This is a genomic window from Amycolatopsis sp. NBC_01307, from assembly GCF_035975215.1.
Lineage (GTDB): Bacteria > Actinomycetota > Actinomycetes > Mycobacteriales > Pseudonocardiaceae > Amycolatopsis.
The window spans coordinates 3,829,929-3,944,529 of record NZ_CP108403.1 but is presented as its reverse complement, the minus strand read 5'-3'; the positions used below and the strand labels follow the sequence as shown (position 1 = coordinate 3,944,529).

Sequence of the window (114,601 nt, the reverse complement as noted above, 5' to 3'; positions counted from 1 at the left end):
CTGATGCCAGTTGCCAGACTCAGTCGCGCGTGCTGCGCGTAGGCGTGCGCCTTCGCGCCGGGACATGGTCCTTCGGTGCCGATTCGGCGACATTGCTTGCAGGGCTTGGTGTCGTCGGCCTGAACTGGCATCGTCCACAGTACGGATGGGACCGGCGGACTGGGTGGCGCAGGCAGGCTGTAGACCACCCATACCTGGTTCGGATGCGTGTGTCCATTGTGGTCAGTCATGAGGTATTGCTTCCCCTCGGGCTCGCGGCCCGGCTGCCGGGCAGCTCGCCTGGATCTCGCCGGGCAAGCTGGAAACGGGGTGGCGAAACGGTTTCCGTGCCGCCACCCCGCATGGGCAAGCGCCCGGCTATGGCGCGGAGATGATCTCCTGCGCCAAGATCAGCGTCTTGATCGTTCGCATGGCGCGCTTCCAGTCCATCCAGTCGGGAAGGTCGATCACGGCGACGTTGAGCGGGCCGCTCACGTCCAGCTCGGCCTGCTCGCGTTCCAACGCCACGTGCAGCTTGATGCCGGGACAGGTGGACTGCCTTCGCGCGAAGCAGTACACGCACGGCACGGCACCGGTGGTCAGGTCGGCCAGCAGGCGCACGATCGACAGCTCGCGCACGGGTTCCGCGTCGGCGGTCAGTCCGTGAAGTGCGCTGTTTGCAGGGTGGCACCCCAGGTGATCGGTGACCGCCGTGAAGCGGTACAGCACCCACCACTGAATCATGTTGTCTTGCAACGGTTTTCCTTCCGTTCGTGATCACGGTGTGTCGACGTTGGGAGCGGGGTTCTAGGTCCGTTCCCAACAAGAACAATACTATCTGAACTTAACGACAAAAAGAAGCGTGTACCAGCCGATGTGACCCGCCCCATATACTGGCGATGCCCTTCCGTTTGATCACGGTGGAGCACGCGGGACCGGCGGGTTCTAGCCACCCCTTGCGGGGCGGTCGCCGGTCCCGCACCCCATCAGCCGGCCAAGAGCGCGCCGCGGCGACGCTGCCAGGACGTCAACACGGCGTTGCGCTCGTAAAGCGGCCGCCGCCGGGAACCGTGGTTGGTCCAGCTGTCTTCACTGCGCCAGCGCCGCAGCGTCCCGGTCGGAACGTCCAGCCACGCCGAGAGCGCCGCGACGTCCGACACCGGTGTCCCCTGCGCGTCGCTCAGCTCATCCCAGCGGTTGCGCGGCCACTGCGTCCGGCACCTCGGGCAGGTGATCCGGTCGGCCTCGGCACGCACGAACAGCCGCGCCCCGCACGGCTGCCGGGACTCCTCGTTCGGCGTCGGGCATGTGCCGACCGGAACGCTGGACTCCGCCGTGCCGGTTGCCACGTGCACCGCCGCGAGCAGGTCGCGGACCTCCTCGGCGAAGTCGCCGACCCAGTACTGACGAGTGAGGTAGTCGAACCATTCGACCAGGAACGTGGCCTCGCCGTGCACCGTGCGGGCGCTAAGGCCGAGCTGTTCGGCGATCTCGTCCCGCAGCTGACCCAGCGGGCTGTCCAGCTTGCCCGCCCACGGCTGGTGAGCCGTGAAGTCCAGCCAGCCGACCAGCAGTTGCCCCTGGCGCCGCGCGCCCGGGTCGGGCACGCCCATGCCGGTGTCCTCGCGGATGTTGTCGGCCCAGCTCGTCAGGATCTCCAGCACCGAGTGCGGGTCGCCGTCGTCCTCAGCGCGGGTGCGGCGGTCGGTGAGGACCAGCACCATGTCCCGGGCTGGGGAACGCGAACCGTAGCCGGGCGAGACCCGGCCGGTGGACGGAGCTCCGCCGCCGGGCACGGCGGACCGGATGAGCTCGGGGTACAGCCGGGCGAGTTCCTGAATGTCGGCGCGCAGCTCGTCCGCGCACGGGTTGCACGTGCGGTAGCCCTGCTGTGCGCGGAACGGCACGCCGGAGCGGGTGCGGCAGCCCAGCAGGCACCAGACGTCGTGTTCCTCGGCCTGGCGGGTGTGCGTCGTCATCGTGTGTTCTCCTGATCCTGGGTGGCCGCCTGACGGGCGAGCTGCGCGCGAGCGCGCTCGAGGCGGGACGGATGCATCCGGGTGGTCTTGTCGCGCGGCTCCCGGACACCGGCGCGGTTGCGCGAGAGCGGTCCGCACACGGCCCACGCCTTGGCCTTGCAGAACGGACACTCGACACTGCGGGCGAGGTCGTGATCGGCGTTGCGCTGCCAGCCCATCCGCTCATAGGCGGCGCGGATGCCGCGCATCCCCGCCTGCCGGTGGTAGTCCCGGTCACTCGCGACTTGACCGCCGCGCCGCTGCTGCGGCGCCGCAGCCGGGGAAAAGGCCGGCACCGGCGAGGCGGCTTCCGCGTCCCGGTCCCGCGCGGCGTCACAGCTCCCGGCGACGTCGGACGGAGTGGCCCGGCGGGCGCCGGTTCCCATCGCGGTCATGGCCGCGTGGCACTCGGCCACGCTGTACCCGGCCAGGCCCGACAGCCAGGTGGTCACCAGGTCTTCGGTCACGCGTGCGTCGGTGTGGCGCATCAGCAGGCCGCGCACGTCGCTGCGGCTCATCACGGCGTAGAGCGTGCTCATCAGGCTGCCCGTCCGTCTGCGGCCGAGGTCAGCGCGGCATCCAGGATGGCGCTGAGCTGGTCGGCGTCGGCGTGTTCCGGCCGGGCCTGCCGCACGGCCAGCCCGACGCCGCGCTGTTCGTCCTCGGCGATCGCGGAGGCGCGCAGACCTTCGAAACGCTCGACCATCTCGGCGTCCTGAGCCCTCTTTTTCGGGTCGGTACCCGCGACGCGGGCCGCGCGCATCCGCTCGCCGACCAGCGTCGGCACGAAGCTCACCGGCAGCGTCTTGGTCGACCAGGCCGCCAGCCCGGAGCCCACCACGGCCCCGGAGATGCCCTCCCGCAGCAGCGGGATCACCTCGGCCACCAGCTGCGCCCGCACCCGGGCGGGCACCGACTCGGCGTAGAACGCCACCAGACGCTCGGCCTCCGCGCGGCAAGCCTGCCGCACCGAGCCGTCGTGACCGGCCTCACCTTGCGCGCCCTCCGGCCGGCTGGCAGAACGTGCGACGCGCGCCACGGGCGCAGGCGCGGGGGACCCCACTTTCTTGCTACGCAGCGGAAGAGAGGGTTCTCCAGGCTCCTGCTCCCCACTCCCTTCTCCCTGGGGGTTCGGTGAAGGGATCGCCGAAGGGTTCGCCGAAGCCTTAGCGGGCTCGGCGGGAGGTCGCGCCGGGGCCGGTGGCCGGGCCGAACCGCGGACGCTCATCGCCGCCTTGACCTCCGGCGGCGGTGCGTGCGCTCCGGCCTCCAACGCCTCGGCGGCCACGATCGGCGCGGGCCCGGTGACCTCGACCGGCAGACGGCGCAGCTCGGCCGCCAGCGCGGCGCGCAGGATCGGCGACTCGATCTCGAAGGCGACGCGCAGAGCGCCGCGCAGGACGTTGGGCTGCTTGTACAGCTCGTCGTTGCGAATGAAGGACCGCACGAGAAGTTCCTCGGTGTCCTGGTCGATCACCACGAACCGCGCGGCGTCCAGCTCGGAGAGCGCCGCGCGTATCTCGGCCAGGTCCAGGTCCGGGTGCGGGCGGGACCAGCGTTTCACCGCTAGGTCGAGCACGCCCGCGTAGGTCAGTCGAGCCTGGGAAAACAGCTGTACGTAAAGGAGTTTGGCGACTACGGAAAGGGCACGGAAGTCGTCGTCGTTCCAGATTTGCAGGTCGATGCGTGCGTGATCGCGCGCCACGATGTACACCCCATAAGCGGCAGATGTGGGCATGGGAAGCTGCCCGCCGAGAGGCAGCTCGGCGGGCAGCAGGAAGGTGGAGCAGCTAGGACGCGGCTGATTCGGCGGCGGCCCGGAGGTCGGCGAGCGCGGCGGTGTCCAGCGCGTAGACCGGCTGGAGTTTGCCGCCGTTGCGTCCGGCGGTGTCGGTGCTGCGCACGTACCGGCCGGTGGTCACCAGCAGTCCGGCCGCGCGCAGACGGTTGACCGTCGCGCCGACCAGCTGCGGTTGCACCCACGCGGACAGCAGAGGCCGCCAGCGATTCGCGGTGGTCTCCCGCAGCGGATCGGCCAGCGCGTCACCGACGACAACCGAGACGATTGCCAGCACCTGCGCGTCATTGCGAGGCTCGGACGTCAGCAGCGCCGCGACTGTGGCCGCCGTCTCCGCGTGGCCGGCACCCGGCGGACCGCTGGCCTGGGCGATCATTGCCCTGGCCAGCGAAACCAGCTCGTCGAACGGGGTCACGCCGCGCCGAGTAGCCGGAACGTCCAGACCTCGGAGATGTCGGCGCACTCCTTGGCGATCTCGGGGTATCGCTCCTTCAGTGTGTTCTGGTCCAGGCCGATGCGTAGCGCGCTGTCGAAGCTGACGACAGGCACGCCCGCGACGGTTCCGACCGTCGCGCCCATCGCCACGAGCGCGGCCTTGATCACCGCCTCGTGTTCCTTGCGCTCCTTGGACAGCCGGGTCTGTTTGACCTTGATCCGGCGCAGCGAGGCGATCAGGTGGGCGAACGAATCCACCGGCCTTGCAGTGGACTGGGCCTCCGCGTCAATCGTGCGTTCGGGTGTGTTGTGCTTCACCGAAGTAACTCCCTGGAACGGTAACGCGCGTACAAGACCTCACGATGGATGATCTTGGGAGCGCATCTCCACGGCGAGGCCGTTCGGTCGGAACGGTCGCACGCGGAGGTCACAAGTTAATGGCTGTAAACATTTTCTAGTCGAGCGTTTGTGCTGGCTGGCAGCGTGGTGTGAGCCGACTTTATCCAGGTCGGTTGATCGTCTGTCAACACAGAAACGAGAAGTCCGATGGAAACTGTTTACGGGCGTAAGCAAGAGGGGGAACCGGTGGCCGGAGAGGGGGCCGTGTCGTTCGCGGAGGCGTTGAGCTTCCTGTACGACCAGCGACTGCGCGACGACGGAAAGCCATACAGCGACCGCGATGTGGCGGACGCCTTGGAGGCGTCCGGCGTGGACGCTTCGCACTCGTACTTGTGGATGCTGCGCAAGGGGCGCAAGGACAATCCGCGTACCAACGTCGTGGTGGGACTGGCGGCGTTTTTCGTTGTACCCGCAGGGTTCTTTCTCGACCGTCCGGTGTATGACGCGTGGCGCAAGCGAATCAAGGCTGGCGCAGGTCTCCCGATACCTCGGGGGCCACAGTCGGTGATGCGGCGCAGCTTCGATGGCATGTCCGACCGGAGTCAGCAACTGCTTGCAGCTCTCGCCGCGCATGTGAGCGCGCTGGAGGGAGAGGACAGCGCGGAGACCGAACATGGCTGAGCGCCGCGCCCGGCGATGTCTTCTCAGGCTGTTCGAGCGTTCGCGACACGTCGACCCGCTTGGCGGCAGTGCCCCTGTGACGCAGGTCGACGCCGTCCGCGAGCTCGTCGACGCACTCGACCTGTCCGCAACCATCGAACTTGAAGCCTTGGCGGCGAAGCTGTCCCGGTTCCGGGGGCGACCGATCAAGGTCATGCCGTACCCGGACGCGGTTGTCGCCGAGTTCCGTCAGGCGGATGACTCGCTGCCCTACGGCGTGTGGATCAACAGTCAGGTAGCGGACTACGTCTTCTACCGGACCGACACCACGCCGTCCCACCAGCGGCACATCATCCTGCACGAGCTCGGCCACATCTCGTGTCGTCACGTCGGCGAGCAGATCGGTCGCCCTGCGGTCGGCGGCAGCGAGCTGGGGCAGGCCGACGTCGTCAGCGCCGTGAAACGCGCAGGGGGTTTCGCCGAAGACCAGGAGCAGGCCGCCGAGAGTTTCGCCTACCTGGTCGAGCGCCAGACCCGCCCCAACCTCAGTGCAACCGGCGAGACGCCGGCCGCCCGCTACCGTGTCCTGGAGGACTGAGTTGTCCCTCATCATCGCCCAACTTCAATCAGTGCTGGTCTGGCTTGCCGTCACCGGCGCGCTGATCTACTGGTTCCGATCGTGGCGTCGGTCCCGCACACCGAGCCTGCTGGCGATGGTGAAAGCCCTGGCAGCACTGGACCTGGCGCTGCTGCTTGGCTTTGACCTCGGCGTCGGCAGCTGGCTTCTCGGCCTCGCAACGCTGCCGAACTACCTGGTTCACGTGTTCGCGCTGTTCGCCGCGTACTGGCTTCAGCTGTTCGTGCTGTACCTCGCCCACCCGGCCACCGAGGTTCCGGCACGGGCACGTGTTCGCACGCGGCTGCTCGCCGTGGCGCAGCTAGCGCTGCTCGTCTTCTACATCCTCGGCCCCGCCCACGGAGACCAGACGGCGATCAACGGCGAGGCAGGCAACCCCGTAATCGCCGTGGTCTACCTCGCCGTGTTTGAGATCTACCTCGGCATCGCGATGTTCGACGTGTTCCACGTCGCACGCCACGCCCGGCAACTGCCCCGCGGCTACCTGCGGACCGGACTGCGCCTCCTGCGGTGGGGCGGCATCGCGGGCCTCGCGTTCGTGGCGGAGAAGGCGCTCTTCTCGGTCGCCTTGGCACTCGGTCTGCAGTCGGCGGCCGCGCACTCGATCAACGGCGTCATCGCTGGTCTGCTGACCACAGCTGGCATCCTGCTGCTCATGGCGGGTGTGACCGTGCCCGCCGTCGGACCACGCAACCGCATGCGGCGAGATCACCGGCAGATGGAACCGCTCTGGCGCGACCTCACGACGTATGCGCCCGAGGTCAAGTTCCAGGCTCGCCCGGCCCGACGCGCCGACATCACCGACCGCGTCCGGCAGCGTCTGACCGAGATGAACGACGTCCTGGTCGGCCCGCTGCAGCCCTACCTGGACCCTGCCGTGTACTCCGCCGCACTGGCATCTGCCGAGCAGGAGGCCGGCCAGACGGCGGTACCGGCCGCCGCCACCGCCCAGGCGGTGACCATTGCCACAGCCCTGGCCAGCACTGATCCGGTGAATCCGGACAGGCCGGTAACGTTCACGTCGGCGGAGACCGAGGACTACCGCGAGGAAGCCTCTTGGCTGGCCGCCGTCGCTGCGGCCTACGCCCAGCTCACCAGCAGCCTGAAGGAGCCACGCGCCCATGTCGTCAACCCTGCCCACTGAAGCGGCGCCCAGCGGAGCCCGGCAACGGCTGGCCCGCGTCGCCACCGAGGTGCTTGCCCCCTGGGTCTGGGTGCTCGGGTTGCCGTTGGTCGTGGCCTGGCAGGTCACTGGTCACCACTTCGGCGAAACGCTGCTCTGGGGTCTGGTCGTCGGCGTCACCGGCTCGCTGATCCCCATGGCGGTCATCGTCCGGGGCGCGAAGCGCGGCAAGTGGGACAGCCACCACGTGACGAACCGGGCCGGACGGCTCGTTCCCTTCGCCGCGTGCATCGGTTCTCTCGCGCTCGGCTTCGTCGTGCTGCTGGTCGGCGGCGCGCCTCGGGAGATGGTCGCGCTCGCGGCCGCCGAACTGGCGTGTCTGCTGCTCGCCTTGGCGATCACGTTCGGACTGAGGTTCAAGATCTCCATGCACGCGATCGTTGCGGCAGGCGCCACGGTCATGCTGATGTGGACCTACGGACCGTGGCTGGCCGTCCTGTTTCTCGCCGTCGCTTGGGTCTGCTGGTCTCGCGTCGAACTGCGCGACCACACAGCCGCCGAGGTCGCCACCGGGTCGCTGGCCGGCATCGTCGTAGGCGGCGGCGTGTACCTGGCGCTGGTGGCCGTCCTGGTCTGACCGTCGGGTGCCATCGCGGTTGAGGACTTCGCGGACGTCCGCGAAGATGGCAGCGTGACGCGTGTACTGGTTTTGGGTGGGTCCTGGTTCCTCGGCCGTTCGATCGTAGACGCTGCGCTCGAAGCAGGCGCAGAAGTGACGACCTTCCGGCGCGGCAAGTCGGGTGCGGATGCGGCAGGGGTCCGAACGATCCGAGGTGACCGGACCGCCCAGGCGGACCTCCAGCGACTTGCCGCCGAGGGGCCGTGGGACGCGGTGCTGGACACGTCGGGCTTCGTCCCACGGGAAACCGTCGCCGTCGCTCGCGCGCTCGAACCGGTTGCGGCGAAGTACGTCTTCGTGTCGACGGTATCCGTCTACGAAGGATGGCCGACCGAACCGCTGACCGATGACTCCGCCGTCCTCGACGCCCCGAGCAACGCGGGCCCAGACTTCGGATTCGACGGCGATCCTGGCCCCTCTGTGTACGGCTTCACGAAGGCAGGATGCGAACGAGCCGTTAACGAGGTGTTCGGCCTGGAGCGCGCAGTATCGCTACGGCCTGGCGTCATCCTCGGCCCCAGGGAATACGTTGGCCGTCTGCCGTGGTGGCTGCATCGGGTTGAGCGGAGCGGCGTTGTTCTCGCACCGGGCCGCCCGGAGCGTTCCATACAGCCCGTCGACGTGCGCGACGTCGCGTCGTTCGCCCTGCACGCGGTCAGCGCGAACCTGAGCGGCAGTTTCAACCTGACCGGCTCCGGCAACGAAACGATGGAGGACTTTCTCCGCGCCTGCCGCCAAGCAGTCGGCTCAGATGCAACCTTCGAGTGGGTCACGGACGAGAATTGGCTTGTGGCGCAAGGAGTCGCTCAGTGGACGGAACTTCCACTCTGGCGAACCTATGCAGGCGCATGGGATGTTGCGTCCTCCCGTGCCCGCGAAGCTGGCTTCATTACTCGCCCGCTTGCGGAGACGGTCGTGGATACGTGGCGGTGGCTACATTCCGGGGACGGCGCGGTCAACCACGAGCGAGCAGGGGAACAAGGGATCGATCCAAGGAAGGAGCTGGAAATCCTTTCAGCGTGGGAGAAGCACAAGAGGTAACCCTTTGCGTCAGCGCCCGTCTGTGATGGCCCTGACGGTCGTCCGCGCGAGGCTGTGAGTGGTGAAGTCTTCGATCTCGTCCCCCAGGGTGATTGCTTCGATCGCCCCGCGATATCGAGCCGTACCGAGCATGCGGCCGAGGTTCTGCATGCGCAAGGCGACAGCCTCCGTGCGCCGGGGAGGGTCGAGTTCGAGGACAGGACGCAGCGCTGATTCGGCCCCAGCGAGATCGCCGCGCAGAACCCGCGCGGTCCCGAGGTCGATCCTGGCTCCGGATTCACCGGCAGCCCACCGATTGGCTTCGGGCAGCTCGCCGAACAGTTCGAGAGCCCGTAGCGCCTCCACTTCGGCCTGGTCGCCGTCGCCCAGCGCGACGAATGCTGCACCCGCGCACAGTGCGTGCCGCGAACGATCGAAACCGAGTTCGCCCCCGATCTCGTCCAAGAACGGGTCGTCCCCGGCGCGGTCCAGCTCATCGGCTGCTTTCGTCAGCTCGGCCTGTACCTCTTGCCGCGCACCGAGGAGCGCAAGCGAACGAGCTTTCACCGAGTGCAGCCGAGCCCGGGCAGTCCCGGCAGGCGCCGTCTCCAGCGCCGCCTGCGCGATCGTCACGGCGTGCCGAGGCCGGCCGTCCCAGAACGCCACAGTGACCTGCAGAGCGCGCGCCCACGCGGACAGCGAGAGGTGATCGATCACGCTTCCGTAGGTGTGAGCGGCGCGGGCCTGCTCTTCCGCCTTGTCGGCGTAGCCGAGGTCCCACGACACTGAAGACAACAACCCGCAGACCTGGCCCGCTATCAAGTACAGCTCGGCCTGCTGACGAGGCTTGTGGGTGCGGTCGAGTTGTTCGTACACGCTGTTGCGTAGCGCAACCAGGCTGCTCAGCATCTCGATTGACGACGTCTTGTAGTAATCGACCGCAGACTGTGCAGCCATGGCGGCCAGCTGTTCCAGCGCCGAGGGGTCGATGGCCGACGACGATTCGATGGAGTGGTTAGCCGACTCGCGGGCGGCGTTCACGATGATCTCCTCTTCTGAAACCGCGGCAACGGCGACCTCGAACTTGGGAGGGCCGAGCAGCTGCTCCACGGGTTCCTCGAACCAGTGCTCCAGCACCCTGCACGACACGGCGCGCGGCAATGGCGCACCACCGGCCAGCCACCGTTTCGCCTGACGCTCGGAGACGTGGAAGGGCCCCTCTTCGCCAGCCGCCTCCGCCTGCCGGGGGAACTCCCGCAGGAAGTCGCCCAACGAGAGGCGGCGCGCCTGCGCCAGTTGCTCCAGTCTCGAACGCGGATCCCTGTTCGCCATGTCGCTCCCTCCTGCCCACCACGCTACCGATTCTTGAGCCAAATGGGGGGCTGAGCTGCGTAAATGTCCTCGACATGGCCTCCTATGGCCCCCTCATGGCCTCCGTATGCCGGTGACTGCCGCTCAAGATCGAACTACAGCACTTCGACGCAGGGAGGACAGAATGTCTAGCTCGGCGAGCATCACGGGCGGTCTCTTTCCTGCTTTGAGCAGCCCGGTGCCCGGTCTGGGTCCTGACGCCAGTCCGGGCACTGGGTGTCGACCAGTCGCGGCGAGCGCATCGCGCAGCCGGCATGGGGCGACTGGGGCGCGATCGCCAAGACGCGGGCGATCGCGCTAGTAAAGGAGCGCAGGTAATCCGACCCCGGGCCGCACTACCCGGGTGCCTGCGTAGCTGGTCCGCGTAGCCATCGCGACGCCACCCCCTTGGGTTACGCGGACCAGCTCCCGACCGAGAGGACTTTCCCGATGATCACCGTTTATCTGCCCAGCGTGATGCGAAAATCATGACTACCCGGACCGCGCTACTTGAGCGCGACACTTCCGCGCAGCGGTCGAGGGTTGGCAATTCTGCGCCACGCAAGCAAGAGCAATCGGCCCCGACTGTTTGGCGCGCAGTTCTACATCCAGACGTGCTACATCAGATCGACGACAGCGGCAAGCGCCTGCAGGCCAACGAAAAGCTATTTGGCATATCAAACTGCGGGATAGTTTGCACTCAAGACAACGCCACTAGCCCAGGCGTTCTCTGTGCGGAATGCTTTCCGCCTTGGCCGGTCGACCAAGACACTCAGGTAATCCCCGCCCTTCCGCCGTTACCCAAGAGGAAGCCCGGGCGGGTTCCGCCACCTCGATCTCAAGAAGCAAATAAGAACAGCGGCTGGTTCGGCGGCTGACCACCCGATCTCCACACCATCGCGACGCGACCATAGGTCGAAGTAAAGACGAAGGGCCATTTACATGCATCGAGTGATTGCAACCCCGTTCCAAGGCGAGTTCTTGCTCCTTCACCCCGGAAAATCCCAGGGTCTGAAAATTCCCGAGGAGAAGTTTGAGCAACTGAGGGCGCTTGGAAGTTCGGAGTTGTGCCCGGAGTGGCTCACCGGCGTGGCGCAGCGAACCTGGGGTCTTGACATCCGAGATCAAAAGGTCGGCGACGTGACACTGGTCAGGAGTCCATCCAGCTTCAACTATGGTCAGGCTAGCTACGAGCTGAACCTTGGATGCAACTACGACTGCAAACACTGCTACCTTGGAATGAAGGAATTTGAAGGTCTTCCGTGGACCGACCGGGTCGACGTGCTGCACGCGTTGCGCGATGCGGGCGTAGTCTGGCTACAGCTGACTGGCGGCGAGCCGATGATCGACCAGCTCTTCACTTCAACCTATTCGTATGCTTTCTCGCTCGGCATGATGATCGAAGTGCTGACTAACGGGTCCCGACTTCACAACCCGATCATGCTCGACCTACTCGCGAAGCGGCCACCGCAGAAACTTACCCTCAGCGTTTACGGCGCCACGGAAGAAACCTACGACGGCCTGACGCAAAGACGTGGATCTTATAAGGCATTTTCGCAAGGATTAGCGGCCGTGCACGAAGCCGGATTACCTCTCGAACTCAGCATTATCGTCACAAGCGATAATGCCCATGAAGTGGATGCAATGCATGCACTGGCAGAGAAGTACGGACTTCCGTCCACCGATTTTGCAAACATCTCGCCTACTATCTACGGGGGATCTGACGTTCTACGGAGCCAGTATCCCCAGCATCTGACCAAGCGTTCCGTGTTCACCGGATGCGACGCTGGGAACACCTTTTTCCACGTCGATCCGCACGGGAATGCGAGCACCTGCAAGGTCGCGCGCGATCCGAAGATCTCGCTGGTAAAGGAAGGCGTCGAAGGTTTACGTCGTCTCGGAGGTATCGCAGACGGCTTATTGCTTCGCCAGGGCGGATGCACGGGCTGCCAGCTTAGTGGCACGTGCGGTACATGCATGCCACTGGCCTCGTTGTTCCGCAAGGCGAAGGCTCCGCTGGCTAACTACTGCCAGCACACCGAGAAGAGGAAGGAAGTCGACCAATGACCGCAGTCGCGCTCACGCTCGAACCGCCGCCGAGGACCGATCCCGAGGAGGTCGACATTCAGATCATTCCCGATCTGGAAGGTTTCACCTCGAACACGATCGTCTGCGGCTGCAACGACGACAACCCGTACCGGTAAGCGGCGGCTGGCCCCGCACCGCCAGAGCAGGCCCGACACCTGCCCTACTGCGGCCCCGAGGCGGGGCCCACCACCGCTAAGTCCGCTTCGATCGGGCGGGCTGCACACCTGGAGCCTCGGGGCAGACCTCGGCCTGCCCCGAGGCTCCACCGAACGTAAGGTGCCTCCGTGGTCACGACACGAGTCACATGGGACTCACTCTCTGAAGACATTCGCCACGACGTTGAAGCGCGAACGGGGCCACTCGATCGCGTCGAGCCCGTGTCGAGCGGCTTCAACTCCGAACTCGCCGCAGTGCTTCACTCGGACAGTCAGACGACGTTCGTCAAGGGCCTGCGCGCTGAGCATCCGCGAGTCTGGACTCAGGACCGCGAGAAGGCGGTCAATCCCCATGTCCTACCGGTGACTGCGGCGCTGCGATGGTCGATCGACACGGACGAGTGGAACCTGCTCGCCTTCGAGCACGCGCCAGGCCGGCACATCGACTATTCGCCATCTTCACCCGATCTGGCGAAGTTCGTCAGGTCTCTGCGAACATTGCAGGAGCTACCGTGTCCTGACATCGAACTCAAGCTCGCCGAGAAGCGTTGGGCGAACTACGCGGACGATCCGGACCTGTTCAAGGGCGAGCACCTTCTCCACACCGAATGGAGCCCCAGCAACGTCCTTGTCGGCGACACGGCGTTGTTCGTGGACTGGGCATGGGCAACTCGGGGTGCAGCCTGGATCGACCCCGCATGCTGGGTTGTCTGGCTGATCGCTTCGGGCCACTCGCCTCGGGAAGCTGAGAACTGGGCCGCTGAGATTCCTTCGTGGAACGACGCGCCGACAGACGCCGTGGCCGCCTTCGCGGCCGCGCAAGCAGCGCTGTGGAGCGAGATCGCCGAGGTCGACCCGGAACCTTGGATCGTGGGGATGGCAGACGCCGCGCGCAAGTGGTCGGAATATCGATCGACGGAGAGTGAACTCGGTAACGTTCGGTAACGACAGGTTGCCCTGGCCAGTCCGGCTACCGGGGAATTCGACGTGACTACCCCTAGTAGCCGGACTGGTCAGGCACCCGCATCCACCCGGCGATCTCGTCTTGCTAAGAGTGCTTCTACCAGGCAAAACGCTCTTCTGACGTTTAGGTGCGTCAGTTTCAAATTGACTTTGCCGGACGTAGTGTCCCTCAATGCGACATTCACGGACTTCGGCGACGGTCGCGGTTAAGTAACTTGCGTGTCGACCAACAAGTATGTGTAGGGTGGGTGGCGTACCGACGCTCAGGAGGAGCCGTGAAGTCCGAGTCGCGCATCGCGGAGCTCTTCGAGTGCTACCGGCCGGAGTGGTCGGTGCAGACGATCTCCGACAGTGCCGGAATGCCCGCCCGCTATTTGCAGTCGTGGGTCACGCCGGAGGCGACCGGCCAGCCGATCGCACCCCCGCCGAAGACCGTCCTGCTGCGGTTGGCGGCGGCGCTGGGTGCGGACGTCACGGCGGTCCAGCAGGCGTTCACGGTCGCCTGGAGCACCCTCAACGGTGGTTGCTGGAACCATTTCGCCCCGGGCGACCGGGTGCTGGTGTTCAGCGAGCCCGACCCGGCGACCGGCAGCCGGCGAGTGCGGCGTGGAACGGTGCTCGACCCGCTTTCACCCGACCTCATCAGGATAGATTTCGGGGGAGAGGGACACGGGGAGTTCTCGCCGGCCGATCCCGTGCGGGTCTGCCACGTAGCCGGTACCTGCCAGTGCGTGGTGACGATCTCGTCGAGAAAGCCCTTTCCCGCGACGAGCGATGGTCAGGGCCAAGCCCGCTGGGCGTGACGCCAGCGCTGCGGGGTGATGCCGTAGCGGTCGCGGAAGCGGCGGACGAGGTAGGTGGCGTCACGCAGGCCGGTCCGGGTGGCGATGGCGTCGAGCGGCAGGTCCGTCTCGCGCAGCATGCGCCGGACCTCGGTCATGCGCCGTTCGGTGATCCATTCGAGCAGGGGGCGGCCGGTGCGTTTGCGGAGCACGGTCGTGAGGTGTCCTGGGGTGTAGCCGAGTGCGCGGGCGACGTCCGCGGCGGAGACCGGTTCCCGGAACGTCGCCTCGATCTCGGCGAAGACCCGCTCGGTGAGCGGATCCGGCGCGCTCGGAGCGGACGGTGCCAGCCGCGCGGCCGCGACCAGGAGCCGGGTCAGCAGCGCGGCGACGGCCTCGTGGGCGCCGAGCCGGTCCGGGTCGGCCAGCTCCCCGGCCAGGTCCGCCAGCCACGCCGACCAGCTCACCCGGTCGGGCCCGGCGACCCGGCCGGGCGCCGCGCCGGGGGCGAACAGGGCGAGCAGCGGGTGATGGGTCCAGGCCAGCGGGGAGACCGAGGCCAGCGCGGGGACGGCGTCCGGCGTGAACGCGACCGACCACGCGCGGCTGCGGGCGAGTTCGGTGACGGCGGCGACGCCGATGACCTGCCCGGGAGGCACGGCGTGGACCTCGCCGGCCCGCAGTGGCCGTTCGGTGCCGTCGACGGCGAACGAGCCGGTGCCTTCCTCGACGTAGACCAGGACGAGGAAGTCGTGGGCGTGCCGGTGGTCCGGCGGCAGGTGGGCGTGGGCGTCTTCGGTGTCGAAGCGGACTACCGAGACCGGCGGCACGCCGGGCCGCTGCCGGTGGCGGTAGACCGGCGTTCCGTCGGGTCGCACCGTGCGCAGCACCGCGGAGTGCCGTGACTCGTCAGTGCCCAAAGAATGTCCCACGCCGGCCAACGTACCTCCCGCCGCGGAACCACAGGATGTCCAAGACTGGAGGCAGACGACACCGACCGCGCAGGGAGCACTCCATGGCCACGACGGACGTACGGTTCTTCGATCAGCGCACCCCGCAGGAGCGGGACCGCTCGTTCCTGCCGGGCATGAGGAAGACCTGGCTTCTCCCGTTCTACGACGTCTTCACGCGGTTCGCCGGCGTCGGAGCGTTGCACGAGCGGCTGGCCGATCTTGCCGGCATCGAGTCCGGGCAGGCGGTGGTCGACGTCGGCTGCGGCACGGCCAACCTGTCGCTGGCGGTGCTCGCGTCCCAGCCGGCTGCCCGGGTGAGCGGTCTTGATCCCGACGGAGACGCCCTGCGCCGGGGCATGCGCAAGGCCCGCCGCCGGGGCGTATCCCTGACGCTCGTTCAGGGATACGCCGACCGGATCCCCGCCGAAGACGTGTCGCTCGACCACGTGATCTCGTCGCTGGCCCTGCACCACCTCGACGACGACGGGCGGGTGGCGTTCGCACGCGACGCGTTTCGCGCACTCCGACCGGGCGGGCGAGTCACGATCGCCGACTTCGGCGGCGCCTCCACACACGACCATGGCCACGGCCGGGCCCTTCGGCACCTGCCCCGTGTTCTACGTCATCGGGGAGCGCGGAACCCGGCCGTGGCCCGTGGCAATGGCGTCGTCACGCTGCTGGAAACCGCCGGGTTCGGTGACGCCAGGGAGATTGCGCACGCCGACCACCGGCTCGGCCGGATCACTTTCGTGCAGGCAACCCGTCCCTCGAGCTGAACGGTGCAAGCGGGCCGTCCCTCCGGCGGCCTGCCGGCTCGCGATACTGCTCAGGACACGAGCTGGCGCAGGGGTCCGTTGTCATCGGCGAAGTTGCGGGTGCTCATGGCCTGGACTCCGGCGTCGTGTTCTCCGTTGAACGGGGTGACCGTGCCGGGGCAGCCCGCCTTGACGGCGTCGGCGGGCGAGTTGAACCAGAAGCCGACGTGGAAGGTGTGAATCGGCGCGAAGGCCGGATTGCTCGCCGCGTCCTGGGGGTGGACCACCGGCGCCGGTGCGGTGTTCGGTGCCACCGCGAAGGTCTCGACGTTGAACCGGCCGATCACGGAGACCGACGCGGTGCCGTCGTCGCCGGATTCCAGGTCGCTCTGGTACCACGACACGCCGAACGGCGCGTTCGGTACCTGGGTGATGAACAGGTCGAAATCGGTGTCGGGCGGCAGTCCGGTCGCGCGCAGGGTCATGGTTTCGTTCTGTCCGTGCGTCACCACCCGTACTTTCGCGGTGGCCGCCGCGAGGCAGTTGGCGTTGGCGGCCACGCCCGACCGGACCATGGCGAAACTGATGCTGCTGTCCGCGGCGTCGGCCTGGGTGGTGACCAGGACTCCGGCGCCGAGCACGGTCACCGCGCCGACGGCCGCGGCTGCGATGGGAAGTCTGCGAAATTTCACGGTGATCCTCCGGATCGTGGATTGCTGCCAGGTGAATGTCGTGATGCGGCAAGGGCTCTGAGCGAGGGGCGTGCACTTTGGCTTTCCCCCTGCGGATGTGCCGCTCACCCCTTGACGGTGCCACTCGCCGTCGACAATCCGTCGACAGTGCCGGTACCCGGCATTGCCAGGCCGCGACCGTTGCCGTGGTCCGGAAATGACTGACCGCCTCCGGGCCGGAAAGCACCGATCGGTCGAGAGTCAGGCCGGCGGCGAGCCGGTAACGTCGGTGACCGGTTCGCCGTCGAGGGAGGGGCTTGTCCCGTGCCGTACACCCATTTCCGGTACATCGCCTACGAAGTGCCGACGGCGACCAACCGCACCGACATCGCCGGGCCGACGCTCGCCGGACTGCCACCCGGCGGTCTGTGCGACGCGATCCCCGACATCCCGGTGGCGGGCCCGCGCGGGACGACGGCCGACTGGTTCGTCCGGCTCCGCCGGCTGGCCGCGGTGGTGCACATCGCGCAGATGAACGTCCGCGACACCGACGATCCGTCGACGCTGAAGGTGTTCGTGGCGCCGGAGTTCTACTTCCGGCCGGCCGACCCGGCCACCCACCACACCTACTCCACGGAGGAGTACCTGGCCACGTGGGACGCCCTGGACCGGATGTTCCACGCCGTGCGCCTCAAGAACTGGCTGATCGTGCCGGGCTCGGTGCTGTGGCACTCCGACACGATGGTCCAGGGCCGGCGCACCTTCTACAACTCCGTGTGGCACATGCGTGGCGGCGTCGGGACCGGCGAGGCGCGGCGCATCGAGAAGCGGTTGCCGTCGGGGCTCGACGGCATCCCGATGGCTTTCGCGGTGGGGAAGACCGCCGAGCTGCAGGCGGCCTACGCAGAGAAGGAGCTGGTCCGGGAGCGGTTGTTCGAGGTCGACGCGAACACCACCGTGGGCGTCGAGATCTGCCTCGACCACGCGGCCTCGGTCCAGGTGCTCAAGAAGACGCTGGCCGAGCGCCAGGGCGACCCCACCGACAGCTGGAAGCGCGGCGGCCCGTCGCTGCACGTGCTCACCGCGGGCGGCATGCCGATCGTGCCGGGCTCGGTCGTCGCCCGCCCCGGCGGTTATCTCCTGCGCAACGACGGTTACGCCGACCCGCCGCTGTCGGAGCTGCGCAAGGTGACCGGCTACCGGCTCACGAGCGGCGCGCCGGCCCAGGCCTGGACGGACAAGTCGATCGCCACCCTGGAGCCCGATCCCGCCGACGCTTTCGAACTCCCGCTGCGGGGTGACACGCTGCTGGTCCCCGGCCTGCCGGGGCCGGGGACGTACGACATGCCGGCCCAGCGGCTGCGGATCTACCCCGCGAAGCCGTTGCCCTGAGCCCGGACGGGGCGGGTCAGCCGAGCAGCCGGATGTCCGACCGTCCGTAGTGGAACTCGCGGACGGCGATGACGAGTTCGTCCACGGTGAGGCGGCCGTCGCCGTCGAGGTCGATGCGGTCGAACGTGGCGTCGGAGCCGGCGTCGCTCAACCCGACCGCCGGGCCGAGCCAGCGGCGCAGTTCCACCTTGCTCACGTACCCGTCGCGGTCGGTGTCGCACAGGTCGGCGATGGCGGCGATGGTCGGGCGGAGCAGGTCTTCGAACCCGCTGTCGCCGCGTTCGTACATCAGTTCGCGGTTGGCGGAGAGGTACTGTTCCTGGTTCATGGCGCCGTTCGGGCCGACGCCCGCGGCTTCGGCCTGCCGTTGGTACATCGCGAGCAGGGCGTCGCGGACGGCCCGGCCGCGGTCGCTGGTCGTGGTCTCGCCGAAGGCCTCGACGATGCGGCGGGCCTCCGCGTCGTAGTCGGTGCGATCGATGACGCCGTCTCCGTTGGCGTCCCACTTCTCGAATCGCTGGACTTCGTGCTCGGTCCTCAGGGCGGTGGTCATGGTTCGGAACTCTAGGACCGGTGGCCGGTATCGGGCAGTCGCACGAAAGGTGGACCGGATCGCCGACGGTGTTTCCCTGGCGTGTCGGCACTTCACGGACGGTGAGCCGGCCCGGAAAGCCTGACGGCTCAACGGGGATTTCCCACGGCGCCCACCGCGCGGTCGTACAGCTCGGCGAGGTCGGCGGCGCCGTCGGACTTCGCCCAGATCTGGCCGGCGACGTCCAGGCAGGCGATGGCGCTGGCGACGATCGCGTCGGCCGCCGGGTCGGTCGCGTCGTCGGCGGCGACGCCCAGCCGTAGCCGGATGTTCGGGACGAGTTGCTCCTGCCACTGAAGGTGCTTCTCGATGCTTCGCGCCCTCAGCGACGGGGTGTCGTACATCATCTTGGCGATCTTGAGCCCCACTTCGGACTGCAGCCCTTCGCCGTCGACGCGCCAGAGCGCTTCCCGCAGCGCCTCCCAGGGCGGCACCGACACGGGGATGCTCTCCAGGATGTCGCGCACGAGCGCGCCCTGGTTCGCCAGATCGCCGAGGACGATGTCCTCCTTCGTCCCGAAGTAGCGGAAGAACGAGCGCCGTGAGATGCCCGCGGTCGCCGCGATCTGATCGATCGTCGTCCCGTCGAACCCCTGCTCGAGGAACAGCGTCATGGCGACGCGCGTGATCTCCGCGTACGCCGCCTGGCGCGATCGGGTCCAGAGGTCGTCCTGCTTGGCCATGGACGCGATCATACACCGAGCGCCAGATTGACACTGAGTGCCAGGCGGGCATACGGTGACTCAGTCAGTCGGCCGATCAACCCCTGGGAGAACCCGATGCCGCGACCGGACTACCGCAGCCAGACCGTCATCGTCACGGGAGCCAGTTCCGGCATCGGCGCCGCGTTCGCACACGCCCTGGCCGCCCGGGGCGCGAACCTGATCCTGGTGGCGCGCCGGCTCGACCGCCTTCAGGAGCTGGCCGCCGAGCTGGAGCGGAAGCACCAGGTCACCGCGACGGCGATCGCGCTCGACCTCGCCTCGCCCACGGTCGGCCCGGACCTGAAAGCGGCGGTGGCCGACGCCGGGCTCACGGCGACCAGTCTGATCAACAACGCCGGGTTCGGCACGTTCGGCGAGTTCGCCGGCGAAGACCCGGCCCGCCTGACCCGGGAGATCGCGGTCGACGTCTCCGCCCCGGTGCAGCTGAGCTCCGCGTTCCTGCCGGACATCGTTGCGGCGCAAGGCTTCCTGATCAACGTCGCCAGCATGGCCGCCTACACGCCGACGCCGCGGATGGCCGTCTACGGCGCGACGAAGGCGTTCGTCCTCAGCTTCACCGAGTCGCTCTGGGCCGAGCTGCGCGGCAGCGGAGTCATCGCGTTCGCTCTGTCCCCAGGAGCGACGAGCACCGAGTTCAACGCCGTCGTCGGCACCGACGACGCCACCGCGGGAGCCAAGGCGCGCACCCCCGAGAACGTCGTCGCCACCGCGTTGTCCCACCTGGAGAGCCGCAACCCGGGCCCAAGCACCATCGACGGCCGATCAAACCGCATGGGCGCGACCTTCAGCCGCCTGATGCCCCGCCGGGCCAGCGTCACCATGATGCACCGCCTGACGGATCCGTCCCGCCGAGCGAGCACGAAGAAGCACGCAACGGCTTGACGGACCGGCTCCAGCAGCCGGGTGGGTCGTATAACGGCCTATTCAGGGGGTGACCGGCTGCTCGTAGAGGCGGCGGAACGTCCGCGACGTCGTCCACTGCGCCACCCCGGCCACGGCTCCGGCGACGATCGTCAGGTTGACCAGGTAGTGCACTCCGGCGAAGAAGACGGTGAACGCCGGGCCGCGCTGCTGCCGGACGAACCCGTACATCCCGCGGTCACCGGCGATCGAGGCGGCGATGAGCAGGCCGGGCGCGAGCAGTCCCCACGGGCCGGCGAACGCCGCCGCGAACGCCGGGATCGACGCCGCGGCGGCCAGGCTCGCCCACGCCCGCTCCCGCGTTTCGAAGCCGGTGGCGAAGTGCCGGGACCGGGCGTACAGCGGGATGCGCAGGCGGGCCCGGTGGAAGAGCTTGCGCAGCAGCACCTTCAGGCGCCGGTCGTGCGCGTGCTTCCCACGCACCTCGGGGGTGAGCCGCAGCCGGTAGTGCCGCGACAACCGGTGCCCGAAGTCGACCTCCTCGGTCTGCTTGAGCCGCGGGTTGAACTGGCCGATCTCGTCGTGGACCCTCGCCGGGATCGCGCACAGCGACGGGAACAGGAACGACACGGTGCCCTGGGAGCTGAGTGACCAGTAGTGGTACTGCAGCCCGCGGTACTGCGCGATCATGGTGGGTTCGGCGAGCGGCTCGGGATCCTGGATACCGCACACCGCACCCGTGTCCGGCTCGGCTTCGAGGATGCGGACGGCGGTGGCGACCGCGTCCGGGGCGAGGGCCACGTCGGAGTCGACGTAGAAGATGACGTCGCCGCGAGCGCGGGCCCGGCCGGCGTTGCGTGCGACACCGCAGCCGCCGTTGACGCCGGTGGCGACGACGTGCGCGCCGTGCGCGCGGGCCACCGCGACCGAGTCGTCGGTGCTGCCGTCGTCCGAGACGATCACCTCGAGGTCCGGGTGGGTCTGGGCCGACAGCGCCGAGAGGCACTGAGGCAGCGTGCGGGCGCCGTTGTGGTTCGGCACGACGATCGAGACCAGCTGCCCCATGGCAGACCTCCAGCTGCTCGGTGAAGAGTGGCTTCACCAGTGCAGCCGAGGCGCCTGCCACAACCCTCTCACCGCGATCCCGCGCCGCCACCCGGGCCGTGAGAGGTCCGCGGAAGCGGCCGAGGAGAGCCCCCGCCCAGTGTCGGAACTCCTGACGCAATCCGACTGGGAGGGATCGATGCCGCACCTGATCACCCTGGAGCAGGCCGAACGGCTCGACGTCGGCGAGGTCCACGAGCTCTATCGCAAGTACGTCAACAAGTCGCAGGTCAAGCTGATGACGTCGTTCGGTTTCGGCCGCGAGCTGGTCGACCGCGCCGAGGGCGCCCACCTGCACACCCGGGACGGGCGCACCGTCCTCGACTTCACCGGCGGGGTGGGCGTGCTCAACCACGGGCACAACCACCCCCGGATCGTGGCCGCGCGGAAGCGCTTCCAAGACCAGTCCCGGATGGAGGTGCACAAGACCTACTTCTCGCCGTACCTGGCGGCGCTCGGCCACAACATCGCCCAGGTCCTGCCGGCCGACCTGAGCATGTCGTTCTTCCCCAACTCCGGCGCCGAGGCGGTGGAAGGCGCGGTGAAGCTCGCCTACAAGTACCACCGCGGCAAGCGGGGCCGCGTGCTGCGCGCGGACATCGCCTTCCACGGCAAGCTGCTCGGCTCGGGCGGGCTCACCGGCGGCGCGCCGGACCAGTTCGCCTTCCCGACCATCCCCGGCATCGGCACGTTCCGCTACGGCGACCTCGACTCCGTGCGCGACGCGATCGCCGCGGCCCGGCGGCCCGGTGGTGGCTGCGACGTCTACGCGCTCCTCATCGAGCCGTTCAGCGCGTCGACGATGAACCACTGTTCCGCGGAGTTCCTGCACGGGCTCCGGGAGCTGTGCACGGCCGAGGACATCATCCTGATCTTCGACGAGATCTACACCGGCTGGGGCAAGACCGGCTCGATGTTCTACTTCATGCGCCACCCCGGGCTCGTGCCGGACGTCGTGACGACGTCGAAATCGTTCGGTGGCGGCAAGTCCTCGATCTCGGCGTTCGTGGCGCGCGAACCGGTGTTCCGCAAGGCCTACGACAGCATGCGGGACGCCCTGCTGCAGAGCACGAGCACGACCTACTACGGCTTCGGCGAAGAGGCCGTGACCGCGCTGGAAGCCGTCGAGATCGCGGTGACCGACGACTTCCCGGCCCGCGCGCGCCACCTCGGGGACCTGCTCGGTCCCGGGCTCGAGCGGATCCGGAAGGCGCACCCGGACGAGGTCGCCGACGTCCGCGGCGCCGGCGCGCTGCACGGCGTGTTCCTCTCCGGCGGGCCGAAGCTGCTCGACCTGATCGGCAAGCTGGCGCCCGTTTCCCTGGCGAAGGACCCGTTGCTGCGGACCAAGCTCATCACGTGCGCGGTGATCGACGCGCTCTACCGCGACCACGACATCTACACCTACTACACGCTCAACGGCCGGAGCCCGCTCGTGGTGAGCCCGCCGCTCGTGACCGCCGACGCCGACGTCGAGCGCTTCCTCGACGCCCTCGACGCCGTGCTGGACCAAGGCATGTCCCGTTTGCTGACCCGTTTCGTCCAGGAGAAGGTGAGCCGGCTGTGGTGACTTCCAACCTGCCCGCGACCGTCGTCGTCACCGGCGCCGCCGGAGTGCTGGGCTCGCGCCTGGTCCAGCGGCTGCTCGACGAGGGCTGCCGCGTGCACAGCGTCGACCTGCGTGACATCCCGGCCGCGCCCGGGCTGCGCCACCACATCGGCGACGTCCGGGATCCCCGGGTGATCGCCGACGCGATGACCGGCGCCGACGCCGTGGTGCACTGCGCCGCGGCGCTGCCGAGCTACCCGGCCGACGAGATCCGCTCGATCATCGTCGGCGGCGCGCGGAACGTGCTGGGGACGGCGGTTTCCGCGGGCGTCACGCGGGCCGTGCACATCTCGTCGACGTCGGTCTACGGCCTGCCCAAGACGGTGCCGACGCCCGAAAGCCACCCGTGCGAGCCGGTCGACACCTACGGCGCGGCGAAGGCCGAGGCCGAGGAGCTCGCCGGGCGGCTGCGCGCCGACGGGCTGTGCCTGACCGTCCTGCGACCCAAGACGTTCGTGGGCACGGGCCGGATGGGCCTGTTCGCGATGCTGTTCGAATGGGCGGCGGAAGGGCGGCACTTCCCGGTGCTCGGCCGCGGCGACGTCCGCATCCAGATGCTGGGCCTGGACGACCTCGTCACGGCCGTGGTCACCGCGCTGGTGGCGCCGCGCGAGATCGCCGACGACACCTACAACATCGCGGCGGACCGCTTCGGCACGATCCGGCAGGACTTCCAGGCCGTGCTCGACGCGGCCGGGCACGGCAAGCACGTCGTGCCGATCCCGGCGCGGCCCGCGGTCGCGGTGCTCGGGCTGCTCGAACGCTGGAAGCTGTCGCCGGTCTACGGCCGGCTGCTGCACAAGTTGCTCGACGATTCGTTCGTCAGCACCGAGAAGGCCGCGCGCCGCCTCGGGTTCGTGCCGCGGCTGTCGAACTCCGAGGCTCTGCTCGAAGCTTTCACGTGGTGGCGGTCCAACCGCGTCCAGACGCCGGTGGCGCAGGGCGTGACCAGCCGTGAGCCCTGGCGGCAGGGCGCGTTGAAACTCGCCAAGGTCTTCTTCTGACGGGGGAGGGGCCGGATGTACTCCCTGCAATCGCGCGCGGTGGCGGTTCGTTCGCGAACCGCCCTGCGGGATCTCTTCACGCTGGTCCGGCCGGGGCAGTGGCCCAAGAGCCTGCTCGTCGTCCCGCTGGTCCTGCTGCACCCGGCGGCGTGGACGTGGCCCCGGCCGGCGGCGCTGGCCGGGGCGGTGGGGCTGTTCGTCCTCGCCTCCGCGGTCGTCTACGTCGGCAACGACGTCGCCGACGCCGGGTACGACCGGGCCCACCCGGCGAAACGGCACCGGCCGATCGCGGCCGGGCGGGTACCGGTGCGGGCCGCGGTGGCCCTCGGGGCCACACTGTTCGTGGTCCTCGTGGTCGCCACCGCGGTCACGCTGCCGGTGCTGTTCGCGCCGCTCGGCGCGTACGTCGCGCTGAACGCCGCCTACAGCCGATGGCTCAAGCACGTGCCGGTGGCCGAGGTGTTCGCGGTCGCCGCCGGGTTCGCGCTGCGCGTGCTGGCCGGGTACCTGGCCACGGGCGTACGGCCGTCGGGCTGGTTGCTGCTGTGCGTGTTCCTGCTCTGCTTCCTGCCCGTGCTGGGCAAGCGGCGGCGCGAGCTGGACCTGCCCGAAGCGCTGCGCCGCCCGGTGCTGCGCGGTTATTCGGCCGCCTTCCTCGACCAGCTGCTCGTGCTCGCCGCCGGGCTCACCGTCGTGGTGTTCCTGTTCTTCGCCCACGAACGCTGGGGTGCGCGGGCCGACCTGGTGCTGGCCGCGGTCCTGCTGCCGGTGCTGTTCGGGCTGTGCCGCTACCTGCACGTGGTGCTCGTGCAGGGCGGCGGCGCGGATCCGGCCCGCGGGCTGCTGCGCGACCGGGTGCTGCTCGGCAGCGGCGTGCTGAGCGTGGTGGCGCTGGCCGCCGCCGGTCTCCTGTCCCCGTAACGACTCACGCGAGGTGCCGACATGACCGAAGTCGTGTCCCCTGTGGACACCGAAACCCCCGCACCGCCACGGCGGCGGCTGAGCCGCACGCTCCGGGCCGCCACCGCGGCGTGGGTGCTGTTCTTCGCCGCGCACGTGCTGCTCACCGGGCGCTGGTGGCTGTGGATGTTCGTCGAACCCGTTCCGCCGCTGCTGTTGTTCGTCGTCCCGCTGCTGTTGCTGCTCCTCGCCGCGTCCGTCCGGCCGCGGCCGCGGTGGACGGCGTTGGTGCTCGTCGCCGTGCTGGTGGCGGGCACCCCGCTGGCCGGGTTCGGCGGGGCCGGCCCGGGTACCGCGCCGCGGCCGGGTGCGCCGGTGCTGCGGATCTTCAGCTGGAACACCGGCTACTGGGAGTCCGGGACCGGGTACAAGGACTTCCGCGGCGGCGACGGCACGGACGCGTTCTACGCGTACCTGAAGCAGCAGAACGCCGACGTCTACCTGCTCGGCGAGCACCTGCACTGGAACAACGGGCCCGTCCGGCTCGACGACGAACCCACGCTGCGCGCCCGGTTCCCGGGTTACCAGGTGAACGTCGAGGGCGAGCTGGTCACGCTGTCGCGGCTGCCGGTCGTGGGGACGCACCCGCGGCGCGACGGCCCGGAGCCCGACTCCTGGTACTGGCACGGCAACAAGGCGCAGCGCACCGACGTCCGGGTCGGCGGGTGCGTGTTCTCGCTGTACAACGTGCACCTGCCGCAGCCGGTGGACACCCGGCTCAGCCCGTTCACCGGCCGGTTCTACTCGTTCGCGCACGGGCAGTACGACCGCGTCGAGACCGAGCTGGGCGCCCTGCGCGCGGACCTGGCGGGCAACCGCAACCCCCTGCTCGTGGCGGGCGACTTCAACTCGCCGTGGATGGGCAGCCTCATCCCGCTCGGCGACGGCGTCGAAGCCCGGGACCTCACCGAGGGCGCCCCGCTGCCGTCGTCGTTCCCGCTGGCGGACACGGGATGGGGGATGCCCCGGCTGTGGCGGCTCGACTGGGTGTTCACCCGGGGCGAGGTGGACGTCGCGCGGTACGCGTTCCGGCCGAACCCGCGGCTGTCCGACCACCAGGCCCAGGACCTGACCGTGTCCCTGCCGTGCGGGTCCGCGCGATGACCGGCCCGGTCCGCGCCGTGCTGCGCAAGGTCCTGGTGGTGGCGTTCCTCTCGGCCGTCGCGGTGGGCGCGGCCACCGTCGTCGCCGGGCACGGCACGGAGATCGCCGGACTGCTCGCCCGGCCCGCCGCGAAGTGGTGCCTGGTGCTGGCGCTGCTCGCGCTCGCCGCGTGGCTGCTGCTGGGCGTGCAGACCTGGCGGCGGGTGCTGGCGTCCCTCGGCAGCCCGCTGGGGTTCGCCACCGGGGCCCGGATCTGCTTCGCGGCGATCGCCGGCACGTACCTGCCCGGGCCGTGGTGGCAGGCACTGGCCGCGGCCCACACCGGCCGCCGGACCGGCGTCGACGCGGGCCGGGTCGTCGCCGCCTACCTGCTGGTCGCCGTGATCAACCTGCTCTCGGCGACGGCGGTCGGCCTGCTGGCCGCGCCGCTGGTGCTGGGCGCGTCCTGGCCCTGGCTGGTGGTGCCGCTGCTGCTCGGCGCGTACGTGCTGTGGCGGCCGGAAACCGTGCTGCGCCTGACCGATCGGGCGGCCCGGCTGCTCCGGCGCGCTCCGCTGGCGGACCGGCCGGAGCCGCGCCGGCTGCGCCAGGCGGTGCTGGTGCAGACCGCCGCGTGGCTCGTGGGCGGCCTGCACCTGTGGTTGCTCGCGTTCGCGCTGGGCGCGTCGCCCGGGCCGGCGCTGGCGGCCGCGGTCGGGGGGTACGCCTTCGCGTCGGCCGCCGGGGCGCTGACCCTGGTGCTCCCCGACGGCGCGGGCGTGCGGGAGCTGGTGATCATCGCCGCGCTGGGGTCGGTGCTGCCGGTGCCCGCGGCGACCGTCGCGGCGATCGGGAGCCGGGTCTGCCTGGTCGTCGCGGAACTGCTGTGCGCGGGCGGCCTGCTGCTCAGCGCGTGGCACGCCCGCCGAGCAGCGGCTCCGACCCGACCCGGCTGAGGAACGCGACACCGCGCAGGCACAGCGTCCGCCCCTTGTCGTCACCGATTTCTTCGAACGCGCGCAAGGCCAGGGCCAGCCGGCCGGACGCCTCGTCGTAGCGTTGCTCGACCATGTCGAGCGTCCCCAGGGAGTACAGGATGACGGCCTCGCCGCGGCGGTCGCCGGCCTGGCGGCAGGCGGTGAGCGCGGTGGTGTGCGTCTCGCGCCAGTCCTCCAGGTGATCGCGAGCCCGCATCAGCCCGGCCAGCGTGACCGCGAGGTCCCAGCACAGCTCGGCGGAACCGAGGTCGGCGGCCTGCCCGACGGCGCGGACCACGCCGGCGCGCTCCGTCTCGAACCACTCCAGCGGGTGGCGGAGCAGCTGATCGGCGAGCGGCACGGGCAGCGGCCACCGCTCGGCGTCGCCGTGCAGCACGGGGACCGAGTGGCCCACCGCGCGGCTGTGCGCCTGTTCGGCCAGGTGCAGCCAGGCCCCGAGCAGCCGGCTCGAGGCGGCCGCCCGGGTCGCCGGGGTTTCCTTGCGGACGAGCAGTTCGCGGGCGTAGCTGCGCAGCAGCTTCGGGATCCGGTAGTGGGTACCGGGCCCGGATCGGCGGTCGACGGCGACGAGCTGGGCGTCGACCAGCGCCTCCAGGTCGTCGCCCGCCGCCCGGCCCGGGTCGCCGAGCAGCGGCCCGGCGACCCACGTCGGGAAGTGCTCCCCGTCGACCAGGGTGAGCAGGCGGAACAGCCGCTGCGCGGACGGGCCCACCCGGGCACAGGCGGTGGCGATGCCGGGGCGGACGTCGAGCGGCCCGTGGCTCAGCTCGTCGAGGTGCCGCTGCCCGTCGCCGAGGCGCTCGGTCAGCTCCGCGATGCTCCAGTGCGGCCGCGCGGCCAGCCGCTCACCGGCGATGCGCAACGCGAGGGGCAGCCCGCCGCACAGTTCGATCAGGTCGAACGTGGCGGCGGGCTCGGCGGAGACGCGGGCGATGCCCAGCAGGTGGATGAGCAGTTCGGTGGCGTGCTGGATGGTGAGCTCCGCCAGCTCGACCACTTTCGCGCCGGACAGCCCGGTGAGCCGGTGCCGGCTGGTCACGAGCACGCCGCAGGTGGCGGAGCCGGGCAGCAGGGACAGCACCTGCGCTTCGTCGACGGCGCCGTCGAGCACCACGAGGATCCGCCGTCCCGCGAGCGCGCTGCGCAGCCGCGCGGCCAGCTCGTCGCGGCTCCCGGCCGCCGCGGGCACGCCGAGCACCCGCAGCAGCCGTTCGAGCACGGCCTCGGGCCGGACCGGCTCGCCGTGCTCGTCGTCCAGCCGCGCGTAGAGCTGGCCGTCGGGGAACCCGGGCGCGACCCGGTGCGCGATGTGCACGGCCAGCGCGGTCTTCCCGACCCCGGCGCGGCCGGCGAGCACCGCCGTGGCCACCCCGCCCGTTCCGCTGCCGCGGAGCAGACCGGCGACCGTGGTGACGACGTCGTCGCGGCCGGTCAGGTACGGGTTGCCGGCCGGCAGCATGCGGGGGACCATCGGCGCCGCGGCCGCGGGGACGGCGGCGGCCCGCGGCGCGGGCGGGGGATCCAGGGCGGTGTCGTTGCGCAGGATCGAGTCGTGCAGGTCGCGCAGCGCGCCGCTCGGCTCGATGCCGAGCTCGGCGACGAACCTCCGGCGGATGGCGCGGTAGGCGGCGAGCGCGTCGCCGGGCCGCCGGCAGCGGTGCAGCGCCAGCATCAGCTGGTGGTGCAGCTGTTCGCGCAGGGGATGGCGTTCCGCCAGTGGCAGCAGCTGATCGACCAGTTCGTGGTGGCGGCCCTGGGCGAGTTCGACGGCGTGGCACTCCTCGATGACGCTCAGCCGGCGCTCGGTCAGGCTCGTGACGGCCGCGCGCAGGAGGTCGCTTTCGATACCGCTCAACGGGGCGTCGCCGCGCCAGAGCCCGAGCGCGCTCCGGAACCGTTGCGCCGCCTCGGCCGGGCGGCCCGCGGCGGCGGCCGTGCGCCCCTCGGCGACGAGCCGGTCGAACCGGTGCAGGTCGAGTTCGTCGTCGGAGACCCGCAGCAGGTAACCCGGCCGCCGCGTGCCGATGCGCCCGCCCAGCCCCGCCGTCTCGAACCGGCGGCGCAACCCGGACACGCAGGTGTGGATCTGCCCGCGCGCGGTGGACGGCGGCGCGTCCGACCACACGGCGTCGACCAGCCGGTGCACCGGGACCAGACGGTTGGCCTCCAGCAGCAGGACGGCGAGGACGACCTGCTGGCGGCCGGCGCTCAGGCTCACCGGCTTGCGCGAACCGGAGACTTCGAGCGGGCCCAAGACGTGGAAGAGCATGACAAATTCCCCCATTCCGGTGGCCGGCCAAAACGACGAGTGAGATAACGGACATGCTCGGACAACCACCCCAGTCAAGCGATCGTAGCCCGCGGTGGCTGCTTTGTGAATTTCTGTCCGACAGGACACCGGGGCTGCGCGGACGTGCGCATTCGCCGGGAAGTCGAGGATTTCGACGGCAATCGCCCGGGCATCGCGGAAGGACGTAAAATTGTTCACCGAAAAGGAGCAGTTTTAACCGAGGCGATTCCGGTCAGTGCTGCCACGGCCGCGGGAATGCGTTGGTACGACTGCCGATGCGGCGCATCCGCCAGCCGGGCTGGTCGTCGACGGTGAGCCTGCCGGGGGTGGCCAGTACCGGACACGTGACTGCGTGAATCGCATTCCACGTTCGACGACGGGTGCCGCGGAATGCGCTTTCGGCGGTACCGACGTGACGGAGGGGAGCCGCCAGGGGCCGGATCGAGCCCGGCGAAACCCCCGGAGCAGTGCGTCGCGCGGGAGATCACCGAGGAGACCGGCCTGCCGGCGGAGGTCACCATTGTTCGACACGAATGCCGAGGGTGCCGGCGGAAGAGGCGCAGTCGGCAACCGTCCAAAAGGGACGCTACGGCCAGATCCAACATTGCCACCTGGGCGACCGCATCGAGGATAATCGGACGGCGGGCGAACTGAGTTGACCATCCACAGAGGACAAGTCAGTGAGCGGTCGCTCGCAGTGCCGCGGCGGCGGACTGGACCGCCAGGTGCGGGTCGGCCAGGGCGTCGGCGAGGAGGGAATGCAGGCCGTCAGGGGCGGTTTGGCCCAGCGCTGTCGCGGCGTTGGCCCGGACGCGTGGCCTGGGGTCGCGTAGTGCCTCGGTCAGCAGCGGGAGCGCCTTCTCGTGGGTGATCCGCCCGAGTGCCGCGGCGGCGCGGGATCGGACCAGCTCGTCCTCGTCCTCGTCCTTGAGCGCATTGGTCAGCGTCCACATGTAGGCCGGGTCGGCTCGTTGGCCGATGACCCAGACGATGACGCGGCGGACGAGCGGGTCGGGATCGTGGCCGGGCAGGTAGTGCCCCGTGTCGATGCGAGCGAGAATCTGTCCGGCAAGCTTGCGGACACGCCGTTCACCGGTGGTCAGCAGGACCCGTACCAAGGTGGGCGCGAGCGAGTCGTCGGCCAGGCGGACCAGGCCGGTGAGGGCGGTGTGGACGTGCCGGCCGTCGCAGGCGGCGGCCAACCGGCCGAGCGCGCGGTGATCGCCGTGCTTGGCCAGTACGCGGAAGGCCCGGGCCCGGACGACGGGGTTGACGTCGTCGGTGGCCTTGAGGCCGGCGGGAGTCGCCAGCGGCCCGCCGATCCGGTTCAGCGCCAGCAGGGCGCTCGTGCGAACGTCGGGCGAACTGTGGTCGAGCAGCGAGACGATCGCCGGCGCGGCCTCCAGTGCTTCGAGCTTGCCCAGCGCTTCCACCACGGGCAACGCGCCGGCGCCGGATTCGCGCAGGATGTCGATGAGCGGGCCGGTGGCCTCGGTGACGCGCAGGTTGCCGAGGACTTCCGCGGCCGCGAAGCGGCCCGGGCGGCGGTGGCGGAGGTGCTCGATCAGCACCGGCGCGATCCGCGGGTCACCGACCCGGCTCAGTGCGCGGGTGATGTCGTGTGCGGCGCTGGGATGTACCTGGCCCAGTGCGTCGGCCAGGACGTCCAGCCGTCTCGGGTCGCTGGTCTCGGCGATGCGCTGGGCGGCGTAGCGGCTGATCCAGGCCCGGTCGAGGTCCGTCTCGTTCAGCAGCGTGACCAGCTGGTCGAACACCTCGTCCGACGACTGTGCGGTGAGGCCTTCCAGGGCGGCCTGCACGACGGTGGGGGCGGGGTCGGACAGAACCGTGTGCGCGTGCTGGCAGAGCGCCTTGTGCGGGTCAATGCGTGCCGTCGGCCATTCTTCCGGCTTGCATGACTTTCAGTATGACCGGCCGCACCAACGAGATTCGCCCCAACGATCGGCGCTCATGACGCCCCCACCGCGAGCTCGTCGGTTTCGAGGCGGCGGAACCGGCTGCCGTGGAAGACCAGTGGTGGGACGTCGGGGTCCGCGTGCAGCCCGTGGACTTCCAGGAACACGACCGTGTGGTCGCCGGCCGGCACCTCGGCCTGGATCGAACAGTCGAACCAGGCCGAGGCGCCGAGGACGAACAGGGCACCGTCGTCGCTCGCCTGCCAGTCCACGCCGGCGAACCGGTCGCCGGTCTTCGCGGCGAGCCTGCGGCCCACCGCGGCCTGGTGCTCGCCCAGGACGCTGAGACCGAGGCGCGGAGAGGCTCGCAGGGCCGGCCAGGTGGCCGAGGCGTTCCGCACGCACACCGACAACAGCGCGGGGTCCAAGGACACCGAGGTGAACGAGCTGACGGCCATCCCGGCCGGTTCGCCGCCGGACAATGCGCACAGGGCCGTCACGCCGCTGGGAAAGCACGCGAATGCCTTGCGCAGAACCGTTGCCCGGTCGTCGATCGAGTGGACGGTGATCACGGAAGCCTCCCCAGGACTCGGCTGCGCGGCAGGTCGCCGGCAGCTTCGCGCTAGACGTCGATCGCCTTCTCGATGGGGGTATCGCCGCCGACCACCACGTAGATCCGGCCGGCGGTGCCGGGCCGGTCGATGAGCTCCACGAGCACGGCGGCGACGTCTTCCCGGGCGACCTGGTCGAACCGGGCGCGCTTCGGCGCGATCGGGTTCCCGGCGGTGAGTTCGGCGGTGCCGTCGCCGTCGCCGTCGGCGAGCACGCCGGGCCGCAGGACCGTCCAGTCGAGCTTGTCGCGATCGAAGATGTGCTGTTCGGCGGCGCGCTTGGCCTGCAGGTAGACGGCATACCCCTCGCCGATGCCGGGGTCGTCGGCACAGCCCACGTTGATCGAGCTGACGTGCAGGAACCGCCGCACACCAGCCTGTTCCGCCGCGTCCATGACCAGCACCACGGCGGCCCGGTCCATCCGGTCGCGGCGCGCGGCGGTGGCGGCGTTGCCCGAGCCGGCCGAGAAGACGGCGACGTCCGCGCCGGCCAGGGTGGCGGCCACCTCGTCCACAGTGGCGTGCTCGAGGTCGAGCACGACGGCTTCCCCGCCGGCCCGTTCGACGTCGGCGACGTGCCGGGGATTGCGCACGATGCCCAGGACCGAGTCGCCGCGGCCGGCGAGCTGCCGAGTCAATCGCAGGGCGATCTTGCCGTGGCCGCCGGCGATGACAATCTTCATTCCATGCCCTTTCTTGCGGAAGGCCTGCCGGGAAACGAACCCGGAAGATCTTCCTTCAATTCTTCCCATTGTCGTCGTCTTCGAGCCCGGGGCTGCCGAAAATGCTCGGCGGCCCACGCCATCGGATCCTGCGGCGCGGGTGACGGCCGCGGAACCTGTGCTGTGCCAAGTGAGAGTGGCCGCGACCGACAGTCGTCTTCGTCCGGTGGCGGAACGAAATCAGTCAACCATCGGGCACGCCCATCGGTCAATCGGCGTTGTCGTCACTCTTCCGTGGGGCGTGGTCGAGTTGCGCCTGGGCGGCGAGCGACCACAGGTAGCTCAGCGGTTCGCCGTCGGGTTCGTCGGTGTACTCGGCGATCAGTTCCTGCATCCGGCGGCGGAGCGAATCGACGGACTCCGGTCGCAACCGGAGGACGCCCCGCTTGGCGCCGCGGCCGGAGTCCTTTCCGGCGGCGATCAGTTCGGCGCGGTGGGCGCCGAGCACGGCCAGGTCCACCTGCTGGCCCAGGCCGGCGTCGTCGGGCATGATCGTCAGGCCCCAGGTGCGCGCGGTCGCGCGGTAGGGCCGCTGCAGTGCGCCGTTCTCCCCGGTGCACACCGGTTCGGCGGCCAGGAAGTTCGTCTTCACCAGGGCGCGGATGTGCCGCAGCGTGGTCGCGGGAGCGAGGTCGAGCTCGACCGACAGCTGCTTGTTGGTCAGCGAGCGGTTCAGGCACAGCCGCAGGATGCGCCAGCGGACCGGGTGTCCGAGCGCCTTGAGTTCTTCGACAGTCGCTTCCACGGACTGCACTGTACCTTGCCAAGCCGTCACCAGTTTGCTTGACTAACATCGATATCAGTTTCTGCAATCAGTTGGAGGTCCGGTGATCGAGCAGCTCAGGGCGTGGGTGAACGACCGGGACCTGGTCGCCGAGCTGGCGGACTGGATCTCCCGGCCGAGCGTGAGCCGGACCGGCGAGGGCATGGCCGAGGCCGCGGCACACGGTCTCCGGCTGCTCCGCGCGTCCGGTCTGGAGGCGCGCGAAGCCGAGACCGGTGGCTGGCCCGCGCTGATCGGGACGGCGGACGGACCCGGGCCACACGTGCTGATCTACGGCCACTACGACGTGCAGCCGCCCGGCCCGCTCGAACTGTGGACGACGCCGCCGTTCGTGCCGTCGATCCGTGACGGCCGGATGTACGGGCGCGGCACCGGCGACAACAAGGGACAGAACCTCGCGCAGCTGCTGGGGTTGCGTGCCCTGCGGGACCTCACCGGCGGATACCCCTGCCGGGTCACGGTGCTGCTCGACGGCGAAGAGGAGATCGGCAGCCCCAACCTCGCTGCGGCCGTCCGCCAGGTCGGCCGGCCCGATCTGGTGATCTGGAGCGACGGGCCGGTGCACGACTCGGGCCGGGCCTGCGTGGTCCTCGGGATGCGCGGAATCCTCATGTTCGAGCTGCGTGCGCGGGGCGCGAACCGGCCGTTGCACTCGGGGCACTGGGGCGGCGTCGCGCCGAACCCCGCGTGGGCGCTGGTGCAGCTGCTGGCCACCATGCGGACGGCGGACGGGGTCGTGACCGTCGCCGGGTTCGCCGACGACGTCGCGCCGTTGAGCGACGGCCAGCGTGCCGCGCTGACCGATCTCCCGGTGGACCTGGCCGGAACACTCGAAGCGATCGGGGTGACGGGGATGGAGCCGCCGGCCGGCTTGGGCTTCCACGAACGCCTGGCGGTGCCGACGCTGACCGTGAACTCGTTGAGCTGCGAGGACTCCGGGGACCACCGCGCGGTGATCCCGGACGTCGCCGTCGCCCGGTGCGAGGCCCGGCTGGTCGGCGGTCAGACCCCGGCCCAGGTCGCCGAGGCCATCCGGCGGCACGTCGAGAAGTACGCTCCCGACGTCGAATTCGTGCCCGACGCGGCCGTGGCCCCGTCCACCACGTTGCCCGAAACCCCTTACACCGGAACGATCGTCCAGGCGATCGAGGACGCGCACGGGCAGCGGCCGCTGCTGCTTCCCTCGATCGGGGGCAGCCTGCCGATCGCGGTGCTCGGCGACGGGCTCGCCGTTCCCTGCTACGGCGTGCCCATGGCCAACGCCGACGAGGCCAACCACGCCCCCGACGAGAACCTCGACCTCGACTTGTTCCACCGGGGGATCGTCACCGCGGCGACGATCCAGCTCGCGCTGGCGGCGCACTCATGACCGTCTGGGGTGCGTGGCCGGCGAAAGACGGCTTCGCTTACGTCGGCGACGAATCCGGCCGGCCGCAGCCGTGGTTCCAGACCTGGGCGGGGGAGCGGCGGATGTTCCCGATCGACGGCGCGGTCACCCGGCTGGCGTGGCGGCCGGACGAGTCGCGCCTGCTGGTCGTGACGGACGTGACCGGCGGCCAGGACTACCGGCTGGCCGAGCTCGATCCCGGCACCGGCGAGGTGGAGTGGCTGGCCGCGGAACCCGGTGTCCGGCGCGAGATCGGCGTGCCGTATTCGAGCTCGAGCCGTCCGTACAGCCCGGACGGCCGGCTGCTCGCCTACGCGACCAGCGCGCGTGACGTCACCTGCCTGGACGTCTACGTGCGGGACCTGACGACCGGCGAGACCAGGATGGTCCTCGAGGGCGACGACCGCTACGTGCCGATGTTCTTCTCGCCGGACTCCCGGTACCTGCTCGTCTTGCGGTTCCACCAGAACACCGACCACGACCTGTTCACCTGCGATCTCGAGACCGGCCGGATCCGGCACCTCACCCCGCACGAGGGCCCGGCGAAGTACCAGCCGGGTGGGTGGAACGAGGACGGCATCTACCTGTGCACCACGGAGGGCCGCGACTTCCTCGGGGCCGCCCTGCTCGTCCCGGGCCGGGCGCTGGAGTGGATCGCCACGCCGGACGCCGACGTGGAGAACGTGATCGTGGGCCCGCAGGTCGTCTGGGCCCTGCCGCAGGACCAGTGCACGATCCTGTGCACGTCGGAGACCGCGGTCGAACTGCCCGGATTCGCCTCCCAGCCGTTCGGCTACGACGGCTACGTGCCGCGGTTCGCCGGAGACCGGCTGCTCGCCCAGGTCGGTGCCGGCGACCGGGCGACCGAATTCCTGCTGGTGGACCCGACTTCCGGCGAGACGCGCCCGCTCACCGGCTTCGGCGACGGGCTGCCGGACGACCTCGTCGCGCCGGAAACGGTCCGGTTCACCGGAACCGGCGGGCTCGAGATATCCGGGCTGCTGTACCGCCCGCGTCCGGTGGCCGGTCCCGTTCCCGCGGTGCTCAGCATCCACGGCGGTCCGGAATGGGCCGCGCTGCCGGTCCACGACCCGCTGATCCAGCGGCTGGTGCGAGCCGGAATCGCCGTGCTGACGCCGAACGTACGGGGGTCGACCGGGCGGGGGCTGGCCTACCAGCGGCTGATCTACCGCGACTGGGGCGGCGGTGACCTGGCCGATTTCGAAGCCGCCGCGGGTTTTCTCCGGAGCCTCGACGGGGTGGACGGCGACCGGCTCGGTGTCCACGGGATCTCCTACGGCGGGTTCGCGGCGCTCAGCTGCCTGACCAGGCTGCCGGAGTACTGGCGGGCCGGTGTCGCGATCTGCGGGCCGGCCGACCTCGAAGAGGACGTCCGGTCCCTGCCGCCGACGTGGAGCCGGCGGGTCGTGGAGTGGATCGGGGACGTCGGTGATCCGGCGGATCTGGCGAGGCTGCGGACGGCGAGCCCGCTCACCCACGCGGCCGAAGTCCGGGCGCCGCTGCTGCTGGCCCACGCGGTGAACGACACCACTGTCGGCATCAACGGCACCGAGCGGTTGTACGAGACGCTGACCGGGCTGGGCAAGACCGTGCGATTCATACGCCTTTCCCGCGGCCATCTCCCGGACGACCGGGCGGAACGGGACGAGCTCGACGCCGCGGTCGTGCAATGGTTCCGCGACCACCTCGAGCCGCACCCGGCCGAGGTGAAAACGACGGCCGGACACCGATAGCCGGCACCGAATACGACCGAGGGGGTCAAGCGAACACCGAAAACACCTGGCGCCCGTGACCGCCGGAGTGCGAGAATAGAACGCGGCACTGTGTTGCCCCTGCCCGCCGGATGCCGGCGGGCCCATGATCCGCAACGGCGCGGGTTCTCTTTCCCATTGTAGCGGCACTGTCCACTTGGGACAATTCTTGACCTCACGCTTTCCGAAAATTCGTCGACCAGCTCGGCCCGAAGAACCCACCCCCAGAAAGGATAGGCACAGAAAATGCCTCCTGCTGTCGCCGGCGCCGAGACGCCGTCCCGCCGACGCCTCGGCTGGATCCTGGCCCTGCTGGCTTTCGCCCAGTGCATTTACGCCATCGACTACAGCATCGTTTTCGTGGCGCTGCCCGACATCGGTTCCGGTGTCGGCTTCTCCGCGCACACCCTCCAGTGGGTCGTCAGCGCCTACGCCGTCGCCTTCGGCGGCTTCCTGCTGCTCGGCGGCCGTGCGGCCGACCTGTTCGGCCGCCGCCGGGTGTTCGCCTTCGGGCTGTTCCTCTACGCGGTTTCCTCGCTCGCCGGCGGGCTCGCGAGCGACCCGACGGTCCTGATCGTGGCGCGTGCTGTGCAGGGGATCGGTGGCGCTTTCCTCGCCCCGGCAACGCTTTCCCTGGTCACCACCACCTTTGCCGAAGGACCGGAGCGCAACCGGGCGCTGGCGATCTGGGGCGGTGCCGGCGGCAGCGGCATGATCCTCGGTTCGCTGCTCGGCGGCGTGCTGACCGGCGCCTTCGGCTGGGCGTCGATCTTCTTCGCCAACGTCCCGCTCGCCGGTGGTGCCATGCTGCTCACCTTCTTCATCATCCCGAAGGACGCCGACCGGCAGGGCGCCCGGCGCAAGTTCGACCTGCCCGGCGCGCTGACCGCGACCGTGGGGGCGACGCTGCTGGTGTTCACCCTCGTCCAGGGACCGGTGTCGGGCTGGACCTCGCCGCCGATCCTGATCGGCGGGGCCATCGCGGTGATCGTGCTCGCCGGGTTCCTCGTCATCGAGGGTCGCGGCCACGACCCGCTGCTGCCGCTTCGCCTGTTGCGCAACCGGAACCTGAGTACGGGTACCGTCGTCGTCTTCGTGTTCATGGGGACGTTCGGTGCACTGCCCTACTTCTACACCGTCTACTTCCAGTCGGTGCTCGGTTACAACGCGACGCTGAGCGGGATCGCCTTCCTCACGCCGTGTGTGGGCGTGCTGATCGGCAACCTGTCCGGCGGGAAGCTGGTCACCCGGCTCGGGGCGCGCACCACGCTGATCATCGCGCTGATCACCGGGGCCATCGGCACCGCGGCCTTCGCGGTCACCATTTCGGCGACCGGTTCGTACCTGGCGCTGGTGCCGGGGGTGTTCGTCCTGAGCATCGGCCAGGGCACCATCTTCACCGCGATGTACGCGGCGGCGACCACCGGTGTCGCGGAAGAGAACCAGGGCATCGCCTCGGGGATCGCCTCGACCGGCCAGCAGGTCGGCGCCGCGGTCGGGCTCGCCGTTCTGGTGGCGGTCCTGAACGCCGGGCACGAGGGGCTGACCGGTGAGGCGTTGCGCGTCGCCACCGCCGACGGGCTGCGCACCACCATGTGGGTCACCGTGGCGGGCATTCTGCTCATCGTGCTGGTCACGCTGAACTTCCGGCGGCCGCCGGCGGCTCCGGTGGCCGAACCCGAGAAACAGGTTGACCTGAATCCGGCCGTCTGACCGCACGGCTCGAACCGCAAAAGGGTGATTCCGCCTCGTGCTCCCACGAGGTGGAATCACCTTTTTGCTTGTGCATGAGCGTGAGCAGCGGAATCCGATCGTTTGATCGAAACGATCCGGATGTCGTCCGGTACCGGCCGTTTGACGGGCGGCACAATTGGTTGACATTGCATATATTCCCTGTTTATGCTGGAAATCTGTTCGAAGGTGGCGGAGCCATGGGGGGTTCGTTGATCGAATATCGAAAGATCAATTCCGGACGCTGTCCCTTGCGGACCCTTTAAGCGGCACGCTCGGTGCGAATATTATTCAGCTGACGACCCTGGGGGGTTCTTTGCTCTGCCGTCGATTTCCAAGACATATTTTTCCGGCGAATGAATCGGCCGAATGTCGTATCTCCGAAACGCATTCATCCGTAGCGGCAGATGCGCGCTTTCCGGCACTCGCCCGCGGTACTGGAGAAAAGCGCACCGGCGGAGACCCCGCCGACAGGCCCGCACCGGCCGGACGGGCCTCGTGACGGCGGGTCCGGAGTACGGCGACGTCCTGGAGCCCTCCGCGGCCGCGGTCCTGCCGGCAGGTTCGCTCGACACGGTGCCGCGGCGGAGCCGGCTGCTCCCCGAGGGACAGCGAGTGCTGGTCAAGGTGCACCTCGACCTGGCCAAGGCGGCGGCGACCTCGGCGAACCACCGCCTGGGCGGCAGCACCCCGGTCGGCCAGCTCATGGCCGAGGTGCTGGTGCGGCAAGGGTTGTACGAGTACGCCGAGGAGGTGCTGCCCCGCCAGCCGGCCGGCGATGCCCCGCTGGCCCGCCGCACCCGCTGGGCCGTGACCGCGGCGGCGATCAAGTACTGGGGAGCGGGCGACGTCGAGGCCGCGCACCGCGTGCTGCGCGACGTCGGCAGCCCGGTGACCGCGGCGCACCGGGCCGGCTTGCTGCTGCTGGACGGCCGCACCCGCGCGGCACTGGCCGCGGGGGAGAACGTACTGGCCGACCGGCCGGTACCCGACGAGGCGATCCCGCCGGCGGTGATCACCGTGGTCGTCGCGGCCGGCCTGGCCGGCCGGTTCGGCCAAGCGCTCGCGGCCGCCACCCGGCCCGGCCGGGGCCGGCCCCGGCCCGCCGAGATCGGTTACGCGCACTGCTTCGTGTTGCTGCTCGCCGGACAGGTGCGGCAGGCGCACCGGATGGCCGACGACGGGTACCGGGACGCGGTGGCCGCCGGAAGCGTCGCGGTGGCCGGTGGCTGGCTGGCTCTGCGCGGCGCGGCCGCCAAGACCCGGGGCGACCTGACGGCCGCCATCGCCGATCTCGAGACCGCGTCGCACCTGTTCGACGGTGGCAGCTCGGGTCCGCTGCTGGCGCCGTGCCTGGCCGAGCTCGCCGTGGCCCGCGCCGTGTCCGGTGACCTGGCCGGCGCCGAGCAGACCCGGCAGCTCGCCGATGCGGCACCCGGGTGCCGCATGTTCGTCCCGTGGCTGACCCTGAGCCGGGCGTGGATCACCGCGGCGGGCGGTGACACCACGCTCGCCGCCCGGCAGGCGCGCACGGCAGCCGACGTCGCCATGGCTTCGGGGCAGTACGCCGTGGAAGCCATGGCCCGCTACGACGTGTCCCGGCTCGGCGATCCGAACGCCGTACGGCATCGCCTCGCCGAGCTCGCCGACGTGGTGCAGGGGCCGCTCGTGCCGGTGATGGCGAGCGCCGCGGCCGCGCTGGCCCGGTCCGATCCCGGGGCCCTGGACGTCGCCACGGCGAAGTTCACCGAACTCGGGATGGACCTGTTCGCCGCGGAGACCGCCACCGCCGCGGCCGCGCTGCGGCAGGCCGCCGCGCCCGCCGGAGGCGTCGCGCGCCCGGACGCGGCCACCCCGCTGCTGCGGCTCACGGCCCGGCTGGCCGGGCTCACCCGGCGCGAGCGGGACGTCGCGCTGCTGGCCGCCGGCGGGTTCACCAGCCCCGCCATCGGGCACCGGCTGGGACTGTCCGCCCGCACCGTCGACAACTACCTGGGCCGGGCCTACCAGAAGCTGGGGGTGACCAGCCGCCGGGAGCTGGCCCCACTGGTGGCCGGCGACCGTCCACACCGACCCGTCCACGCCGAAGGGAACCACCGATGACCACGATGAGCGACCTCGACAAGATCTCGGCCAACCAGGAGGGCTTCAACCTGCGCGCGCGGGCGCACCTGCAGTCGTCGTACTACGACGTGGAAAAGTTCAAGCAGGGCCACAACATGCTGCGCAAGCTGGAACGGGAGGAGCTGGGCGACGTCCGCGGCCGGTCCCTGCTGGAACTGCAGTGCCACATCGGCGTCAACTCGCTCTCGCTCGCCCGGCTGGGTGCGCAGGTGACCGGCACCGACATCTCGGACGAGGCGATCGACATCGCGAACGGCCTCGCCGGCGAGCTGGACCTCGACGCGAAGTTCGTCCAGGCGAACCTCTACGACCTGCCCCAGGTGCTCGACGGGCAGTTCGACATGGTGTTCACCGGGTACGGCACCCTCTCGTTCCTGCCCGACATCCCCCGTTGGGCCGAGGTGGCGGCGAACTTCGTCAAGCCGGGCGGCACCCTCACGATCGTGGAGATCCACCCGATCCTCAACCTCTTCGACGACGTCGACGGCGAACTCCGGGTGGCCCGCTCGCTTTTCCGGTCCCGGCAGGTGCACCACGAGATGTCCAAGAGCTACGCCGACAAGATCGACGACGCGGTGGACGTGGAGAAGCACTCCATCTACGGCTGGCGGTGGACCGTGGAGGAGGTGGTGAACGCCCTCATCGACGCCGGCCTGACCATCGAACACCTCCGCGAAGTCCCCTACGACGCGCGGCAGCGGCTCCCGCTGATGGAGTCCGACGGGGACCACAACTGGCGGATTTCGGGTGACCCGATCCCGCTGTCGTTCGCCTGCGTCGCGAGGAAGTGAGCCGCGGCATGGCAGAACAGATCGTGGCGACCCCGGAAATCCACGAGTACGTCCGCGCGGTGTCCCTGCGGGAGGACCCGCTGCTGGCCGAGCTCCGGGCGGTGACCGCGGGCCTGCCGGGCGGCCCGGCCATGCAGGTGATGGCCGAGGAGGGCCAGCTGCTGGCGCTGCTGGTCGGCTTGTCCGGGGCCAGGTCGGTGCTGGAGATCGGGACTTTCACCGGCTACAGCACGTTGTGCATGGCGCGGGCGCTGCCGCCGGACGGCGTCGTCGTCACCCTCGACCTCGACGGCCGGTGGCCCGCGATCGGCGCCGACTACTGGCAGCGCGCCGGAGTCGCCGAGCGCATCGAGGTCCGCATCGGCGACGCGGCGAAGACGCTGGTCACCCTCGCGGAAGAGGGCGGTGACGAGCGGTTCGACCTCGTGTTCATCGACGCGGACAAAGCCGGCTACGGGACGTACTACGAGGCAGCGCTCGGCCTGGTGCGACGGGAAGGGCTGATCGTCATCGACAACACGCTCTTCTTCGGCCGGGTGGTCGACCCGGCCGTCCGGGACCCGGACACCGTCGCGGTCCGGGCGCTCAACTCGGCTCTGCGCGACGATCCGCGGGTGGACATCGCGATGCTCACGATGGCCGACGGGATCACCCTCGCCCGCAAGAGGTGACAGCTCGATCGGCCGCGGCCGGCGCCCTCGACGGGGCGCCGGCCGCGGTGCGTTGTCCCCTCGGACTCGCGGGTCGCGGCGGCTCGCCCGCCAGGCCGAAACGAACCGGCCGCTGCCCCCAGGGGGACAGCGGCCGGTTCCGTCGCTGGCGCGGTGTGCTGACGGGGCCGCGGATCAGGCCGTGGCCAGCCGCAACGCGGTCAGGTGCAGGGTGGTGGGTGCCGGGCGCGGGCTCGGAGTGAGGTGCAGGCGTCGCGTTTCCGCGCTGTCCGGTGCCGGCAGTCCGGCGTGGCAGGCGCAGGGCTCGTCGGTGAACCCGGCGAACCGGTACGCGACGTCCATGATCCGGTTCCGGGCCGTCGGCCGGAAGTCCGCGACCAGGTGCGCGCCGGCCGTCGCCGCCTCGTCCACCAGCCAGTTCAGCACGGTCGCCCCCGCTCCGAAGGACACCACCCGGCACGAGGTGGCCAGGAGCTTCAGGTGCCACACCGCCGGGTCCTTCTCCAGCAGCGCGACACCGACCGCGCCGTGCGAGCCGAAGCGGTCGCTCATCGTCACCGCCAGGACCTCGTGGCGCGGATCGTCCAGAAGGGCACGCAGATCGGCGTCGGAGTAGTGGACGCCGGTCGCGTTCATCTGGCTCGTCCGCAGCGTCAGCTCCTCCATCCGGGACAGATCGTCCGCCGTGGCGCGGCCGATCTCCATCACCAGCTCCAGCGAGCGCAGGAACGCCTCCGACGGCCCGGCGAACGACTCCTGCTCGGCCTGGCGGCGCACGTTCGACCGGTACATCTCGCGACGCCGGCGCGAGTCGGTCGTCACCGTGGCCGGCGTGTACTCGGGCAGGTCCAGCAGACCGGAAATCGACTCGGCCGGGTAGCAGCGCACCTCCGGCAGGTGAAACCCGACCTCCGCGCGCTCCGCCGGCTGGTCGTCGACGAAGGCGATCGTGTGGTGGGCGAACTTCAGCTCGTCGGCGATCGCGCGCACCGACGACGACTTCGGGCCCCAGCCGATCTTGGCGAGCACGAAGTACTCGGCGACGCCGAGGGCTTCGAGGCGCTCCCAGGCCGGGCCGTGGTCGTTCTTGCTGGCGACGGCCTGCAGGATGCCGCGGGAGTCGAGACCGGTGATGGTGTCGCGGACGTGGTCGGCGATGACCACGTCGTCGTCCTCGAGCAGGGTGCCCTTCCACAGCGTGTTGTCCAGGTCCCAGACGACACACTTGACCGTGGTGATCGGTTCGCTCACTGCGCCTCCCGCCGTACCGGACCGGTCCCGGCCGCGAGGGCGTGCCTGGCGAGCTCGAGCCGGCAGATCTCACTGCTTCCCTCGATGATTTCCATCAACTTGGCGTCCCGGTAGCCGCGGGCGACCACGTGGCCGTCCGACGCGCCCGCCGAGGCCATGATCTGCACGGCCGACGCGGTTCCGCGCACGGCCTCGGTCGCGCTCACGTGCTTCGCGAGGACGGTGGCGATCACCTGGTCGGGCGAGCCCGACTCCCAGCACTCGGCGGCGTGCCGGCACACGGCGGTGGCGACCTGCTCCGCGGTGTAGAGGTCGGCGACCATCCGGGACACCAGCTGGTGCTCCGCGATGGGCTTGCCGAACTGCCGCCGGGCTTTCGCGTGCCCGGTCACCGCGCGGAGGCAGCCGCGCAGGATGCCGGCGCAGCCCCACGCCACCGACATCCGGCCGTAGGACAGTGCCGTCGTGATCAGGAACGGCAACGACAGCCCGGTGCCGCCGAGGACGTTCGCGGCCGGCACCCGGACGCCGTCCAGCCGGACGTGCGCGTGCCCGGCCGCGCGACAGCCGAGGGGGTGCGGGATCTTCTCGATCCGGACCCCCTCGGCGTCCGCCGGCACGACGACCGCCGCCGCGTCGCCACCGGCCTTCGCGACGACGACGATCAGGTCGGCGTACGTCGCGGCGGTGATCCACGTCTTGTGGCCGTCGACGACCACGGTGTCGCCGGTGAACCGCAGTTCGGCGGTCATCGCCCCGAGGTCGCTGCCGGCCTCGGGTTCGCTGAAGGCGACGGCCGCGAGCCGGCCGCCGGTCAGCTGCGGCAGGAACCGGGCCCGTTGTTCGCGGGTGCCCAGGCGCTGCACCATCCACGCCGCCATTCCCTGCGAGGTCATCACGCTGCGCACGGAACTGCACAGGCTCCCGGCGTACGCGGTCAGCTCCCCGCTCTCCTGGCCGAGCATGCCGAGGCCGCCGTGGTCCTTCGCCACCTCCGCGCAGAGGAAGCCGGCCGCACCGAGTCCACTCAGGACGGTGCGCGGGATCTCGCCCGCGATGTCCCAGGCGCCGGCGTTCTCCTCGACGAAGCGCCAGGTGTCCGCGTGGCCGGGGGGAAGCCCGTCAGACATCGCAGCCTGCGGCGGACTCCGCCCGGAGCCGGGCGGTCAGCGCGGCCATGCTCTTGACCGTGAGGAAGTTGAACAGCTGCAGGTCCGGTCCGGCCACCGTCACGGAGTAGGCCTGTTCCAGGAACACCACCAGCTGCATGGCGAACATGGAGTTGGCCACCCCGGTGGCGAAGAGGTCCTGGTCCGCCTCGGGCCGGGTCCCGGTCTGCTCGGCCACGAACCTGCTGATCTCGTCGATGACGGCGTCCGTGTCGAAGGTCGCCTTTTCGGTTTGCTGCTCCGAATTCATGACTTTGCCTCACTGTAGACGTAGAAGCCACGGCCGCTTTTCCGGCCGAGCTCACCCAGCCGGACTTTGTCCAGGAGAACCTTGCTGGGGCGGCACCGCTCGTCCCCGGTCCGGGCGTGCAGCGCGTTCAGGGCGTCGACGAGGTTGTCGATGCCGATCAGGTCCGCGGTGCGCAGGGGACCCGTCGGATGACCGAGGCAGCCCTGCATCAGGGTGTCCACCTCCTCGACGGTGGCGGTGCCGGCCCCGATCACCTGCGCGGCGTCGTTGATCATCGGGTGCAGGAGCCGGCTCGTCACGAAACCGGGTGCGTCGTTGACCACCACCGCCCGCCGCCCGAGCCGGGTCAGCAGCGCCAGCACCGACTCGACGGTCCGGTCTGCGGTCTGCGGGCCGCGGATCACCTCGACCATCGCGATGAGGTAAGCGGGGTTCATGAAGTGCGTCCCGATGAGGTCCTCCGGTCGGGGCACCCACGCCGCCATCTCGTCGATGGGGATGCCGGAGGTGTTGGAGATCAGGGGAGTCCCGGGCCGGACCAGGGCCGCGAGGCCGGCGAGCACCTCCGCCTTCTTCTCGGGCAGCTCGGTGACCGCCTCGATGATCACCGTCGCGTCCGCGGCGTCGCCCAGCGAAAGTGTCGTGCGCAGCTGCCCCGGGGCGCGCCCGGCCGGCAGCGCCCCCGTCAGCTGGGCGTGCCGCAGCCCGGTGGCGGACGCCGCGCGGGCGCGCTCCAGCACGCCCTCGTCGACGTCCACCAGCACCACGGGCAGGCCGTGCCCGACGACGAGCGTCGAGATCCCGGTGCCCATGACCCCGGCTCCTACGATGGCAACGAGCGGCTCGTCCATGACGCCTCCTCCAGTCCCAGGGGCTCGTAGCTGCCGGTGTCGGGCCCGATCCAGTAGCGGCGCCGCTGGAACGGGTAGCCCGGCAGCGACACCCGCCGCGGTCGCGCCGTGCCGTGCACGGCGTCCCAGTTGATGTCCACAGTGGACTGCCACAGCCTGCCGACGGTGTCGAGCAGGTGGGCCGGACCGGACCGGCCCGTGTCCGCGGGTGGCAGTGCGGACAGGGCCACCAGCTCCGTGATCCCCTGCCGCGCAACGGCTTCGGTCAGCACGGTGCCTGTTCCCAGTTCGAGCAGGATCCGGCCGCGCTCGCCGGCCAGCTCCCGCAGGCCGTCGGCGAACCGGTCCGGTCCGCGGAGGTGGCGGGCCCAGTAGGCGGGCTCCACGGCCTCCTCCGGGCCGATCCAGGTTCCGGTCGCGCCGGAGATGTAGGGCACCTGCGGCGGTTTGAGCTCGTAGCCCGCCACCTCGCCGGCGAACTCGGCCGCGGGCAGGTCGGGCACCCCGCCCGCGCCGGCGCGGGAGCGGATCCCGGCACCAGCGATGGTGACGTCGACGGCGTCCGCCAGGTCCAGCACTCCGGCCAGGCAGGCCGCCACGTACTCTCCGTCACCCACGCCGATCATCGCGGCGGGCTCGACGCCCCACGACTGCCACAGCCGCGCGAGGGACCACTGCAGGGCGAAGGCCGCTGCCGCCCCGCCGCCCGGGTCGTCCGGACCGTCCACTGTGGACGGTAAGAGCAGCCGGCGCAGGTCGTACCCGAGCCGTGGCCGTGCCAGTTCGGCGCAGCGGTCCACCTGCTCGGCGAACACCGGCTCATCGCGGTAGACCTCCGCGGCGGCGTCCGGGTGGCAGGAGCCGCTGCCCGGCAACACGAAAACCACCTGCCGGGCGGGCACCACGCCGGTGGCGGACGCGGACCCGGCCAGCGTGTGGAGGGCGGCGACCGCCTCGGTCCGGTCGCGGCACACCAGGTGCCGGCGGACCGGGAACCCGGACCGGCCGGCCTGCAGGGTGTAGGCGACGTCCGCGATGTCCACGTCCTCGTGCCGATCCAGGTGGCCGGCGAGATTGCCGGCCGCGGCCGCCAGGGCCTTCCCGGTGCGCGCGGACAGCACGAGCACCTGCGTCCGGCGTGCGGGCACGGCGTCCGGCCGCGCCGGCGCCTCCTCGAGCACCACGTGCGCGTTGGTGCCGCCGACGCCGAACGCGCTGACGCCGGCCCGTCGCGGCGTCGCGCCCCGGGGCCAGGGCCGGACGGTGGTCGGCACGTAGAACGGAGTGCGGTCCAGTACCAGCGCCGGGTTGGGCGTCTCGAAGTTGATGCTGGGCGGGATCTCGCCGTGTTCGAGGGCCAGCACGGCCCGGGCGAAACCCACCGCTCCGGCGGCCGCGTCCAGGTGACCGACGTTGGCTTTCACCGAGCCGAGTGCGCAGAACCCGCGTTCGCGGGTGTCGAAGGCCTTGGTCAGCCCGGCCACCTCGATCGGGTCGCCGAGCGGGGTGCCGGTGCCGTGCGCCTCGACGTAGCCGATGGTCTCCGACGGGACGCCGGCGACCGCGTGCGCGGTGGCGATCACCTCGGCCTGCGCCTGCATGTTCGGCGCGCTGAAACCGAACTTCGTCGAGCCGTCGTTGTTGACCGCCGTACCCCGGATCACCGCGCGGATGTGGTCCCCGTCCGCGAGCGCGTCGCTCAGCCGGCGCAGCGCCACGACCGTGACGCCGTACCCGGGAATGGTCCCGCCGGCGGCGGCGTCGAAGGGCCGGCAGTGGCCGTCGCGGGCGAAGATCCCGCCCGCGACCAGCGGATAGCCGCCGATCAGCGGAATGGGCAGTGCGACCGCGCCCGCCAGCGCCATGTCGCATTCGTGCCCCAGCAGCGCCTGGCAGGCGAGGTGGATGGCGACGAGCGACGTCGAACACGCCGTCTGGACGGTCATCGCGGGGCCACGCAGGTTGCACAGGTAGGCCGCCCGCGTCGCGAGGAAGTCCTTGTCGTTGTACGGCCGGGCGGAGAACGCCGCCAGCGACCGCCGGAACCGGGCGTTCGCGAGGAGGTTCAGCGGCAGGTACTTGTTGGCGAAGCACCCGGCGTAGACACCGACGGCGCCGTCGAAGCGCGACGGGTCGTGTCCGGTGTCCTCGAGCGCGTGCCAGACGCACTCGACGAAGAGCCGCTGCTGGGGATCGCTGAGCTCCGCCTGTTGCGCGGTGTACCCGAAGAACTCCGCGTCGAACTGGTCGGCGTCGCCGACGACCGCGGCGGCGGGCACGTAGTCGGGGTGGGTCACCATCTCCGCCGGCCACCCGGCGTCGACCAGCTGCCGGGTGCTGAACCTGGTGACCGACTCGACGCCGTCCCGCTGGTTGCGCCAGAACTCCGCCATGGTGGCCGCTCCGGGCACCCGCCCGGCCAGCCCGACGACCGCGATCGGCTCCATCCCGTCTTCCGGTTCGGTGGTCACCGCAGGCCCCCCGTGGCTCGATGCCGGGTCGAACAGCTCGCAGGCACGCTCACGTTCCCGCCTTTCCGTTGCGCCGCTTGGCGGTCTGGCCGGCGGCGCGGCGCGCGGCGGCCCGGGCGGTCCCGGCGCCGACCGCCTCGTCGGCCCCGCCGGCGGGCTTGCGGTCGATGGCCTCGGCCAGCGCCCGCGCGGACGGGTACCGGAACATGTCCACGAGTGAGAGCTCGCTTTCCCGGCGTTCGAGCAACCGGGCCCGGGCCACCACCACGAGCAGCGAGTTGCCGCCGAGTTCGAAGAAGCTGTCGTCCACGCCCACCCGGTCGACGCCGAGCACTTCCCGCCACACGTCGGCGACCAGCCGCTCGGTCGCGTTCGCGGGCGGCGCGTACGCCGTGGGTCCGTCGGGCCGCGCGGCCGACAGCTCGGGCAGCGCCCGGCGATCGACCTTGCCGTTCGGGGTCAGCGGCACCGCGTCGATCGGGTGGAACGCGCTGGGCACCATGTAGCCGGGCAACCGCGTGGCGAGGAAGGCCCGCAACTCGGCCGCGGTGGTCGGCCGGCCGGTGGCCGGGACGTAGTAGCCGACGATCCGTTGCTCCGCGCCGATGCCCCGGATGACCGCGACCGCCGAAGCGACTCCGGCGTGCCCGGCGAGCGCGGTCTCGATCTCGCCGAGCTCGATCCGGTGACCGTGCAGCTTCACCTGGTCGTCGACCCGGCCGAGGAACTCGAGCTCGCCGCCCGGAGCCCAGCGGGCCAGGTCGCCCGTCCGGTAGACCCGGGCGCCCGGCTCGGTGGCGAACGGATCGGGCTGGAAGCGTTCGGCCGTCACCGCCGTGCGGCCGAGGTACCCCCGGACCACACCGCTGCCGCCGAGCAGCAGCTCTCCGGGGACGCCCGCCGGGCACGGCCGCGTCTCGCGGTCGACCACGTAGGCTTGGACGTTCGCCAGCGGCCGCCCGATGCGCACCGGGCCGGCACCGGGCCGGATCCGGGACGTCGTCGCCCAGACCGCGGCCTCGGTCGGTCCGTACATGTTGTGCACCGTGCCGCCGACGGCGCCGGCGAGCTCGCCGGCCAAGTCGGTCGGAAGCGCCTCGCCGCCGACCAGCAGCCGGCTGAGCCGGGGCAGCTCGGCTCGGGCGTCCTTGTCCGCCAGCAGGGCGCGGGCCAAGGACGGTGTGCACTGCAGGTGCGTCACCGCGTGCTCGCGCAGCTGGTCGGCGATCGGCGCTTCGGGTTCGGCGAGCGCGGCTTCCCGGCGTTCGCCGGTGATCTCCCGGACCGTCGTCAGGTGCGCCAGGGCGTCGAGCGTCGCCTGCTCGTCGACGCCGAAGTCGATCAGGCAGGCGACCTCGTCGACGCCGGCGGCCTTCATCCGGTCCACCGTGTCGGCGCAGACCTGCGGGGTGCCGAGCAGGCTGGCGGTGGCGAAGAACCGGTCGAACGCCCGGTCGACCAGCTCCCGCAGGTCCTCGGGGGGCAACGCCTTGAACTCCTCGGCGCTCCCGGTGGTGGCGCCGAGCGAGGCGATCAGGTCGAAGGAGGTCTCCAGGTACCGGCTCATCGGCTCCCGGACCAGCTCCCGCACCTCGTCGAGGTCCTGGCCGACGAAGGTGTGGACCATGACCGCCACGTGGCCGTCCCCAGGGCCGTGCCCGTGCTCGCGCCAGCTTTCGCGGTACAGCGCGATCTTTTCGCTCAGCTCCTCCAGGCTGTGCCCGAGGAGGTGGGTGAGCACCCCGGTGCCGGCCTCGCCGGCCATCCGGAAGGTCTCCGGATGACGGGCGCTGGTCAGCCACACCGGCAGCTCCGGCTGGACGGGCCGGGGGAACACGCCGACCTCGATCTCGGCGCCGGCGCCGTTGCGCCGCGGCACCTTCCCGCCACTCCACAGCTGCCGGACCTCCGTGAGCCCGTCGATCATCAGCTGCTTGCGCTTCTCGAACCGGTCCGGGGCGAGCGCGAAGTCGTTGGCGTGCCAGCCCGAAGCGAGCGAAACCCCCACCCGGCCGGCCGAAAGGTTGTCCACGACGGACCATTCCTCGGCCACCCGCACCGGGTCGTGCAACGGCAGCACCACGCTGCCCGCGCGGACCTGCACCCGCTCGGTGATCGCGGCGACGGCCGCGGCCATCACCGAGGGGTTCGGGTACAGCCCGCCGAACTGGTGGAAGTGGCGTTCGGGGGTCCAGACCGCCGTGAAGCCGTTGCGGTCGGCGAACTTCGCGCCCTCCAGGAGCAGGCGGTAGCGATCACCGGCGTTGGCCTCCGAGTCGCTGCCGAAGTAGAACAGGCTGAAGTCGATGTGGCGCGCGCGGGCCGTGGCGGCCGTGGCCGATTCCGCCTCGGCCGCGGCCGAGGGGAGGGGTGGCTCGCCGCGCAGCACGACGCGGTGGCCGCGCGTCAACGCCCACAGCAGCTCGACGACGGAGATGTCGAAGGAAACGCTCGTCACCGCGAGCCAGGTGCCGGGTTCGTCGGCCCCGAAGACCTCGTTCATCCCGGCGAAGAGGTTGACCACGTTGCGGTGGGTGACCATGACACCCTTGGGCCGCCCGGTGGAGCCGGACGTGTAGATCACGTACGCCAGGTTGTCGGGGGTGGTCACCGGCGGCGCAGCGGCCGGCTCGATGTCCGGTGCCCCGGCCAGGTCGGGCACCAGCACCTGCTCGGCGCCGAGCCGCCGGGCGGAGGCGGCCGTCCCCGGGTCCGCCACGACCAGCCGCACGCCGGCGTCGCCGATCATGAACGCCAGCCGATCACGCGGGTAGCCGGGATCCAGCGGCAGGTACGCCGCGCCCGCCTTGAGGATCCCCAGCAGGGTGACGATCAGCGTGGAGGTCCGGCCGAGGTGGACGCCGACCGGCTCGTCCGGTGCCACGCCGAGCCGGCGCAGGTCCGCGGCGACCCGCTCGGCGAGCCGGTCGAGCTCGCGATGGGTCAGGGTGGCGTCGGCGGCGACCACGGCGACGTCGTCGGGCGTTGCGGCCGCCTGCTCCGCCAGCACCTGGTGCACGAGGACGTCGTCGATCCCGGTCCGGGTCCCGGCCTGCCAGCCGGCCAGGGTGGCCAGCTCGGCCGGCGGCAGCACGGCCAGCTCGTCGACGGGCCGGTCCGGGGCCTGCGCGGCGGCGGTCACGACGCTGACGTACCGCTCGGCGATCCGCTCGGCCGTCGCGGCCTCGAACAGGTCCGTGTTGTACTCCAGCCGGCCGGTCAGGCCGGCGGGAGTGCGTGCGAGGCTCAGCGTGAGGTCGAACCGCGCCGTGCCGGTGTCGCCCAGCACCGGGCTCACCTCGCAGCCGTCCAGGCGCAGTCCCGCACCCTCCTCTTCGTACCGGTAGCTGAACAGCACCTGGAACAACGGGTTCTGGGCGAGGTCGCGGTCGGGGTGCAGCTCCTCGACGAGCCGCTCGAACGGCAGGTCCTGATGGGCCAGCGCGCCCTTGACCTCGGTCCACAGCCGCTGGACCAGCTCCCGGAACGTCGGGCGCGACGCGACGTCGCAGCGGAGCACCAGGGTGTTGGTGAAGAACCCGATCAGCCCGGCCAGTTCGGGCCGTTCCCGCCCGGAGACCGGGGTGCCGACCACGACCTCGTCCTCGCCGGACTGGGCCCGCAGCAGCACCGCGAAGGCCGCGAGCAGGACGCTGAAGAGCGTGGCCCCTTCCGCCTGGCCCAGCTCCTCCAGCCGCCGGACCGCGTCGGCCGGCAGCTCGAACGAGAGCGCGGAGCCACGGAAGGTCTGCACCGGCGGGCGGGGGTGGTCGGTGGGCAGGTGCCGCGTGGGCATGCCGGCGAGCCGGTCGGTCCAGTACCCCAGCAGCCGGTCGAGCTCGGACCCGGCCAGCGTGCTCTGCTGCCATTCGGCGAAATCGGCGTACTGCGCGGGCAGGTCGGCCGCCGGCCGGTCCTCGCCGGCCAGCGCGGCCCGGTACCGCGCTTCGATCTCCCGGCCCAGCACGCCGACCGACGGGGCGTCGCAGGCGAGGTGGTGCACGGTGATCAGCAGCCGGTGCCGCTCGTCGGCCAGGCGCAGCAGGCGAGCCCGGAGGACCCGGCCGGCCACCAGGTCGAACGGGGTGCCGGCCTCCTCGTCCGCGAGCCGCGTCACCTCGCCGGTCGACCGGCCGGGCGCGGTCAGGTCGACGACGGGGACGGACACCGGGCCGGGCGGCAGGACCACCTGGTGTGGTGTCCCGCCGGCCGACCGGAAGGCGGTGCGCAGGATCTCGTGCCGCCGCACGACTTCGGTCAGCGCCTGTTCGAGCGCTGCGACGTGCACCGGACCGGTGATGTCGTAACCGAGCGGGACGTTGTACACCGCACTTCCCGGCTGCAGCTGGTCGAGGAACCACAACCGCCGTTGCGCGTAGGAGAGCGGCGTCCGGCTGTCCTCTTCGGACCGTTGCTGGAGCAGGGCGGCGAGCCGGGCCCGCCGGTCCCCGGTCTCCGGTTCGATGGTCGTGCTCACTGCTGCACCCCGGTCCCCTCGGCCGTTCCTTCCGCGTCGAGCAGGAGCGACGCGACCTCCCCGTCGGTGAGCCGGTCGAGCTCGGACAGCAGCCGCGTGGCCGAGCGGCGGGTGACCGGCCGGATCGGGCCGGAACCCGGCGCCGGTCCGGCCGTCGCCACCGCGACGGCGTCCGCCAGGCTCGCCACGGTGGGGCGCTGGAGGAACCGCGCGATCGGCACCTCGACCCCGAACGCGTCGTTGACCTGGGTCACCAGCCGGGCCGCCAGCATGGAGTGGCCGCCGACGCGGAAGAAGTCGTCCTCGCGGCCCACCGGCCGGTCGCGGAGCAACGCCGACGCGAGCTGCGCGACGCGTTCTTCCGTCGGCGTCCGCGGGACCTGCTCCGCCTCGGGGACGGCCGGGGTGCGCGGCGCGAGCTCGGCCAGTGCCCCGTGGTCCACCTTGCCGTGTTCGGTGAGCGGCAAGGCGGGGAGCACCACGACGTCGGCCGGCACCATGTACGCGGGCAGCCGGTCCCGCAGGAAGGCCAGCAGGTCTTCGTCGGACGCGGTTTCGGTCCGGCCGTCGCGGCAGGCGTAGGCCACGAGCGAGGCGTCGGCCCCCTCCGTGAGCGCTCGGACGACGACCGCGGCGTCCCGCACGTCCGGGTGCTCCCGGAGCGTGGCCGCCACCTCTTCGGGCTCGATCCGGAACCCCCGGATCTTCACCTGCTCGTCGACCCGGCCGAGGAACTCCAGCTGCCCGTCGGGCAGCCAGCGGACCAGGTCGCCGGTGCGGTACAGGCGGGCGCCCGGCCGGGAGGTGAACGGATCGGCGGGGAAGCTCGCCGCGGTCAGCTCCGGGCGGTTCACGTAGCCGCGGGCCACCGCCGTGCCGCCGAGGTGCAGCTCGCCCCGGACCCCGGTCGGCACCGGCCGGCCCTCGGCGTCCAGCACGTGGGCGTCGACGCCGGCGATGGGCCGCCCGATCGGCGGCCGCGGTCCGGCCGGCCCCGGCGGGACCAGGCCCGCCGTGGCCACCACGGTGTTCTCGGTCGGCCCATAGTGGTTGTACAGCCGGAAGGGCAGACCTTCCGGAGGCGCGGCGGGCAACGCGTCGCCACCGGTCAGCAGGGCCCGCAGCGCGGTGCCGGCGGGCCACGGCTCGGTGAGCACGGCCGCGGCGACCGGCGTGGGCAGGAACGCCACGGTGATCCGCTCTTCGGCGAGCCAGCGCACCAGTTCCGCCGGCGCCGCCCGCAGCTTCGGCGGGACGACGCAGAGCATGGCCCCCACCGCGAGGGTGGGCCAGATCTCCCACGTCGACGCGTCGAACCCGGGGCTCGCGAACAGCGCGGTCCGGTCCGCCGGACCCAGGTCGTACTCGCGCTTGTGCCAGCCGACCAGGTTCGCCAGCCCCCGGTGGGGGAGGGCCACGCCCTTGGGCCGGCCGGTCGATCCCGACGTGTAGATGAGGTAGGCCAGCCGGTCCGGGGCCACCGGGTCGGCGGCCAGGGCGCTGCCGGCCGGGGCCTGGCCGGTGCGAGCGCTCAGGTCGAAGACCCGGAAACTGCCGGAGGACGACGGCAGCCGCCGGTGCATTTCCGGCGTGGCAACGGCTTTCCGCACGCCGGCGTCCTGCAGCATGAAGGTGATCCGCTCCGCCGGGTAGCCCGGGTCGACGGGCAGGTAGCACCCGCCGGCCATGAGCACCGCGAGCTCGCCGATCACCAGCTCGACCGAGCGGTCGGCGCACACCGCCACCGGTTCCTCGGCGGCGAGGCCGGCCGCCCGGAGCTCGCCGGCCAGCGTGCCGGCGCGCCGCCACAGTTCGCCGTAGGTGAGCTGCCCCTCCGGCCAGCTCACCGCCGCCGCGCCCGGCCGCGTCCGCACCTGCCGCTCGACCAGTTCGGTGACCGGCAAGGTGCCGGCCGGCACCGGCCCGTGGGCCCAGCCGTCGAGCTGCCCGGCCTCCGCCTCCTCGAGCAGGCGCAGCGCGCCCACCCGGGTGTCCGGCCTGGCCACCGCGTCGGCGAGCAGGGTCAGGTAGTGCGAGATCATCCGCGTCATGGTGGACTCGTCGAACAGGTCCGACGAGTGCTCCCAGATGATCGAGATGTCGTCGTCCTCGGGGCTGGGCGCCCGGCCGAGGCGCTGCTCGGCGCGGGGGATCACGATCACGTTGAGGTCGGACTTGGCCGTGCGGTTCGAGCGTTCGGTGACCCGGCCGGTGAGCCCGCCGAAGTCGATGTCCGGCACCGCGGAGTCGTGGAAGCTGAACATGACCTGGAACAGCGGGGTGCGTGACGGGTCGCGGGCCGGGTCGATCGCGTCGATCACCGCGTCCACCGGGGTGTCCGACCACGCCAGCGTCTCGGCCACCCCCCGGCGCACCTGCTCGAGCAGGTCGCCGAACGGCTGGTCGGGCGCCACCTTCGTGCGCAGGACCAGGGTGTTGACGAGCATGCCGAGCAACGGCTCCAGTTCGGGCACGTTCCGGTTCGCGGCGCCGGTCCCGACGAGCATGTCCCGCTGGCCCGTGTAGTGGTACAGCAACGCCGCGAAGCCGGCGTACATGGTGGCGAACAGCGAAACCCGGTGCTGCCGGCTGAAGGCGCGCAACGACCGGGACAGCTCGGCCGGGAGCAGGATCCGCGGCGCCCGGCCGCGGAAGCTCATCACCGGCGGCCGCGGGTGGTCGGTGGGCAGCTCCAGCGTATCCGGCGCACCGGCCAGCCGGGCGGTCCAATGGTCGACGTGCGCGCGGAGCACGTCGCCGCGCATCCAGTTCCGTTGCCAGTGCGCGTAGTCCGCGTACTGGACGGCCAGTTCGGGCAGCGGCGAGGGCTCTCCGGCGGCGAAGGCCGGGTAGAGGACACGCAGCTCGGACAGGAACATCGAGAGTGACCAGCCGTCGTGGACGAAGTGGTGTTCCACGTGCAGGAAGGTGTTCTGCTCGTTCTCGTGACGCAGCAGCACCCAGCGCGCCGGCGGTGGCCGGGTGAGGTCGAACGGCCGGCGCAGTTCCGCGGCGACGACGTCGTCGGCCTCCGCGGCCGGGACGTCGAGCACCTTGAACGGCGCCTCGGCCGCCGCCACGGGACGCTGGTGGCCGACGCCGTCGATCGAGACGAACGCCGTCCGCAGGATCTCGTGCCTGCGCACGATCTCGTTCAGCGCGGCGCGCAGGGCGTCGACGTTCACCTTGCCCTGCATCGACACCGTGGACTGGAAGTTGTAGGCCAGGTTGCCGGGGGAGAGCTGCTCGAAGAACCAGACCCGTTCCTGCGGCAGGGAAAGCGGGATGGGCCGGTCCCGGGGGACGCGGCGCAGCGGCGGCGGGATCGGCGCGATCAGCGGGGAGACGGGGTCCTGCCCGTCGGCCGCGGCCGCCCGCTCGTCGACGATGGCGGCGAGGCCGGCCACGGTCCGGGCCTCGAACAGCTCCGCCACGCTCACCGCGGCGTTCAGCTCGGTCGCGAGCGGGACCGCCAGCTTGCCGACGAGCAGCGAGTTCCCGCCCAGTGCGAAGAAGTCGTCGTCCACACCGATCTCGGTGATGCCGAGCAACCCGGCCACGATCCCGGCCACCGCGATCTCGGTCGCGGTGCGGGGCGCCACGACGTCGTCGGCCAGGCCGGCCGCGGCGCGGTCGGGCGCCGGCAGCGCTTGCCGGTCGACCTTGCCGTTGGGGGTCAGGGGCAGCGAGGGCAGCGCGACGATCGCGGCCGGCACCATGTACGCGGGCAGCCGGTCCGCGACGAACCCGACCAGCTCGGCGGGCGCGACGGGGGAGACCACGTAGGCGACCAGGCGCGCGTCCGGGCGGCCGGAGCGTTCGACGGCCACGAAGGCGTCCCGGACGCCCGGGTGCTGCTTGAGCACCGTGGCGATCTCGCCGGGTTCGATCCGGAACCCGCGGATCTTGGCCTGGTCGTCGTAGCGGCCGATGTACTCGAACACCCCGTCCGGCCGGCGGCGGACCTTGTCACCGGTGCGGTACATCCGCTGCCCGGGAACGGTGATGTCCGGCACGAACGCGGCTGCCGTGCTCGCCGGGTCGCCCAGGTAGCCGCGCGCCACGCAGTCGCCGGCCAGGCACATCTCGCCGGCCTCGCCGTCGGGTACCGGGTCGAGCCCGTCGAGCACGTAGCAGCGCACGCCGTCGACGGGCACGCCGATCGGCGGCGGCACGGGCCCGCCGGGAAGCACCTCGCAGGCCGTCACCTTCACCGTGGCCTCGGTGGGCCCGTAGAGGTTGACGACGGGGAACGGCAGTCCGGCCGGCACCCCGCGCTGCATCGCCGAGCCGCCGGTGTGCAGGAACCGGAGCGCGGTGTGCGCGGGCCAGGTCTCGTCGAGGATGGCCTCGGCCAGCGGGGTGGGCAGGAAGGTCACCGTGATCTGTTCGTCGGCCAGCCAGGCGGCGAGGTCGGGCGGCGACGTGCGGACCTCGGCGGGCGGTATCACCAGCGCGGCACCGGCGGTCAGGGTGAACCAGATGTCCTGGACCGAGACGTCGAACCCGGGACTGGCCAGCAGGGTGGACCGGTCGCTCCGCCGCGTCCGGTACGTGCGGTGGTGCCAGCGCATCAGGTTGGCCAGGCCCGCGTGGGTCACCGCGACGCCCTTCGGCTCGCCGGTGGAGCCCGACGTGTAGATCACGTACGCCAGTGCGGCGCCGGGCAGCCGGGGTGGTGCCGGGATGGCCGCTTCGGACGGTTCCCCGGTCAGGTCGACCACCAGGACGTCGTCGCCGAGCGGTGCGCCACCGGCCACCAACGGCCCGGTGCTGAGGACCGCGGCGGCGTGGGAGAGCGCCAGTACCTGGCGGATCCGCGCGGCCGGGTGGGCCGGGTCCAGCGGCAGGAAGGCCGCGCCCGCCAGCAGCACGGCCAGCTCCGCGACCACCAGTTCCGCCGACCGGTCGGCGTAGACGGCCACGACGCTGTCCTGGCCCACTCCTCGTTCGGTGAGCCGGGCCGCCAGAGCGGACGCGTGCGCGGCCAGGGTCCGGTAGGTCAGCCGCCGGTCGCCGTCCTGCACCGCGACCGCGTCCGGCGCTTCGACCACCTGGGCGTGGAATTCATCAAGCACCATCTCGCACGCTGTCCTTCACTGGTGGGTGGCCGGAGCGGCTTGGTCCACGGTCCGGCGCAGGCTCAGCGGCCGCATGTCGGTCCAGACCTCGCCGATGTGGGCCAGGCAGTCCGCCTGGGAACCGTGGACGCCGGCACCGCGCCAGCCGGCCGGCAGGTCGCGGCCGGCGGGCCAGATCGAGTACTGCTCCTCGTCGTTGAGCACGACCACATAGGACTGGATGTCGCCGTCCAAGGGGTTCCTCCGATTCGGCGGGGTACGGTTTGACCGCTGCGGGAGAACTGCCATCCCCAGCGCGTTCCACTCCGCCAGCATGAGCCGAATCGGTTACCGAAAATAGAGTATGGCAGTTACTCTAGTGCTCAGGGGTGCGCCAGTACGCCGGTTCAGGCCGTCGCTCGCGCGCAATGTGATGTCAGTTCTCGACGGCGAAGATCCGGATACCCCGCGATTCTTCCTCGTCGTTTCACCCGGCACGGCCGGCTCGGTGACCCGCGGCGAACAGGCACGGACCGGCTGTCGTCGTCCGAATGACGCAATTTCTCCTTCGGTGGCAGTGATGTGCATCACCGTTCCCCAGGTGCGTCTAGGCGAAATGGCGGCGTCGATGCGGCCGAAAGCTGCGTGGGCGCGGACGCGATTGACCGCCGATCCCTCTCGCGTTTACCGTGTGGCTCCGGCCCCTTTCGCGTGCCGGATCAATCGGCGAGCCGGTGCGCGTTTCCGCGCTCGTGCCGCGTGTGTCCATTGTGTACTTCCGAGCCGCCGGCAGCGAGTCCGGCCGCGCTCCACGACGACCTGCCCACCCGAGCACGCTGGAGACCTGCCATGCCGCAACGGCTGTTCACGTCCGAGTCGGTCACCGAAGGCCACCCGGACAAGATGTGCGACGCGATCAGCGATGCCGTCCTCGACAGTCTCCTGACCGAGGACCCGCGCTCCCGCGTGGCCGTCGAAACCCTCGTCACCACCGGCCAGGTGCACGTGGTGGGCGAGGTCACCACCGAGGCCTACGCCGACATCCCGGCCCTCGTCCGCGACGTGATCCTCGAGATCGGCTACGACTCCTCGGCCAAGGGGTTCGACGGGAACTCCTGCGGCGTCAACGTCGCGATCGGCGCGCAGTCGCCCGACATCGCCCAGGGCGTCGACACCGCGTACGAGTCGCGGGCCGGGACCGGGTCCTCGGCCGAGGACGAGATCGGCCGCCAGGGCGCCGGCGACCAGGGCCTGATGTTCGGCTACGCCTGCTCGGACACCCCCGAGCTGATGCCGCTGCCGATCGCGCTGGCCCACCGGCTCGCCCGCCGGCTGACCGACGTCCGCAAGTCCGGGCTCATGCCCTACCTGCGCCCCGACGGCAAGACCCAGGTCACCATCGGCTACGCGGGGGACCGGCCGCTCACGCTGGACACCGTCGTCGTCTCCGCCCAGCACGCCGAAGGCATCGATCCGGACCGGATGCTGGCCGCGGACGTCCGCGAGCACGTCATCGGCCCGGTGACGGCGAACCTCGGCCTCGACGACGCCGGCCTGCGGGTGCTGGTCAACCCCACGGGACGGTTCGTCGTCGGGGGCCCGATGGGGGACGCCGGCCTGACCGGCCGCAAGATCATCGTCGACACCTACGGCGGCTTCGCCCGCCACGGTGGCGGCGCGTTCTCCGGGAAGGACCCGTCCAAGGTCGACCGCTCCGCGGCGTACGCCATGCGGTGGGTGGCCAAGAACGCCGTCGCCGCCGGCCTCGCCACCAGGATGGAGGTGCAGGTCGCCTACGCCATCGGCAAAGCCGCGCCGGTGGGGCTGTTCGTCGAGACGTTCGGCACCGAGACGGTCGACCCGGCGAAGATCCAGCAGACCATCGCGGAGGTGTTCGACCTGCGTCCCGCGGCGATCATCCGTGAGCTGGACCTGCTGCGGCCGCTGTACGCCCAGACCGCCGCCTACGGCCACTTCGGCCGCCCGGACCTCGACCTGCCCTGGGAACGCACGGACCGCGTCGAGGACCTGCGCCGGGCGACGGGACTGTGACCGTGCGCATCGCCGTGACCGGCTCGATCGCCACCGACCACCTGATGGTGTTCCCCGGCCGGTTCACCGACCAGCTCGTCCCGGACCGGCTCGACCGGGTGTCCCTGTCGTTCCTGGTCGACGATCTGCGCATCCACCGTGGCGGCGTCGCCGCGAACATCGCCTTCGGCCTCGCCCAGCTGGACCTGACCCCGATCCTGGTGGGCGCGGTCGGTCCCGACTTCGCCGACTACCGCGCCTGGCTGGAGAGCCACGGCGTCGACACCACCTCCGTGCACGTGTCGGCGACCCGGCACACGGCGCGGTTCCTCTGCACCACCGACGAGTCCCAGAACCAGATCGCCTCGTTCTACGCCGGGGCGATGAGCGAGGCCCGCGACATCGATCTCGCCGGCGTCGCCGCCCACCACGGTGGCCTCGACCTGGTCCTGATCGCCCCCAACGACCCCGACGCGATGCTCCGGCACACCCGCGACTGCCGCACGCGCGGCTACCGCTTCGCGGCCGACCCGTCCCAGCAGCTGGCCCGCCTGACCGGTCCGCAGATCCGCGACCTCGTCGACGGCGCCGAACTGCTGTTCACCAACGAGTACGAACACGACCTGCTGTTGTCGGCCACCGGCTGGACCCGCGACGACGTTCTCCGCCGGGTCGGCCGCTGGATCACCACGCTCGGCGAAAACGGCGCCCGGATCGAGTCGGGAACGGAGCCGCTCCGGACGATCCCCGCCGTACCGGCCGACACCGTCGTCGACCCGACGGGCGTCGGCGACGCCTTCCGGGCCGGGTTCCTGGCCGGGCTGAGCCGGCAGACCGGGCTCGCACAGGCAGCCCGGATCGGTGCGGCGCTGGCCAGTTTCGCCCTGGAAGCGGCGGGAGGACAGGAGTACGTGTTCGTCCCCGAGGAATTCCTCGCCCGGCTGCGCACGATGTACGGCACCGCCGCGGCCACCGACATCGAGCAGCGGCTTCTCGCCGGAGCGGTGCGCTCCCGGCCCTGATTCGGCGCCGGCGGTGACACCTGCCTTGATCCGAGGGGGCCAGGGGCGGCTGTCACCGCCAGGTTGAGGGTCGTCCTTGAGCTTGCCGTCGATCATCGGCTGAGCCGGTGCGCGCGCTCACCCCGCGCACCGGCACCGCGTACCGAGGTCGCGGCCGACGGCTGCGTACGACGATTTGCCTTGCGGTGAAGGGGTTTCGTCGACACCTGTCCTATCGGGATGTGTAGCCGAGCGCGACCGCGGGGGACGAGGTGGTTAGGCGGTGGTGGCTCGCGCCCGGTGGGCGATCTCCGCGGCGTCCGGGGGCGTGGTCGGGTAGACGTCGGCGTCGAAGAACCGGGCGAACGGCAAGGTTGCCAGCGTTTCCGCGACTTGCTTCTCGTCGTCGGCGATGACCTCGACGAACGTGGCCCGCCGGGCGGGAGAGACGTAGTGGGCGCCGATCCGGCCGGCCGAGCGCAGCAGTTCGAGCTGTTTCTCTTCGTCGTTCCGGAGTGCGGCGAATTCCGCGAGGTCCGTGTCGTCGCGCAGGACGCCGACCACCATGAACGTCTGAGCCGAGGTGGGTGACATGGTCTCCTCCAAAAGTGATGTCAGCTGATGACATGACTCTAGCACGGTGATGTCATCAGGTGACATCGATGCGCGAACCAGTGACGCGGCGGTACTACGCTGGGCGCCATGGGACGATGGGAGCCGGGGGCCAGGGGCCGGCTGCGTGAGGCCGCGCTGGCGCTGTACCTCGAACGCGGCTTCGAGCAGACCATGGTGGCCGACATCGCCGAACGGGCCGGCGTGACGGCCCGCACCTTCTTCCGTTACTTCGCCGACAAGCGCGAAGTCCTCTTCGACGCCGCGGCCGAGCTGGAGGAGAAGGCGCTGGCCGCGCTGGAGGCGGCGCCCGCCACGGCGTCACCGCTGGATCTCGTCGTGGCCGCGCTGGAAACCACGGCCGACGTCATCGGTTACGACCGCGAGCTCGTCCGGAAGCGGCACGCGGTGATCATGGCGAACGCCGAACTCCAGGAGCGGGAGCTGATCAAGCTCGCCAGCATGTCGGCCGCGCTCGCCGACGGGCTTCGCCGCCGGGGCGTCGGCGACACCGAGGCCGGCCTGGCCGCCGAAACCGGCGCGGCGGTGTACCGGGTCGCGTTCCAGCGCTGGGTCGACGCCGCGGAAGACCTGGACCTCCGCGACGCCCTTCGCCAGACGTTCACCCAGCTGCGATCCCTGACGGCGCCCCGCTAAGCCACCGTGCTCACGGCGCCCGTAAACCGGTCGGGCGGCACCCTGTCCGGTTCGCCCGACAGTGTCCTACCGGTCGTTCCGCACGCTGCGGGCTCAGCGCGCGGAGGCCGCCGGGTCCTGACCGCGCGCGGGCGTCCGGTTCGCGGTGACGATCGCGCCGGCGAACCGGAGCTTCGCCTGCACCGCCGGCGAGAGCGCGAACGGGTAGAGGTCGTCCTTGCCCATGCTGCGGTTGAGCTGGTTGAGCGCGCGCGACAGCGGGATCCAGGTCGCGATCAGCTCGTCGACGTCGTCGGTCCGGTCTTCGGGGACGGCGTCGACCCGGCTGCCGGGGTGGGGCGCGATCGGCGTGCCGGCGACGAGGACGCCGAGTGCCGCGGCGGTCTGCACGGTGTCGCGGATGTGCAGGAGGTGGGCGAAGGTTTCGGCCCAGTCCTCCCACGGGTGTGCGGCCGCGTAGTGGCTGACGTGGTCCTCCGCCCAGCCGGTCCCGGGAGCACTTCCGTAGTGCTTCGCCAGGGCCTGCTGGTAGTCGGCCCGCTCGTCGCCGAACAGGTTCCGGAACGCGGCGGGCGCGTCGGCGATGAGCAGATCCCAGTACCAGTGACCGATTTCGTGCCGGAAGTGGCCCAGGAGGGTGCGGTAGGGCTCGGCCAGCCGCGCGCGCAGGCCTTCGCGGAAGCCGTCGTCGCCTTCGGCGAGATCGATGGTGATCACGCCGCCGGCGTGCCCGGTGGTGACCGGTTGATCGGTGCTGGAGAGCAGGTCGAACGCCAGGCCGTGCCGGGGATCGACACTCCGCGGTGTCACGGGCAGGCCGAGGTCGTCGAGCTGGTAGACCAGCCGTCGCTTGGCGGCTTCGGCGGCGCGGAAGGCGTCGAGGGCGTCGACGTCCTCGTCGGCGGGGCGGGTCCGGGTCAGCTCGCAGCAGCCGCACAGGGGACCGCCCGCGGCGAACCAGTTGCAGCCGGCGAGTTCGGTGTTGGCGCAGCGATCGCGTCCGGTCGTGCGGAGCATCGACGCGCTCGCGCGGTCGTAGCCGACGTCGGTGCCGCACACCACGCAGGCCGAGTTCTCGAAGAACAGCAGGTTCGCGCAGTGTGGGCAGGTGAACGTGCGCACGCGGGAGGTCCTTCCGGTCAGGTGCGGTCGAGCCGCGGGTAGAGGACTTCCCGGACGAGGAGGAGGAGCGCCGCCGCGACCGGGATCGCGACGAGGGCGCCGACGACGCCGAGCAGCGCCCCACCGAGGATAACGGCGACGACCGTGATGAGCGCGGGCACCTTGACGGCGCCGCCGATGATCCGCGGCACCAGGACGTAGTCCTCGACGAGCCGGTAGCCGATGAAGAAGCCGATCGTGCCCAGGCAGACGGGCAGGGACACGGTGAGCGCGACCAGGCTGACGAGCACGCCGCCGACGACCGACCCGACGACCGGGATGAGGTCGAGGATCGCGACGGCGATCGCCAGCAGGGCGGCGTAGGGGACGCCGAAGATCAGCAGCCAGACCAGCGTCAGCACCCCGGCGATGACCGAGATGGCCAGGTTGCCGAGGACGTAGCCGCCGACCTTGGTGAAGATCTCGTCGCCGATGAGGATGGCCCGCGGCCGCCGGGAGTGCGGGATCAGCCGGTAGCCGCCGGCGCGGATGCGGGGGAGGTCGACGAGGAAGTAGACGGTCAGCACGACCAGCAGCAGCACGTTGGTCAGGGCGCTGAACACGGCTTGGCCGGCGCCGAGCAGCCCGCTGCCGATGCCCGGGCCGCTGACCAGGCTCTCCAGCTGCTGTTGCAGGTGGAAGCGTTCGTTGAGCTGGCCCAAGGCGGTGTTGTGGTTCTGGGCGTCGTGGAGGTAACCGGGCGCCTTCGTGACGAACTGGGTGGCCTGCTCGACCAGGACGGGGATCGCGGCGGTGAGGAACCCGCCGATGGCGAGCAGGCCGACGACGAAGACGGTGGTGACGGCGAGCCAGCGGGGGAAGCGGTGCCGGGTCAGCCAGGCGACGGCGGGTTCGAGGCCGATGGCGAGGAACAGGGCGAGCCCGATGAGGACGAGGACGTCCTGGAGCCCGGCGATGATCTGCACGAGCGCGTAGATCACGGCGACACCGGCGGCGCCGGCCATGCCGATCAGGAACGGGGAGCGCCGGTTGAGCGGTTCCCCGGTCGCTCCCAGCGGCTGAGCCGTGGTGCTGAGCTCGGCCGCGGCGGCTTCCGCGTCGGCGAAGGAACCCCCGTCGTGCGGGGCCTCGTCGGGAAGGCGGTCTTCGGGTTCGGGCATGCGTCGGACTCCCTGCGCTCACTGGAGTTCGCCTGGTTACCCACTTCGGCGGTCGTTACTCGGTCACGGCGGGACGGTTCGCCGCGGGGAACGGCGGGCCATCGGCACTCGATCACGCCAGGCCGGGTGGTTACCCCACCTGCGACGAGATAACCGCGGCACGGGGACATCGGACGGTCCCTTTTGGACTCGGCCGGCTCGGGGCGGGTCATTCGGCACTTGATCGGGTCATCGCCGGTTATCCGGCGGATTCGCGGGTACCTGATCCCTCAGCTTTCCACCACGAGGAGGACGCAAGTGGCCCGCAAGACCCCCGGCAAGCTCGTCAAGACCGCACTCGAGAAGGCGGTCGAGAAGGTCACCGAGCTGACGAACCCCCCGATCCCCGGTACACCCGGCAGCGGAACGCCGTCCCTCGAAGAACCGATCGACCCGCGTGAGCCGCTGCCGCCCAAGCCGGACCAGGACGCGCCGGAGACCGTGACCCCGACGGGCGCGCCGACCGGCGCCCCGAAAACGTCGATGGCGCAGCAGGGCGAGTACCTCACCACGACGGCCGGTGCCCGGCTGGCCGACACCGACCACTCCCTGAAGGCGGGCGAGCGCGGCCCGACGCTGCTGCAGGATCACCACCTGCGCGAGAAGGTCATGCACTTCGACCACGAGCGCATCCCGGAGCGGGTCGTGCACGCGCGTGGTTACGGCGCGCACGGGGTGTTCGTCGGCTACGGCACGGCCTCGCACGTCTGCCAGGCCGGTTTCCTGGGCGACGGTGTCGAGACGCCGGTGTTCGTGCGGTTCTCCACGGTCGTCGGCTCGCGCGGATCGGCCGACGCCGTGCGCGACACCCGCGGGTTCGCGACGAAGTTCTACACCCAGGAAGGCAACTTCGACCTGGTCGGCAACAACATCCCGGTCTTCTTCATCCAGGACGGGATCAAGTTCCCCGACATCATCCACGCGGCCAAACCGCACCCGGACCGGGAGATCCCGCAGGCGCAGAGCGCGCACGACTCGTTCTGGGACTTCGTCTCGACCCACACCGAGGCCACCCACCACGTGCTGTGGCAGATGTCCGACCGCGCGATCCCGCGGTCCTACCGGACGATGGAGGGCTTCGGGGTCCACACCTTCCGGCTCGTCAACGCCGACGGGGAGTCCGCGCTCGCGAAGTTCCACTGGAAGCCGAAGCTGGGCGTGCACTCCCTGGTCTGGGAGGAGGCGCAGCTGCTCAACGGCGTCGACCCGGACTTCCACCGCCGCGACCTCGCCGACGCCATCGAGTCCGGCGCGTACCCGCAGTGGGAGCTGGGCGTGCAGATCTTCCCGGACACCCCGAGGCAGACGTTCGAGGGCATCGATCTGCTGGACCCGACGAAGCTGGTCCCGGAGGAGCTCGCCCCGGTGCAGCCGGTGGGGATGCTGACGCTCAACCGCAACACGACGAACTACTTCGCCGAGACCGAGCAGGCCGCGTTCCACGTCGGGAACCTGGTGCCCGGCATCGACGTCACCGACGACCCGCTGCTGCACGCGCGGCTGTTCTCCTACCTGGACACCCAGCTGACCAGGCTGGCGGGGCCGAACTTCAACCAGATCCCCGTCAACCGCCCGCACGTGCCGGTCAACGACATGACACGCGACGGCTTCCACCAGCAGGCGATCCACGGCGGGGTCGCCCCGTACAAGCCGAACTCCCTCGACGGCGGTAACCCGTTCGAGGCCGGTGCCGCGGCCAAGCCGTTCATCGAGGTCGCCCAGCCGCTGCCGAAGGCGGCGAAGGTCCGGCAGTCGCCGGTGTCGTTCGCCGACCACTACACGCAGGCGAGGCTGTTCTGGCTGAGCCTCTCGCCGATCGAGAAGCAGCACGTCGTGCTGGCGTTCACCTTCGAGCTCGGCAAGTGCTACGAGCAGGCGATCAAGGAACGCGAACTGCTCGTGCTGGCCAATGTGGACCGTGAGCTGTGCCAGAAGGTGGCGCTGGGCCTCGGTCTGCCCGCCCCGACCACCGGCGGACGGCCCAAGAAGGTCACGCCGAGCCCCGCGCTGTCCCAGATCGGCGGGACCTGGCCGACCGACGGGCGCATCATCGGGATCGTGGTCGACCCCACCGACCTCGACGGGGTGCGCACGGTCCGCGAGACCATCCTCGCCGAAGGCATGGTGCCGTTGCTGATCGCGCCCACCGGCGGACCGCTCGACGCCGACAGCGGCCTGGTCGCCCAGCGCACCCTCCTCACCGCGCGTTCGGTCGAATTCGACGCCCTGCTGCTCGCGGGGAGCCCGCCGCCCGGTGCGGACGCGCTGCCCGCCGGGGACGACGCCGTCGATCCCCGCGTCGTCCTGATCGTCCAGGAGTGCTTCCGCCACGCGAAGGCGATCGGGGCCTGGGGCAGCGGCCAAGCCGCACTCGAGGCCGCCGGCTGCGCCACGGGAGCGGGGATCGTCCTGGACGACGACCCGGCGACGGTGCTGGCGAAGACGACGAAACTGCTCGGAGCCCACCGCGTGTGGGAGCGGTTCCCCGCGTCGATCTCCTGAGAAGGGCCGGTCGTGACCGAAGCACTCACCGATGAGGAACTCGACTACCTCCGCTCGCTGTTCGACCTCGCCCGCACCGGCGACACCGGACGGCTGGCGGCGGCGATCGAAGCCGGGATACCGGTGAACCTCACCAACGAGGCCGGCGACTCCCTGCTCGTGCTGGCCGCGTACCACGACCACCCGGACACGGTGCGGGCGCTGCTCGACGCGGGTGCCGACACGGCACGGGTCAACGACCGGGGCCAGACCGCGCTCGGAGCGGCGGTGTTCCGCCGCTCCGAGCGCAGCGTCACCTGCTTGCTGGCGGCGGGCGCCGATCTTGCCCTCGGCCCGCGGTCCGCGCTCGACATCGCCCGCTTCTTCGACCTGCCGGAGATGCTGGCCCTGCTCGTCCCGCACCCCGGGTAGCGGTCAGCGCTGCAGGTCGGCCGCGGGTCGGTGGATGGCCAGGAGCACGGTGTCGTCCGCGTAGATAACGACGTCGTGCATCCGGGCGACGACCTCGCGCGGCAGGACGGTCGCCGGGCGGCCGGCGTGCGTGCGGGCGATCTCCAGCAGGCGGGCTTGGCCTTCGTCGATGTCTTTGCGGGATTCGACGAGCCCGTCGGTGTAGAGCAGCAGCGTGGCCCCCGGCGCCAGGTTCAGGTCGACGAGGCGCGGGCTGCCGGGGTTGGGGAAGCCGACGCCGCGGCCGACGACCGGTGGGCGGAGGTACCGCGTGTGGCCTGCGGTGTCGAGGAGGACGGGTTCGGGGTGGCCGCCGTTGGCGAGCTGGGTGGCGCCGGTGGCGGGGTCGATCCGGGCCAGCAGCACGGTCGCCATGAGGGTGGGGGCGATCGGGGCGAGGGTGTGGGAGGCGTGGGCGATCAGGTCCCGGAAAGGGTGGCCTTCCAGGGCGAGGGTGCGGATGGCGTGGGTGACGGTGAGGGCGTCCCTGGTGGAGGTGACGCCGTGGCCGACGGCGTCGACCAGGGTCACGTGCAGGTGGCCGTCGGGGAGGACGAACCAGTCGTAGAGGTCGCCGCCGGTGGGGGAGTCCGGTTCGGTCGGGGAGTAGCAGACGCCCAGTTCCAGCCCCGGGACGGCGGGTGGTGGGGGCCGGAGGGCGTCTTCCAGTTCTTGGAAGATCCGGGCGTGGGCGTGGCGGAGCTGTTCGTCGCGTTGTTCCAGCTCGACGTACATGGCGAGCACGCCGCTGTTGGTTTCGGCCAGCTCGTGCCTGAGCGCGCGTTCTTCCCGGGCGAGCGTGTCCGCGCGGGTGGTCAGCGCGAGCATCTCCTGCCGGGTCGCCAGTTCGTCGTCGGCCGGCGCCGGGACCGGGTGATCACCGGCGATCAGGCGCCAGGTGACGCGTTCGCCGTCCGCCACGGCGGCCGGCTGGGGCAGGTCGTCGAGACGCCGCTGCGGCAGCGGCTCCGGCAGCCGGACGCCGATGGTGAGCACGCCATCGGCCACGACGGTTTCGAGGCCGACCGTTCCGCCGGTGCCGAGGACGGGTTCGGCGAGGAGGGTGACCGCCAGGACCAGCCGGGCCCGGTCTTCGACGGGGATCCCGGCTTCCGCACACGCGGCGCGGACACGATGGCGCAGTGACGCGACGAATCCAGCCTGTGCCAGGCCGGGTACGGCAGGTGTCCCGTCCGGAGCTGGTTTCGTGCGAGACACGGTCACACCCTCCACTTTGGCATCCCGCCGCCGAACCGGCAGAACGGTCCGGACCACGTTTGTGGGCCGGCTCCGCGGGTACCAGAACGCGGATGGTGGCCCGGCCGTGTTCGAGCTGAGGGCATCGTGGGCTCCCCGTCCGCTGCCGTCAGGGCCGGGCCACCATCGGCTCGCTCACACCTCCGGCGGGGGAGTGCTCGGCGGGCCGGCTTCGTGACCGGGACGGCCACGGGTGCGTCGGGCGTCCTTCATCTGCTGTTCCTGCAGGTGACGGCGTCCTCCGGTGAACTCGGCCAGCAATGAACGCTCCAGGTCGCGGCACGTCCGGTAGTAGCCGTCGTCGTAGTCCTCGACGACCTGGAACGTCCACCGATCGGGGAGCACGTTCAGCCCGATCAGCTCCTCGCGGATCCGCTCCGCCCACGCCGTGTGACCGGCCTTCTCGAGCCGCTCCACCGCGTCGCCGAAGAGGAGGTCGGCCCAGCCCGTCTGCTGGTGGAACGCGTAGAGGTGCCCCCGTGCGCGTTCGATCGTCTCGAGGGCCTCGGTCACCTTGCCCACGGCGTCGAGGGTGGCTTCATCGGGTACGGAATTGTCGGCCATCATCGGGATTTCCCCGGAAGCCGTGGCCGGAAACCAGCCGTTCGAGCACGGGGATCCGCCCGCGGTTCGGGACCGACCGCAGCGGGTGCCCCAGCAGGCCCCAGCCCCGCAGCAGGGTGTTCGCGGCGCACCAGCCGGTGGTGGCCGCCCGTTCCATGAGCGCCACGGGCAGGTCGACGCGGATCGCGTCGCCCGCGAGGACCAGGCCGGGCTCGGGTGTTCCGACGGTGGGCCGGCGCGCGAAGCCGCCGACGGGGAACAGCGGGCAGTCCTGCCGGACGAGGGTGACTTCGCCGATCAGGCCGGCGTCGGCGGTCTCGGGGTAGATCCGGTGCAGGCGTTCGTCCATCTCCCGCGTGACGCGGGCGGTGTCGGCACCGGCCGCGTAGGCGTGCAGTTCGACGACGGAACCGCGGTGGCGCCGGGCCCAGCGGCGCGCTTCGCCTTCGTACCGCTCGAGGACGCTGATGTTGTCCAGCGGCGGAAGGCCGCCCGTGCCGAGGAAAGCCGGGCGATCGGCCCGGACCGGCCGATCGAGCCAGAGCCGCCGCACGAGGAACGGTGGTGCCGTGCGCAGGTCTTCGACGGTGGCGCGCCACCCCGGTGTGCCCAGGTCCGGGGAGCCGGCGAGGACGTGCTGAAGCCCTGGCACGTCGCAGGCCAGCACCACGGCGTCGTAGGCCTCGTCGCCGACGCGGAACCCGGCGGCCTCCCGCCGGATGCCGCTCACCGCGACGCCGGTGCGGATGTCGGCGCGCAGGCCGCTGAGGTAGCCGGCCAGGGGATCCCACAGGGCCTGGGGGAACGGCTCGGCAGGGACGTCGAACAGGAGACCTTCGGCGGAGCCGAGGAAGTAGAGGTGGAACATCGTCGCGAGCTCGGCGGCCGAAAGCTCGCCGGGGTCGGCGAAGAAGCTGCGGGAGAACACTTCGAAGGCCAGGTGCCGGGCGGCGGCGGGGAAGTTGATGGCCGTGAGGAACGTCGCGGCGTCGACGTGGTCGAGCTGCTCGTAGATCCGCGGCACGCTGACGGTGGCGAGGGGGAGCGCGCGCGGTCCGTTGAGGCGCACCAGGTCTCGCGCGGTGAAGGTGGGACTGCGCAGAGCGAACGCGAGCGCGTTGAACGGCGGCGTCAGCGGCAGGCCGGCGAAGGTGTCGGTGCGGCCGTGCGGGTCGACGAGCGGGTAGTCCGGCACCTCGGTGAGCCGATCGAGGCCGGGGTCGGTGCGGGCGAGCAACGCGCGCAGGTTGTAGTACTGGCGGAAGAAGGCGTGGAACCCGCGGCTCATGGTCACCGCGGTGCCGTCCGGCAGGCGCTCGTCCCAGCCGCCGGCCCGGCCGCCGAGGTGCCGCTCGCGTTCGAACACGGTGACCTCGACGCCGCGCTCGGCGAGCCCGGTCGCCGCGGTGAGCCCGGCGATGCCACCGCCGACGACCGCGGCCCGGGGGCGCCGGCCGAGGAGGCCGGCGTCGGGGAGCCCGCCGTGGGCCGGGTACGTCTCCAGCCGGCGGTCGCGGCCCGGGATCACGCGCGGGTCCCCAGCACGGTGTGGACGATCCCGCGCTGCCAGCCCGTCATCGTGCCGGTGCGGACGTCGGTGAACCCGGCGTCGGCGAGGCGGGCGCAGAGCTCACCCACGCCGTCGAAGGCCAGCACGCTGCGGCGCAGGTGCCGGTACAGCGTGGCGTCGCCGGTCGCGAGCCGGCCCGCGGGGATCACGATCGCGCCGCACACCGCGTTCCAGACCCAGCGGGCGCGCCGGGAGTCCCGCACCGAGTACTCGTGCACCGCGATGCGGCCGCCCGGGCGCAGCAGGCCGTGCAAGGTCTTCAGCTGCGCGTCGGGATCGGCGAGGTTGCGCAGGAGGTACGCCGCGAAGACCGCGTCGAACGGGCCGTGGACCCCCGCCAGCTCCTCGACGGGGGTGTGGTGGAACTCGACCGATTCCGGCCACGTCTTCGCGCGGGCCTGGGCGAGCATCGCGGCGGACGCGTCGATGGCGGTGACGCGCGCGTGCGGCGCGGCGGCGAGCAGCGCCGCGGTCGACGCGCCGGTGCCGCAGCCCGCGTCGAGCACACGCGCCCCGGCGCCGCGGCCGGGCAGCCCGAGCCGCCGCGCGGAGATGCGCAGGTGGCGGTGGTAGCCCGGGTTGGCGCCGACGAGCCGGTCGTAGGCGGCGGCCCCGGCGTCGAACGCGGCGGGTACCTCGGCGCGGGGAAGACCGTTGCCCGGCAGCGGGTTCATGCAGTGTCCTTTCGGGACTTCCCGCGTTCCCACAGCAGCAGGACCGCGGTGACCATGGCGTAGCCGAAGAGGAAGTCTTCGACGGGGATGTCCCAGGGGAACCGCCAGCCGGTGATTTCACCGGGGGCGTACCGGACGATCGGTGCGGACAGCTTGGTGAGCCAGCCGTCGACCGGGACCTGGAAGGCGGTCACGATGGCCATCGTGACCCAGTAGGCGGGCCGCCGGAGCAGCCCGGTGCGCAGCACCAGCAGCTCCAGCACGACCACGGCGAGCACGGCGGCGACCGCGGGAACCGTGTAGCCCCACGGCATCAGCGGGACACCCGGTGCCGGTTGCGCAGGAGCCGGCCGAGCAGGCTTCCGGTCAGCTGCACCGCTTCGTAGGTCAGCAGCCCGCAGACCGGGACGACGACGAAGAACAGCACCTCTTCCAGCGGGATGCCCAGCGGGGCCCGGAGACCGGTGACGAAGGCCGGGTCGAAGTCCCACACGCCCGTGGCGATCGCGATCGCGTCCCAGACCAGGAACACCGCGGCGACCGGCAGCACCGCCCGCGCCAGCCGCCGCGGCCTGCGGTAGACCCGGGCCCCGGCCAGTTCCAGCGGCAGCGTCGCGACGACGCAGGCGCCGAGGACGAGCAGGTACTCCACCTTGCCCACCTCAGCCCACCGCCACCGGGTGCCGGTGCCGCGCCCACCGGGCTCGCACGAGAGCGTCGCAGGCGGCGAACAGGCGCTGGTGCCGCGGCACCCGGGCGCGTCCGGCGAAGACGTTGTACCCGGCGGCCTCGATGCGGTCGAGGATGCCGCCGTAGAGCGTGAACGCCGTCCACACGCAGGGCCTGGACGCCGGGTGCAGCATGCCGATGCCGGGCCGCGCATCGGCGTAGATCCGGCGGGTTCGCGCGACCTGGTCGGCGAGCGCCCGCCGGACCGGGGGATCGATCCGCCGGGTGGTGGCGCACCAGGCGAGGCGGTCGCGGTCGACGCCGGCCGCGGCGAGTTCGTCCGCCGGCAGGTACACGCGGCCCCGGTCGAGGTCCTCGGCGACGTCGCGCAGGAAGTTCGTCAGCTGGAACGCCTTGCCGAGCGCGGCGGCGTGCGGCGCCGCTTCCGCCGCGGCCACGACGGTGCCGAGGACGGGCAGCATCTGCAGGCCGATGACCTCGGCCGAACCGTGCACGTACTCGTCGAGGGCGGCCCGGGTCGGGTAGCCCGTGACGGTGAGGTCCATCCGCATGGAGGCGAAGAAGGCGCGGAAGTACGAGTCCGCGATGTCGTAGCGGGTCGCGGTGTCGATCACGGCGGTGTGCAGCGTGTCCTCGCTGCGCCCGGCGGCGAGGTCGGCGAGGAACTTCCGTTCGACGTCGTGCAGCGTGGCCGTGAGACCGTCCGGGGTGGCGCCGGGCTGCGGTTCGTCGACCAGGTCGTCGACGCGGCGGGCGAACCCGTAGAGCGCGTGGACGGCCGGTCGCTGGGCGGGGGAGAGCATGCGGGTGGCGAGGAAGTAGGTCCGGCCGTGCCGGGCGTTGATCTCGCGGCAGCGCCCGTAGGCGCGGCGGAGGTCCGGCTCGGTGATGCCGGCGGCGTCGAGTTCGCGGCGCGTCATCGGGCCGCCTCCGAGGCGAGATCGACGGTGCCGGTGGTGGCCCGCGGAGTCCCGGTGATCCGGTCGGCGGCCAGCCTGCCGGAGATCAGCACCGTGGGAACACCGACCCCCGGCACGGTCCCGCCGCCGGCGAGCACGACGTTTTCCGTTCCCGGGGGCAGGTTCCGCGGACGGAACGGTCCGGTTTGGACGAACGAGTGCGCGTAGCTGAACGGCGTGCCGGCCACCATGTCGCGACGCCGCCAGTCGGCCGGGCTCAGGGTGTACGACATCTCGGGTGTGAAACCGGGCAGCAGGCGGGCGCGGACGTGGTCGAGGATCTCCTCGGCGTACGGGCCGGCGTCGCTGTCCCAGTCCCGCGGCAGCCGCCGGAGGTTCGGTACCGGCGCCAGGATCGAGAACAGCTGCCGCCCGGCCGGGGCGAGTGCGGGGTCGGTGGCGCTCGGGCGGGTGATCAGCAGAGACGGGTCGCTCATCGTGCGCCCGTCCGTGATCAGCTCGCGGAACGTCGACGTCCAGCCCTCACCGAAGGAGATCGTGTGGTGCCCGACCGGCCAGTCGCCGGGGCCACCGGCGTGCAGCACCACGGCCGACGGCGCGGCACGCAGCGGAACCGGCCGGCGCGGCACGCGGCCGAGCAGCTCGTAGCTCCGGTGGGGTTCGGTGGTCAGGACGAGCGCGTCGCAGCCGATCCGGTCCCCGTCGGCGGTGCGGACGCCGGTGATCCGGGACCCCCGGCGCTCCAGCGACGTCACGGACACGCCGAACCGGAACTCCACCCCGGCGTCGGCGGCGGCGTTCGCCATCGCCCGGGGCACGGCGGCCATGCCGCCCTCGGGGAAGTACACGCCACCCACGGTGTCCATGTAGGAGATGACCGCGTACAGCGCGAGCGCCCGCATCGGCGACTCTCCCGCGTAGAGCGCCTGGAAGGTGAAGACCCGCTTGAGGCGTTCGTCGCGCAGGAAGGAGCCGATCCGGGAGTCCAGCCGCCGGAACCCGCCCATGGCCACCAGCCGCGCGAGGTCGGGGGAGAGCAGGCCGAGTGGCGAGTCGGTGTTGCCGGCGACGAACCGGTCGAACTCCGTGCGGTACAACCGGGTCAGCCAGCTCCGCAACCTGAGGTACCCCGCCGCCTCGGCCGGCCCGGCGAAAGCCCGGACGGCCTCGGTCATCCGGTCCGCGTCGGAGTGCACGGGTAGGACCGAACCGTCGGCGAACCGCGCGGTGTAGGCCGGGTCGAGCCGGGTCAGCCGCACGTGTGCGGTCAGGTCGGCGCCCACCGCCGCGAAGGTGTCGGCGAGGATCGACGGCATGGTCAGCACCGTCGGCCCCGTGTCGAGGTGGTAGCCGTCGCGGACCACGCGCCCGGCGCGCCCGCCCGGGCCGGGATCGCGTTCGACCACGACGACCGAGCGTCCCCGCCCGGCGAGGTGCAGGGCCGCGGACAACCCGGCCAGCCCGGCGCCGACGACCACGATCCGGTCGGTGCGGCCGGTCACCGTCCTCATCGGACCCGCTCGGTGCAGCGGACCGCCAGCGCGGTCAGCGCGGCGGCCGGCCGGTCCGGCAGGCCGGCGAGGTCGATCGCTTCGAGCGCGCGGTGGACCCGGTCGTCGATGAGCTTCTCCAGCTGGTCACGCGCGCCGGTGGCGGTGATCAGGCGCTGCCAGCGTGCGACGGCGGCCGGGTCGACGGCGTCGGCGGCGAGCAGGTCGTCCAGTTCCCGGCGCTGCCGGTCGCCGGCCAGTTCCGCGGCGAGCACGACGACGCTGGACGCCTTGCGCTCGCGCAGGTCGTCGCCCGCGGGCTTGCCGGTGACGGCCGGGTCGCCGAAGACGCCCAGCAGGTCGTCGCGGAACTGGAAGGCCTCGCCGATCAGCTCACCGTAGGTGCCGAGAACGTCGATGACGTCGGTGTCGCAGCCGGCCAGGGCGGCGCCGAACTCGAGCGGGCGGCGGACGGTGTAGTTGCCGGACTTGCGGCGGATCACGTCGAGCACGTCGGACCACGACGGCAGGGTGCGGGCGTCGTTGATCAGGTCGCCGAGCTGGCCCACGGCCAGCTCCGACCGCAGGTGGTCGTGCACCGGCCAGCCGCGGGCCAGCACGTCGGCCCCCAAGCCGCTCTCCCGCAGCATCTGTTCGGACCAGACGAGGAACAGGTCACCGGCCAGGATCGCCGCCGATTCGCCGAACCGCGCGGCGGAACCGCCGAGACCGGCGGATTCGTGCCACCGGGCGAAGGACACGTGCAGCGCGGGCCGGCCGCGCCGCCGCGCCGAGCCGTCCATGACGTCGTCTTGAGCCAACGCGAAGCAGTGCAGCAGTTCGAGGCTCGCCACGGCGCGCAGTGCGGCGTCGTTCTCGCCTTCTCCGCAGCGCCAGCCGGCGTAGGCGAACAGGGGCCGGAGGAACTTGCCGCCCGCCACGAACTCCGGCAACGCGGTGGCGGCCGGCGTCTCGGCGGCCCAGCCGGTGAAGTGTTCCCCGGCCCTTTCGGTGACGAAGCGGTGGACGTCGGCCGCGCAGCGGTGGCGCAGGGCGTCCAGCCAAACCGCGGGCGCGGTGGCGGTGTGGGGGATCACGGTCATCCGGGTTCCTTCTTCCGCCGGGCGCAGCAGCTGCGTGATCGATGTCGGCACTGCCACCGTCCACAGGGGTTCTCGCTGGCTTTACCCTGACAGGGAGCGGATAAACCCGCGACTCGTGGCGAAGCGCGCGAATCGCCGGCGCGTTTGCGGGATCGATGCGCGTCGGTCACGATGGCCTGGTGAGCGTCACCCAGCGAATCATCCGGCGGTGGCCGAGCCGGTGGCCAGTCCAACCCTTCCGTGAACCACCTTGGGCGCGACAGGAACCGACCTACCGCGACTGCCCGCCCGCGGTGATCGAGGCGGCGGGCAAGCGCGCGTCCGCGCGGCCGTCCGGCAACTGGTTCGTCGTGGGGGCGAGCCGATCGGTGCGGACCGACCGGCCCTTCGGCGTGACGATCGCCGGGCGGGAACTCGTCGCGTGGCGCAAGGAGGACGGCAGCGTCCGCATCGGGCCCGGCGCCTGCCCGCACCTGGGCGCGCCGCTGGCCGAGGCCCGCGTCGACCGGGGTGGGCTGGTCTGCCGGTGGCACGGTCTCCGGCTCGACGGCGATAGCCGCGGCGCCTGGGCGCCCGTCCCGGCGCACGACGACGGCGTGCTCGTGTGGGCCCGGCTCGACTCGGCCGGGCGCGAACAGCCGTCCGACCGGCCGGTGGTTCCCGTCCGGCCGGCCGGCGCCGCCGGCATCGACGCCGTCGCCACCGTGACCGGGATCTGCGAGCCCGAGGACGTCGTGGCCAACCGGCTCGACCCCTGGCACGGCGCGTGGTTCCATCCCTACTCGTTCACCCGTCTGCGCGTGCTGGAGGCGCCCCAGGGCACCGACGTCCCCGATGACGAGGACCGGTTCCTGGTCGAAGTCACCTTCCGCCTCGCCGGACACTGGGGAGTCCCGGTGCTCGCGGAGTTCACCTGCCCCGAGCCGCGGACGGTCGTGATGCGCATCGTGGCGGGCGAAGGCACCGGGAGCGTCGTCGAGACCCACGCGACACCCCTCGGCCCCGGGCTCGACGGCCGTCCGCGAACGGCGGTGATCGAAGCGACGATCGCCGCGTCCGAGCGCCCCGGCTTCACCGTGGCCACGAAACTGGCCCCGGCGATCCGCCCGCTCATGCGCCACACGGCGAAACGGCTGTGGCGTGACGACCTCGCCTACGCCGAGCGCCGGTACGCACTGCGCGCCGCGGGCGAACGACCGAGCTGACCGACGCGCAGCCCTCTCGCACTCAGTTCTTGTGAAACCTGGACGACGCCGTCGGTCATGCGGTGGCTGCCCGCCGGCGAGTCGCCGAGGCGGGCCGGCAGCCGGAACTGCACGCAGCTGAGGCCTCGCGCAGCTGCTGCTCGACCGCGTGCCGGAGCAGGCTGGTCACCCGCTGGTGCAGACTTGGGCCATGTCCCTGTCCGATCTGGGCGCCGCGGTCCGCTGGTTGCGCGAGCACACCGAGCCCGCGGCCGCCGGGCTGCCGGTCGGCGGACTGCGGACCAACGGGCGGCGGGTCCGCGGACTGCGCCGGGAGGAGCTGGCCGAGCTGGCCGGGGTGTCCGCGGACTACATCCGGCGGTTGGAGCAGGGCCGGCGTCATCCGTCGGCCGGCGTGGTGACCGCCATCGCCCGCGCGCTGCGGGTCGGCCGGGCGGACTACGAGCGGCTCTGCGCACTCGCCGGGTACGCCGCGGTCGACGGCCAGGTGCCGCGCGAAGCCGGGGCGGCGGCGTTGCGGCTCCTGGAGCGGTTCGCCGGCACCCCCGCGTTCCTGACCGACGCGGCGTGGAACGTCGTCGCCGTCAACGGTGCGTGGATGGCGCTCGGCGGCGGGGCGGCGGCCGGGTCCGCCCGGGACTGGAACGTCGCGTGGCGCACGTTCTGCGACGCGCGCGAGGAGATCGCTCGCGCCGAGGAGCACCAGGCCGGTTTCCGGGCCGTGCTCGCCGCCCGGCTGCGTGACACGTACCTGCGGTACCCGGCCGACGCGGCGCTCGCCGAGCTGGTCGACGAGCTGCGGAGCACCAGCCGTCCGTTCGACACCCTGTGGCGCACGCCGAAGACCGTCTCCGCCTACGAGAACCGGGCGGTGTTCCGGCACCCGGACGGCGGCGGCATCACGCTCGACGGCGCCCTGCTCGAGGTGCCCGGCGACGGCCTGATGGCGGTGGTCCTCACCGCGGTACCGGGTTCGGCCGACGCGGCCCGGCTCGACGAGGTCGTCCGCACCTCGGGCGGGCCGGCCGTGGTCAAGGTGGGCCAAACCGGCCCAGGCTGACCGGCCCCGTTGCCACGATCCTGAGGTCCGTGTGGATCAAGGAACACCGGACCCAGCAAAGGTGAGAACTCCGATGAAGGCAGTGCGTTTCCACGAGTACGGCGCCCCCGACGTCCTGCGCTACGAAGACGCGGAGCAGCCGGTTCCCGGCGCCGGGCAGGTCCGGCTCCGGGTCGCCGCGACGTCGTTCAACTCCGTCGACGGCAACATCCGCGGCGGCTTCATGCAGGGCCCCATCCCGGTGGAGCTGCCCCACACGCCTGGCATCGACGTCGCCGGCACGGTCGACGCGCTGGGCGAGGGCGTAACCGGCGTCCGGGCCGGCGACGAGGTCGTCGGGTTCCTGCCGATGGACGGCGACGGCGCCGCCGCGGAGTACGTCCTCGCGCCGGCCGGGGTCCTCACGCCCGCACCGAAGGGCGTCCCGCTCGCCGACGCGGCCGCGCTGCCGCTGGTGGGGCTGACCGCGTGGCAGGCGCTGTTCGACCACGGCGAACTGAAGTCCGGGCAGCGCGTGCTGATCAACGGCGCCGGTGGCGCGGTCGGGGGTTACGCCGTGCAGCTGGCCAAGGGCGCCGGAGCCCACGTCATCGCCACGGCGAGCCCGCGCAGCGGCGACGCGGTCAAGGCGGCCGGCGCCGACGAAGTCGTCGACCACACCACCACCGGGGTGACCGCGGCGGTGACCGAGCCGGTCGACGTCGTGCTCAACCTCGCACCGGTCGACCCGGCGGAGCTGGCCGCGCTCGTCACGCTGGTCAAGCCGGGCGGGGTCGTGGTGAACACGACGGTGTGGATGCCCGCTCCCGCCGATGAGGAACGCGGCGTGCGCGGCATCGACCTGTTCGTCCGCAGCGACGCCGGGCAGCTGGCGAAGCTGGTGGCGCTGGTCGACCGCGGCGAGCTGCGTGTCGACGTCGCCGAGCGGGTGCCGCTGTCCGAGCTGCCGGCACTGCACGCACGGGCCGCCGAGGGCGCGGTGCACGGCAAGGTCGTCGTCATCCCGGCTACCGCCTGACATCCTCCCCTGATCCGGAACGGCCGGGACCGGCCCCTGCTCTCCCGGGGAGACGAGCGGCGCCCGCGGCAACCGTCGCCAGGTCTTCGCTCGAGAAGCCGGCACGGCTCAACACGGCCAGGGATTTGTTCGTCGCGAGCGCGCACAACGCCAGCTCCGCCGCCTCCTGCTCGTCGGCCCCCGCCGCGAGCATCGCCTGCTCCAGCATCGCCCGCAAACCGTCGATCATGGCGCGGACCATCGCCTGGCTCTCCGCGTCGAGGGCCGGGAACTGCGCTGCCGACATCGTGATCAGGCAGCCGTCCGGGACCGTCGGGTCGGCGATGCGGTTCAGGGTGACCTGCAGGTAGGCGGCCACGACGGCGCTCGGGCTCGGGTGGGGGCCGGCCAGTGCCCGGCCGTACAGCGGGTGGTAGGTCTGCGCGTACCGCTCGAGGCCCTTCCGGAAGAGGGTGCTCTTGTCGCCGAAGGTGCTGTAGAGCGAACTCCGGCCCAGGCCCGTGCCCTCGGTCAGGCGGTCGATCGAGGCTTCCGAATAACCCCAGCGCCAGAAGACGTGCATCGCGCGTCGCAACGCCTCGTCCACGTCGAATTGCTTGCGGCCCGCCATGGTTGGTCAGCCTACACATCTTGCACCGATCGGTTCAAGATGCGTATGGTCACCGGCATGACAAGTTGCACCGATCGTTCCAAGATGAGCCCGGCCGCCGCCACGACACACTTGAACTCGCTGCGGCTGCCCGCGGGATTCACCGACGTCTTCACCAGCCGGCTCGTGGAGCTGGACGGGTTGCGGCTGCACGCGGTCACCGGCGGGGACGGCCCGCCGCTGCTGCTGGTCGGCGGCTGGCCCCAGACCTGGTACGCCTGGCGGGAAGTGATGCCCGCGCTCGCCCGCGAGCACACCGTCGTCGCCGTCGACTCGCGCGGGGCCGGGCTCTCCGACAAGCCCGACGACGGTTACGACACCGGCACGCTGGCCGCCGATCTGGTCGCGCTGATGGCCGCGCTCGGGCACGACCGGTTCGACGTCGTCGGCCACGACGTCGGCATGTGGACCGGATACGCCCTCGCCGCCGACCACCCCGAGCGGGTGGGCCGGCTCACCGTCGTCGACGCGATCATCCCCGGCCTCTCGCCGGCCCCGCCGGTCTTCGGCACGGCCGCGGCCAACCAGCGGCTCTGGCACTTCGGCTTCAACCGGCTCACCGACCTCAACGAGGAACTGGTCCGGGGACGGGAGCCGCTCTTCTTCGGCCACCAGTTCGCCACGAAGGGCGCCACCCCGGCCACGATCCCCGCCTACGCCGTCGACGTCTACGTCGACGCGATCGTCGCGGATCCGCGCGGCCTGCGGGCGAGTTTCGGGTACTACCGGGCGTTGGACGAGACGATCGCGCAGAACGAGCAGCGCAAGAAAACCCGGCTGACAACGCCGGTGCTGGCCATCGGCGGCGCCCAGTACTGCGGCGCTCTGGTAGCCGACACGATGCGACTGGCGGCCGACGACGTCACCGAGGTGGTCATCGACGATTGCGGACATTACGTCGCCGAGGAACAGCCGGCCCGATTCACCGAGATCTTGGAGAACTTCCTCGCCGGCAAACCGAAAGCGGTCGCGTCGCACGGCTGACACCTTCGCGCCGCTCGTGAGTGGTAGCAAGGGGTTCTTCGGCGGAGCGGCGTGAGAGCGGACACGAACGGCACCAAGCCTGAACCGTTCACACGCCGCCGAGCCGAAGCGGCCGCGATACCCGCTTCTGAGCGGGCGGGGCGGGTTGTGAGGTGGCCGTGGCCCAGGGTCAGCACCGGGTCGCCGGCCGGCCCGGCTCGTGCGCGGCGATCGAGAACCGCTTGGTCGCCGGGTGTGGTGCCCATCCGGGATCGCCGGTCGTGGCGAACGCGACCCACGCGTCGTGGAGGGGACCGGGCCCGAACACGAACGGCAGCTCGGCGCAGTGCGGTGCCCCGCCGTCGCGGCCGAACCGGTAGGTCCACACCCGCCCCCGGTGCGCCCCGGCCAGCTGCGTGGAGCCGGTCTCGAACTGCTCGGTCACCAGGGCCGACCACTGGTCGGCCGGGCGCGCGAAGCGGGCCTGGTAGCTCGCGGCCAGCTGCTCCGGTTCCGGGTGCCGCCGGGTCGCGGCCGCGAGGACGTCGGCGTCGGTGACCGGCTCGAAGACGTACAGGTCGGCCTCGTTCGCGTTGGTGCCGAGGACAAAATCGACCGGCGCGAGCTCCAGGGCGCCGTCCACCACCGGCTTGAACGGGCTGACCCCGAGTGAGCGGTCGTACCGCGTGTCGACGCGCAGCTCGGCCCCGGCCCGGACCAGGTCGGCGTCACCGATCCCGGCGAACGCGCGTGCTGTCGGGGCCACGTCCAGTTTCGCCGCCAGCGCCGCGGTCACCCGCTCGGCCTGGGCCGGGCTGAACACGTGCGCTCCGCCGCTTTGGGAGATCGCGCGGTGCACCAGGCCGTCCGCTTCGGGCGTGGCCAGCAGCGCGGCGATCAGCATCGCGCCCGCGGACTGGCCGAACAGCGTGACGTTGCCCGGATCGCCGCCGAACCCCGCGATGTGCGCCCGGACCCAGCGCAGCGCCGCCAGGACGTCGAGGAGCCCGCGGTTGCGGGGCGCGTCGGGCAGGTCGAGCCAGCCGACGGCGCCCAGGCGGTAGTTGAGCGTCACGAGCACGACGCCGTCGCGGGCGAAGGTCGTGCCGTCGTACATCGGGGCGTGGCCGGATCCGCTGAGGAACCCGCCGCCGTGCACGAACACCATGACCGGGAGGTCCCGGGCGGGGGAGTCCGGGGTCCACACGTTCACGGTCAGGTAGTCGGGCCCCGGCTCCCAGCCGGGGCCGAGGATCGCCGCGAGGTCCGTGCCGGGGAACGACCGCGTCTCCTGTGGCGCGGTCGGCCCCGGCGTGGTGGCGTCCCGGAAACCCGGCGGCGGCGGCTGCGGCGGGCCGAAGCGGTCCTCGAGCGTCGCGTACGGGATGCCCTGGTAGATCCACACGCCGTTCTCGTGGCGGCCCAGCAGCTCAGGCGAACGCAAAGCCCGCTCCTTCCCGGACGACGGGACCGCCCTCGAAGTGCGCGGGCAGCACCAGCGCGTCGTGGTCGGCCGCCCAGCCCAGGACACGCCGACGTGCGGACCTGGCCTCAGCCGCGTCGAGGCAGAACATGCTGTTGCTGTCCGGTTCCAGTGCCTGGGCCGGGTTGTGCAGCAGATCGCCGACGAACACGGCGTCCTCGCGCAGCTTGAGCACGCTGGAGCCCGGGGTGTGCCCGGGAGCCGGTTCGAGCACCAGGTCGTCGGCGATGCGGTGGCCGTCGCGCCAGAGCACGGCCTGCCCCGCGTCGATCACCGGCTGGACGCTGTCGGCGAGCACCGGATCGCCGCGGAAGTGCTCGTAGTCGGCCGCGGGGAACAGGTAGGTCGCGCTCGGGAACGTCGGAACCCATTCGCCGTCGGCCAAGGTGGTGTTCCAGCCCACGTGGTCGGCGTGCAGGTGGGTGTTGACGACGACGTCGACGTCACCGGCTTCGACGCCCGCTTCGGCCAGCCGGGCCGGGAAGCCGGTGTCGAGCCGGTGGAAAGCGGGCATCCCCGGCCGGTCCTTGCCGTCGCCGATGCCCGTGTCGACCAGCACGACCAAGCCGTTCACGCGGACGACCCAGGTGTGGGTGCGGCTGACGAGCCGGCCGCCGGCCGGGTCCCACAGGTGCGGGCGGGCGTCCCAGAAGGACTGTGGCAGGTCGGCGAACATCGCGGTGGGCGGCCGGGTCGGCCACTCCTTCTCCGGCACTCGGGTGATTTCGGGCATGCCTCGATCGTGGCCCGGCGCGGCGCTCGCCGAATCCGTCACCTGACTGCATCGGGTAGGTTCGCCGGGTGAGCCTCGTCACCGGAGGGCAGGCCCTGATCCTGATCGGCGGCCCGGGAACCGGCAAGACCGCCCGCCTGGACGACGCCGCGGCCGAGGCCGGCGGCCTGGTCCTGCGGGCGTCCGGGCACCGGCTCGAGACGGACATCCCGTTCGCCGGCCTGCACCAGCTGCTGCGGCCCGTGCTGGACCGCGCCGACGTCCTCCCCGCGCGGCAGCGGGCCGCCCTGGGCGTGCTCACCGGCGACGGTGGCCCCGACCGGCTGCTGCTGGGCATCGCCGTGCTGACCCTGCTTTCCGAGCTCGGGCCGGTGCTGCTGGTCGTCGACGACCTGCAGTGGCTCGACCCGGATTCGCTGCGGGTGCTCACGTTCGTGGCCCGCCGCCTGGACGGCGAACCCGTCGCCTTGCTCGGCGCGAGCCACCAGGCGCACTTCGGCCTGCCGCGCCTCGAAGTCGGGCCGCCGGCGGACGTGGCCGTCGCGGTGCCCGAGCTGACGGCGGCGGAGCTGGACGAGCAGGCCGGGCAGGCCGTCCGGCGCGGGGCGTACGGCACGGCGGCTCGGCTGCTGGACCGCGCCGGTGGCGATCGGCGGTTGCTGCGCGCGGCCGAGCTGGCGATCCTCGGTGGCTACCCGGGACAGGGCCTGGAGCTGCTGGGCCGCGTCGAGGATCCCGCGCTGAACGGCGAGACCGCCCTCCGGCGAGGCCAGGCCTTGGCTCTCACCCCGCGCCGTGACGCCGCGCTGCGGCACCTGCTCGACGCGGCCGCGAACCTCCCCGAGCCGCTGGCCGGGGAAGCGATGGACAGCGCCGCCGTCGTCGCCTACTACACGGGCCGTCGCGAGGGCGTCGTCGCCCGTTCGCTGTGGGCACGGACGCTGACGGACCCGGCGTCGGCCGCCGGGCTCCCCGACCCGCCGTCCCGGCCGGACCAGCTGATCGCCCACGCCACGATGGCCTGGCTGCTGGACGAGACTTCGCTTGCCGTGGCGGGCTTCGAGCGGGCCGCGGACCTCGCCGAGCTGCCGGACGTCCTGCGCTGCGCGGCGGGCTGGGCGTACCTGGAGTCCGGGCGGTGGGCGCCGGCCCGGCTGGTCGCGGCCGCTTCGGCCCGGAGCGCGGCCGACGGCGACCTGCCGCACACCGCCGCGGCGGCCCAGACCCTCGACGCCACGGTCCTCGCGCTGCAGGGCGACGTCGTCCAGGCCCGGGAACTCGCCACCGCCGCGCTGGCCGCCGTCACCCCGGACGCGAGCGCGTCGGTGATCGCGCGCGGTCGGTGGGCGCTGGGCCTGGCCGCCACCGCCGAGGGCGACTTCGAGACGGCGTACGACCAGCTCCGCATGCTGTTCGACGCGGCCGGCCGGCCGGTGCACTACCACGTGACGCCGCTGGCCATCGCCGATCTCGCGGCCGCCGCGGCGCGCACCGGCCACCCCGTGGCGCACCTCGTCGACCGGGTCACCCCGGCGACGCGGCGGCAACGCAACCTGGTGGCTCGCGCCCGCGCGCTGGCCGCGCCGGACGAGGCCGAGGACCTGTTCCGGACGGCGCTCGCGGACTCCGGGCCGTGGCCGTTCGAGCAGGCCGCGACCCAGCTGGACTACGGCGAGTGGCTGCGCAGACGCGGCCGACGTGCCGACGCCCGGCTGCCGCTGCGATCGGCACTGGAGACGTTCCGCCGGCTCGGGTCCCGGCCGTGGGCCGAACGCACGGTCGCCGAGCTGCGCGCGGCCGGCGTCCGGGCGGAGCCCGCCGGGCCGACGGCGCTGCTGGAACTGACGCCGCAGCAGCAGGTGATCGTCGAGCTGGCGGCGAAAGGCTTGAGCAACAAGGAGATCGGCGAGCGGCTGTTCCTCTCCGCGCGCACAGTCGGGTCGCACTTGTACCGGGTCTTCCCGAAACTCGGCGTCACTTCGCGGGCGCAGTTGCGGGAGCGGCTGGCAGCGGACACCTGACGCGTCGAGGTATTCGGAAGACCTTCCGGCCGTCACCCCGGTAACCGGGCGGCCAAGGCCTGGATCAGATCTTCAGGTCGAAGTTCGTGACGTACCAAGCCTCATCGAGTTTCTGCAGGCTGAAGGTCATGTTCGTCTGGCCCGGTTGCACGCCGGTGGAGTGGGACAGGACGATGTCGTCGAGGGTCTTCCCGTCGACCGATATCTTGTCGGCGGCGATCTTCGCCGAGTCGCCGGTGGCGGCCGGGCCCGCGACCTCGACCTTGGGCGGGTTCGCCGCGTTGTCCGGGGTGAAGGCGGTGCGCAACCCGTCGAGTACCTTGCGCACCGACTTCATCGTTTCGTCTTGGCCGGCGCACGTTTCGGGGGAGAAGACCTTCGGTGGGGTTTGTTCGGCATCGGCCATGACGGAGCACGCCTGGTCGAAGTCGCCGGAGACGACCGCGCCGATCCACTGGGCGAGTGCCTGTTCCGCGGTCGGCGCGCCGGACTTCGCATCGGCGGCGGCTGTGTTCGCGCTGCTGACCGATGCCGAAGTGGTGGTCGCGGGAATGGGCTGCCCGGCGACATTCGACGATTTCGCGGCGCAGGAAACGGTCAGAGCGGCGGCCATCACTGTGACAGCAATCGCCTGAATAGTCACATTTCTGGGGGTTTTCGTCACCATGGCGGAGATCATGGCGAGGATCGGGGGCAATGTCCACAACGGTGGTTCACCTGTCCCGCTCCGGTGTCCGCGCCCAGTACGCTGGTACGGAGTGAGCGTCCGGCCCGCTCAGCCGAGGAGACCGCGTGGATCAGCAGGGCTTGGTGACCGTCGAGAGCAAGTGGCCGGTGGACGCGACCATCGACCGGCTCGAGCGGGCCATCGCCACCGCCGGGCTCGTCGTGTTCGCCCGGGTCGACCACGCGCGCAACGCCCGCGAGGTCGACCTGGACCTCCGTCCGACCTTCCTGCTCATCTTCGGCAACCCGCGCGGCGGCACCCAGCTCATGCAGGAGAACCAGGTCGCCGGCATCGACCTGCCGCTGAAGTTCCTCGTCTGGGAGGATGAGCACGGCCAGACCCGGGTGACGTACAACGATGTCGCCTGGATTGCGCGGCGCCATGGCCTGTCTCCGGAGACAGCCGGCGTCGTGACGGCGACCGCTTCCGCCGTCGACAACCTTGCGCGCCAGGCGACCCAGGACTGACCTTCAGGCGGTCGCGCGCCGGAGCACCAGCCACGCCGTGGCGCCGAGGGCCAGCGCGAACACCAGCGGGTAGGCCGTGTACAGCGCGAACGACGGCTGCCCGCCGAGGAAGTCGCCGATCGCGGGCCACCAGCTCCGCTGCGACGCCAGGAGCTTGATCCCGGCGAGCAGCGCGGCGGCCCCGGCGAGTCCGAGGTAGATCCCCGTCTGCCGCCAGCGCTGGAACACCACGCCCGCCAGCACCCCGATCGCGGACACCGCGACCAGCGGTCCACTGTAGACGAACCACAGCGCGAACGGGCCGTGCTGGCCCAGCACGTCCAGCCCGAAGATCCGCGCCTCCCGGCCCCAGCCGCCGGTCGACCGCTCGACGACGTCGAGCACCACCATCACGAGCCCGACGAGCAGCGTCTGGCCGACGACGACCAGTGCGGTGGCCGCGGCGAACGCCCGGCGGGTCACGCCGAGCCCCAGCGCGAACGGGAACACCTGTGTCATCGACTGCAGGTGCGCGGGGGCGACCACGCCCCACAGGGCCGGCAGCAGGTAGATCTCGTGCGCGCCGAACGCGCCTTCGCCGTTGGAGACGTCGATGCCCCAGCCCAGCAGCGGCAGCACGGCCAGCAGACCCAGTGGGTAGGCGAGCAGGACCGGCCAGTTGACCAGCTGGATCCGCGCGACGTCGAGCACGCGTGTCATCAGGATTCCTTCCCGGCGGCGACCGGCCCGCCGTGGCCTTGGGTGGTGCGGACGACCAGCTGCTGCAACGAAACCGGCTCGAAGTCCAGCCCGGGCTCGTACCGGTCCCGGGCCCCGGTGAGGGTGACGCGCAGGGTGCCGCCGAACCGTTCGCGGTGCAGTTCCCGGTGGCCGGCGGCGAAGCGCTCGACGGCCTCGGCGGGCCCGGTCACCGCGACGGCCTCGCCGCGCAGCGTCTCCGCGTCGGTGTCGATGAGGACCCGGCCCCGGTCGAGCAGGACGACGTGTTCGATCAGGTCGCTGACTTCGTCGATCAAGTGTGTGGAGAGCACGATCGTGCGCGGGTGCTCGGCGAAGTCGGCGAGCAGCCGGTCGTAGAACAGCTGGCGCGCGACGGCGTCGAGGCCGAGGTAGGGCTCGTCGAACAGGGTCAGCGGGGCCCGCGAAGCCAGCCCGATGATCACCCCGACCGCCGAGAGCTGCCCGCGCGAGAGCTTCCCGATCCTGCTTCCCGCTGGGACAGCGAAGTCCGTCAGCAGCGCCGCGGCGTAGGCGTCGTCCCAGCGCGGGTAGAGCAGTCGCGCGGCCCACAGCGCGTGCCTGACGCGGAACTTCTCCGGGTAGTGCTGGCTTTCCTTGATGAAGCAGACCCGCGCAAGCACGTCGGCGTTCTCGGATGGGTGCTGCCCGAAGACCTCCACCGTGCCGCCGGTTTCGAAGGCCTGCCCGGTGAGGATCCGCATCAGCGTGGTCTTGCCGGCGCCGTTGCGGCCCAGCAGGCCGTGGATCGTGTTCCCGGCGAGCTCCACGCTCACCCCGTCGAGCGCGGCGAGCGGGCCGTAGCGCTTGCTCACCCCGGTTGTGCGCACCACCTTCATCGCTGCGGCTCCCAGACGTCGATCAGCTTCTTGATCTCCTCGGCGTCCATGCCGAGCTTGCCCGCCTCCGCCATCAGCGGGGCGAGGAACTGCCGCGTGAAGTCCCGGCGGCGCCGCTCCAGCAGCTGCGCGCGGGCGTCCGTCGCGACGAACATGCCGATGCCTCGTCTCTTGTAGAGGATCCCGTCGGCGACGAGCTGGTTGACGCCCTTGCCCGCGGTCGCCGGGTTGATCCGGTGGAAGGCCGCGAGCTCGTTGGTGGAGGGCACCTGCGTGTCCGCGGGCAGGCTGCCGTCGACGATCGAGTTCTCGATCCGCTCGGCGATCTGCAGGAACAGCGGCCGTCCGTCGTCCTTCACGCCGACCACCGCACACGGCGGTTCGTCGGTTCATTACTCATGTAGCTAACCATGGAGGCTCGAGCCGGGCTTTGTCAAGGTGTTCCAGGTAGCCAGGGTTTGGTGTCAGCCGAATGCGGTAAGGACCAGCCGGCCGCGGACGTGGCCCGTTTCGCTTGCCCGGTGGGCTTCGGCGATGTCGGCCAGGGGAAAGGTCCGCTCGACCGGCAGCCAGAACCGGCCGGCTTCGATCAGCTCGCCGATGGTGGCGAGGGCGTGGAAGGCGTTGCCGTCGGCGAATCCGTTGCTGAAGTGCACGCCGTGCTGTTCGGCGCCGGCGAAGTCGGCGAGGGTGATCACGTTCTTCGTCTCACCGCCGGCGAGGTCGATGAGCTCGGGGAGCACGCCGTTGCCGGCCACGTCGAGGGCGACGTCGACGCCGCCGGGGGCCAGCGTGCGGACGCGGTCGGTCATGCCGTCGCCGTAGGTCACCGGTTCGGCGCCCAGCATGCTCAGGAAGCCGCTGTTGCGGGCGCCGGCGGCGCCGATCACCCGCGCGCCGCGTGCGACGGCGAGCTGGACGGTCGCCGTGCCGATCCCACCGGAGGCACCGTTGACGAACAGGGTGGTTCCGGCGGTGACGTGGAGCTGGTCGAGGCCGCGGGTGGCGGTTTCGAGGGCGACCGGGATGCCGGCCGCGTCGACGAACCCGAGCGACGGCGGGATGGGAGCACGGAAGCTCAGCAAGGCGAACTCGGCGGCGGCCGCTTGGTCGTCGGAGATGCCGAAGACGCGGTCGCCGACGGCGACGTCGGTGACGCCGTCGCCTATCTCGTCGACGACACCCGCGACGTCGGCGCCGGTGGTCTGGGGGAGGGTGGCGCCGAAGCTGAGTTCGCCGCGGCGGATCTTGGTGTCGCTGGCGCTGATCCCGGCCGCGTGGACCCTGATCCGGACTTGGCCGGGGCCCGGGTGGGGGTCGGGCAGGTCCACGATCTGCAGGACTTCGGGGCCGCCGTAGTGCTTGAACTGTACTGCTTTCACGGTGATCGTCTCCTGTCAGACGTTGCGGCTGTGGGGGGTCTGCTGGGTGTAGTCGACGTCCCAGTCCTCGACGCCGATGGCGATGACGCGCTTGGGGTGGACGCGGATCATCGCGTCGTCGTGGTGGCCGGGCGTTTCGACGTCGGTGAGCGCCTCGGCGTGACCGCGGATCTCCAAGGACCGGACTCGCCACGGGTTGGTGCTGGGGACGTCGTCGATCACGAGCGCGATGCGGCCGTTGTCGGCGACGTTGCGGAACCGGCGGCTCTTGCGGAGGTTGAGCCCCAGCAGGTCGATCGTCTGCGTGTCGGGGTTGTAGGTGAAACCGACCGGGCTGACCTGGAGGGTGCCGTCGGGCTGGGCGGTGGCCACCCGGCACAGCGGCTGATCGGCCAGGTACTCGATTTCTTTGTCCGTGAACACGTGTCTCCTCGGATCTGTCAGTGGGCGAGGGCGGGTTCGGCGTCGGGATCGACGGCCAGCGGGCCGCTGCGGAGGAGCCCGGCCGAGAGCAGCGCGCCGGCGAGGAACAGCGCGGCGGCGATCCAGAACACGAAGTGGTAGCCGGCGAACGTCGCCTGCGCGATGGTGGCGGGGTCGGTGGCCGTCGCGGCGTGGGTGGTGAGGTAGCTCGTGGTGGCGGTCGCGCCGAGGGAGCTGAACACGGCCAGCCCGATCGAGCCGCCGACCTGCTGGGTGATGTTGGCCATCGCGGACGCCACACCGGTTTCGTGGGCCCGGACTCCGCTGGTGGCGGCGTTCTGGCCCGGGCCGAAGACCATGCCGAGGCCGAGACCGATGACGAGCAGGCCCGGCAGCACACCCCCGGTGTAGGTCGAGCCGGCGTCGATGCCGGTGAGCAGGACCATGCCCACCGCGGCGAGGAGGCTGCCGAGCGGCACGATCGGGCGGGGGCCGACGCGGGGGAGCAGCACCGCGCCGGAGAACACCGCGCCCGCCATCACCAGGACGACCATGGGCAGGAACGCCAGGCCGCTCTGCACCGGTGTGAACTTCAGGGTGTCGGCCAGGTAGTAGGTGACGAAGAGGAACACGGCGAAGCCGCCGGTGCCGGAGATGCCGATCGTGAGGTAGGACGCGCCGCGGTCGCGGTCCAAGACCACCGACAGCGGCAGCAAGGGGTCCCGGACCCGGCGTTCGACCACGACGAACGCGATGACGAGCAGTACGCCGAGCGCGGTCGGGCCGAGGGTCCAGGGGTCGGTCCAGCCGCGGGAGGCGGCGTTGCCGAGGCCGTAGACGATGCCGAACAGTCCGAGCAGGGCCAGGACGGTGCCCGCGACGTCGAGCCGGGTCCGTTCCGGCCGGGCGCGGTCGACGAGGAAGACCAGCGCGCCGGCGATCGCGATCGCGGCGATGACGACGTTGACGTAGAGGCACCAGCGCCAGGACAGGTTCTGGGTGAGCACACCGCCCAGGAGCAGGCCGAGTGCGCCGCCGGCGCCGGAGATGGCGCCGAAGACACCGAAGGCGCGGCCGCGGTCGCCGGCGTTGTCGGCGAAGGTCACCGAGACCATGGCCAGTGCGGCGGGGGCGAGGATCGCGGCGAAGGCCCCTTGGACGATGCGGGCGATCAGCAGGAGGGTGAACCCGTCCGCGGCGCCGCCGAGGGCGGAGGCGGCCGCGAAGCCGAGCATCCCGATGACGAACAGCCGTTTGCGGCCGTAGAGGTCGCCGAGGCGGCCGCCGAGGAGCAGGAGGCTGCCGAAGGCGAGGGCGTAGCCGGTGACGACCCACTGTCGGTTGTCATCGGAGAACCCCAGGTCGTGCTGGGCGGTGGGCAGGGCGATGTTGACGATGGTGGAGTCCAGGATGACCGTCAGCTGCGCCAGGCTCAAGACGACGAGCGCGAGCCACCGGTTCGGGACGGCTTCGGATTTCATGGCTGACCTTCGATCGCTCACGGGCTTGACTTACCGATGTTATATTAACTTACCGACGATAAGTCAAGTGTTGACGGGTAAGGTGATCAGCCATGACCGACGACGTCCTCTGGCTGCGGGATGAGCCGCCGCGACCGCCGAGGCGGAACACACCGCTCACCCTGGAGCGGATCATCACCGCGGCGATCGCCGAACTCGACGCGGCGGGGGCGGACCGGCTGACGATGCGCAAGCTCGCCGAACGGCTCGAGGTGACTTCCACCGCGCTCTACTGGCACGTCGCGACCAAGGAAGACCTGCTCGACCTCGCGCTCGACCACGTCGTCGGCGAAGTACCGGTACCCCCGTCCGGCTCGGAGCCCCGGGCCGGACTCCGGACGCTGCTCGTCGGCTGGCGCGCCGCGATGCTCGCCCATCCGTGGTCGCCCGCTCTGCTCGGCCGCCCGCTCCTCGGCCCCAACGTGCTGGCGCGTACCGAGTTCATCCAGGCGAAGCTCGTCCAGGCCGGGCTGGCCGGGCTGGAACTCGCGGCCGCGACCCGCACACTTGCCGGCTTCGTGCTCGGCGCGTCGCTGGCGGACGCCACCTGGCGCCGGCTGGACGACCCGGCCGCGATCGCCAAGGTCCGCGCGTACATCCTCGATTCCGCCGAGCGCTATCCGACACTCAGCACGTCGGGATTCGTCGATGCCGGGTGGCCGGACGACGAGCTGTTCGTCTTCGGTCTCGACCGGGTGCTCGATCGGCTTCTCGCCGGGACCTGATCGCGGATCTGGGCGGGATCGTCGTCCTGCGCGGTGTTGAACCCGTTGCTGGACCGGATTCGCGCCAACGCGGTGGCGATCACGGCGCGCCGCGAAGGGTGACGCGGCCGCCCGGGCGGGGAGTTCGGCTCGGGTCGATCGGTCAGCGGTGGAAGCGCGTCGTCTCCGCGATGGACTCGCGGCCGACGTCGACCGCGTTGATGGCGGCGGTGGGATCGGCGTAGCCGAAGGACACGCCGAACAGCAGCTTCCCGCCGGTCACGCCGACCGTCTCGCGGATCGTGTCGTCAGGACCGGGTGGACGTCGCGGTATCCGGGTGGAGGGTGAGGTAGACGGCGCGCACGGCGAGGGTGCGTTCCATCTCGTCGATGATCGGGGCGAAGAACTGTTTGCGGTGCTCGGTGTCGCTCATCGAGGTGACCGCGAAGTACATGCTGCCGAATCCGGCGAGCAGGGTGGCGTTGCGCAGCAGGGCGACCGGGACGCCGGGCAGGAGCGGCGAGATCGCCGGCGCCGCGCCGATCCACTGTTCGGCCGTGGCGGGGGTCACGATGATCACGCCGAGCAGCACGAAGAAGGCGAACGAGGCGAGGCCGATGACCGCGGCCTGGACGAGCTGGCGGGTCGCGAGCATCAGCAGCAGGTTGCGTTTCTGGCGTCCGTTGAGGCTGACCGCGCGGACGGGGCCGTTGATGGTGACGGCGGCGAGTGGAGTGCCGGCGCAGGCGGCGGTCAGCATGGGCGGGCTGAAGTCCTGTTCGACCCGGCCGATCTCCTCGCGGAGGCGGGCGGCCGCGGCGAGGACGGTGACCGCGCCGAAGAGGACGACGACCAGGGCGAGGCGCCACCAGGCGAGCTGGTTCATCAGCTGCCACAGCTCGCCGGTGAAGAAGAGGAACAGGGTGACGAAGAGCAGGACCGGCAGGGCCCGGCCGAGGACCTGCACGCTGTTGCGGAGGTCGGTGACCGCCTGCTTGACGCCTTGGCGCACGAGGGTGCCGAAGCCGTAGGTGGTGGCGAGGTAGGTGGCCGCGAAGACGGCGGCGAAGAACACGAGGAACGCGAGGACGCCCAGCGCGCGGGCGCCCGGGAGGGTGATGGCGCCGTCGAAGGCGAGCTGCAGCAACGGGACGGCGACCGGCATCGCCGCGTAGGTGATCAGGATGGCGATGGTCGCGGCGCGGGAGAAGCGGGGGAGGTGCCGGACGAACAGCGAGATCGTCACCCAGGCCGCGAGGGTCACGGCGACGACGACGCCGAGCAGAATCCAGCGCCCCGAACCGGCGGTCTTGAGCGGGACGAGCCAGGCGAGGCTCGCGAGCGTGACGAAGACCAGCGCGGGCAGCATCCGGGGCAGGACGTGCTCGGTGAAGCCGTACCCGGCGATCATCGTCGGGGTCCCGCGCCGGAGGAACCAGCGTTCGGTCCGCTGGACCCGCGCCCGAGGTGAGGAGGTCGGCATGAGTAGATGATTCCCGGCGGCTTCCGCGCGGGCCCGCTCGGCCCGGGCTACTTCTGTGCCGCGGGACGAACTTGTCCAGCACGGGTGCCGAGGCGGCCCTGCTGTTCCGGCTCATGCGTCAAGCAGCGGGTTCAGTCGTGCAGGCTGCCGCCGCCGTCGATGGACCAGGTCTGCCCGTTGACCCATTCGGCGTCGTCGCTGAGGAGGAACGCCGCGGCCGCGGCGAGGTCGGCGGGCCGGCCGAGGCGGGTGCTGCGGTTGCCGGCGAGCCCGGCCGCCCGGAATTCTTCGCTCATCGTGGCCAGCGCCGTCTCGGAGAGGACCATCCCGGGCGACACGCCGTTGCAGCGGATCCCTTCCTTGCCCCACCGGGACGCGATGTGGCGAGTCAGCGCGTTCACACCCGCTTTGGACGCCGCGTAGGCCGGACGCACGGCCTCGCCGACGAAGGCCGCGGCGGACGAGGTGTTGACGATCGCGCCGCCGCCCGCGGCGAGCAGGTGCGGGATGGCCAGCCGGCAACTGCGGGCGAAACCGATCAGGTTCACTTCGAACGTGCGGCGCCAGATCGCCGCGTCCATGCCGTCGAGCGCGACGTCGTTGCCCAGCGTGGCGGGGGTGAGGTCGGCGCCGACGTTGAAGACGCCGTCGAGGCGGCCGGTCCGGTCGAGGGCGCTCCGGATCAGCCGCTCGATCGACGTCTCGTCGGCGAGGTCGAACTCGACCGCGACGGCGTCGCCGCCCGACGCCGTGATCGACTCGACGGTGGCTCGCGCGCCGTCGACGTTGATGTCTCCGACGACGACGCGGGCGCCTTCTTCGGCGAGCCGGACGGCCGTGGCCGCGCCGATCCCGCTGGCACCACCGGCGATGACGATGCTCTTGCCGGGCAGTCCACGCATGAGCCCTCCGATCCGAGGAGCTGGCCGGTCGAGATTAAGACAGCCGTCTTGATTAAGTCAACCGCCTTACCTAGGCTGCCGACATGCCCGACGACCGAGCGCACGCAGGCAACGACCCGGCTGCGGTCCTGGAGGGACTGCCGCCCTACCCGTTCCCCAACCCCACCGCGCTGGAGCCACCGCCGGAGTGGGCACAGCTGCGGGCGCGGTGCCCGGTGGCGCGCATCGAACTGGCCAGCGGCGACGAAGCGCTGCTGCTGACCCGCTACGACGACGTCCGGGCGATGCTGTCGGACCCCCGGTTCAGCCGGCAGCTCGACGCCGACGACGCGTCCCGCGTCTCCGACAGCGACGACGGCGGGGTGTTCAGCCGGCCTTCGGCGTCGACCGGCGGCGAGGCGGCCGCGGACGAGCCGGAGGCGTCGATGCTCGGCGGTCCCGGGCACCGGCGCTGGCGGCGGCTGGTCGGGAAAGCGTTCACCGTCAAGCGGGTGCAGGCACTGCGGCCGGGCATGACGGAACTGGCCGAGCAGCTGATCACCGACATAGTCGAGGCCGGCGCGCCCGCCAACATCGGGCCCGCGCTGGGGTTTCCGCTGCCCGTGTTCGTGATCTGCGACCTGCTCGGGGTGCCGCGGGACGACCGGGGCCGGTTCGCGCACTGGTCGGACACGATGCTCAACATGACCCGGTTCAGCCAGGACGAGATCGACCGGTCGGGCCGGGAGTTCTACCAGTACATGACGGAGTTGGTCGCCACCAAGCGATCCGCACCCGGTGACGACCTGCTGAGCGCTCTCGCCGCCGACATGACCGCGTCCGAGCTGGTCATGACCGGGCAGGGCCTGCTCATCGCCGGGCACGAGACCACCGCCAACATGATCGGCAAGATGGTCGCGATGCTGCTGGCGGACCGCGAGCGCCGCTGGGAGCGGCTGCTGGCCGACCCGTCGCTGGTGCCGCCCGCCGTCGAGGAGGCGCTGCGGTTCGACGCCAACCCCGGGTTCGGGATGCCGCGCTACGTCTCGGAAGAGACCGTGGTCGGCGGCACCACCCTGCCGCGCGGCACGACCGTGGTGTGCAGCATGGCCTCGGGCAACCGCGACACCGACGCGTTCGACGGCGCCGGCGAGATGGACCTCGCCCGCCGGCCCAACCCGCACCTGGCTTTCGGCGTCGGCCCGCACTCGTGCGTCGGCCAGCAGCTCGCGCGCGTCGAGCTGCAGACCGTCCTCGAAGTGCTGCTGCGGCGCCTGCCCACGCTGGAACTCGTCGGGGACGCCGCGGACCTGCGCGCCCGGCAGGGGCTGATCGTCGGCGGGATCGACCAGGTCCTGGTGCGGTGGTGACGGGCCCGCGGCCGCAGGGCGGCGGGAGGTCGGCGGCCACCCGTGCTCGCCTGCTGGCGACGGCGGAGCGGCTGATCGCCGAGGATGGCGTCGCGCAGGTGTCGAGCCGCCGGCTCGCCCAGGAAGCCGGACAGGCCAACAACTCCGCGGTCGCTTACCACGTCGGCACGATGGAGGAAGTGATCCTCGCCGTGCTGCGCGAGCACGGCGAGGCGATGGACCGTATCCGGGCCGCGATGGTGGCCGCGGCGGAGGGTTCGACGCGGCTGCGTGACCACGTGGCCGCGTTGGTGCTGCCGACGACGCTGCACCTCGCGGAACTCGGCGTCCCCGGTTACTACGCCCGCTTCGCCGCCCACGTCGTCAGCGACCCGGTCCTGCGCGCGCCGGCGCTGTCGGTCACCACGTCGACGCCCGTGATGCACCGGGCCTTGCAGGCGGTGGCCGCCCACGCCGGTGATCCCGCCGACCCCGCGATCCTCACCCGCTCGGCGATGGCCCGGCACGCCATCGTCCACACCTGCGCCGAACGAGAAGCGGAACTGGCCGAGGCGGGGGACCGTTCCGGCATTCCCGGCTGGGCCGAAACCGGCGAAATCCTGGTCGACGGCATCACAGCTCTGCTGACCACACCACCGCGGCGAACTCCGGACCGGTGAATAGGCCCTGCCGCGTGAGGCGTCGCTCTATCTTCGCCCTATCCGGCTTCGACCGTTCAACGGCTAAGCCCCATGGCCCATTCGCAGGTTGACTTCACCGGCGGGCATAGCCTGTAATCGGTGCATGCGCATTTTTCTTGGATTGGGCATCATGGGCATGATATGCGTCGGTGGCTGCGCCACCAGCAATCCATCCACAAGTGCATCCGCCTCCACCGCGGTGTCATCGTTCACCGCTACGGACCGCGCGTGGATTGAGATCAACATAGCCATGGACGAGCAGCTTGTTCCCATGCTCAACCTGGTCGACGGCCACACCGGATCCGCGGCTGTCCGCGACCTCGGCAAAAAAGCCGACGCTTCGACGAAATCGGAGCTGTCGGATCTGCGGCGGCTTCACGATCAGGCCGGCCTCCCAGCGGAAAACCCCCACAAGGGGATGGAGATGCCGGGGATGGTTTCCTCGAACCAGATCACGCACGCCGGCGCTTTGCGCGAGGCGGATTTCGACAACTACTTCAAAAAGTGCCTGCGCGATCACCTGGACCAAACGGGACGGTTGGCGCTCGGCGAGAAGTCGTCCGGCAAAGAACCGCAGACCGTGAGCCTGGCTTCGCGATTCCTGCAGGAACAAGAGCATCTCTCCGCGCTGGTTCGCTAGCGGCACCCGGCGGGGTGCCACGCCGGCGCGATCAGGCCGGACGTCGAGCCGTCACCATCCGAGGGGCAGCAACGCTTTCGGCCGGTGCACCGTGAAGTACGCGTGGGCCATCATCTCCGAGACGATGACAGCGAAAGCCCGGGACGAAGGCCGCCGTGCCGGCCGATCGGGACGACTCGGCACGGCGGCCACCTGCCGTCGCTCTCAGCCGCCGGTGAAGCTCGGCGTGGTCCCGCACTTCGCGTTCTGGTTCAGGCAGGTCTTGACCAGTGCGGCCAGTTTGGTGTGGTCCCAGCCGTTCATGAAGTCACCGTGCATCGACGACGCCATGCCGGACGACAGCGCGAGGCCGTCGCCGCCCAGGATGTCGTAGTTGACCATGTACGACAGGTTCGGCACCGCGACCGGGTAGGCTCCCTGGCACTTGCCGGCGACCGGGTCTCCCATGTGCGACTTGTGGTCGGGCGAGTCGATGTGCTTGCCGTCCCAGCAATCCTTGAACGGGAGTTGAAAGATCAGGTTCCCGCCAGGGGCGCACACCGGCCAGTTCCCGTCGGCGCTCCGCCCGACCTCGGCGCTGCCCGCGCACCAGAACTGGTTTCCCTGCCCCCTCGGCGTGGGTACCTGCAGCTTGGCGTCACCCTGCACCATCACCAGCCCGGGCGGGAACGGCCGGACGGCCGACGGGTCGGAGACCCGGGAACCGTAGTAGATGCGCATGCTCTTGAACGGAACGGCCACGCCGTTCCTCTGCAGCTGCGGTACCCAGTAAGCGGCGTTGTCACCCAGGGAGTTGCACGTCGTCGACCCGGCGGCGAGAAGCGTTTCCGTGGTCATGAAGGCGTCGTTCCTCGGCCCGAAGAACGTGTGCATATGGGAGGCGCCGGACAGGCCGGGGAAGATGATCGCGTCGTCCTTGGCTTCGTTCGCGATCGTGCAGTCGGTGTGGAACTCGGGGACCCTCGTCGTCCCGGCCGGCACCGGCGGCGGCACGATGCCCTGGTAGTCGGCCAGTTCGCGTTGGTACCGGGCCTGGTCCACATCCACCCAGCCGGCATCGGCCGCGATGGAGTTGCCCGAAGCTCCGGCCGCGGCGGACCCCGGTCCGTTGGTTTCGCTCGCGCCGGCCACGAAGGCCGTACTCCCGGCGAGCGCCAGAGCGAGGGTCGCGGTGAGGACGGCCCGGGTCCGAAGCCGGGACTGCCGAGGTCGGCAACCAGCCCGATTCAACATACTTCGCATTTGAATATCCCTGCTTTCGCTGTCGAAATTCTGTCAGCTCGATTCTTCGAAACATTCGAACAGAAGATCGGACGCACCGAACAGTCACGTATGACGAAGATCTGGATCAATGCAATCGCGGATACGTCGTGGTACCGGATCGTCTCGAGTGCCCAGGCTTCGTGGTGATGCCGCTCGCGTCGGCGAACGCGATCAACCGTGAAGCGAAACCGGGGTGTGCGCGCGGTCGCCGGTGGGGAGATGCGCAAATGAACACGCACGACAAAGCCGGCGCCGGCACACCATTGTTCGCGGTAGAGTCCGTTGCCGCGCAGAAGTCCTGCGGCAACGACTCGATCCTGCGGACACGGGGGCAACACGCAGGCGACCCGCGGCTGTGCCCGGGGGTGCTGTGGCGCGTCGTGGTCGGGAGAACGTCTTTGATCTCATCGAGCCCACCTGGTCAGTCGTGATCCATCGTGCCGCGCGCTACGCGCGTCACGATGCCGATCCGAGCGCACCGCTCGCATCGGCATTCGGGTGATGTAGCAGACCTACCACTGAAGCTTGGTCATGCCCCGTGAACTGACGGGTATGACGTTTGGGGCAGTGGAGCATCAACCAACCCGAGATGCTGGAGTGGTCCAGGTGGCGGCCGCGGAACCGGTTCCATCGAGGCAACTGACAGTAAACCGTGTCGGTTCAGGGACGTCAAGGCGCTTGACTGCAAATTTCCCACCAAGTCCGGGCTCGCCGGAGCGGTCCTGGCTCGACACCGACGTGAAGGCGGCAGCGAGTGTGGACGGCACCGCTCGTGGATCAGTCCGCGGCTCGGGCGCCGGTGATCATTCAGTTTCCCGAACACGGAGTACGTCGCCAAGGTGGCGGACCGGCGCGGGCAGACGACCGGGCGGCGTTCACGGCGATCGTGTTCGTGCTGACCGGCGGCTGCGCTCGAAGTACCGTTCGTCCAAAAAGGACACCAGGTTACCGGCGGCCGATCTCGTTGGCGTCGTCGCCGGAGAGTGCGAGCGCCTCGAAGGCCAGTTCGAGTTCGCCGATGGGTGCCGTGGCGGCGCACGTAGATGTCCTGGGCGGCGGCGATGTTGACCGGCAGCTCTTCGCAGCTCGGATGCCCTCGACGTGCCGGCTCAAACATCCGCGCACCCGCGGCGTGAGCCCGGACTCGTTGCCGTTTCCAGGGACCGGCCTCGGGTAACCGCGTAGCCCGGCAGAACGGAGGGCACCATGCCCACCTCCACCGACCAGTCTTCCGCCGAAAGGCGACGTCACGGCGCGCCGATGCGGCTCGCCGCGCTGGCCACCGGCGTGGTCTACCTCCTGCTCAGGGTGATCGGTTTCTTTGTTCCCGGCAACGCCGGGTCGACGTCCGCCGGTCCGTTCGGGACGCACGCGACCCAGTACTCGGTGCTGATCTTCAGCGTCAGCCCGCTCCTGAACGCCTTGCACACCCTCATCGGCGTGCTGGGCATCGTGGCCGCGCGCAAGGTCTCCAGCACCGCGATCTACGCACTCGTCGTCGCTATCGGCTTCGCGGGGTTCAGCGCCTACAGCGTCCTGGTGGTCTCCGTCGGCACCGGCGACCGGTTCAACCTCAATTGGGCCGACGTCATCCTGCACCTGGTGACCATGGCCGGCGCCGCTGTGGTGTCCGCCCGGTCGTTCCGCACGGTGCGAGCTCAGCGAGACGCGGTCACCGGGTCCTGATCGGGCGCGGCGGTCCGGTTCGCCGCCGCGAGGATGGGTAGCCCCGGACCACCGGTACCCGACGTGGGGCCCGCGATGGGAGGTGCTCGTGAGCACGGAGACCGAACGCGAGCCGATGGTCCGGCCGCCGGCTCTGCGCACCGGCCAGGAGGCGTCGACGAGCAACCTCGAGCTGTTCTTCGACCTCGCTTACGTGCTGGTCGTGAACGAACTCGCGGTCGCGTTCCTCAAGCACCTGACGTGGTCCGGACTCGGTACGTTCGTCGCGCTGTTCGTCGCGATCTGGATGTCCTGGGTCGGGTACACGCTCTACGCCAACCGGTTCGACACCGACGACGTCCTGTTCCGGATCGGCAAGCTCGCCGCGACGCTGTCCATCGCCGGGTGCGCCGCGAGCGCCGCGTCCGCGACGTCGTCGTTCTCCACGCCGTTCGCGGTGTGTTTCCTCGCCGGCCGGGTGATCCTGCTGGTGCTCCACGTCCGGGCGTGGCGGCACGTCCCCGACGCCCGGAGCACCATCGGCGTCTACCTCGCCACCCTCGCCGTGAGTTCCCTGTTGTGGGCCGTGTCGCTGGCCGTCGAGGGACCGGCGCGGTACTGGCTGTGGGGCGTGGCGGTCGCCGTCGACGCCGTCGGCCCGGTCGTCGCGACCTGGCGCGACAACCACCTCCCGCTGCATCTGGAGCACCTGCCGGAGCGGTTCGGGCTCTTCGTGATCCTCGTCCTGGGGGAGGCCGTGGGCGGTGCGGCCATCGGCGTGCACGACGCCGAATGGACTCCGGCCGCGGTCGCCGTCGGTGTCGCCGGGTTCGTCATCGCCGCCGCGATGTGGTGGATCTACTTCGACACGGCCGCCGCCGTCGGGGCGGCCGCGCTGCGCCGGCGCGACGACGAAACCCGGGACGGGGCGCCCGCCGACGAACGGCACGACCTGTTCGTCTACGGCCACCTGCCGCTCGCCCTGGGCGTCGTGCTGACCGGCGTCGGTGTCGAAGAACTCGTGCTGCACCCGGAGGCGGCGCTCCCGTCGGGCGCCGGCTGGATCCTGGCCACCGGGGTCGCCCTGTTCCTGGTCGGATCGGCTCTCGTTCTCGGCGGCAGCAGTCATTCCTGGCGGGCGATCTGGCCGTGGCCCGTCGCCGCCGTCCCGATCGTGCTGGTTGCGGCCGCGTTCGGGCACCACCACGCGCTGCTGCTCGTGGCGGGACTGGCGCTGTTGTGCCTCGCCCTGGCCGTGCGGGGAACGGTGGGCCGCCGCCACGGCGGGCCCGGTCCGACGCCATCGGCGGTGCGGAAGACACCTCGGACCACGGAGTAACCGCACGCTCGGCTGCTTTGCCGATGGCCGAGCGGAGGTCAGAGGGTGGGGAGCAGGGTGTCCTGGTCGGTTGTCGTCCACTCCAGGATCAGCAGGGTGGCGTCGTCCTGGAGCCGGCCGTCCTGGTGGTCCAGCACCGCTCGGACCACCCGGCGCAGGGTCTCCGGGGCGGGCAGGCCCGCCGCTTCGTGGCGTTCGGTGAGGTCGGCCAGCCGTTCCAGGCCGAACTGCTCACCCGCCGGGCTGCGAGCCTCCGTGACGCCGTCGGTGTAGAACAGCACCCGGTCGCCGGGCTGGAGCTGTTCACGCTCGACGACGGGCTCGCGGCGCTGGAAGTCCCCGAGGCCCAGCGGGGTGCGGCTCACGGTGTCCAGCAGCCGCACCACCCGCCCGTCGCGCAGCACGGCCGGCGGCGGGTGCCCGGCGTTGAGGTAGTGCAGCTCGCCGGTGCCCAGGTCCAGGTGGGCGAGGAACGCCGTCGCGTACGACATCGAGTCGGCCGGGCGGTGGCCGGCGATGGTGTGGTCCGCCAGCTCGGCCGCCTCGATCAGGTCGGCGCCGCCGCGGCGGGCGTTGCGCGTGGCCGCCAGCGCCATCGAGGTGATCAGCCCGGCGTGCAGGTCATGGCCCACCGAGTCGAAGATGGCCACCGAGGCGCGGTCGCCGTCCACGGCGTAGTCGAAACCGTCGCCCCCGACCTCGTCGTAGGGCTCCATCGCGGCGGCGATCACCACCCGGTCGGTGGCGAACACCTTCGGTGGCAGCAGCTGCCAGAGCAGCTCCGCGGCCACCGACAGCGGCTTGCCGCGACGCACCCGGTGGAACAGGTCGCTGTAGAGCTGCTTGCTCAGCACCAAGTGCGCGATCTGCCCGGCCAACGTCCAGCAGTTGCCGCGCAGGACCTTGTCCCGCGGGTCGGTCCCGTCGGGGAGGGTGAGCCGCAGCGCGCCGAGGCGTTCGGTGCCGTCGAGCACCGGCAGCCACAGGTGCGACGGCTCCCCGTCGGCGGCCGCGACGACGATCTCGAGCCGGCCGAACGCCCGCCCCGCCAGGGTGGCGTCGACCGACAACGCCGGGCCGTCCGCCGGCCGGACCGGGTGCAGCTCCCGCTGCCCGAGGTCGACCAGGTACAGCCGCGCCGACAGCCCGACCAGGGCGGTCACGTCGTCGAGGATGGCGGGCAGGTCACCGGCGGTCGCCAGGTGCGACCGGTTGACGATCTCCGCGAAGACCGTGTGCCATGAACGATCCTCGGCTACCACTCCCGCAGGGTAGAGGACCGGCCCAGGCGCCGACTGGGCGCGCGGCTCGGCGCCTTCGTACGGCATGTTGCGTTCTCAGGCCTACGCGTGCAGCCGACACCGGGGCACGGTGCACCGGCTGCCGCCCGCCTGGGAACGAGTGCGGCCGTCGGTCGATTCCCAACAGTCAGGACGTCGTGCTCGCGGGTGGACGCACGTGGCCGAACGGAGCGGACATCGGCTGTAATGCTGTTCGCATGAGCAAATAGCTCCGTGTCGTTTCGGCAGGTCCGGGCTTACGTTCGGGCGGTGACCAACGAACTGACCATTCCGCTCCTGCCCTGTCCTTCCATCGATGAGATCGCGTCGTTCTACGAGATGCTCGGCTTCGAGATCACCTATCGGCAGACGCGGCCGAACCCGCACGTCGCGGTGCGGCGGGAGGACATCAATCTGCACTTCTTCGGGATGGACGACTACGACCCGGCGCAGTCGTACAGCACGTGCCTGGTCATCGTGGCCGACACGGGCGAGCTGTTCGAGGCCTTCGCGGCGGGGATGCGTTCCGTGCACGGAAAACTGCTCGTCTCCGGCATCCCGCGGATGACCCGGCCGCGGCTGCGCAACGACCGGTACACCGGCTTCACCGTCGTCGATCCGGGCGGTAACTGGATCCGGATCAATAAGGCCGCCCAGGAACCCGAGGCGCGGAGCAAGCTCGCCAAAGCCTTGGAGAACGCCGCGAGGCAGGCGGATGCGCGCGGCGACGAAGGCCAGGGGCTGAAGATCCTGGAAGGCGCGTTGAAGCGAGCGACCGGCGATGAACCGGAGTTTCAGGCGGTGCGGGAGTTCCGCGACGAGCTCGTCGAACGGATCAAGGGGTCCGAGCCGCGTCCAGGCGCTTGAGCGCGGCCCTGACCACCTCGGGATCGGGCGGAGGTGTCGGGAGAGCCCCGCCATCCACGCGCTTGTGCGCTACTACGGGAGGATCGTCGACTGCCCGTGCGGCGTGGCTGACGACGATCGTGGACGGCACAGCAAGGAGAACCGGGCCCGAGCCGCAGGCCGGACTCAGTGACTTTCGGCAAGTCCCAGGGGACATTGGCCCCTGAACCGGGAGCCGCCGCCGCGTGAGGGTGGAAGCATGAGAATCCTCGTGACGGTGGCCAGCCGACATGGCGCCACCAGGGAAATCGCCGAGAACATCGCCACCGCGTCCGGCGCGGCGCTGACCTACGCCGGCGTGCGGTCACAGATAGAGACCCGCGACGCGAGCCTGGTGACTTCGGTCGAGGGCTACGACGCCGTGGTCCTCGGTTCCGCCGTCTACATGGGACACTGGCTCGAGCCGGCTGTGAAGCTCGCCGAAACCTTCGTGGACGAACTCCGCAGGCTACCGGTCTGGGTGTTCTCCAGCGGCCCCGTCGGCGAACGGGACCAGCAGGCCGACGAGCCGGCCGGCGCCGCCGACGTGGTGATGCGGCTCGGGGCTCGCGGGCACCGGCTGTTCGGCGGGAAGATCGACCACCACGCCTTGCACCTCTCGGAGCGGGCGATGGTCGCCGCGTTGCGCGTCAAGGACGGCGACTACCGCGACTGGCCGTCGATCCGGTCCTGGGGCCGCGAAATCGGCGCCACCCTCGCGGTGACCGAGGTTGCCGGGAGCCGGTCATGACGGCGCCACGCAGCTACCCGGTCCGGGTCGAAGCCACCCTGGACGAACCGCTGTCGCGCGGACTGTGGCTGGTCAAGTGGCTCCTCGCGATCCCGCACTACGTCGTGCTGGCGTTCCTGTGGTTCGCCTACCCCTTCGTCACCATCGCGGCGTTCTTCGCGATCCTGGTGACCGGCCGCTACCCGCGCTCGCTCTTCGCGTTCACCTCCGGTGTGCTGCGCTGGAGCTGGCGGGTGCAGTACTACTCCTACGCCGGGCTCGGCACCGACCGCTACCCGCCGTTCACCTTCGCCGACGTCCCCGATTACCCGGCGCGGCTCGAAATCGCCTATCCGGAGCGGCTTTCGCGTGGGCTGGTGCTCGTGAAGTGGTGGCTGCTGGCCCTCCCGCACTTCGTGATCGTCGGCGTGTTCGCCGGCGGCGGCAGCTGGCTGCTGTTCGGCAACGGCGACGGCAGCGATGGTGGCTTCGACTGGGCCGCCGGTGGTCTCGTCGGCGTGCTGGTGCTGGTCGCCGGGGTGGTGCTGCTGTTCACCGGTCGCTACCCGCGGCCGATCTTCGACTTCGTCCTCGGCATGGACCGCTGGGTGCTGCGCGTCGCGGCCTACGTCTCGCTGATGACCGACGAGTACCCGCCGTTCCGCCTGGACATGGGCGGCATCGAGGCCGCTGCCGAACCGCCGCACCCGCAGCCTCAGCCGGCGCATGCGTCCACCTGGACCGGCGGGCGGATCGTCGCCGCGGTCTCCGGTGCGGTGCTGCTGCTCGGCGCGACGGGCCTGCTGACCGGTGGCGGCGCGCTGCTGTGGGCCGACCGCACGCAACGTGACGCCGACGGCTACCTCACCGGCTCCACGACGCTGGCGTCGGACAGCTACGCGGTCCTGACTGACCCGGTGCAGATATCCGGCGCGCCGGACGTCGTCACGGCCGTCGGGGATGTCCGGATCCGCGCGACCGCCATCGACGGCCACCCGCTCTTCGTGGGCATCGGCCGCTCCGAAGCCGTCGCCGGCTACCTGGCCGCGACCGAGTTCACGACCTTGGGCAGCGTGGCCGACAACCGCTCCGGTGATCGAGTGCACCCCGGCGGAGCGCCGGCCACCCCGCCCGGTGACGCCGGTGTGTGGACGGCGACCGCGTCCGGCTCAGGCACCCAGACCGTCTCCTGGCCGGTCGGTGACGGGCAGTGGACCGCCGTCGTGATGAACGCCGACGGCTCGCGCGGGATCTCCGTGCGCGCCGAAGCCGGAGCGACCGCGCCCGCGATCGGCTGGATCGCCCTCGGCCTGCTGCTCGCCGGCGCCGTTCTGCTGGCAGGTGGCGCCCTGCTCATCGGGTTCGCCGCGCACCGAGCACACCGTGCCGGTCCGCCGGTCACCCCGGTTCCGCCCGAGCTGCCGAGCCACGTCTGATCCGTCCACTGTGACCGTTGAAGGAAGGAAACCCATGTACGGATTCATCGACGGCGCGATCGTCGCCGGGATCGACGGTTCGTCCTCGGCGGTGCAGGCAGCCGTGTGGGCCGGCACCGAGGCCCGCCGCCGGGGCCGCCCGCTGCGGCTGGTGCAGGTCTACACCCTGCCGAATGTGCGCTCCCCGATCGCGTTCGGATCGCTGGACCAGGTGCGGGAAGGCCTGGCGGAACGGGCCGAAGAGTGGCTCACCGACGCGCGGGCCGCCGTACTCGCCGAGCACCCGGGCCTCGAGATCACCACGGCCGCCCGGGAATGGAACCCGGTCACCGCGCTGATCCAGGAGTCGCAGCACGCCGAGCTGGTGGTGCTGGGCTCGCGCGGGCTCGGCGGCTTCACCGGCCTGCTCGTCGGGTCGACCGCCGTGTCGGTGGTGGCGCACGCGCACTGCCCGATCGTCGTGGTTCGCGGCCGGACGCCGCACAGCCCGCCGCCGGTCACCGGTCCGGTGCTCGTCGGCGCCGACGGCTCGCTCGACAGCGAAGCCGCGTTGGCGTTCGCCTGTGAGGAGGCCCAGCTGCGGGGAACCGGGCTGACCTTGGTGCACGCCTGGATCGACATCCTCGCCGACGACGTGCCGCGGCTCTATCCGCTGCACGTGGACGCGGCCGCCATCGAGCGCATCGAACGCGCGAAGCTCACCGAGCAGATGGCCGGCTGGCAGGAGAAGTACCCGGACGTCCCGATCGAGTTCGACGTCACCCGCGGGCGGCCGGTGCGCACGCTGCTGGAGCGCGGGGAAGACGCTCAGCTCATCGTGGTCGGTTGCCGCGGTCTCGGTGGGTTCACCGGCATGCTGACGGGCTCGACGAGCCAGGCGTTGATCGTGCACTCGCCGTGCCCGGTGGCCGTCGTGCGACCCCAGCTGGCCGGGACCGGGTCGTGAGCACCCTGCGGGAGTGACCGGCGCCGCTCGCGCTGACCAGCCGGGTGCCCGGGCATGGCACGACCTGCGCAAGGATCTTCGTCCTTTGTGGACGTATCCGGTCGAAGGGACGTAAGTCCCCGCGACCGGTGACCGACGCCAGCTGTGCCCGGGGTGCCGCCTTCTTAGGTTGGGAAGTGAGACGAAAGGCAGGAACACGCGATGCGAGCACGCGACCTGATGACCGCGCCGGTGATCACCGTGCAGCCGTGGACGTCCGCCAAGGAGGCGGCCGAGCTGCTGTCCACGCACGGCTTCTCCGCGCTCCCCGTGGTCGACGACGACGACCCCGACCGGCACGTCGCCCAGTTGCCGGCGCCGGCCGTGCCCGGCGTCGTCACCGCCGACACCGCTTACGCAGGTCAGGAGCAGACCCGATGAACACCATCGACCCGAGGATCACCGTAGGCGTGGACGGCTCCGCCGGTTCCGCGGCCGCGCTCGCGTGGGCCGCCAAGACCGCGTCCCTGCGTCACCTGCAGCTGCGGATCGTGCACGGGCTGCAGCTCACCAGCCTCTACTACGGCGGTGGCCTGCCTGGCGCCGGCGCCGGTGCGTTGTTCGACGCGATCCAGGCCGACGGTGAACGGATCATCGCCGACGCCCGCAGCCTCGCGACGTCCATCGACAAGGACCTCGTCATCACGACGGAACTGCCGAACGCCCCGCCCGTGCCGATGCTCATCGACGAGTCCCGGCACGCCCGGATGCTCGTCGTCGGCCGGAGCGGCGCCGACGGGTTCACCGGCATGCTGGTCGGCGCGACCGCGGCCACGGTCGCGAGCCACGCGCACAGTCCGGTCGCCCTCATCCGCGGACGCGAGGACACCTCGATGGTTCCGGACTCGGGCCCGGTCGTGGCGGGCGTCGACGGCACCGCCAACAGCGAGCCCGCGCTCGGCGTCGCGTTCGAGGAGGCCTCCCTGCGCGGTGTCCCGCTGGTCGCGGTCCACGCGTGGAACGACGTCACCTACGAGGACACCCACGGCACCGCCCGGATCCTCACCCAGCCCGAGACCCTCGAAGAGGGGGAGCAGCGGCTGATGGCAGAGCGGCTCGCGGGCTGGCGGGAGAAGTACCCCGACGTCGAGGTCCGGCCCCTGCTGGTGCGCGACCGGCCCCGCCACATGCTGCTCGAGGCGAGTGAGACCGCGCAACTGGTCGTCGTCGGCAGTCACGGCCGCGGCGGCTTCACCGGCATGCTCCTCGGCTCGACCAGCCAAGCGCTGGTTCAGCACGCCCGGTGCCCGGTGCTCGTCGTCCGCCCGGAGCGGAAAGCATGACCGCGGCTCGATGCCCGGCGGCATCGCACTGACCGGTGGACGCACTCGGCGGGCCGCGAACTACTTCGCGGCCCGCCGAGTGCGTCGCCCCGAAGTGACCTCCGGCGCCGGTTGGAGGTCTTTGGTCGTCTTCCCGAAGACTCTCACGGTCGTACGCTGATCCCGTCGAAGATGTTTCCCGTCACAGGAGGTCGGAGATGCTCCGCGTCTTTCTCGTCGACGACCACGAGGTCGTCCGCCGCGGCGTTGCCGACCTGCTGGACGAGGACGAAGAGCTGACCGTGATCGGCCAGGCCGGCAGCGTCTCGCAGGCCTTGGCCCGGATCCCGGCGCTCGACCCCGACGTCGCGGTGCTCGACGTCCGCCTGCCCGACGGCAACGGCATCGAGCTGGCCCGCGAGCTGCGTTCCAAGCTGCCGGAGCTGAAGGTCTTGATGCTGACGTCCTACACCGACGAGCAGGCGATGCTCGACGCGGTGATGGCCGGGGCCAGCGGGTTCGTCATCAAGGACATCAAGGGCATGGACCTGGTCTCGGCCGTGCGGGACGTCGGCGCGGGCAAGTCGCTGCTCGACGCGCACGCGACGGCCGCGCTGATGGCCAAGCTGCGCGAGAGCCAGACGAAGAAAGGCCCGTTGTCCGACCTGTCCGACCAGGAGCGGAAGCTGCTGGAGCTGATCGGCGAAGGCCTGACCAACCGGCAGATCTCCGAACGGATGTTCCTGGCCGAGAAGACCGTCAAGAACTACGTCTCGCGCCTGCTGACCAAGCTGGGCATGGAACGCCGCACCCAGGCCGCCGTCCTCGCCACCGAGCTGCGCCAGCACGGAACTAGGCGCTGAGCCGGTCCGGTTCCAGCAGGACGTCGTCCAGGGACCGGCGCGGCGTCCACGACGCCGGCGTGCCGTGGCCGAGGCGCAGCACGACCTGCGGCCACAGCCCGCCGCCCAGCAGGGTCCGCAGCTCCGCCCGGACCGCGGGGACCTCGACCGGCTGCGAGACGAACGACGCGTCGAACCCGGCGGCGGTGGCCGTCAGCAGGACCCGCTGCATGGCCTGGCCGGCCCGGATCCGGTCGGCCTGCTTGTCCTCGAAGGAGCCGACGACCACGACCAGTGGATCGGAGTCGTCGGCCAAGCCCCGCCGTGGCGAGCCGAAGTCGCTCAAGATCCGGTCGCTGTCATCCGAAGGCATCCCGTCGGGAATGCCGTCGCGGCTGTCCCGGGGGCGAGCGGTCCACTGCCGCCACTCGGCGAGGAACGCGGGATCGGTCACCTGAGCGTGGTGGCTCTTGTGCACCAGGTCGCGCAGCCGGTCCAGCTGGTGCGCGTCCAGCCGGGGCAGCCAAGCCTGCTCGGCCTCGGCGGCGTGGCGCAGCTCGGCGACGACCGCGTCCGGGATCACGGCCGTCTCGAACGGGGCGCGGTTCGTGTGGCGCCGGGGGATCGCGTCGGCCAGCCGGACGAGCCGCCGGTCGGGCTTGCGGGCCGCGAACGGCCGGATCACCGCGAGCAACGTCGGGTTGTCACGGCGGGGCAGCAGCGTGGTGGCCGGGTGCGCGCCCAGCGCGTGGATCGCGGTGCGCAGGTTGAACAACGCGGCCCCGCAGGAGAGCAGCAGTTCCCGCTGGTCGGCGTCGGCCACCGGCAACGCGCGGTCCGGATCGGCGTGCAGCTCGATCCCCGCGGCCGTGCAGCGGAACCGCCAGGGCTGCGTGTTGCGCGTCGACGGTGCGAGCACCGCCGCCCCGAGCACGGACTTCACCTGATCGGGATCCAGCAGGCCGATCGAGGTGATGGGTGGTGTCATGGTTCCCTCTCGGTGCCGTCGGGCGGCACACTGTGGTTCCGGACAGCTTCCAGTGACGGTCTCTCGTGCCACCGGATGGCGGAAAGGGGAGAAAGTCACCAGCGGTGAGGCTGGAGTGGACAAGGTGAAGGTCGTGGGCACGGTGTCGGTGAACGAATCCGGACAGCAGCCCGACTACGGCTCCCGGCGGACGGCCGGGACGCTGTCGGGGCTGCGGCTGCGCGAGGTCCTGCGCGATCTTCAGGATCGGATCGAGCTGCTGATCGGCACCCGCGACAAGATGGACGGCCTGCTGGACGCGGTGCTGGCCGTCGCGTCCGGGCTGGAGCTGGACGCCACGCTGCGGCGCATCGTGCAGGCCGCGATCGAGCTCGGCGAGGCGAAGTACGGTGCGCTGGGCGTGCTCGCCGACGACGGCTCCCTGTCCCAGTTCATCTACCTCGGGATCGACGACGAGGCCCGCCAGCTGATCGGCCACCTGCCCGAGGGGCACGGTGTCCTGGGCGTGGTCATCGAAGAAGCGAAACCGTTGCGGCTCGAGGAGATCTCGGCCCATCCGGCGTCGGCCGGTTTCCCGGCACACCACCCGCCGATGCATTCGTTCCTCGGCGTGCCGGTCCGGGTGCGTGACGAGGTGTTCGGCCGGCTGTACCTGACCGAGAAGAAGAACGGCGAGCCGTTCACCGACGACGACGAAGTCGTCGTGCAGGCACTGGCGGCCGCGGCCGGCATCGCGATCGAGAACGCCCACCTCTACGAGCAGGCACGCGTGCGGCAGCAGTGGCTGGCCGCGACCAGCGAGGTGACGACCGAACTGCTGGGCGGCACCGACCCGGCCGAAGCGCTCGACACCATCGCGACCCGCGCCCTGGAGCTGACCGGCTCCGACGTCACGATGCTCGCCCTGCCGAACTCCGGCCGGCTCGACGTCGACGAAGACTGGGGCAACGACGCCGACGACCTCACCGTCACCGTCTGCGCCGGGGCCCGGGCGGCCGAGCTGTCGGGCCTGCACATCGACCTCGAGGGCAGTGTGCCCGGCGCGGTGTACCGGGACCGGACGCCGCGCAGCGTTCCCGAACTCGCACTCGGCGAATACCGCTTCGGGCCGGCACTGGTCGTGCCGCTGCGAGCCGGTGACCGCACGAGCGGCGTGCTCATCACGGTCCGGGGGACGGGTGCGCCGCCGTTCGGTGCCACTCAGCTCTCGGTCGTCGCGTCCTTCGCCGATCAGGCCGCGCTGGCGCTGCAGCTGGCGGCGCAGCAGCGGGCCGCCCGCGAGCTGGACGTGCTCGGCGACCGTGACCGGATCGCCCGTGACCTGCACGACCACGTGATCCAGCGGCTGTTCGCGGTGGGCCTGTCGTTGCAGAGCACGCAGCGGCGCACGAAGTCGCCGGAGCTGCAGAAGCGGCTCGGGGACAGCATCGAGCAGATGCACGAGATCGTGCAGGAGATCCGCACGGCCATCTTCGACCTGCACGGCGGCGCGGCGGGGGAGACCGGGATGAGGCTGCGGCACCGGCTGCACGACGCGATCGCCGAACTCACCGACGACGCACCGGTGCACCCGACGATCAGCATGTCCGGCACGCTCGACACGGTGCCCGCACAGCTGGCCGAGCACGTCGAAGCGGTGGTGCGCGAGGCGGTCAGCAACGCCGTCCGGCACGCGGAGGCCTCGACGTTGTCCGTGTCGGTCGCGGTGAAGGACAACGTGCTGCGCATCGTGGTGATCGACGACGGCAAGGGGATCCCCGCCGACATCTCGCCGAGCGGTCTCGGCAACTTGCGCGACCGCGCGGAAGCCGCGGGCGGGCGGTTCACCCGCGAACCCGGGCCCGAGGGCGGCGTGAAGCTGGAGTGGTCGGCACCGCTCGGTTGATCGCAGCGCACTTCGGTGACGAAGGTCCTCGGAGTTCGGGTAGTCCGGCCGCGTCGCGGCGCCCCCGGTCCGAGGTCTCCTTGACAGGCGACGCCAGACCGTCCTGGTGCCGCCCGAGGAGGGACAGCATGAGTGTGGACGTGGGCTCCCGAGCCCTGCTCGCGGACGGCGACGTGGTACTGGTGCGCCCGTTGCACCCGGCCGACACCGCCGAGGTGCTGGGCCTGCACACCCGGCTCACCGAGCAGGACACCTACTTCCGGTTCTTCGGCGCTCGACCGTCCATATTGGACAAACTGGCCGGGGAGATCGCCGCGGAGACGGGTCCTGGCCACTACGCCGTGGGCTGCTACCTGCGCGGTGAACTCGTCGGCGTGGCGAACTACGAAGTCCTGAAGGACTCCACCGACGCCGAAGTCGCGCTCGTCGTGGATGCGGCCGTACGCACCCAGGGCGTCGCGACCCTCTTGATGGAACACCTCGTCTCCCGCGCTCGGAAGGCTGGCCTGAAGCGTTTCGTCGCCGAAGTGCTCGCCGAGAACGCCAAGATCATCCACGTCTTCGCCGACCTCGGGCTGCGGTTCGAGGCGAGCGTCGGCGGCCCCGAACGGGACGTCGTGATGGTCCTCGAGGAGGACACCGCCTACCTGGACGCGGTGCTGAAGCGCGACTCCGTCGCCGACGCGGCCAGCTTGGCCCACGTGCTCAAGCCCGCGTCGATCGCGGTGATCGGCGCCGGACGGCGGTCCGGTTCGGTCGGGCACGCGGTCCTGGCCAACCTGGTCGCGTCCGGCTACCCGGGTCCGGTCGAGGTGGTGAACCCGCACGCCGGCGAGATCCTCGGCGTGCCGTGCGCGGCGAGCGTCGCCGAGCTGGCCCGGACGCCCGAACTCGCCGTGATCTGCCTGCCCGCCGCGGCCGCGGCCGACGCCGTCGAGGCGTGCGGCGAGCGGGGCGTGCGCGCCGTGCTCGTGATCTCCTCCGGGCTGACCGGGATCCCGGCGGGGACCCGGGTCCGCGAAGCCGTCAGCCGCTACGGCATGCGGCTGGTCGGCCCCAACTGCCTCGGCATCGTCTCCACCGACCCCGTCTGCCCGCTGAACCTGACGTTCCTGGCCGGGAAGGTCGAACCCGGCAACATCGGCGTGGTCACCCAGTCCGGCGGTGTGGGGATCGCGCTCGCGGAGTCGCTGAACGACCTGGGCCTCGGCCTGTCGAGCCTGGTCTCGACCGGCGACAAGTACGACGTCAGCGGCAACGACCTGCTGATGTGGTGGACGGCCGACCGCCGGACCGAAACCGCCGTGCTCTACCTCGAATCCTTCGGCAACCCGCGCAAGTTCAGCCGCGTCGCCCGGCAGCTGGCCAGTACCCGTCCGGTACTCGCCGTCCGCTCGGGCAGCGGCGGGACCGCGCAGCGTGCCGCCGCGTCGCACACCGCCGCCGCCGCGACCCCCGCCGTCACGCGTGACGCGCTGTTCGAACAGGCCGGGATCATCGCCGTCGACACCGTCGCCGAGCTGGTCGACGTCATCGCCGGGCTGTCCTGGCAGCTGCTGCCGGGCGGTCCGCGCGTGGCCGTGGTCAGCAACGCCGGCGGGGCCGGGGTGCTGGCCGCGGACGCCTGCGAGCGCGAAGGCCTGGTGATGGCGGAGCTGTCCGACGACACCCGGGCACGGCTCGCGAAGCTGTTGCCGGCCGAAGCCGCGGTGCGGAACCCGGTCGACACGACCGCCGCCGTCCCCGCGGAGGTGTTCGCCGACGCCCTGCGCGCCGTGCTGGCCGACGACGGCGTGGACGCGGTGATCGCCGCGACCGTACCGACCGCGGTCGGCGACCCCGGGACCGCGCTCGCCGCCGTGCTCCTGCCCGAGTTCAAGACCGTCTTCGCGGTGCGGCCCGGGCAGCGCGCCCGCGTCGCCCCGCTGGTGCCCGGCACGGGGGTGACGGCGTGCTACGACGACCCGGCCGCGGCCGCCGCCGTCCTGGCCCGGCTCGTCCGCTACGAGCAGTGGCTGAACCGGCCCGACACCGGCGGATCCCTGACCCCGCTGGAAGATCCCGATGCACTGCGCGCGTTCGCCGCCGGACGCGAAGGCTGGCTGTCGCCGCCGGACGCTGTCGAACTGCTGCGCCTGGCCGGCATCCCGATGGTGGAAACGACGTACGTCAAGACAGGCGACTCGATGGATGCCGTGGTCTTCGACCCGGCCTCGGCGGTCGTGCTGAAGGCCGACGCCGAAGGGCTGGTGCACAAGTCGGCGGGCGGCGGCGTACTGCTGAACGTGCGCGGTGCCGAGATCCTCGACGCGTTCCGCACCTTGCGCTCCCGGTTCGGCGCCGCCCTGCGCGGGGTCACCGTCCAGCCGATGGCCGGACCAGGCCGGGAAGTGCTGGTCGGTGTGCGCTCGGACCCGGTGTTCGGGCCGCTGGTCGTGTTCGGCCTCGGCGGCATCGACACCGACCTGATCGCCGACCACGCCGCCAGGCTCGCCCCGCTCACCGAGGCCGACGCCGACCTCCTGCTCGACGGCCTGCGCTCGGCGAAAGCGCTCTGGGCGGCGCAGCTCGACCGGGCGGCCGTGCGCGAGCTGCTGCTGAAGGTCAGCCGGCTGGCCGAGCTCGTCCCCGAGCTGGCCGAACTGGACCTCAACCCGGTGCGGGTCCGCTCCGAGGGCTGCACGGTGCTCGACGTCCGTGCCCGGTTCGAACGGCCCGCGCTCACCGACCCGTTCCTGCGCCGGTTGCGGGACTGAGACACCGGAGGAATGCCGTGCGAGTGCTGACCCTGAACCCCGGTTCGCCGAGCATGAAGGTTTCGCTGGTCGCCGACGGCACCGCGGTCGGCTGGACCGCGTGGGACCTGGCCGACCCCGGCGCCGTCGTCCAGTCGATCCGTCGCTGGTCCGATGTGGACGCGATAGCCGTCCGCTTCGTCCACGGTGGGGAGCAGAAAGCGCCGGCGAACTGCTCGCAAGCCTCGAACAACTCACCGCGCTGGCCCCGAACCACCAGCCGCTGTCGCGGGAGGTGCGCCGGACGTCCCGGTCGTCGCCTGCTTCGACACCGCCTTCCACGTCGAGATGCCCGAGTCCCGACGACCCGGTCCGGTGCCGGTTCCAGCGCGGCGGCCAGGTGACGAAAGTCCCTCGGCAAGTGGACGAACGCCGATATCCGGGCCGGCGGCGGAGCCGTAGCGTCGGCGATGCACCTCGCTCCGGCAAGGACTTGCCGCCGCTTGCCGTTATCGCGGCGAACCGCCTGATCGGATCATCCATTGTGGAGGGAGCGGCGATGGCCGGGGACTGGACGAAGACCGAGACCGAGGTGCTCGTGCGGTCGATGACGCGGGCACCGTCGGTGCACAACCTCCAGCCGTGGCTGCTCGACATCGGACCGGACGAACTCGTCGTGCGTGAACGCACCGAGCTGCGCCTTCCCCAGCACGACCCGCTCGGCCGGGACCGGGCCGCGTCCTGCGGTGCCGCCGTGGCCAACCTCGAAGTCGCGATCCGGACGCTCGGCCGGGCGCCGGGCGTCGAACTCCTGCCCGACCCGGCGCGGCCCGACGTCGTGGCCCGCATCGCCGCCGGGACCGTGGTGGCGCCCACCGTGGCAGACCTGCACCGGTTCGGCGCGATCGCCCGCCGTGCCAGTCACCGCGCGCCCTTCGAGGACGCCCCGGTTCCGGCGGTCGCGTTGCGGCTGATCGGCGAGATGTGCGCGGCGCCGGGTGTGGAGGCCCGCCTGGTCCGGCCCGGTCGGGAGGTCGCCGTGGTGGCCCGGCTGCTGCACGTCGCCGCGGAGCACTTCAAGGCTGACGGTGCCTACCATCGAGAACTGTCGCTGTGGACGATCCGCGACGAACAAGCCCACCGGCACGGGGTCGGCCTGCCCGCGAGCCGTGTGCCGGCGGGATCGGTGCCCTGGGCCGGGCTGATCCGCCGCGCCACCGAGCTGCCCGACACCGCGGAGATCGAGGCACGCCTGGCCGCGGAGTCCTTGCTGGTCTTCGTCACCGCCGACGACACCCGCGCCGACCACGTCCGGGCCGGGTACGCGATGGAACGCGCCTGGCTGACCGCGGTCGACCTGGGGCTGGTGGCCGCCGTGCTCACGCAGCCGTTGCACCTCGAGCCGGTCAGGGCCGC

General features: G+C 71.2%; 102 protein-coding genes and 2 pseudogenes (1 of these 104 running past the window's edge). 52 read left to right on the top strand and 52 right to left on the bottom strand.

The genetic code is table 11. The features are described 5' to 3' along the window. Window positions 1–357: 357 nt before the first annotated feature. The 6 genes from OG439_RS16515 to OG439_RS16490 form a co-directional block, all read right to left on the bottom strand. Complete coding sequence (locus OG439_RS16515; protein WP_326950242.1) at window positions 358–735, bottom strand: hypothetical protein; 378 nt, start codon at window positions 733–735, stop codon at window positions 358–360. Between the two features lie 230 nt (window positions 736–965). Beyond that, the gene (locus tag OG439_RS16510; RefSeq protein ID WP_326950241.1) at window positions 966–1,958 is read right to left on the bottom strand and encodes a hypothetical protein; all 993 of its coding nucleotides are present in this window, start codon (window positions 1,956–1,958) and stop codon (window positions 966–968) included. Then, window positions 1,955–2,536, bottom strand: a complete 582-nt coding sequence (locus OG439_RS16505; RefSeq protein ID WP_326950240.1) for a zinc finger domain-containing protein — start codon at window positions 2,534–2,536, stop codon at window positions 1,955–1,957. The genes OG439_RS16510 and OG439_RS16505 overlap by 4 nt, the downstream gene beginning before the upstream one ends. Beyond that, the gene (locus OG439_RS16500; RefSeq protein ID WP_326950239.1) at window positions 2,536–3,702 is read right to left on the bottom strand and encodes a hypothetical protein; all 1,167 of its coding nucleotides are present in this window, start codon (window positions 3,700–3,702) and stop codon (window positions 2,536–2,538) included. The genes OG439_RS16505 and OG439_RS16500 overlap by 1 nt, the downstream gene beginning before the upstream one ends. Window positions 3,703–3,787: 85 nt before the next feature. After that, complete coding sequence (locus OG439_RS16495; RefSeq protein WP_326950238.1) at window positions 3,788–4,210, bottom strand: hypothetical protein; 423 nt, start codon at window positions 4,208–4,210, stop codon at window positions 3,788–3,790. After that, window positions 4,207–4,548, bottom strand: coding sequence for a hypothetical protein (locus OG439_RS16490; protein WP_326950237.1), 342 nt, complete (start codon window positions 4,546–4,548; stop codon window positions 4,207–4,209). The genes OG439_RS16495 and OG439_RS16490 overlap by 4 nt, the downstream gene beginning before the upstream one ends. A gap of 228 nt (window positions 4,549–4,776) precedes the next feature. On the opposite strand from OG439_RS16490, the gene OG439_RS16485 reads away from it, so the two are divergent. Genes OG439_RS16485 through OG439_RS16465 form a run of 5 tightly spaced genes read left to right on the top strand, consistent with a single transcriptional unit; the run spans window position 4,777 to window position 8,709 of the window. Next, the gene (locus tag OG439_RS16485; RefSeq protein ID WP_326950236.1) at window positions 4,777–5,250 is read left to right on the top strand and encodes a hypothetical protein; all 474 of its coding nucleotides are present in this window, start codon (window positions 4,777–4,779) and stop codon (window positions 5,248–5,250) included. Beyond that, window positions 5,243–5,827, top strand: coding sequence for a hypothetical protein (locus tag OG439_RS16480; protein WP_326950235.1), 585 nt, complete (start codon window positions 5,243–5,245; stop codon window positions 5,825–5,827). The genes OG439_RS16485 and OG439_RS16480 overlap by 8 nt, the downstream gene beginning before the upstream one ends. A 1-nt stretch (window position 5,828) precedes the next feature. After that, the gene (locus OG439_RS16475) at window positions 5,829–7,010 is read left to right on the top strand and encodes an MAB_1171c family putative transporter (RefSeq protein ID WP_326950234.1); all 1,182 of its coding nucleotides are present in this window, start codon (window positions 5,829–5,831) and stop codon (window positions 7,008–7,010) included. Next, on the top strand, window positions 6,988–7,626 hold the full coding sequence (locus OG439_RS16470; RefSeq protein ID WP_326950233.1) for a hypothetical protein: 639 nt from the start codon (window positions 6,988–6,990) through the stop codon (window positions 7,624–7,626). Before OG439_RS16475 ends, OG439_RS16470 begins: the two co-directional genes overlap by 23 nt. Window positions 7,627–7,680: 54 nt before the next feature. Next, window positions 7,681–8,709, top strand: a complete 1,029-nt coding sequence (locus OG439_RS16465; RefSeq protein ID WP_326950232.1) for an NAD-dependent epimerase/dehydratase family protein — start codon at window positions 7,681–7,683, stop codon at window positions 8,707–8,709. Window positions 8,710–8,718: 9 nt separating this feature from the next. On the opposite strand, the gene OG439_RS16460 is transcribed toward OG439_RS16465, so the two are convergent. Continuing rightward, complete coding sequence (locus OG439_RS16460) at window positions 8,719–10,020, bottom strand: hypothetical protein (RefSeq protein ID WP_326950231.1); 1,302 nt, start codon at window positions 10,018–10,020, stop codon at window positions 8,719–8,721. A 960-nt stretch (window positions 10,021–10,980) separates the two neighbouring features. Here OG439_RS16460 and OG439_RS16455 point away from each other — a divergent pair. The 4 genes from OG439_RS16455 (at window position 10,981) to OG439_RS16440 (ending at window position 14,047) form a co-directional block, all read left to right on the top strand. Further along, on the top strand, window positions 10,981–12,105 hold the full coding sequence (locus OG439_RS16455) for a radical SAM protein (protein ID WP_326950230.1): 1,125 nt from the start codon (window positions 10,981–10,983) through the stop codon (window positions 12,103–12,105). Next, window positions 12,102–12,242 (top strand): hypothetical protein, encoded by a 141-nt coding sequence (locus OG439_RS16450; protein ID WP_326950229.1) that lies wholly within the window; start codon window positions 12,102–12,104, stop codon window positions 12,240–12,242. Before OG439_RS16455 ends, OG439_RS16450 begins: the two co-directional genes overlap by 4 nt. Window positions 12,243–12,410: 168 nt before the next feature. Beyond that, on the top strand, window positions 12,411–13,226 hold the full coding sequence (locus OG439_RS16445; RefSeq protein WP_326950228.1) for a hypothetical protein: 816 nt from the start codon (window positions 12,411–12,413) through the stop codon (window positions 13,224–13,226). A 293-nt stretch (window positions 13,227–13,519) separates the two neighbouring features. After that, window positions 13,520–14,047, top strand: coding sequence for a hypothetical protein (locus OG439_RS16440; RefSeq protein WP_326950227.1), 528 nt, complete (start codon window positions 13,520–13,522; stop codon window positions 14,045–14,047). Here the strand turns inward: OG439_RS16440 and OG439_RS16435 are convergent. Continuing rightward, on the bottom strand, window positions 14,023–14,946 hold the full coding sequence (locus tag OG439_RS16435; protein ID WP_326950226.1) for an AraC family transcriptional regulator: 924 nt from the start codon (window positions 14,944–14,946) through the stop codon (window positions 14,023–14,025). The two genes, OG439_RS16440 and OG439_RS16435, sit on opposite strands and share 25 nt — an antisense overlap. 95 nt (window positions 14,947–15,041) lie before the next feature. On the opposite strand from OG439_RS16435, the gene OG439_RS16430 reads away from it, so the two are divergent. Continuing rightward, window positions 15,042–15,755, top strand: a complete 714-nt coding sequence (locus OG439_RS16430; RefSeq protein WP_326950225.1) for a class I SAM-dependent methyltransferase — start codon at window positions 15,042–15,044, stop codon at window positions 15,753–15,755. 50 nt (window positions 15,756–15,805) lie between these two features. Here the strand turns inward: OG439_RS16430 and OG439_RS16425 are convergent, their stop codons facing one another. Further along, a complete protein-coding gene (locus tag OG439_RS16425; protein WP_326950224.1) occupies window positions 15,806–16,534 on the bottom strand; it encodes a hypothetical protein in 729 nt (242 codons plus the stop codon). 195 nt (window positions 16,535–16,729) lie between these two features. Here OG439_RS16425 and OG439_RS16420 point away from each other — a divergent pair, with 195 nt between their 5' ends. Next, window positions 16,730–17,797, top strand: a complete 1,068-nt coding sequence (locus tag OG439_RS16420; RefSeq protein ID WP_326950223.1) for a hypothetical protein — start codon at window positions 16,730–16,732, stop codon at window positions 17,795–17,797. 16 nt (window positions 17,798–17,813) lie between these two features. Here OG439_RS16420 and OG439_RS16415 read toward each other — a convergent pair whose 3' ends face one another. Both OG439_RS16415 and OG439_RS16410 read right to left on the bottom strand, forming a co-directional pair. Further along, a complete protein-coding gene (locus OG439_RS16415; protein WP_326950222.1) occupies window positions 17,814–18,350 on the bottom strand; it encodes an EF-hand domain-containing protein in 537 nt (178 codons plus the stop codon). Window positions 18,351–18,478: 128 nt separating this feature from the next. After that, window positions 18,479–19,072, bottom strand: a complete 594-nt coding sequence (locus OG439_RS16410) for a TetR family transcriptional regulator (RefSeq protein WP_326950221.1) — start codon at window positions 19,070–19,072, stop codon at window positions 18,479–18,481. 96 nt (window positions 19,073–19,168) lie between these two features. Between OG439_RS16410 and OG439_RS16405 the strand changes: the two genes are divergently transcribed. After that, complete coding sequence (locus OG439_RS16405) at window positions 19,169–19,996, top strand: SDR family NAD(P)-dependent oxidoreductase (protein WP_326950220.1); 828 nt, start codon at window positions 19,169–19,171, stop codon at window positions 19,994–19,996. Between the two features lie 42 nt (window positions 19,997–20,038). On the opposite strand, the gene OG439_RS16400 is transcribed toward OG439_RS16405, so the two are convergent. Continuing rightward, on the bottom strand, window positions 20,039–21,040 hold the full coding sequence (locus OG439_RS16400) for a glycosyltransferase family 2 protein (protein WP_326950219.1): 1,002 nt from the start codon (window positions 21,038–21,040) through the stop codon (window positions 20,039–20,041). A 178-nt stretch (window positions 21,041–21,218) separates the two neighbouring features. On the opposite strand from OG439_RS16400, the gene OG439_RS16395 reads away from it, so the two are divergent. From OG439_RS16395 to OG439_RS16375, 5 genes are read left to right on the top strand one after another with little or no spacing between them, the layout of a single operon-like run. Next, entirely contained in the window at window positions 21,219–22,649 is a 1,431-nt protein-coding gene (locus OG439_RS16395) for an aspartate aminotransferase family protein (RefSeq protein WP_326950218.1), read from the top strand. Continuing rightward, the gene (locus OG439_RS16390; RefSeq protein ID WP_247052405.1) at window positions 22,643–23,692 is read left to right on the top strand and encodes an NAD-dependent epimerase/dehydratase family protein; all 1,050 of its coding nucleotides are present in this window, start codon (window positions 22,643–22,645) and stop codon (window positions 23,690–23,692) included. The genes OG439_RS16395 and OG439_RS16390 overlap by 7 nt, the downstream gene beginning before the upstream one ends. Window positions 23,693–23,707: 15 nt before the next feature. Next, complete coding sequence (locus OG439_RS16385; RefSeq protein WP_326950217.1) at window positions 23,708–24,613, top strand: UbiA prenyltransferase family protein; 906 nt, start codon at window positions 23,708–23,710, stop codon at window positions 24,611–24,613. A 21-nt stretch (window positions 24,614–24,634) separates the two neighbouring features. Next, a complete protein-coding gene (locus tag OG439_RS16380) occupies window positions 24,635–25,756 on the top strand; it encodes an endonuclease/exonuclease/phosphatase family protein (RefSeq protein ID WP_326950215.1) in 1,122 nt (373 codons plus the stop codon). Beyond that, window positions 25,753–26,691: a lysylphosphatidylglycerol synthase domain-containing protein gene (locus tag OG439_RS16375; protein WP_326950214.1), complete on the top strand. Its 939-nt coding sequence runs from the start codon at window positions 25,753–25,755 to the stop codon at window positions 26,689–26,691. Before OG439_RS16380 ends, OG439_RS16375 begins: the two co-directional genes overlap by 4 nt. Here OG439_RS16375 and OG439_RS16370 read toward each other — a convergent pair. Then, complete coding sequence (locus OG439_RS16370; RefSeq protein ID WP_326950213.1) at window positions 26,642–29,002, bottom strand: AfsR/SARP family transcriptional regulator; 2,361 nt, start codon at window positions 29,000–29,002, stop codon at window positions 26,642–26,644. The genes OG439_RS16375 and OG439_RS16370 overlap by 50 nt on opposite strands. Before the next feature lie 411 nt (window positions 29,003–29,413). Here OG439_RS16370 and OG439_RS50285 point away from each other — a divergent pair, with 411 nt between their 5' ends. Then, a complete protein-coding gene (locus OG439_RS50285) occupies window positions 29,414–29,677 on the top strand; it encodes an NUDIX domain-containing protein (RefSeq protein ID WP_442792310.1) in 264 nt (87 codons plus the stop codon). A 23-nt stretch (window positions 29,678–29,700) separates the two neighbouring features. Here the strand turns inward: OG439_RS50285 and OG439_RS16365 are convergent, their stop codons facing one another. From OG439_RS16365 to OG439_RS16350, 4 genes are all read right to left on the bottom strand, one after another. Then, complete coding sequence (locus OG439_RS16365) at window positions 29,701–30,843, bottom strand: HEAT repeat domain-containing protein (RefSeq protein ID WP_326950212.1); 1,143 nt, start codon at window positions 30,841–30,843, stop codon at window positions 29,701–29,703. A 149-nt stretch (window positions 30,844–30,992) separates the two neighbouring features. Beyond that, window positions 30,993–31,511, bottom strand: coding sequence for a flavin reductase family protein (locus OG439_RS16360; protein WP_326950211.1), 519 nt, complete (start codon window positions 31,509–31,511; stop codon window positions 30,993–30,995). A 50-nt stretch (window positions 31,512–31,561) separates the two neighbouring features. Then, window positions 31,562–32,233, bottom strand: coding sequence for an NAD(P)H-binding protein (locus OG439_RS16355; RefSeq protein WP_326950210.1), 672 nt, complete (start codon window positions 32,231–32,233; stop codon window positions 31,562–31,564). Window positions 32,234–32,480: 247 nt separating this feature from the next. Next, window positions 32,481–33,017, bottom strand: coding sequence for an ArsR/SmtB family transcription factor (locus OG439_RS16350; RefSeq protein ID WP_326950209.1), 537 nt, complete (start codon window positions 33,015–33,017; stop codon window positions 32,481–32,483). Between the two features lie 82 nt (window positions 33,018–33,099). On the opposite strand from OG439_RS16350, the gene OG439_RS16345 reads away from it, so the two are divergent. From OG439_RS16345 to OG439_RS16320, 6 genes are all read left to right on the top strand, one after another. After that, window positions 33,100–34,425 carry a M20/M25/M40 family metallo-hydrolase gene (locus OG439_RS16345; protein ID WP_326950208.1) on the top strand — a complete coding sequence of 442 codons (1,326 nt, stop codon included), beginning with the start codon at window positions 33,100–33,102 and terminating at the stop codon, window positions 34,423–34,425. Then, window positions 34,422–36,197, top strand: coding sequence for a S9 family peptidase (locus OG439_RS16340; RefSeq protein ID WP_326950207.1), 1,776 nt, complete (start codon window positions 34,422–34,424; stop codon window positions 36,195–36,197). The genes OG439_RS16345 and OG439_RS16340 overlap by 4 nt, the downstream gene beginning before the upstream one ends. Window positions 36,198–36,461: 264 nt before the next feature. Beyond that, window positions 36,462–37,928, top strand: a complete 1,467-nt coding sequence (locus OG439_RS16335) for an MFS transporter (protein WP_326950206.1) — start codon at window positions 36,462–36,464, stop codon at window positions 37,926–37,928. Window positions 37,929–38,444: 516 nt separating this feature from the next. Continuing rightward, a complete protein-coding gene (locus OG439_RS16330; protein WP_326950205.1) occupies window positions 38,445–40,049 on the top strand; it encodes a helix-turn-helix transcriptional regulator in 1,605 nt (534 codons plus the stop codon). Further along, window positions 40,046–40,861: a class I SAM-dependent methyltransferase gene (locus OG439_RS16325; RefSeq protein WP_326950204.1), complete on the top strand. Its 816-nt coding sequence runs from the start codon at window positions 40,046–40,048 to the stop codon at window positions 40,859–40,861. Before OG439_RS16330 ends, OG439_RS16325 begins: the two co-directional genes overlap by 4 nt. Window positions 40,862–40,869: 8 nt before the next feature. Next, on the top strand, window positions 40,870–41,532 hold the full coding sequence (locus tag OG439_RS16320) for a class I SAM-dependent methyltransferase (protein WP_326950203.1): 663 nt from the start codon (window positions 40,870–40,872) through the stop codon (window positions 41,530–41,532). Between the two features lie 174 nt (window positions 41,533–41,706). Here OG439_RS16320 and OG439_RS16315 read toward each other — a convergent pair whose 3' ends face one another. Genes OG439_RS16315 through OG439_RS16280 form a run of 8 tightly spaced genes read right to left on the bottom strand, consistent with a single transcriptional unit; the run spans window position 41,707 to window position 57,316 of the window. Beyond that, the gene (locus OG439_RS16315) at window positions 41,707–42,783 is read right to left on the bottom strand and encodes an HAD-IIIC family phosphatase (RefSeq protein WP_326950202.1); all 1,077 of its coding nucleotides are present in this window, start codon (window positions 42,781–42,783) and stop codon (window positions 41,707–41,709) included. Next, window positions 42,780–43,913: an acyl-CoA dehydrogenase family protein gene (locus OG439_RS16310; RefSeq protein WP_326950201.1), complete on the bottom strand. Its 1,134-nt coding sequence runs from the start codon at window positions 43,911–43,913 to the stop codon at window positions 42,780–42,782. Before OG439_RS16310 ends, OG439_RS16315 begins: the two co-directional genes overlap by 4 nt. Continuing rightward, window positions 43,906–44,202, bottom strand: a complete 297-nt coding sequence (locus OG439_RS16305; protein WP_247052388.1) for an acyl carrier protein — start codon at window positions 44,200–44,202, stop codon at window positions 43,906–43,908. The genes OG439_RS16310 and OG439_RS16305 overlap by 8 nt, the downstream gene beginning before the upstream one ends. Continuing rightward, window positions 44,199–45,053, bottom strand: a complete 855-nt coding sequence (locus OG439_RS16300) for a 3-hydroxyacyl-CoA dehydrogenase family protein (protein WP_326950200.1) — start codon at window positions 45,051–45,053, stop codon at window positions 44,199–44,201. Before OG439_RS16300 ends, OG439_RS16305 begins: the two co-directional genes overlap by 4 nt. After that, window positions 45,026–47,524 carry a type I polyketide synthase gene (locus OG439_RS16295; RefSeq protein WP_326950199.1) on the bottom strand — a complete coding sequence of 833 codons (2,499 nt, stop codon included), beginning with the start codon at window positions 47,522–47,524 and terminating at the stop codon, window positions 45,026–45,028. Before OG439_RS16295 ends, OG439_RS16300 begins: the two co-directional genes overlap by 28 nt. A gap of 49 nt (window positions 47,525–47,573) precedes the next feature. Then, window positions 47,574–52,001, bottom strand: coding sequence for a MupA/Atu3671 family FMN-dependent luciferase-like monooxygenase (locus OG439_RS16290; RefSeq protein WP_326950198.1), 4,428 nt, complete (start codon window positions 51,999–52,001; stop codon window positions 47,574–47,576). Next, entirely contained in the window at window positions 51,998–57,082 is a 5,085-nt protein-coding gene (locus OG439_RS16285) for a non-ribosomal peptide synthetase (protein WP_326950197.1), read from the bottom strand. Before OG439_RS16285 ends, OG439_RS16290 begins: the two co-directional genes overlap by 4 nt. 15 nt (window positions 57,083–57,097) lie before the next feature. Continuing rightward, window positions 57,098–57,316, bottom strand: coding sequence for an MbtH family protein (locus OG439_RS16280; RefSeq protein ID WP_326950196.1), 219 nt, complete (start codon window positions 57,314–57,316; stop codon window positions 57,098–57,100). Window positions 57,317–57,910: 594 nt separating this feature from the next. On the opposite strand from OG439_RS16280, the gene metK reads away from it, so the two are divergent. Together metK and OG439_RS16270 are read left to right on the top strand one after the other, a co-directional pair. Next, entirely contained in the window at window positions 57,911–59,113 is a 1,203-nt protein-coding gene (gene metK, locus OG439_RS16275; protein WP_326950195.1) for a methionine adenosyltransferase, read from the top strand. 2 nt (window positions 59,114–59,115) lie between these two features. Beyond that, window positions 59,116–60,114, top strand: a complete 999-nt coding sequence (locus OG439_RS16270) for a carbohydrate kinase family protein (RefSeq protein WP_326950194.1) — start codon at window positions 59,116–59,118, stop codon at window positions 60,112–60,114. 255 nt (window positions 60,115–60,369) lie between these two features. Here the strand turns inward: OG439_RS16270 and OG439_RS16265 are convergent, their stop codons facing one another. After that, a complete protein-coding gene (locus OG439_RS16265; protein ID WP_326950193.1) occupies window positions 60,370–60,687 on the bottom strand; it encodes a muconolactone Delta-isomerase family protein in 318 nt (105 codons plus the stop codon). 108 nt (window positions 60,688–60,795) lie between these two features. On the opposite strand from OG439_RS16265, the gene OG439_RS16260 reads away from it, so the two are divergent. Continuing rightward, entirely contained in the window at window positions 60,796–61,362 is a 567-nt protein-coding gene (locus OG439_RS16260; protein ID WP_326950192.1) for a TetR family transcriptional regulator, read from the top strand. A 93-nt stretch (window positions 61,363–61,455) separates the two neighbouring features. On the opposite strand, the gene OG439_RS16255 is transcribed toward OG439_RS16260, so the two are convergent. Both OG439_RS16255 and OG439_RS16250 read right to left on the bottom strand, forming a co-directional pair. Continuing rightward, window positions 61,456–62,484, bottom strand: coding sequence for a zinc-binding metallopeptidase family protein (locus tag OG439_RS16255; RefSeq protein ID WP_326950191.1), 1,029 nt, complete (start codon window positions 62,482–62,484; stop codon window positions 61,456–61,458). Window positions 62,485–62,501: 17 nt separating this feature from the next. Beyond that, entirely contained in the window at window positions 62,502–63,644 is a 1,143-nt protein-coding gene (locus OG439_RS16250; RefSeq protein ID WP_326950190.1) for an AI-2E family transporter, read from the bottom strand. 297 nt (window positions 63,645–63,941) lie between these two features. On the opposite strand from OG439_RS16250, the gene OG439_RS16245 reads away from it, so the two are divergent. Then, on the top strand, window positions 63,942–66,185 hold the full coding sequence (locus OG439_RS16245; protein ID WP_326950189.1) for a catalase: 2,244 nt from the start codon (window positions 63,942–63,944) through the stop codon (window positions 66,183–66,185). 12 nt (window positions 66,186–66,197) lie between these two features. After that, window positions 66,198–66,596, top strand: coding sequence for an ankyrin repeat domain-containing protein (locus tag OG439_RS16240; RefSeq protein ID WP_326950188.1), 399 nt, complete (start codon window positions 66,198–66,200; stop codon window positions 66,594–66,596). Between the two features lie 3 nt (window positions 66,597–66,599). Here OG439_RS16240 and OG439_RS16235 read toward each other — a convergent pair whose 3' ends face one another. The 9 genes from OG439_RS16235 to OG439_RS16195 form a co-directional block, all read right to left on the bottom strand. Next, the gene (locus OG439_RS16235; protein WP_442792336.1) at window positions 66,600–67,805 is read right to left on the bottom strand and encodes a PP2C family protein-serine/threonine phosphatase; all 1,206 of its coding nucleotides are present in this window, start codon (window positions 67,803–67,805) and stop codon (window positions 66,600–66,602) included. 222 nt (window positions 67,806–68,027) lie between these two features. After that, window positions 68,028–68,459 (bottom strand): hypothetical protein, encoded by a 432-nt coding sequence (locus tag OG439_RS16230; protein ID WP_442788203.1) that lies wholly within the window; start codon window positions 68,457–68,459, stop codon window positions 68,028–68,030. Then, window positions 68,431–69,984: an FAD-dependent oxidoreductase gene (locus OG439_RS16225; RefSeq protein WP_326950185.1), complete on the bottom strand. Its 1,554-nt coding sequence runs from the start codon at window positions 69,982–69,984 to the stop codon at window positions 68,431–68,433. Before OG439_RS16225 ends, OG439_RS16230 begins: the two co-directional genes overlap by 29 nt. Further along, entirely contained in the window at window positions 69,981–70,700 is a 720-nt protein-coding gene (locus OG439_RS16220; RefSeq protein ID WP_326950184.1) for a class I SAM-dependent methyltransferase, read from the bottom strand. The genes OG439_RS16225 and OG439_RS16220 overlap by 4 nt, the downstream gene beginning before the upstream one ends. After that, window positions 70,697–71,014: a lycopene cyclase domain-containing protein gene (locus tag OG439_RS16215; protein WP_442792309.1), complete on the bottom strand. Its 318-nt coding sequence runs from the start codon at window positions 71,012–71,014 to the stop codon at window positions 70,697–70,699. Before OG439_RS16215 ends, OG439_RS16220 begins: the two co-directional genes overlap by 4 nt. Beyond that, a complete protein-coding gene (locus tag OG439_RS16210) occupies window positions 71,014–71,361 on the bottom strand; it encodes a lycopene cyclase domain-containing protein (protein WP_247052368.1) in 348 nt (115 codons plus the stop codon). Before OG439_RS16210 ends, OG439_RS16215 begins: the two co-directional genes overlap by 1 nt. A 1-nt stretch (window position 71,362) precedes the next feature. Continuing rightward, a complete protein-coding gene (locus OG439_RS16205; RefSeq protein ID WP_326950183.1) occupies window positions 71,363–72,310 on the bottom strand; it encodes a phytoene/squalene synthase family protein in 948 nt (315 codons plus the stop codon). Continuing rightward, entirely contained in the window at window positions 72,307–73,821 is a 1,515-nt protein-coding gene (crtI, locus tag OG439_RS16200) for a phytoene desaturase family protein (protein ID WP_326950182.1), read from the bottom strand. Before crtI ends, OG439_RS16205 begins: the two co-directional genes overlap by 4 nt. Next, a complete protein-coding gene (locus tag OG439_RS16195) occupies window positions 73,818–74,903 on the bottom strand; it encodes a polyprenyl synthetase family protein (protein WP_326950181.1) in 1,086 nt (361 codons plus the stop codon). The genes crtI and OG439_RS16195 overlap by 4 nt, the downstream gene beginning before the upstream one ends. A gap of 155 nt (window positions 74,904–75,058) precedes the next feature. On the opposite strand from OG439_RS16195, the gene OG439_RS16190 reads away from it, so the two are divergent. The 3 genes from OG439_RS16190 (at window position 75,059) to OG439_RS16180 (ending at window position 78,186) form a co-directional block, all read left to right on the top strand. Beyond that, the gene (locus OG439_RS16190) at window positions 75,059–76,108 is read left to right on the top strand and encodes a DUF5914 domain-containing protein (protein ID WP_442792308.1); all 1,050 of its coding nucleotides are present in this window, start codon (window positions 75,059–75,061) and stop codon (window positions 76,106–76,108) included. Window positions 76,109–76,298: 190 nt separating this feature from the next. After that, entirely contained in the window at window positions 76,299–77,168 is an 870-nt protein-coding gene (locus tag OG439_RS16185) for a helix-turn-helix domain-containing protein (protein ID WP_326950179.1), read from the top strand. A 73-nt stretch (window positions 77,169–77,241) separates the two neighbouring features. After that, window positions 77,242–78,186 (top strand): NADP-dependent oxidoreductase, encoded by a 945-nt coding sequence (locus tag OG439_RS16180; protein WP_326950178.1) that lies wholly within the window; start codon window positions 77,242–77,244, stop codon window positions 78,184–78,186. Here OG439_RS16180 and OG439_RS16175 read toward each other — a convergent pair. Beyond that, a complete protein-coding gene (locus tag OG439_RS16175; RefSeq protein ID WP_326950177.1) occupies window positions 78,176–78,796 on the bottom strand; it encodes a TetR/AcrR family transcriptional regulator in 621 nt (206 codons plus the stop codon). The genes OG439_RS16180 and OG439_RS16175 overlap by 11 nt on opposite strands. Window positions 78,797–78,880: 84 nt before the next feature. Between OG439_RS16175 and OG439_RS16170 the strand changes: the two genes are divergently transcribed. After that, window positions 78,881–79,819, top strand: a complete 939-nt coding sequence (locus tag OG439_RS16170; RefSeq protein WP_326950176.1) for an alpha/beta fold hydrolase — start codon at window positions 78,881–78,883, stop codon at window positions 79,817–79,819. A gap of 169 nt (window positions 79,820–79,988) precedes the next feature. Here the strand turns inward: OG439_RS16170 and OG439_RS16165 are convergent, their stop codons facing one another. Then, complete coding sequence (locus OG439_RS16165; protein WP_326950175.1) at window positions 79,989–81,242, bottom strand: carboxylesterase family protein; 1,254 nt, start codon at window positions 81,240–81,242, stop codon at window positions 79,989–79,991. Then, the gene (locus OG439_RS16160; RefSeq protein ID WP_326950174.1) at window positions 81,229–82,014 is read right to left on the bottom strand and encodes an MBL fold metallo-hydrolase; all 786 of its coding nucleotides are present in this window, start codon (window positions 82,012–82,014) and stop codon (window positions 81,229–81,231) included. Before OG439_RS16160 ends, OG439_RS16165 begins: the two co-directional genes overlap by 14 nt. Window positions 82,015–82,082: 68 nt before the next feature. Between OG439_RS16160 and OG439_RS16155 the strand changes: the two genes are divergently transcribed. Next, complete coding sequence (locus tag OG439_RS16155; protein ID WP_326950173.1) at window positions 82,083–84,035, top strand: helix-turn-helix transcriptional regulator; 1,953 nt, start codon at window positions 82,083–82,085, stop codon at window positions 84,033–84,035. Between the two features lie 64 nt (window positions 84,036–84,099). On the opposite strand, the gene OG439_RS16150 is transcribed toward OG439_RS16155, so the two are convergent. Then, window positions 84,100–84,702 (bottom strand): hypothetical protein, encoded by a 603-nt coding sequence (locus OG439_RS16150; protein ID WP_326950172.1) that lies wholly within the window; start codon window positions 84,700–84,702, stop codon window positions 84,100–84,102. A 125-nt stretch (window positions 84,703–84,827) separates the two neighbouring features. On the opposite strand from OG439_RS16150, the gene OG439_RS16145 reads away from it, so the two are divergent. Next, window positions 84,828–85,229: a DUF302 domain-containing protein gene (locus OG439_RS16145; RefSeq protein ID WP_326950171.1), complete on the top strand. Its 402-nt coding sequence runs from the start codon at window positions 84,828–84,830 to the stop codon at window positions 85,227–85,229. A gap of 3 nt (window positions 85,230–85,232) precedes the next feature. Here OG439_RS16145 and OG439_RS16140 read toward each other — a convergent pair whose 3' ends face one another. The 6 genes from OG439_RS16140 to OG439_RS16115 all read right to left on the bottom strand — a co-directional run bounded on the left by OG439_RS16140 (window position 85,233) and on the right by OG439_RS16115 (window position 90,092). Then, on the bottom strand, window positions 85,233–85,928 hold the full coding sequence (locus OG439_RS16140) for a hypothetical protein (RefSeq protein WP_326950170.1): 696 nt from the start codon (window positions 85,926–85,928) through the stop codon (window positions 85,233–85,235). Beyond that, window positions 85,928–86,806: an ABC transporter ATP-binding protein gene (locus OG439_RS16135; protein WP_326950169.1), complete on the bottom strand. Its 879-nt coding sequence runs from the start codon at window positions 86,804–86,806 to the stop codon at window positions 85,928–85,930. The genes OG439_RS16140 and OG439_RS16135 overlap by 1 nt, the downstream gene beginning before the upstream one ends. Beyond that, the gene (locus OG439_RS16130) at window positions 86,803–87,174 is read right to left on the bottom strand and encodes a GntR family transcriptional regulator (protein ID WP_326950168.1); all 372 of its coding nucleotides are present in this window, start codon (window positions 87,172–87,174) and stop codon (window positions 86,803–86,805) included. Before OG439_RS16130 ends, OG439_RS16135 begins: the two co-directional genes overlap by 4 nt. A gap of 96 nt (window positions 87,175–87,270) precedes the next feature. Continuing rightward, window positions 87,271–88,188 carry an NADP-dependent oxidoreductase gene (locus OG439_RS16125; RefSeq protein ID WP_326950167.1) on the bottom strand — a complete coding sequence of 306 codons (918 nt, stop codon included), beginning with the start codon at window positions 88,186–88,188 and terminating at the stop codon, window positions 87,271–87,273. A 15-nt stretch (window positions 88,189–88,203) separates the two neighbouring features. Next, window positions 88,204–88,611, bottom strand: coding sequence for a PPOX class F420-dependent oxidoreductase (locus OG439_RS16120; protein WP_326950166.1), 408 nt, complete (start codon window positions 88,609–88,611; stop codon window positions 88,204–88,206). Window positions 88,612–88,628: 17 nt separating this feature from the next. Then, the gene (locus OG439_RS16115) at window positions 88,629–90,092 is read right to left on the bottom strand and encodes a DHA2 family efflux MFS transporter permease subunit (protein ID WP_326950165.1); all 1,464 of its coding nucleotides are present in this window, start codon (window positions 90,090–90,092) and stop codon (window positions 88,629–88,631) included. A 92-nt stretch (window positions 90,093–90,184) separates the two neighbouring features. On the opposite strand from OG439_RS16115, the gene OG439_RS16110 reads away from it, so the two are divergent. After that, complete coding sequence (locus tag OG439_RS16110; protein ID WP_326950164.1) at window positions 90,185–90,856, top strand: TetR/AcrR family transcriptional regulator; 672 nt, start codon at window positions 90,185–90,187, stop codon at window positions 90,854–90,856. 287 nt (window positions 90,857–91,143) lie between these two features. Here OG439_RS16110 and OG439_RS16105 read toward each other — a convergent pair whose 3' ends face one another. Together OG439_RS16105 and OG439_RS16100 are read right to left on the bottom strand one after the other, a co-directional pair. Continuing rightward, window positions 91,144–92,319, bottom strand: a complete 1,176-nt coding sequence (locus OG439_RS16105) for a hypothetical protein (RefSeq protein ID WP_326950163.1) — start codon at window positions 92,317–92,319, stop codon at window positions 91,144–91,146. 131 nt (window positions 92,320–92,450) lie between these two features. Continuing rightward, entirely contained in the window at window positions 92,451–93,221 is a 771-nt protein-coding gene (locus tag OG439_RS16100) for an SDR family NAD(P)-dependent oxidoreductase (RefSeq protein ID WP_326950162.1), read from the bottom strand. Between the two features lie 83 nt (window positions 93,222–93,304). Here OG439_RS16100 and OG439_RS16095 point away from each other — a divergent pair, with 83 nt between their 5' ends. The 3 genes from OG439_RS16095 (at window position 93,305) to OG439_RS16085 (ending at window position 95,890) form a co-directional block, all read left to right on the top strand. Continuing rightward, window positions 93,305–94,570: a cytochrome P450 gene (locus tag OG439_RS16095; protein WP_326950161.1), complete on the top strand. Its 1,266-nt coding sequence runs from the start codon at window positions 93,305–93,307 to the stop codon at window positions 94,568–94,570. Next, entirely contained in the window at window positions 94,567–95,229 is a 663-nt protein-coding gene (locus tag OG439_RS16090) for a TetR/AcrR family transcriptional regulator (protein WP_326950160.1), read from the top strand. Before OG439_RS16095 ends, OG439_RS16090 begins: the two co-directional genes overlap by 4 nt. Window positions 95,230–95,353: 124 nt before the next feature. Beyond that, window positions 95,354–95,890 carry a DUF305 domain-containing protein gene (locus OG439_RS16085; protein ID WP_326950159.1) on the top strand — a complete coding sequence of 179 codons (537 nt, stop codon included), beginning with the start codon at window positions 95,354–95,356 and terminating at the stop codon, window positions 95,888–95,890. Window positions 95,891–96,094: 204 nt separating this feature from the next. On the opposite strand, the gene OG439_RS16080 is transcribed toward OG439_RS16085, so the two are convergent. Next, window positions 96,095–97,021, bottom strand: coding sequence for a DUF1996 domain-containing protein (locus OG439_RS16080; protein WP_326950158.1), 927 nt, complete (start codon window positions 97,019–97,021; stop codon window positions 96,095–96,097). Window positions 97,022–97,967: 946 nt separating this feature from the next. Here OG439_RS16080 and OG439_RS50280 point away from each other — a divergent pair. The 3 genes and pseudogenes from OG439_RS50280 to OG439_RS16070 form a co-directional block, all read left to right on the top strand. Next, a pseudogene (locus OG439_RS50280) lies at window positions 97,968–98,066 on the top strand (IS5/IS1182 family transposase); the annotation flags it as partial. A gap of 293 nt (window positions 98,067–98,359) precedes the next feature. Beyond that, the gene (locus tag OG439_RS16075; RefSeq protein ID WP_326950157.1) at window positions 98,360–98,839 is read left to right on the top strand and encodes a DUF4383 domain-containing protein; all 480 of its coding nucleotides are present in this window, start codon (window positions 98,360–98,362) and stop codon (window positions 98,837–98,839) included. Window positions 98,840–98,927: 88 nt separating this feature from the next. Next, entirely contained in the window at window positions 98,928–100,157 is a 1,230-nt protein-coding gene (locus OG439_RS16070; protein WP_326950156.1) for a low temperature requirement protein A, read from the top strand. 38 nt (window positions 100,158–100,195) lie between these two features. On the opposite strand, the gene OG439_RS16065 is transcribed toward OG439_RS16070, so the two are convergent. Beyond that, a complete protein-coding gene (locus tag OG439_RS16065) occupies window positions 100,196–101,419 on the bottom strand; it encodes a PP2C family protein-serine/threonine phosphatase (RefSeq protein WP_326950155.1) in 1,224 nt (407 codons plus the stop codon). A 288-nt stretch (window positions 101,420–101,707) separates the two neighbouring features. Between OG439_RS16065 and OG439_RS16060 the strand changes: the two genes are divergently transcribed. The 7 genes and pseudogenes from OG439_RS16060 to OG439_RS16030 all read left to right on the top strand — a co-directional run bounded on the left by OG439_RS16060 (window position 101,708) and on the right by OG439_RS16030 (window position 107,598). After that, window positions 101,708–102,304 carry a hypothetical protein gene (locus tag OG439_RS16060; protein WP_326950154.1) on the top strand — a complete coding sequence of 199 codons (597 nt, stop codon included), beginning with the start codon at window positions 101,708–101,710 and terminating at the stop codon, window positions 102,302–102,304. Window positions 102,305–102,542: 238 nt separating this feature from the next. Then, window positions 102,543–103,073: a flavodoxin domain-containing protein gene (locus OG439_RS16055; RefSeq protein ID WP_326950153.1), complete on the top strand. Its 531-nt coding sequence runs from the start codon at window positions 102,543–102,545 to the stop codon at window positions 103,071–103,073. After that, a complete protein-coding gene (locus tag OG439_RS16050) occupies window positions 103,070–104,488 on the top strand; it encodes a DUF4389 domain-containing protein (RefSeq protein ID WP_326950152.1) in 1,419 nt (472 codons plus the stop codon). The genes OG439_RS16055 and OG439_RS16050 overlap by 4 nt, the downstream gene beginning before the upstream one ends. A 34-nt stretch (window positions 104,489–104,522) precedes the next feature. After that, a complete protein-coding gene (locus OG439_RS16045) occupies window positions 104,523–105,434 on the top strand; it encodes a universal stress protein (RefSeq protein ID WP_326950151.1) in 912 nt (303 codons plus the stop codon). 201 nt (window positions 105,435–105,635) lie between these two features. Further along, a pseudogene (locus tag OG439_RS16040) lies at window positions 105,636–105,761 on the top strand (CBS domain-containing protein); the annotation flags it as partial. A gap of 89 nt (window positions 105,762–105,850) precedes the next feature. Next, complete coding sequence (locus OG439_RS16035; RefSeq protein WP_326950150.1) at window positions 105,851–106,756, top strand: universal stress protein; 906 nt, start codon at window positions 105,851–105,853, stop codon at window positions 106,754–106,756. Between the two features lie 197 nt (window positions 106,757–106,953). Further along, a complete protein-coding gene (locus OG439_RS16030) occupies window positions 106,954–107,598 on the top strand; it encodes a response regulator transcription factor (protein WP_326950149.1) in 645 nt (214 codons plus the stop codon). On the opposite strand, the gene OG439_RS16025 is transcribed toward OG439_RS16030, so the two are convergent. After that, on the bottom strand, window positions 107,588–108,565 hold the full coding sequence (locus OG439_RS16025; protein ID WP_326950148.1) for an Acg family FMN-binding oxidoreductase: 978 nt from the start codon (window positions 108,563–108,565) through the stop codon (window positions 107,588–107,590). The two genes, OG439_RS16030 and OG439_RS16025, sit on opposite strands and share 11 nt — an antisense overlap. A gap of 133 nt (window positions 108,566–108,698) precedes the next feature. Here OG439_RS16025 and OG439_RS16020 point away from each other — a divergent pair, with 133 nt between their 5' ends. The 3 genes from OG439_RS16020 to OG439_RS16010 all read left to right on the top strand — a co-directional run. Next, window positions 108,699–110,450, top strand: a complete 1,752-nt coding sequence (locus tag OG439_RS16020) for a sensor histidine kinase (protein WP_326951559.1) — start codon at window positions 108,699–108,701, stop codon at window positions 110,448–110,450. Window positions 110,451–110,578: 128 nt separating this feature from the next. Beyond that, complete coding sequence (locus tag OG439_RS16015; protein ID WP_326950147.1) at window positions 110,579–113,206, top strand: bifunctional acetate--CoA ligase family protein/GNAT family N-acetyltransferase; 2,628 nt, start codon at window positions 110,579–110,581, stop codon at window positions 113,204–113,206. A 538-nt stretch (window positions 113,207–113,744) separates the two neighbouring features. Further along, window positions 113,745–114,601, top strand: the 5' portion of a protein-coding gene (locus tag OG439_RS16010) for an Acg family FMN-binding oxidoreductase (protein ID WP_326950146.1). Its footprint extends 121 nt past the window's final position; only the first 857 of its 978 coding nucleotides appear in the window; it begins with the start codon at window positions 113,745–113,747; its stop codon lies beyond the right edge, outside the window.

Excerpts from the sequence above, each read along its gene's own strand:
- OG439_RS16510 (WP_326950241.1), bottom strand. The coding sequence starts at position 1,958 with ATGACGACGCACACCCGCCAGGCCGAGGAACACGACGTCTGGTGCCTG.
- OG439_RS16505 (WP_326950240.1), bottom strand. The coding sequence starts at position 2,536 with ATGAGCACGCTCTACGCCGTGATGAGCCGCAGCGACGTGCGCGGCCTG.
- OG439_RS16485 (WP_326950236.1), top strand. The coding sequence starts at position 4,777 with ATGGAAACTGTTTACGGGCGTAAGCAAGAGGGGGAACCGGTGGCCGGA.
- OG439_RS16480 (WP_326950235.1), top strand. The coding sequence starts at position 5,243 with ATGGCTGAGCGCCGCGCCCGGCGATGTCTTCTCAGGCTGTTCGAGCGT.
- OG439_RS16470 (WP_326950233.1), top strand. The coding sequence starts at position 6,988 with ATGTCGTCAACCCTGCCCACTGAAGCGGCGCCCAGCGGAGCCCGGCAA.
- OG439_RS16460 (WP_326950231.1), bottom strand. The coding sequence starts at position 10,020 with ATGGCGAACAGGGATCCGCGTTCGAGACTGGAGCAACTGGCGCAGGCG.
- OG439_RS16455 (WP_326950230.1), top strand. The coding sequence starts at position 10,981 with ATGCATCGAGTGATTGCAACCCCGTTCCAAGGCGAGTTCTTGCTCCTT.
- OG439_RS16450 (WP_326950229.1), top strand. The coding sequence starts at position 12,102 with ATGACCGCAGTCGCGCTCACGCTCGAACCGCCGCCGAGGACCGATCCC.
- OG439_RS16430 (WP_326950225.1), top strand. The coding sequence starts at position 15,042 with ATGGCCACGACGGACGTACGGTTCTTCGATCAGCGCACCCCGCAGGAG.
- OG439_RS16415 (WP_326950222.1), bottom strand. The coding sequence starts at position 18,350 with ATGACCACCGCCCTGAGGACCGAGCACGAAGTCCAGCGATTCGAGAAG.
- OG439_RS16410 (WP_326950221.1), bottom strand. The coding sequence starts at position 19,072 with ATGGCCAAGCAGGACGACCTCTGGACCCGATCGCGCCAGGCGGCGTAC.
- OG439_RS16405 (WP_326950220.1), top strand. The coding sequence starts at position 19,169 with ATGCCGCGACCGGACTACCGCAGCCAGACCGTCATCGTCACGGGAGCC.
- OG439_RS16400 (WP_326950219.1), bottom strand. The coding sequence starts at position 21,040 with ATGGGGCAGCTGGTCTCGATCGTCGTGCCGAACCACAACGGCGCCCGC.
- OG439_RS16395 (WP_326950218.1), top strand. The coding sequence starts at position 21,219 with ATGCCGCACCTGATCACCCTGGAGCAGGCCGAACGGCTCGACGTCGGC.
- OG439_RS16385 (WP_326950217.1), top strand. The coding sequence starts at position 23,708 with ATGTACTCCCTGCAATCGCGCGCGGTGGCGGTTCGTTCGCGAACCGCC.
- OG439_RS16380 (WP_326950215.1), top strand. The coding sequence starts at position 24,635 with ATGACCGAAGTCGTGTCCCCTGTGGACACCGAAACCCCCGCACCGCCA.
- OG439_RS16375 (WP_326950214.1), top strand. The coding sequence starts at position 25,753 with ATGACCGGCCCGGTCCGCGCCGTGCTGCGCAAGGTCCTGGTGGTGGCG.
- OG439_RS16370 (WP_326950213.1), bottom strand. The coding sequence starts at position 29,002 with ATGCTCTTCCACGTCTTGGGCCCGCTCGAAGTCTCCGGTTCGCGCAAG.
- OG439_RS50285 (WP_442792310.1), top strand. The coding sequence starts at position 29,414 with ATGCGCTTTCGGCGGTACCGACGTGACGGAGGGGAGCCGCCAGGGGCC.
- OG439_RS16355 (WP_326950210.1), bottom strand. The coding sequence starts at position 32,233 with ATGAAGATTGTCATCGCCGGCGGCCACGGCAAGATCGCCCTGCGATTG.
- OG439_RS16340 (WP_326950207.1), top strand. The coding sequence starts at position 34,422 with ATGACCGTCTGGGGTGCGTGGCCGGCGAAAGACGGCTTCGCTTACGTC.
- OG439_RS16335 (WP_326950206.1), top strand. The coding sequence starts at position 36,462 with ATGCCTCCTGCTGTCGCCGGCGCCGAGACGCCGTCCCGCCGACGCCTC.
- OG439_RS16325 (WP_326950204.1), top strand. The coding sequence starts at position 40,046 with ATGACCACGATGAGCGACCTCGACAAGATCTCGGCCAACCAGGAGGGC.
- OG439_RS16320 (WP_326950203.1), top strand. The coding sequence starts at position 40,870 with ATGGCAGAACAGATCGTGGCGACCCCGGAAATCCACGAGTACGTCCGC.
- OG439_RS16310 (WP_326950201.1), bottom strand. The coding sequence starts at position 43,913 with ATGTCTGACGGGCTTCCCCCCGGCCACGCGGACACCTGGCGCTTCGTC.
- OG439_RS16305 (WP_247052388.1), bottom strand. The coding sequence starts at position 44,202 with ATGAATTCGGAGCAGCAAACCGAAAAGGCGACCTTCGACACGGACGCC.
- OG439_RS16300 (WP_326950200.1), bottom strand. The coding sequence starts at position 45,053 with ATGGACGAGCCGCTCGTTGCCATCGTAGGAGCCGGGGTCATGGGCACC.
- OG439_RS16285 (WP_326950197.1), bottom strand. The coding sequence starts at position 57,082 with ATGGTGCTTGATGAATTCCACGCCCAGGTGGTCGAAGCGCCGGACGCG.
- metK (WP_326950195.1), top strand. The coding sequence starts at position 57,911 with ATGCCGCAACGGCTGTTCACGTCCGAGTCGGTCACCGAAGGCCACCCG.
- OG439_RS16265 (WP_326950193.1), bottom strand. The coding sequence starts at position 60,687 with ATGTCACCCACCTCGGCTCAGACGTTCATGGTGGTCGGCGTCCTGCGC.
- OG439_RS16260 (WP_326950192.1), top strand. The coding sequence starts at position 60,796 with ATGGGACGATGGGAGCCGGGGGCCAGGGGCCGGCTGCGTGAGGCCGCG.
- OG439_RS16250 (WP_326950190.1), bottom strand. The coding sequence starts at position 63,644 with ATGCCCGAACCCGAAGACCGCCTTCCCGACGAGGCCCCGCACGACGGG.
- OG439_RS16230 (WP_442788203.1), bottom strand. The coding sequence starts at position 68,459 with ATGATGGCCGACAATTCCGTACCCGATGAAGCCACCCTCGACGCCGTG.
- OG439_RS16220 (WP_326950184.1), bottom strand. The coding sequence starts at position 70,700 with ATGAACCCGCTGCCGGGCAACGGTCTTCCCCGCGCCGAGGTACCCGCC.
- OG439_RS16215 (WP_442792309.1), bottom strand. The coding sequence starts at position 71,014 with ATGCCGTGGGGCTACACGGTTCCCGCGGTCGCCGCCGTGCTCGCCGTG.
- OG439_RS16205 (WP_326950183.1), bottom strand. The coding sequence starts at position 72,310 with ATGACGCGCCGCGAACTCGACGCCGCCGGCATCACCGAGCCGGACCTC.
- crtI (WP_326950182.1), bottom strand. The coding sequence starts at position 73,821 with ATGAGGACGGTGACCGGCCGCACCGACCGGATCGTGGTCGTCGGCGCC.
- OG439_RS16195 (WP_326950181.1), bottom strand. The coding sequence starts at position 74,903 with ATGACCGTGATCCCCCACACCGCCACCGCGCCCGCGGTTTGGCTGGAC.
- OG439_RS16190 (WP_442792308.1), top strand. The coding sequence starts at position 75,059 with ATGCGCGTCGGTCACGATGGCCTGGTGAGCGTCACCCAGCGAATCATC.
- OG439_RS16185 (WP_326950179.1), top strand. The coding sequence starts at position 76,299 with ATGTCCCTGTCCGATCTGGGCGCCGCGGTCCGCTGGTTGCGCGAGCAC.
- OG439_RS16180 (WP_326950178.1), top strand. The coding sequence starts at position 77,242 with ATGAAGGCAGTGCGTTTCCACGAGTACGGCGCCCCCGACGTCCTGCGC.
- OG439_RS16175 (WP_326950177.1), bottom strand. The coding sequence starts at position 78,796 with ATGGCGGGCCGCAAGCAATTCGACGTGGACGAGGCGTTGCGACGCGCG.
- OG439_RS16170 (WP_326950176.1), top strand. The coding sequence starts at position 78,881 with ATGAGCCCGGCCGCCGCCACGACACACTTGAACTCGCTGCGGCTGCCC.
- OG439_RS16160 (WP_326950174.1), bottom strand. The coding sequence starts at position 82,014 with ATGCCCGAAATCACCCGAGTGCCGGAGAAGGAGTGGCCGACCCGGCCG.
- OG439_RS16150 (WP_326950172.1), bottom strand. The coding sequence starts at position 84,702 with ATGGTGACGAAAACCCCCAGAAATGTGACTATTCAGGCGATTGCTGTC.
- OG439_RS16140 (WP_326950170.1), bottom strand. The coding sequence starts at position 85,928 with ATGACACGCGTGCTCGACGTCGCGCGGATCCAGCTGGTCAACTGGCCG.
- OG439_RS16135 (WP_326950169.1), bottom strand. The coding sequence starts at position 86,806 with ATGAAGGTGGTGCGCACAACCGGGGTGAGCAAGCGCTACGGCCCGCTC.
- OG439_RS16115 (WP_326950165.1), bottom strand. The coding sequence starts at position 90,092 with ATGAAATCCGAAGCCGTCCCGAACCGGTGGCTCGCGCTCGTCGTCTTG.
- OG439_RS16110 (WP_326950164.1), top strand. The coding sequence starts at position 90,185 with ATGACCGACGACGTCCTCTGGCTGCGGGATGAGCCGCCGCGACCGCCG.
- OG439_RS16105 (WP_326950163.1), bottom strand. The coding sequence starts at position 92,319 with ATGCCGACCTCCTCACCTCGGGCGCGGGTCCAGCGGACCGAACGCTGG.
- OG439_RS16100 (WP_326950162.1), bottom strand. The coding sequence starts at position 93,221 with ATGCGTGGACTGCCCGGCAAGAGCATCGTCATCGCCGGTGGTGCCAGC.
- OG439_RS16095 (WP_326950161.1), top strand. The coding sequence starts at position 93,305 with ATGCCCGACGACCGAGCGCACGCAGGCAACGACCCGGCTGCGGTCCTG.
- OG439_RS16085 (WP_326950159.1), top strand. The coding sequence starts at position 95,354 with ATGCGCATTTTTCTTGGATTGGGCATCATGGGCATGATATGCGTCGGT.
- OG439_RS16075 (WP_326950157.1), top strand. The coding sequence starts at position 98,360 with ATGCCCACCTCCACCGACCAGTCTTCCGCCGAAAGGCGACGTCACGGC.
- OG439_RS16055 (WP_326950153.1), top strand. The coding sequence starts at position 102,543 with ATGAGAATCCTCGTGACGGTGGCCAGCCGACATGGCGCCACCAGGGAA.
- OG439_RS16050 (WP_326950152.1), top strand. The coding sequence starts at position 103,070 with ATGACGGCGCCACGCAGCTACCCGGTCCGGGTCGAAGCCACCCTGGAC.
- OG439_RS16045 (WP_326950151.1), top strand. The coding sequence starts at position 104,523 with ATGTACGGATTCATCGACGGCGCGATCGTCGCCGGGATCGACGGTTCG.
- OG439_RS16035 (WP_326950150.1), top strand. The coding sequence starts at position 105,851 with ATGAACACCATCGACCCGAGGATCACCGTAGGCGTGGACGGCTCCGCC.
- OG439_RS16030 (WP_326950149.1), top strand. The coding sequence starts at position 106,954 with ATGCTCCGCGTCTTTCTCGTCGACGACCACGAGGTCGTCCGCCGCGGC.
- OG439_RS16025 (WP_326950148.1), bottom strand. The coding sequence starts at position 108,565 with ATGACACCACCCATCACCTCGATCGGCCTGCTGGATCCCGATCAGGTG.
- OG439_RS16015 (WP_326950147.1), top strand. The coding sequence starts at position 110,579 with ATGAGTGTGGACGTGGGCTCCCGAGCCCTGCTCGCGGACGGCGACGTG.